Raw genomic sequence first — 113,397 nt, forward strand, 5'->3', positions numbered from 1 at the left:
GCGGCATCACCAGCTACCTGCGCTTTGACCAGGCCAAGAGCGACGCCTCCATCTACCGGCCGGTGGTCCGGCTGGACGGGCGCTACTACGCCGAGGCCGGCTACGTGGACAGCCTCCCCCCCGAGGAGGAGGGCTGGAAGGTGTCCGGGGTCATCACCAACTCCGGCGACCCGGGCAAGGCCCCCAAAAAGGACTACGCCGCCAACTGGCAGGACCTGGTGGGGGCCAAGGTCGTCCGCCGGGAGGACAGCCCCGACACCCTCTACCTGCAGTTCCCCCTGGGGGGACAGGACTACGTGATGCGCTGCACCTATGTGCCGGTGGACGAGGAGGGGGCCGCCCCCCAGCTGGTGGTGGGCGGCAAGCTCTACACCGAGGTGGGCGAGGTGGAGGCCCTGCCGGAAGAGGGGTTCGTGCAGGCGGGCAACGCCGTCAAGGACGGCAGCGCCAACCGCGCCCCCAAAAAGGAGCTGGGCACCAACTACGCCGCCTTTGTGGGCAGCCCAGTCTACCGCGACCCGGAGGACGACAGCACCGTCTACATTCAGTACTACCGCGGGGTCTCCAACCGCATTTTGGAGTTCCGCCTCGCCGACGCGGGGGGCGAGAAGAAATAGGCGACTGCCCGGCAGGCGGCCAAAAGGGGCCGGTGGGAAGGATATCCCACCGGCCCCTTTTTCCCTGCCCGAAGGGCGGGATCTAGAGGAACTGGTCCACCGTATAGCTCTCCATCTTCTGGTTGACGGTGTCGGCGATCTCGGCAAAGACGCCCCGCACCTTGCAGCCCTGCTTGTCGCCGCAGCTGCACTCCCCCTCTTCGTGGAGGCACTTGCTCAAGTAGACCGGGCCCTCGATGATCTCGACGATCTCCCGCAGGGTGATCGCAGAGGCGGGCTTTTGCAGCTCGTAGCCGCCCTGGGTGCCCTTGTAGGAGCGCACCACCCCGCCGGACACCAGCTTGCTGAGGATCTTGAGGGCAAAGCGGAGGGTGACGCCGGTGGCCTCGGAAATCTTTTTGGCCTCGGTCCGGCAGCCCACCGCCGCCAGGTGCCGCACGATCCGCACAGCGTAATCGGTCTCTCGGGTAAAATACATGGGACTTCTCCTCAAACTACACAAAATCACTATACATTTGTTTCAGTATACCCAATCGGGGGCAATTTGTCAAATGATCCGTCCCCTTTGGCGGGGATGGCAGAGGAGGAGAGGGACAGGCGGGGCGGGAAAACGCCGGGGGAGAGACGGCCCCGCCCTCCCGCAAAGAGCGCCCCTCCCGGCCACAGCGGGGAGGGGGCGCTCGATCACACCGCGGAAAAGGGGGGCGGGCGCGGGCGACTGCAAAGGCGCCCCGCCACAGAGGGGGCGCCTTACTCGGCGACCCGGTCGAGAAGATACTGGTGGAAGCCCGCCACGTCAAGGCCGGTGACCACCAGGGAGTTCTCCGGCGCGGGCTCGTCCCCAAACGCGGGGGAATAGAGGTTGCCGGGCTTGCAGAAGACGGTGGCCCCCCGGGTGAACTCCCCCTGGGTCTCCACCCGGGTGTGGGCGGGGAAGCTCTCCCGGATCAGCTCCGGCCGGGCCAGGACCGCCAGGGCCGCCGGGTCGGGCAGCCCCAGGGAGGGGACACCCCCCTGCGCCCGGGCCAGTTCTGTCAGGGTGCGGTTGCAGTCGACGCAGAACCGGCCGATCTCGCCGGTCCCCCGCATCCGCTCCATGGCGGCGTCATCCAGCTCGGCCGCGCCGCCGCAGGCCTCCAGGGTCACCAGGGTGATGGGCACCCCGAAGGAAAAGACGATCTGCGCCGCCTCCGGGTCCACCATGATGTTGAACTCGGCACAGACGGTGTGGGGGTTGTGGTAGGGGTGCGCCCCGCCCATGATGGTGATGTGCCGCAGCTTTCTCATGGCCTCCGGGTGCTTGCGGATGGCCAGGGCCACGTTGGTCAGGGGCCCCAGGGTCAGAAGTTCTACCTCCCCCTCCCCGGCATAGCGGGCGAGGGCGTCGGCCCCGTGGCCGGGGGTCGGGGCCAGGGTGGGCTCCCCCAGGGTCCCCAGGTCCCCCATCCCGTCGGCCCCGTGGATCTGGTCGGCCGTCTCCAGCTCGCAGAGGAGGGGGCCGGCGGCCCCCACGTAGACCGGCGGCCGGTAGCTGCCCGCCCGCTCCACCGAGAGGAGGGCGTTTTTGACCGCCAGGGGCAGCTCCACATTCCCCGCCACGGCGGTGATGGCCAGCACCTGCAGGGTGGGGTCCCGCAGGGCTGCCACCAGGGCAACCGCGTCGTCGGACGCGGTGTCGGTGTCGATGATGATCTTTTTCACGGTACTTTCCTCCTTCACGCTATTTCACCAGCTCGTACAGGTATTGGAAAAAGCCCTCCGGGTCCATCTCGTAGACCACCTTTGCCTGGAAGGGCTGGCGGGGCCCCTCGTGTTTGGAGACCGCCCCATACTCCGGCGGGCGGCGGTCGCAGACCATCATCCCGTAGGTCAGGTCCGACCCCTGGGTCTCCACCCGCACGTGGGCGTCGAAGGAGCCGGTGATGAGTTCGGGCCGGGTGAGGGCCGCCAGGGCGATGGGGTCGGGCAGCCCGATCTGGGGATAGCCCCGGCTCCGGATGCTGTTTTGTCGCATGGTGTCGTTGCAGGTCACGCAGAACCACCCCCGCTCGGAGGCGGCCTCCAACTCGGCCATCTGCTGGGGGCCGAATTCCCCCGCCCCGTGGCAGGCCTCGATGGTGGCGATAGTCAGGGGGATGCCCGAGCGGCAGACGATGTCCGCCGCCTCGGCGTCCACCCAGAAGTTGAACTCGGCCGTGGGACTGGTGTTGCCGTAAAAGGCCGCGCCCCCCATGGCGGTGATCCGCGGCACCCGCTTCATGGTCTCCGGCTCCTGCAAGATGGCCAGGGCCAGGTTGGTCAGGGGACCCAGGGTCACGATCTCAACGTCCCCCTCCCCCTCTCTGACCAGCCGCAGGATGGCGTCCACCGCGTGGGTGCGCTCGGCCCCCACCTCCGGGGCCCGAAAACAGGTCTGGTCCCCCATCCCGTCTTTGCCGTGGATCCCCTCGGCGCAGCGCAGGGGGCGGCAGAGGGGCCGGTCCGCCCCCGGGTAGATGGGCGGGCGCGCCCCCCCGGCGTAGGTGGCGCTGAGGCAGGCGTTCTTGGTGGCCAGCTCCAGCGGGACGTTCCCCGCCACCGTGGTGATGGCCAACACCTGCAAGGTGGGCTCCCGCAGGGCCATCACCAGGGCAACCGCGTCGTCGGACGCGGTGTCGGTGTCGATGATGATCTTTTTGCGCGCTGTCTGCATGTGCACTTGCTCCTCTCAAAACCACTTTGTCAGCCAGAGGGCCCTCCTCCCCCGCCGCAAGGGGGGAGGAGGGCCCGGCAGCTCTGTGCCCCGGCTGCACTTACAGTATAAAGGGGGGCCCGCGAAAAGAAAAAGACCGCCGTCTATTTTTTTGCAAAATAAAAGGCGCTCTTTTTGTGCATTTTTTCTGCGCCCCCGGCGCAAAAAAAGCCCCTCTCCGCCGGGGCGGGAGGGGCTTGCCGGGGGGAGGGGCCCCCTAGTCCAAAAAGTCCTTGAGTTTTTTGCTGCGGCTGGGGTGGCGGAGTTTGCGCAGGGCCTTGGCCTCGATCTGGCGGATGCGCTCGCGGGTGACGTTGAACTCCTTGCCCACCTCTTCCAGGGTGCGGGAGCGGCCGTCCTCCAGGCCAAAGCGGAGGCGGAGGACCTTCTCCTCCCGGGGGGTGAGGGTCTGCAGCACCTCGCCCAACTGTTCGCGCAGCAGGGTGTGGGAGGCGGCTTCGGCCGGGGCGGGGGCGTCGTCGTCGGGGATGAAGTCGCCCAGGTGGCTGTCCTCCTCCTCGCCGATGGGGGTCTCCAGGCTGACCGGCTCCTGGGCGACCCGCATGATCTCCCGCACCTTGTCGGCGGGCATGTCCAGCACCTTGGAGATCTCCTCGGCGGAGGGCTCGTGCCCGTTTTGGTGGAGCAGCTGGCTGGAGACCTTTTTCACCTTGTTGATGGTCTCCACCATGTGCACCGGGATGCGGATGGTGCGGGCTTGGTCGGCGATGGCCCGGGTGATGGCCTGGCGGATCCACCAGGTGGCGTAGGTGGAGAACTTGTACCCCTTGGTGTAGTCAAACTTCTCCACCGCCTTGATGAGGCCCAGGTTCCCCTCCTGGATCAGGTCGAGGAACTGCATCCCCCTGCCCACGTACCGCTTGGCGATGGAGACCACCAGCCGCAAGTTGGCCTCGGAGAGGCGCTTGCGGGCGTAGGGGTCGCCCTCGGCCATCCGCTTGGCCAGCTCCACCTCCTCGGCAGAGGTGAGCAGCTGCACCCGGCCGATCTCCTTGAGGTAGACCTTGACCGGGTCGTCGATGTTGGCCCCGTCGGCGGCGGTGGCGTAGCGCTTGCCCTCCTCGATCTCCTTGGAGGAGATCTTCTCCTCGGGGAGGGCGGTCTCGGCGGCAGCCACCAGCTTGAAGTCCTCCTCCGGGTCGATGTCCTGGTCGGGGACCAGGTCGTCCATGATCTCGACCTTTTTGGATTCGAGCAGCTCGTAGAGCTTGTCCACCTCCTCCACATCGAAGTCGTACTTCTCGATGAGGTCGGTCAGCTCCTGGGTGGTGAGCTTTCCCTTTTTGACCGCCATTTCGGCGATGGTGAGCATGGCTGCGGCGTTTTCGGTTTTCGACATATTCGCTTCTCCTATTTCTTTTTGTCCTTCAAACCGGCGATGAGATCGCCCAGTTGGGTTTCCGGTGTCTGCGCGATGCGCTCTGCCGTGAGCTTGCGGCTCTCCTCTTTCAGGTTGCGGATGTTGAAGTCCACGTCCTCTTTCCCCACCTTGAGCCCGGCGCTCTTGGCCAGCATCCGGGAGACCCGGGCCAGCTCTTCGGGGGTGAGGAATTTGGTCAGATAGGTCAGATCCGGCCCCTCGGGCAGGGGGCAGCTCTTGAGCAGGCCGTAGAGCCGGCGGTCAAAGTCGGTGACAAAGTCCCCCTCCTCCACCGCGGCAAAGATGTACCTGGCCCACTGGCCGTCCCGCACAGCGATGGCGATGAGCATCTCCTCGGCGGTGGCGGCCCGGGGGTTGGCGGCCGCCTGGGGGTTGACGGTGTCCCGCCGGTCGAGGACGGTGTTCACCAGCTCCTGCCGCTCCCTCTTTCGCTCCTTGCGGTGGCGGGCGCGGCGGATGTCCTCGACTTGCAGGAGGACGTTGTCCTTTTTGACCCCGCTCTTCTCGGCGGCGACCCCGGCGTAGACGTCCCGCTCCCCCGGGGTGGGGAGGGCGGCGATGGCCTGGGCGGCCTCCCGCAGGTAGGCGATGCGGCCCTCGGGGTCCTCCAGATTATAGCGGCCCTCGATGCGGGAGAGCTCGTGCTCGGTGGAGCCCTTGGCCTCGTCCAGCAGCCGCTGGAAGCGGTGGGCGCCGTTTTTCTTGATGAACTCGTCCGGGTCCTTGGCCCCGGGGATGGTGAGGATGCGGATCTTCAGCCCGGTCTGGGCCAAAAAGCCCACCGCCCGCTTGGTGGCCACCTGCCCCGCCTCGTCGGCGTCGTAGGAGACGATCACCTCACCGGTGTACTGGGCGATCAGCCGGGCCTGGCTCTCGCCGATGGCGGTGCCCAGGGTGGCCACCGCCGTGGGGAAGCCCGCCTGGTGCATGGCGATGACGTCCATGTACCCCTCGGCGAGGATGAAGGGTTCCCCCTTGTGGTTTTTGGCAAAGCCCAGGGCGAAGAGGTTGCGGTTTTTGTGAAAGACCGGGGTCTCGGCGGTGTTGAGGTACTTGGGCTTTTCGTCCCCCAGGTTGCGCCCGCCAAAGGCGATGACGTTGCCCCGCACGTCGATGATGGGGAAGATGACCCGATTGCGGAACTTGTCGTAGGTGCCGCCCTTTTTGGAGCGGGCCACCAGGTCGGCCGCCAGCAGTTCGCTGTCGGAAAAGCCCTTTTGGCGCAGGGCGTCCCGCAGGGACGACCAGCTGTCGGGGGCGTAGCCCAGGCCGAAGTGCTTGATGGTCTCGTCGGTGAGGCCCCGGCCCCGCAGGTAGTCCAGCCCCGGCTTTCCGGCCGGGGTCTTGAGGACGGCGTAGAAAAAGCGGGCGGCGGCGCGGTTTGCCTCGAGGATGCGGAGCTTGAGCTTGCCCATGGAGTCGTCGACCCCCTGCTCGGGCACCTGCATCCCGCAGCGCTGGGCCAGCCACTTGACCGCCTCCACGTAGTCGAGGTTTTCGATGTTGCGGATGAAGGTGATGACGTCGCCCCCCGCCCCGCAGCCAAAGCAGTAGTAGGACTGGGTGTCCTTGTAGACCACAAAGGAGGGGGTCTTTTCGGAGTGGAAGGGGCAGAGGCCCTTGACGGTGTTGCTCCCCGCCCGCTTGAGGGGGACATAGGGGGAGATGACGTCTTCAATGTCGTTTCGGAATTTCAGTTCGGTGATAAAGCTGTCGGGGATCAAAGTCCTCTCCCCTCCTTTTCTGCCATATTTTGAACCGTTTTGGCGCTATGATGTAAGCGCGATCCCCCGCGGGCCAAAAAGGGGTCGTCCAGCCCGCCCCGCGGGAAAGGGGGCGCGGCCGCGCAGCTCCCTGCTAAGAGCGGGGGGCGGGCCCTAGAGGCTGTCCTCCAACCGCCAGGAGCGGGGCACAAAGATGCGCTCAAAGGCGGTGACGGCAAAGCCGTCGGTCATGCCGGAGATGTAGTCCACCGCCGCCCGCTCGGCCCCCTCGTCCCGGGCGATCTGCCGGTAGAAGTCCGGCATCTTCTCGGGGTGTTTGACCAGGTGGCTGTAGAGGAGGGCCACCAGTTCGCAGGCCTTCCCCTCCTCCCTCTTGGCGGCGGAGTTGGTGTAGACCACCTGGTACATGAACTGGTGCAGGGCGTCAAAGGCGCGGTAGACCTCCGGGTCCATGCGGATGTCCTCGCCGCTGTTTTCCAGCAGGGAGCGGACCATGGTGGTGATGCGGGGGTTCTTCCCCCGGCCCAGCACCGCCACGCAGTCGTAGGGGAGCTCGTTTTCCTCCAGGATGCCGGCGGTGATGGCGTCCTCGATGTCGTGGTTGATGTAGGCGATCTTGTCGGCAAAGCGGACCACCCGCCCCTCCAGGGTGCAGGCGTCCTTGCCGCGGGTGTGGCAGGCGATGCCGTTTTTGGTCTCAAAGGTCAGATTGAGGCCCCGCCCCTCCTTCTCCAGCCGCTCCACCACCCGCACCGACTGCAGGTAGTGCTTGTAGCCGAAGGGGGCCAGCTCGTTGAGGGTGCGCTCCCCGGCGTGGCCGAAGGGGGTGTGCCCCAGATCGTGCCCCAGGGCGATGGCCTCGGTCAGGTCCTCGTTGAGGCGCAGGCCCCGGGCAATGGTGCGGGCGATCTGCGACACCTCCAGGGTGTGGGTGAGCCGGGTGCGGTAGTGGTCCCCCTGGGGGGAGAGGAAGACCTGGGTCTTGTGCTTGAGCCGCCGGAAGGACTTGCAGTGCAAGATCCGGTCCCGGTCCCTGGCGTAGGGGGTGCGGATCCCGTCCTCCGGGGCGGGGGCGCGCCGGCCCCGGCTCTCCTCCGACAGGGAGGCGTGGGGGGACAGGGTCTCCCGCTCGATCCTCTGGGTCATCTCGCAAACGGTCATCTTCATTCACCCCTTTACCTCTATATACGCCAACTGCCGGGCGGTTTCCTTCTTTCCGGGACCCTTTTTTTGCAAATTTTTCTTCCCCCGCGGCGCCCCTCCCCCTATTTAAGAGGGCGAAAGGGGTCGATTTCTGTCACCCGGCCGCGAGAATTTTTACAGGTGGGAGAAGACGACCTCCCCCAGCTGGGGGGTCACCCGGCCGCCGCTGCGCTCCACCAAGTCGGCGCAAAGGCCCTCGGCCGCGTCGGCGCGGACGGTGAGGCGCAGGGTCACCTGCTCCAAGAAGTCGCACCCCTCCTGGCGCAGGGGGTAGTTTGGCAGCAGGTTCTCCACGATCGGGTAGAAGTCGTAGGGCAGGGCAACCACCACCTGCCTGCAGGCGCAGACGGTGACGATGTCGGCCGCCGCCACCGCCAGGGAGGCGGCTTTGGAATAGGCCCGCAGCAGCCCCCCGGCCCCCAGGAGGACGCCCCCGAAGATGCGGGAGACCACGATCACCGCGTCGGTGATCCCCCCCTTTTGCAGCACCTCCAGGGTGGGCTTGCCGCCGGTGCCCTGGGGCTCGCCGTCGTCGCTGCAGCGCTGGCCGTTTTGGCAGCGCAGGTCGTAGGCAAAGACGTGGTGGCGGGCGTCGCGCAGCTCCCCCCGCACCCGCTCGACAAAGGCCATGGCCTCCTCCGGCGAGGAAGCCGGGGCGATCTGCCCGATGAACTGGGACTTTTTGATGGTGACGCTGTCGCCCGCCTCCCCCGCCGGGGTGCGGTAGCTCTGCTGGTCCACGCTGGGCCCTCCTCCCCTCTTTGGCGGGACAAAAAGAAAGGCGGTGTGAACCACACCACCCTCATTTTTTGGACACGCCAAAAGCTATTTATCCAGATTAAAGCGCCGTTTGAAGCGGTCAACACGTCCGCCGGTATCAACCAGTTTCTGTTTGCCGGTATAGAACGGGTGGCATTTGGAGCAGACCTCGACGCGGATGTCGCCCTTCGTGGATCTGGTCTCGATCACTTCGCCGCAAGCGCAACGGATGGTCGCTTTGTCGTAGTTCGGATGAATCCCCTGTTTCAACGCAGTCACCTCTTTCACCAAAGAAACGTTACTCTCAAGATAATAGCACAACCGTTTTTAAAATGCAAGACAGTTCGTCCCACTTTTTTGAAAAAATCGCCCTCCCATGGGCTTTTTTGCTAGAGGGCGGCGATGGCCCCCACCAGGGTCTGCACGTCCTCGTCCCGGGTGGCCCAGCTGGTGCAGAAGCGGACCGCCGTCCGCCCATCATCCAGTTCCCCCCAGCTCTCAAAGGCAAAGTCCTGTCCCAGGGCCTCCCTCTGCGCGGGGGTGAGGACGAAGAACTGCTGGTTGGTGGGGGAGTCGAAGTAGAGGGGCACCCCCGCGGCGAGGAAGGCCTTGCGGATGGCCATGGCCTGCTCCACCGCCCGCTCGCAGATGGAGCGGTAGAGCCCGCCCTCGAAGAGGACGTCGAACTGGATGCCCAGCAGCCGCCCCTTGGCCAGCAGCCCGCCCCGCTGCTTGATGAAGTAGCGAAAGTCCTTTTTCAGGGCCGGGTCGGCAATCACCACCGCCTCGCCGAAGAGGGCGCCGCACTTGGTGCCGCCGATGTAGAAGACGTCGCAGAGCCGGGCCAGGTCGGGCAGGTCCAGCTCGCTCTCCGGGCTGGCGAGGCCGTAGCCCAGCCGCGCCCCGTCGAGATAGAGGGGCAGCCCCCAGCGGCGGCAGACGGCCGCCAGCTCCTCCAGCTGGGCTTTGGTGTAGAGGGTGCCGTTTTCGGTGGGGTGGGAGATGTAGCAGGCCCCCGGCTGCACCATGTGCTCGCTGACATCGCTCGTGAAGTGGGCGCGGCAGTAGTCGTCCACCTGGGCGGCGGTGATGGTGCCGTCTCGCGAGGGCAGGGGCAGCACCTTGTGGCCGGTGGCCTCGATGGCGCCGGTCTCGTGGCAGGCGATGTGCCCGCTCTCGGCGCAGAGGGCCCCCTGGTGGGGCCGCAGCAGGGCGGCGAGGACGGTGGTGTTGGCCTGGGTCCCCCCCACCAGGAAGTGGACGTCCAGGTCCTCCCTTCCGCAGGCGGCGCGGATCTTTTGGCGGGCGCTCTCGCAGTAGTGGTCGGCGCCGTAGCCGGGGGTCTGTTCCAGGTTGCTCTCGCACAGTTTTTGGAGGATGGCCGGGTGGCAGCCCTCCACGTAGTCGCACTGAAAGTAGGTCATGGTCTCTCTCCCTCTCCGGAGGGGCGGGCGCGGGGCCCTCCCCTCATTTTTCCTATATAAGAGAGGATACCCGCCCCGGCCGGGGCTTGTCAACACGGGCGGGGGCAAAAGGCGGAAAAAAGGGCCGACAGGGCCCGCCAATAGTTGCCAAAAGGAGAAAAGAAAGCTATGATGGTGGTATTCCCCCGCGCCAACCTTTGCATACTGATAACAGCCGGTTTTCCCCCGCGCCCCCGGGGCGCGGCGGGGCGGCGGACAGCAAAAAAGGAGTGTTGTAAACGTGACATGGCACAGCCAGACCCCGGAGCAGATCGCCGGGCAGCTCGACTCCGACCTGGAAAAGGGCCTCTCCCCCAGCCAGGCGGCCGACCTGCTGGGCCGGGTGGGAGAGAACAAGCTGCAGGGCAAAAAGCCCAAGACCCTGCTGCAGCGATTTTTGGCCCAGCTCAAAGACACCATGGTCATCATCCTGATGCTGGCGGCGGTGGTCTCCACCGTGATGGCCTTTGTGGATGAACACGGCGACTTTTTGGAGCCGGTGGTGATCGTGGGGATCGTCCTCCTCAACGCCTGCCTGGGGGTCGCCCAGGAGAGCAAGGCCGAAAAGGCGCTGGAGGCCCTCAAAGACATGAGCACCCCCCACGCCCGGGTCATCCGCGGCGGCCAGGCGGAGGTCATCTCCTCCACCGAGCTGGTGCCCGGCGACATCATCGTGCTGGAGGCGGGGGACTTTGTCCCCGCCGACGCCCGGCTGATTTCCGCCTCTAGCCTGCAGTGCGAGGAGTCGGCCCTCACCGGCGAGTCGGTGCCGGTGCAGAAGGAGGCGGCCGGCACCGTGCCAGAGGACGCCCCCCTGGGCGACCGGCACAACATGGTGTACAGCGGCTGCAGCGTCAGCTACGGCCGGGGCACCGCCATCGTCACCTCCACCGGCATGTCCACCCAGATGGGGAGCATCGCCGCCCTCCTCTCGGGGGAGGAGGACGGCCAGACCCCCCTGCAGCACAAGCTGGAGCAGATGGGCAAGATCTTGGGGCTGGTGGCCCTGGCCGTCTGCGCGGTCATCTTCGTCATCGGGCTGCTGGGGGGCACCCCCATCGGCGAGATCCTGCTGACGGCCATCTCCCTGGCGGTGGCCGCCATCCCCGAGGGGCTGCCCGCCATCGTCACCATCGTGCTGGCCATGGGCGTCTCGCGGATGGTGAAGAAAAACGCCATCATCCGCCGGCTACCCGCGGTGGAGACCCTGGGCAGCGCCTCGGTCATCTGCTCGGACAAGACCGGCACCCTGACCCAAAACCGGATGACCGTGTTGCAGACCTGGGTGGACGGCGAGGACCGGGCCGAGGACATCTCCCGGGAGGAGCGGCCCTCCGACCCGGCGGTGGCCCTGCTGAAACTGGGCACCCTCTGCTGTGACGGCACCGTCTCCGCCCAGCCCGACGGCACCCTCAAGCACATTGGCGACCCCACCGAGACCGCCATCGTCGCCGCCGCCCTGCGCGCCGGCGAGGAGCAGGAGGCCCTGAACGCCGCCTACCCCCGCCAGTTTGACCTGCCCTTTGACTCGGACCGCAAGCTGATGACCACCGTCAACTTGATCGACGACCAGCTGCACGTCATCGTCAAGGGGGCCTTCGACATCCTCAGCGAGCGCTGCGTGGCCGGGGACGTGGAGACCGCCCGCCGCATCAACGAGGAGATGGGGGGCGAGGCCCTGCGGGTCATCTGCGTGGCCCACAAGGTCATCTCCCTCCTCCCCCTGCCGGAGGACGCGGCCGAACTGGAGCAGGGGCTGACCCTGATGGGCCTCATCGGGATGATCGACCCGCCCCGGGAGGAGGCCAGGGACGCCATCGCCACCTGCCTGAAGGCGGGCATCCGCCCGGTGATGATCACCGGCGACCACGTGGTCACCGCCTCGGCCATCGCCCGGCAGATGGGCATTTTGAAGGAGGGCGAGCGGGCCATCACCGGCGCGGAGCTGGCCGCCATGAGCGACGAGGAGCTGGACCGGCGCATCGCCGAGTTCTCGGTCTACGCCCGGGTCACCCCCGAGGACAAGATCCGCATCGTCAAGGCCTGGCAGAAAAACGGGCAGATCGTCTCCATGACCGGCGACGGGGTCAACGACGCCCCCGCCCTCAAGGCCGCCGACATCGGCTGCGCCATGGGGATCACCGGCACCGACGTGGCCAAGGGCGCGGCGGACATGGTCCTCACCGACGACAACTTCGCCACCATCGTGGTGGCCGTCAAAGAGGGGCGGGGCATTTTCCAGAACATCGTCAAGTCCATCGAGTTTTTGCTCAGCTGCAACATCGGCGAGATCTTGACGGTGCTGGGCTCCATGCTCCTCTCCTTCGGCTCCCCCCTCACCGCCATCCAGCTGCTCTGGGTCAACCTGGTGACCGACGGGCTGCCGGCCCTGGCCCTGGGGATGGACCCGGTGGACAAACACGTCATGGACGAGCCGCCCCGGCCCAAGAGCCAGGGGATCTTCAACCCCGCCCTCTGGGTGCACATTGTGTTGCAGGGGCTGATGATCGCCGGGCTCACCGTCACCGGCTACGCCCTGGGCCGCTACGTCTTTGGCAGCGACCTGGTGGAGGAGGGGCGGACCATGGCCTTTTTGGTGCTGGCCTGCAGCCAGCTGGTGCACGTCTACAACATCCGCGCCAAGGGCTCCCTCTTCGCCCAGAACCCCTTTGCCAACAAGTACCTCAACGGCGCGGTGCTCTGCAGCCTGGCGCTGATTTTGCTGGTCTCCCTGATCCCGCCGGTGGCGGGGGTGTTCGGGATGTACCTGCTGCCCGCCAAAGCCTGGTTGGCCGTGGCAGGGCTGAGCCTGCTGCCCATCCCCCTGGTGGAGCTGGCCAAGCTGGTTTCCAGGGTGTTTGCCAAAAAGTAGGGCGGTTTTCCCCTCCGCATTTGATAGAGGGCCCGGCCGGGGCGTTTCCCGGCCGGGCCCTCTTTGGATTTTACCTTTTTGCGGGGGGTGGCAGGGGGAGATTTGCCGGTTTTGTCCCCTGTATTCTGTAAACTGTGGCTTCGGCGGGGGGGCAATCGGCGGGGAATGAGGGCGGGTTTCCGGGGGCACGGGAGGGCCGGGCCATATCGGCGGAGGGGGATGTCTCTGCCGCCGTTTTTTGCCCTAGATTCTGATAACTGTCGATTCGGCGGGAGGGCAATTGGCGCGGAATGGGGGCGGGTTTCCGGGGGCGCGGGGGGGCCGGCCCACATCGGCGGCGGAGGATATCCCTGCCGCCGATTTTTTGCCCCGCATTTTATAAGCTATCAATTCGGCGGCGGGAGCAATTGATGGGGAACGGAGGGCGGGTTTTCGGGGGCGCGGGGGGTCCGGCCCACATCGGAGGAGGATGTCCCTGCCGCCGATTTTTTACCCCGTATTCTGATAACTATTGATTCGGCGGGAGGGCAATTGGCGGAGAATGGGGCGGGTTTTCGGGGGCGCGGGAGGTCCGGCCCACATCGGAGGAGGATGTCCCTGCCGCCGGTTTTTTGCCCTGCATTCTGATAACTGTCGATTCAGTGGGGGGAGCAATTGGCGGGGAATAGGGGCAGCTTTCCGGGGACGCGGGGGGTCCGGCCCATATCGGCGGCAAGGGGATGTCTCTGTTGTCCATTTTGTCCCCTACATTTTGCAAGTCGCTCCTTCGGCGGTAGAGGTGCGGGGACAGATTGCTCGGCCCGACTTTCACCTCCAGCCCCTGCAAAAGGGAAATGAGGAGGCGGAGGGCCGCCCTTCGGCGTTCAATCCGTCAAAACTGCCCGCTTCTCTGCGGAAACACCCCATCCATGTCTTGGGGGAAGGGGCGCGCCGGGATGGGAGAAAAGGCTCGGCGGCCACGGTCCCTTTTCCGGCGGAAAGAAGGGTCCCCCCTTCCCTGATCTGTTGGGCAGCAACCCAAAAGAGAGGCCCCTTGAGGGCCTCTCTTTTTTACTGGCGCAGGGGGCGGTCTTCGGTTCGGCGGCCGGTCGATTCGGCCAGCAGGGCCGCCAGGGCCACCAGGAAGGCGCCCAGCACCACTGCCGGGAGATCGAGGGGGCAGCGGGCCAGCAGGAGCACCAGCCCCTCAAACCCGCCGGCGGCCAAAAGGGCCAGGTTGTCCCACCAGCGCAGCCGCTCTCTCCCCCGCCGCAGCAGCAGGGCGTAGAGCAGGGAGACAGCGCCCACCAGCAGGGCCAGCCAGTGCAGCCCACAGCTGGAAATCAGAGCGCCCTCCCCGGTGTAGGGGCCTGTCCCCTCTCCGCCCCCCTGGCCCCCGCCGTTGCCGCCGTCGGGCAGAGGGGTCACGTCGCCGGAGGCGCTGCCGTCGGTCAGGGTGTAGGTCAAATAGAGGGTGGCGGTGTTCCCCTTTTCATCGCTCACCCGGTAGGTGATGAGGCAGGAGCCGGCCCGGTCGGTGGCAAAGCCCTGGGAGGTGATGTCCTGCCCGTTTTGGGAGAGGGTGAGCCCCTCCTCCCCCAGGCCCGCGCCGCCGGGGAGGACGCGGTAGTTCTGCCGCACCCAGGCCAGCGCCTTTTCGGCGGTGAGGGCCCCGTCAAAGGCCGGGGGATAGGCCACCGGCTCGGTGACGCTCTGCCGGTAACTGTGGTGGACGGCGCCGCCTTTGTCCACCGCCTCCTCCGGCGCGGGCAGGGGGCGCTGCGGGTCGGCCGGCTCGATGACCGGCGGCTCGGTGCGCTGGGCAAAGGCGTAGGTGATGACAAGGGTGGTGGTGTTGCCGCCCCGGTCCTTCACCGTGTAGGTGATGAGGCAGGAGCCGGGCACGGCGGTGGAGATCCCCTCCACCGGCGCGCCGCCCTGCTCCATGCGCAGGGTGTGATCTATCAGGCTGCTGCCCTGGGCGGCAAAGTCGTAGTGGTCGCGGATGTACTGCAGGGCGTCGCTGCGGGTGAATCTGCCGCCGTGGGCCGGCGGGTCAGTGATCAGCTCGGTCACCCGGTCGGTGTAGGTGTGGTGGACGGTGTTGTCCGGGTCGATCACCTCCTGGGGGCCCTGGGGCGGGTCCTCCGGGTCGGTGGGGAGGATGGCGGGCGGCTTGGGTTTCTCCACAAAGGCGTAGGTCAGCTGGAGGGTGGTGGTGTTGCCGTCCGCGTCGGTCACGGTGTAGCTGCCCAGGCAGGCGCCGGGGGCGGTGGTGGGCAGGCCGATCGCCGAGATGTCCCGCCCGTCCCGGGTCATGGCGAGGGTGGCCGACCCCGCGCCAAAGGTGTAGCGGGAGGCGATGACCTCCCGCAGTTTGTCCGCCGTGAGGGTGCCGCCAAAGGCCGGCGGGTCGGTCACCAGTTGGGTGATCCGGTCGGTGTAGACCGCGTGCACCAGCCCCTCCTCATCCGTCTGGGTCTCGGGGCCGCTGGGGCCCGGCCGGTCCGGGTCGGCGGGGTCCACCGACGGCGGGTCGCTCACCGTCACCGCCAGGGGGGCGGAGGGGTTGCCCGCCGCGTCCAGCACCCGGTAGAGGCCGTTTTTGGCGGGGGCAACAGTCTGGGTGGCGGCCCCGCTGCCATCGGTCAGGGCAAAGGCCTGCACCGTCTCCCACGCCTTGGTGGCGGGGTTTTGCCGCTCCAGTTTCCAGACGCCGGAGAGGCCGTCTGTCAGGGTCAAATCCCCGCCGGCGGCGGTCAGGGCGGGGGCGGTGACGTCCACCCGGATGGTGTCGCTGGCGGTGGTGGAGACGGCCCCGGACCCGCTGTCCCGCGCCTGATAGGTCACCGAGATGCCGCCGGTCTCCTCCGCGTACTGCTTTTGGGGGGTGGCGGCGTCGAGGGTGGCCTCCAGGTCGGTCCCCCTTTTGATGTGGAACTGGTCAAAGGTGCCGGGGCAGAAGGTCACCTCCACCGGCCCCCGGTTCCAGCCGTTTTCGTTGGCCGGGGTGCGGGTGTAGTGGTAGTCGGTGCCGGGGACGGGGGTGGGCTTGTCCGGCTCCGGCTCGGCGTTCGGGTCAAAGGGCACCAGCTCCACCGCCGGCACCAGCTCGGCCTTGGAATAGCACCGGGACTGAAAGAAGGTGTCGGCAATCTGCTGGCCCACCGTCACCGCCGCGCCGGTGGGGTTTTGGATCTTGGCCCTGTAGGTGATGACGTTGTTTCCCGCGCCGGTCATCTTGAAGGGGATGCCCGCGTTGGCGATGTCGGTCCCGGCGTCCACCGCCGTGCCGTTGGCCTTGATCTCCTGCCCCTCGGCCTTGGTCAGGGGGACGATGCCGGCGGTGGGGTAGTCTTTATTTCCCTGCAGCAGCTTGAGGGTACAGGGGACGGCCTGGCCGGCGGCGTTTTTGTTGATGTTTCTCACCGTGGCCTGGACGACGACGGTGTCGCCGTCCACCGGCACCTCGCCCTCGTCGAACGCGCTGCCGTCCGCCTTGAGGAGTTTGGTCTCCACAAATTCCGGGTAGTAGCGGGTATAGGCCGCGGAGTTGAATTTCATCGAGAGTTCAAACCCGCCGGGAAAGGTGAGTTCTTTGGGGTAGTCCACCCCGCCAGTGATGGCGAGCTGGGCCGTCTCCGTCCCCGCCGGCAGGATGACGTAGGGGCTGCAGGAGAGGGTGGCTTTCTGCCCGCCGCTCTGCAGGGTGGCTGTCACCTGCTGGGTCGCGCTGCTGTACTGCAGCTGGAGCTTGCCCGGCTGGTTGAAATAGTCTTTCGTCAAGTCGACCTTCTTCACCAGCGTCTGCGGCTGGGTGGGACTCGGCATACTGTAAAAGGCCATCTCGTAATTGCCGTTTACCTTCCAGACCAGGAGGGAGAGGATCTTTCCATTGGGCACCGCGAGGGCGATGCTGATGTGCTCACTGCCGGTGGTGAGGGCGGTCATGATCATCGTGAAGTCAACGTCCACCGTCCAGTCCGATTGGAGGGACAGCCACCCCTTGCTGTGCACCTGGCTGATGGAGGTCTTGAGTCTATCCGGCGCGCTTCCGTGCGGCGTCCAAACGGTGGCGTCTGAAATATACACGTTGTTGTCGTGCACCCCGTATTTGTCCCCCACAAAGCCGCTGACGTTGTTCCAGGTAAACACCTGAGTCAAATCCGTCGCGCCGATAAACTGGTCGGTGGTCTCACCGGCGGCGCCCGCCGTCCCCCGCCCACCGGTGAGGGAGAGGGTGCCCAGCAGGGTCAGGGCCGCCAAAGAGGCGGCGAGCGCCTGCCCGCCCCTCCGCTTTGCCCGCTTTTGTTGTCGCATTGCAATCGCTCCTTTTCTCTGTCTGCACTACACCTTACTTATTTATAATGTCTGAAGGCGACAGAATGCGACAAAATAAAAAGGAAATTTTTGATCCTCTTTTTCCGGCCGTAAAGCTGCTATAATGGCAGTTGAAATGATGTCGGGAGAGAGGGGAAATGAAGCGATGCTGTCACACCGGGAACTGGGGGAGCTGCTGGACCGGGCCAAGGCCGGAGAGCAGGCCGCCTTTGACCAGCTCTACCGGGCCACCGCCCCCATTCAGCTCAGCCAGATCCGCCGCTATTTGGGAGAGGAGGAGGGGGCCGAGGACCTGTTGCAGGAGGCCTATCTGGTGCTGTGGAAAAACCTGGACAAGCTGCGCCAGACCGAGGGGCTGGTGGCCTATCTCAATCGCGTCACCTACAACCTCTGCATGAACCGGCGGCGCAGCAAGTCCAAGGAGCGGGCGCGGCTGCGCTCGCTGGAGGAGCTGCCCCCCTACCAGGAGAGGGCGGAATCGGTCAGCGCGCTGGAGGACTGGGAGGCCCAGGAACTGCTGCGGGAGGCCATGGGCTGGCTCGGGGAGGAGGAGTTGGAGGCCGTCTCCCTGCGCCACTTTCAGGGAAAGACGGTGCGCCAGATTGCCGAGGCCATGCACCTGTCGGAGCGGACGGTGCAAAGGCTGCTCAAATCGGCGGGCCAAAAGATGAAGAGGGGGGTCCTCCCCGCCTTCCTCCCCCTGCCGCTGGCCCTGGGGGGACGGCGCGCCCGCCCGCAGACCGGCCACAGCCGCTGGCTCCTCCCCGCGGCGGCGGTGGGGGCGGGGGTGCTGGTGGCCGCCGGGGGCGCGGCCCTCCCCCCGCCATTTTCGGCCGCCCTCTCCCCCGAGGGGCCGGCGCGGGAGAAGGTCGTCTCGGTGGAGGGGAAAACCGCCCTCACCCGCGCCCGGCTCATCGCCCCGGACGGCGCCGCCCTCCCCGTGGAGCAGGGGGAGGACGGCGTCTACCGGGCGGCAGTGCGGGAAAACGGCCGCTACCGGCTCGAGGTCTCCGGCCCCCTCGCCACTGCCGCCCGTGAGCTGTCGGTAGCGGATGTGGACCGGGAGGGGCCCCGGCTGATTTCCATCCGCCGAGAAGGGGGGCTGGTGAAGCTGACCTTTGCCGAAGAGAACGGGCTGGCGGAGGCCCGCTGCACCGGGGAGGACGGCGCTGTCTACCTGCCGGTGCGCAGCGAGGGGGACACCCTCTCCTTTGCCCTGCCCGAGGGCGCCTACCGCGCCGAGATCGCCGACGGGCTGGGCAACCGCTCTGCAGGCGAGGTGACGGTCGCCCCCTGAATGGCCGCAAAAGAGATGGAGAGCCGCACGGCCCAGACGGGCGGTGCGGCTCTCTCGCTGGATGGGGGGATGTGGAAGGGGTGAAGGTCTGCGCGGGGGGAGGCCGGTTTTCAGGCGCCGGGACGCTCTTTCCCTGGAAGGGGCGGCTCGGTTGGGCGATGGGGTCTCTGTTTTTTAGGGAGAGGGGGGCGGATGTTTGGGCAGCAGGGGGGCGGCTGGCCTCTTGCCGGGGCTCCCCCCTCTGAAAAAAGGTGACCCAGATTGGCAATGCCTTCTCCTCTTCTCCTGTGGAGGAGGGAGGCTGTGGGGACGGATGTTTGGGCGGTGGGAGGGACCGGTTTTCCTCGTACCCGGGACGCTCCCCCCTAAAAGGAGCCACTCGATTTGGCGATACCATCCCTGCCTTTTCAGAAAAGGGGGGCGGAGCGTCCCCCGGTGCGATGGGGAACGGGCGATCCTCTCCCGGCGGGCGGCAGCGGGACAAGCGAGTTTGGCGGCGCCGCTCCCCTTCCCCTGGAAAAGAGGGAGCGCGCCCCCCCACCCGCCGGGCGGAAGGGCCATCTCTCTACACTCGACCCGGCGGCGGGCGACCCTCCCCGCGGGGCAGGCGGCTGCTCCGGCCAAACGGGCAGGGGGGCATCACCGCCTTTTCAACGGCGGGCGGTCTGTCCCTGCGCCGGGGCAACAGGAGACGGGAAAAACCGGTCTGCAAATCACGGGCCCGGCGGGGCTGTGCCGGCGGTGCGACCGTGTGCCACCCCATCTCGCACGCCGTTTTCGGCTTATCCATCCCCTTTTTCCCCACCTGTGCAACTGTGCCACCGATCAAAAGGGGTATATAGGGACGTTTTCTCTTGAGGGCTCTCCCCCTCTGCGCAAATTTTTGCTCTCCCCATACGACCCCCTCTATTTTGGTTGCACAACTCGCACAGTGGCACACCGCCCCCTATTTTGCGGGGCGGACGGTGATGCGCACCACCTCGGGGCGGTTGAAGAGCCGCAGGGGCAGGGGGTAGTTGCCCAGCCCGCTGGAGATGAAAAGGTTTGTCTCCCCCTTGGTGTAGAGGCCCTTGTCGTAGATGGGGCCGCCCTGGAGCCGGGGGAACCAGCGGCCGTCCACCTGGGCCGGGCCCAGCAGGGGCAGCCGCACCTGGCCGCCGTGGGTGTCGCCGCAGAGGGTCAGGTCGGCGCCAAAGGCGAAGAAGGCCCGGGCGTTGGGGATGTGGGCCAACAGGATGCTGAAGCGGTTCTCCGGCGGGGAGGGGAAGGCGTTGTGCAGGTCAAAGGTGCCGGTGTAGGACTGGTTGTCGATGCCGTAGAGCAGGATCGTCTCCTCCCCCACCGTCAGCTCGGCGGTCTCGTAGTCCAGCACCGTGACCCCCCGCTGCCGCAGGGCGGAGAGAAAGCCCTCCTCCCCGTCGTGCTCGCCGGGGACAAAGTAGACCGGGTACTGCCCGGCCAGCTCTCCCAGCAGGGCCAGGGCGGTGGCCCTGCCCCGCTCGTCGTCCCGGGTGTACATGTCGCCGGTGACCAGGACGGCGTCGGGCTCCTGCCGCTCCACCCGCGAGAGCAGGGCGCGGTTGCCCCCGCCAAAGGTGGCCCCGTGCAGGTCGCTGAGCTGCACCAGGGTCAGGGGGGCGCTCACCTTCCCGCTCTCGATCGCCACCTCGGTGGTGACGAGGGCACAGGTCTGCTGCCACCAGAGGGCCAGCAGCAGCAAAAAGGCCAGCAGGGCCCCCATCCACCAGTGAAAGCGAACTCCTCTCTTGCCGCGTTTTGTCACCGGGCACTCCCCCTCTCTTGCTCCCCCCAGGATAGCGCCAAACGATGACGGAGGGCCGCACAAATTTCTTACGATTTGCAAAACCTCGTCCCCCCTCTTGCTGTCCCCCGCCCCTCTCCCTTTCCTTTCGACAAATTCTGCGCTATAATGGAGCCAACAGCGCGGCCGGGCGGTGGCCCGGTGCGCGCGAGGAGAGGAGGCGAGGCGGTTGTTCTGCGCGCTTTCCAGCTTTGGGGTGTACGGGATGCACGCCTACCCGGTGTCGGTGGAGGTGGACGCCGCCCGCGGACTGCCCGCCTTCGACATCGTGGGGCTGCCCGGCGCGGCGGTCAAAGAGGCGCGGGACCGGGTGCGCGCCGCCGTCAAAAACACCGGCTTTTCCTTCCCCGTCAGCCGGCTCACCGTCAACCTGGCCCCGGCGGACGTAAGAAAGGCCGGCTCGGTCTACGACCTGGCCATCTACCTAGGGGTGCTCTGCGCCTCGCGGCAGCTGGGGGCGGACCTGTCCGGGTCGGCCTTTCTGGGGGAGCTCTCCCTCAAAGGCGACCTGCGGCGGGTGGCCGGGGTGCTGCCCATGGCCATTGAGGCCAAACGGCGGGGATTCGCCCGCCTCTTCCTGCCCCGGGAGAACGCCTGGGAGGCCGGGGTGGTGGAGGGCATCGACATCCTGCCCGCGGCCACGGCGGGGGAGGTCGTCGCCCACCTGACGGGGGCGGCCCCTATCGCCCCCTTTGCCGGCGGGCGGGAGAGCGTTCCGGAGGGGGAGGAGATGCTCCCCGACCTGGCCGACGTCAAGGGCCAGCACCTGGCCCGCCGGGCGCTGGAGGTGGCGGCCTGCGGCGGCCACAACCTGCTGATGGTGGGGCCGCCGGGGGCCGGCAAGTCGATGCTGGCCAAGCGGCTGCCCTCCATCCTCCCGCCCATGACCTTTGCCGAGCAGCTGGAGACCACCATGGTCCACTCCATCGCCGGGCTGCTGCCGCCCGACACCGCCCTGGTGCGCCGGCGGCCCTTTCGCGCCCCCCACCACACCATCAGCCCGGTGGGGCTGACCGGGGGCGGCCCCACCCCCCGGCCGGGGGAGATCTCCCTGGCCCACAACGGGGTGCTGTTTCTGGACGAGCTAGCCGAGTTCTCCCGCGGGGCGCTGGACGCCCTGCGCCAGCCTCTGGAAAACGGCTCGGTCACCATCACCCGGGCCCAGCACACCCTGACCTTCCCCTGCGAGATCATGCTGGCCGCCGCCCTCAACCCCTGCCCCTGCGGCTACCTGCACCACCCCACCCGGTCCTGCACCTGCACCGCCGGCCAGATCGCCCGCTACCGCGGGCGGGTCAGCGGCCCCATCCTCGACCGCATCGACCTGCACCTGGCGGTAGAGCCGGTGGAGTACAGCGACCTCTCCTCCCGGGAGCGGGGGGAGTCCTCCGCCGCGGTGCGGGCGCGGGTGGCGGCGGGCAGGCAGCGGCAGCTGGAGCGGGCGGAGCGCACCGGCGCCCTCTGCAACGCCCGGCTCTCCCCGGCGGCGGTGGAGGCCGTCTGCCCCCTGACCCCCGGGGCCGAGCGGTTGCTGAGGGGGGCCTTTGACACCCTGGGGCTGTCGGCCCGGGCGCGGGACAAACTGCTCAAGCTGGCCCGCACCGTGGCCGACCTGGACGGCTGCGACCAGATCGCCGAGGCCCACATGGCCGAGGTCATCCAGTACCGGCAACTGGACCGGCAGGGCGGCTGGTAGGCGCAAAAAAGAGGGCCCGGCGGAAGGGTGTTTCCTTCCGGCGGGCCCTCTTTTGCCGCGGGATGGGTGGTCAGCGGCCCCTCTGCTCCCGCCGCACCTGGGCGACGATCTGCTCCGCCGCCTCCTTGTCCTGCTTTTTGACGTAGATGTAATAGGGCTTTTCAAAGCGGGAGCCGCTGCCGTCGCCGCCCCAGTCCCAGCGGCCCATCCGGTCGCTGTTGGGGGTGCGCCAGCAGTAGGGGATACCGGCTTTCGTCAAAGCCCGGGTGATGGCCGTGCTCTCCGCCAGGGAGTAGCCCATGTAGATCTCCGGCCGCCCGATCCAAAAGAGCATTGCAAACGCCTCCTTCCGGCGCAGTGCGCCCGCTGCTAGGTGTGGCTGCACAGGGGGATGCGCCCCTCGGGCAGCCAGTCAAAATCCCCCTGCACAAAGAACGCGTCCTCCCCCGCGCAGGGGATGGGGACAAAGCCGGGGGCCCGGTCCCGCCAGAAGCCCAGCTCCACCCGCCGGGTCGCCGGCCCCGCCAGGGCGGCCACCGCCTCGTTCAGGCTGTCGGGGCCCCAGTGCTGCCAGAGGGTGAGGGTCTCCCCCGCAAAGGTGGCGGCGGCCACCCCGCCCCGCGGCAGGCGGTAAAAGCCGTTTTGCAGGGGGCCCAGGGCGTAGAACAGGCAGAGCGGCCCCCCGCCCGCCTGCCAGATGTCGGCCCCTGTCGGGGCGCCCTCAGCCAGGGAGAAGAGCTCCCGCTGCACCGCCGGGTCGCCGGTGTCCAGGGGGCGGGCCGTCCCCTCCCCCGCCCCGCGCAAGGGGCGAAAGAGGAGCTGCTCCTCTGCCCGGACAAAGCCGAATTTGGGGTAGAAGTCCAACACGCTGGGGTTTGCAAAGAGGAAGAGGCCGTCGCACCGCCCCGTCCAGTCGGCGAGCACCCGTCGGAGCAGCCGGGCGGAGAGGCCCTGCCCCCGGCAGGCGGGATGGGTCTCCACCGTGCCCAGTTGCAGGTAGCGCCGCCGCTGCCCCCGCACCCAGAACTCCATGGGGCTGACCGAGACGTTGGCCACCACCCGCTCCCCCTCCACAACGGAGTAGGGGATGTAGCCCTCCCCCCAGTAGCCGGCCCGATACCACCCCTCAAAGGAGAGGCCGAAGACCGCCTCGGTGAGGGCGTTCAGGCTTTGGCGGAGGGCGTCGTTCTGCCGGTAGCCCACCGCGATTTTCCGCTCTGGCATGGCGATCCCCCCTCTCTGCCCCCATCATACCCGGCGGAAACCGCCCTGTCAATGGGGAGAGGGCGTTTGGCGGGGCTGTGCGGCGGGGGTGCTGTCCTCGCCCGAAAGCCCCCCAGCCGTTCGGCCCGGGCCGGGATGCCCTTTTCTTCCCCTCCTCTGAAAACAGATGGCGGTGCGGCAGCTTGCCGGGGAGGCGCGCCGGCTTTTCTGGCTGCCTTTGCCTCTGGGCGCGCCCAGCTCTGCTCTCCGCCCGCGCAAAGGCCCCGCTCGGTTTTCCGCCCCAGTGCTGGGGGAAGGGCCAGGGAGGGAAGGCCTGGAAATTCGCCCTTTCTATCGCCTGCCATCCGGTTTCGTCTTCTCCCCCGTTCCTGCACTGGGCAGAAGACTTGGGGTATGGGCGCTGAAAATCCGCACTGCTCGAAGGGGAGCGAGGGCGGGAAGGCCCCTCTCCTTGCCGCCCATCACCTACTCCCTTAGCCCTCCATCCCTGCCTCGGGAGTGGGGCATGGGGACCGCACACCTCCCGGAGGGGGGAACTCGGAAAGCCGCCCGGCGGGGGGATCAGTGGAAACTTGCTCCCGCCTATCGCCCAGTTCCCCTCACCCTCCTGTCCCGGCGCCGGGGGTGGGCTTGGGGCATAGACAAGAGCTGAAAATCCGCACTGCCGGAAGGGCGGAGAGCCTGGAAAGCCGCCCTGCGGGGAGAGCGGTGGGGAACTTGCCCCGCCTGTCGCCTGGTTTCCCTTACCCCCCTGTCCCGGCGCCGGAGACAGGCCTGGGTGCAAGGGCAAGAGCTGGAAATCCGCACTGCCAGAAGGGCGGAGAGTCCGGAAAGCCGCCCTGCGGGGGGAGCGGTGGGGGACTTGCCCCCGCCTGTCGCCCGGTTTCCCTTGCTCCCCTGTCCCGGTGCCGGGGGTGGGGCTGGGGGGCAAGGACAAGAGCTGAAAATCCGCACTGCCGGAAGGGCGGACAGCCCGGAAAGGCCCCTTCCCCGCCTCTGCATCGGAAGTGGGCGGAGGGCTCCGATGGAGGACTGGAAAGCGCGGGAGCCTGCTCTCCTCCTCTCCCCGTCCCCCCGCCTCTGCTCTGCCCATTGCCCTCTGCCCCTATGCCGGGAGGGCCAACGGGCTTCCCCCCTCGCTCCTCTCCCCGGCGCGGGGGCGTTTTGCCCGGCCGCGCGGCGGGTGTGGGGGATGCGGCAGATGCGGCCACGCCGCCTCCACCCGGACCCCCCGGCCATTCGACTTTTGCGCCGGGTGGGGGGTGGAGGCCCCGCTCCCCCTGCGCCCGCCCTCCTGTTCGGGAACAGGCACACCCCTCCCCGCTACAACAGGACGTTTTCGACCAGCGTTCCCCGGTACAATGGAGAAAAGGGGACCGCGCAGAGAGGCCCCCCGGCCAGGGCCCCCTCCCCTGCGCCGGGGCCTCTCTCCCCCACCCGTCCCGCGCCGGGCGCCAAAAAGCGCCCGCCCGGCTCGTTCGCCGGACAGGCGCTCCTCTCTCACTTGTGGTATTTGATGTTGCCGCCGATGCAGAAGGCCCGGTAGAGCTGTTCCAGCAGCATCACCCGGAACAGCTGGTGGGGGAAGGTCATCTCCGAGACCGAGAGCCGCAGCTGGCAGGCGGCCTTGACCCGCTCGTCCAGCCCGTAGCTGCCGCCGATCACCAAATCCAGCGAGCTGTGCCCCGAGAGGGGCAGGCCGGACAGCAGCTCGGCAAAGGCGGGGGAGGACATCTGCCGTCCCTCCACGCAGAGGGCGATGGCGTAGCTGCCGCTCATCTTGGCCAGCAGCCGGTCCCCCTCCCCGCGGACCACCTCGTCTATGCTGTCGTGCAGCCGCTCCTCCGGCAGCTCGATCACGTTCAGCTTGCAGAAGGCCTGCAGCCGCTTGGCGTACTCCGCACAGCCCTGCTGCAGGTAGCGCTCCTTGCACCGGCCCACGCAGAGCAGATTGACCCGCATCATCTCAAAACGCCCAGAGGAGGGAGGCCTCGTCCCGGGGCATGACCTCCAGCATCACGTCCTGCCCGGCGCCCACCAAAGCCCCCATCTGCCGCAGCTTGGCGGCGCTGGTCTCGAAGGCCAGCCCGGGGAAGTTGGAGTTGATGCTCAGGTGGGCCAGCAGAAAGCGGCTGACCCCCCGGCGGGTCAGCTCCTCCACCGCGTCGGCACAGCAGTCGTTGGAGAGGTGCCCGCTCTCGGAGATGATGCGCCGCTTCAGGTAGTAGGGGTAGCCGCAGGCGCGGAGCATGTCCTCGTCGTAGTTGGACTCGATGAGCACCGCGTCGCTGCCCTCCACCCGCTCGTAAAACCGGTCGGGCAGCACCCCCATGTCGGTGGCCACGGTGATTTTTCGCCCCTCGTCGGTGGTGACGATGTAGCCCTGGCTGCCCTCGCAGTCGTGGCTGGTGGCCATGGCCTCCACCGAGAAGCCGGGCAGCCGGGCCGGGCAGCTCTCGTCTATGTAGCGGACCTCCACCTCGGGGGGGAGGGCGTCCTTCTGGCGCAGGGCGGCGGCGGTGGCCGGTGAGGCGTAGAGGGGGACCGGCCGGTTTTTCAAAAACACCTTCAGCCCCCGCACGTGGTCGATGTGCTCGTGGGTGACGAAGACCCCCAGCAACCCGGCGGGGTCGATCTCCCGCCGGGCCATCTGCTGCAGGGTCTGGCGGCAGCTCTTGCCCATGTCCACCAGGATGCCGCCGCTCTCGCCGCCGATGTAGGTGCTGTTGCCGCTGCTGCCGCTGTAGAGCGAACAAATGGAAGTCATAAAATCTCCTTTTTCAAAGGGGGACGGGAGGTCACTCCTCCACCTTTTTGATGTCTGCCCCCAGGTCGCGGAGCTTGGAGATGATCTCCTCGTAGCCGCGCTCGATGTGGCGGATGTCGCTGATCTCGCTGGTGCCCTCGGTCATCAGGGCGGCGATGACCACCGCCGCGCCGGCCCGCAGGTCCACCGCCTTGATGGCGGCGGCGTGGAGGGCGGGCACCCCGCTGACCACCGCCACCCGGCCGTCCACCTGGATGTCGGCCCCCATCTTCCGCAGCTGCTCGGTGTAGGCAAAGCGGTTGTCCCACACCCCCTCGGTGATGATGCTGGTGCCGTCGGCCACCGAGAGCAGGGCGGTGATCTGGGGCTGCATGTCGGTGGGGAAGCCCGGGTGGGGCAGGGTCTTGACGTTGCACTTGCAGACCGGGCCCTCTCGCTTGACCCGCACCGCCTCGTCGTACTCGGTCACCTGCACCCCGGCCTTTTGCAGGGTGGCGGTGATGGATTCCAGGTGCTTGGGGATCACCCCGCTCACCAGCACGTCGCCGCCGGTGGCGGCCGCGGCCACCATGTAGGTGCCCGCCTCGATCTGGTCGGGGATGATGCCGTACTCGGTCTGGCCCAGGTGCTCCACCCCGTGGATCTTGATGACGTCGGTCCCGGCGCCGCGGATGTCGGCCCCCATGGAGTTTAAAAAGTTGGCCAGGTCCACGATGTGGGGCTCCTTGGCCACGTTTTCCAGGATGGTGACCCCCTGGGCCTTGACGGCGGCCAGCATCACGTTGATGGTGGCCCCCACCGAGACGATGTCGAAGTAGACGTGGGCGCCGATGAGCCGGTCGGCCTTGACGTGGATCACGTCGTCGTTGATGGTGGCCTGGGCGCCCAGCGCCTCCAGCCCCTTGAGGTGCTGGTCGATGGGGCGCACCCCGAAGTTGCAGCCCCCCGGCAGGGCGACCCGCGCCTCGCCGTACCGGCCCAAAATCGAGCCGATAAAGTAGTAAGAGCCCCGCATGTACTTGGTCAACTCGTGGGGTACGTCGGTGCAGTTGATGGTGGTGGGGTCGATCTGCAGGGTGTTTTTGGTGATGGGGGTGACGGTGGCCCCCATGGACTGCAAGATGGCCACAGTGGTGGCGATGTCGCTGATGGCGGGCACGTTTTCAATGATGCAGGGCCCCTCGGCCAGCACCACCCCGGGCAGGATGGCCACCGCCGCGTTCTTGGCGCCGCTGATGTTCACATCGCCCATGAGGGGCTTTCCGCCCCGAATAACGATCTTTTCCAAATCCAAACTCTCTCCCTTTATCTGCGGGCAGATCCCCGCTTCCCAAACCCGCGCCAAGGGCCCCGAGGGGGGTGGGCGCGGTGGCCAAAAAGAGGCGGCCGCCTTCGCCCGCCCGGGCGGGACAGCCCCTCTGTATCATCTGCAGTTGTTTCTGCTCTGGCCGCCGGGCGGCCTGCTGCGTCTGTTGGTCGGCAAAAGCCAGTGACGTCCCGGGAAAAGGGCGCAAACCCCTCCCCGGTAAATCAAATTATAGTATATCATCTTTGCCGTTTGTTGAAAAGAGAGTGCGGCGCATTTTTCGGCGGCGCTTCCCGGGCGGGAGCGGAAGGGGGCTCCCTAGTAGAATGCCCCAAAAAATTTTCCAGATTCCGGTTGTCGGGCGGCGGGAGAGGGGAATTTTGTCAGCCCGGCAGGCGGTTTTTGCGCAGCCACTCCAGGGCGCAGTTGGCGTAGAGGGCCGCCCCGGTGGGCAGGGCCCGGTCGCGCAGGAAGAGGGCGGACTTCTCGGCCCCGTTCGCCCCGCCGTCCCCCGGCTCGCCAAAGCCCAGGTAGAGGTGGGCGGTGGGCACCCGGTTGGAGAGAAAGGAGAAGTCCTCCGACGGCATCACCGGGCCGGCGGCCAGGTCCGTCTTCTCGGGGCGGACGATCTCCCGCACAAAGGGGGCCAGTTCGGCCAAAAGGGCGCTGTCGGTGTGGATGGAGCCCAGTTTCAGCTGCTGCTCGATGGAGGCGGTGGCCCGGTAGAGGGGCGGCAGCTTCCAGCACAGCTCCTCCATCCGCCGCAGCAGGTGGGTGCGCAGGTCCGGGTCGTAGGCCCGCAGGGTGCCCCACATCTCGCAGCTGGAGGGGATGATCCCCCCCGGCCCCCCGGCGCGGATGCCGCCGACGGTGAGCACCGCCGTGGCGGAGGGGGGCGTCTCCCGGGCCACCAGCTCCTCCAGGGCCTGGTAGAGGCGGACGGCCACGGCGATGGGGTCGGCGCAGTTGTGGGGCATGGCCCCGTGGCCCCCCAGGCCGTTGACGGTGATGTGGAAGCTGTCGGTGGAGGTGAGCACCCGACCCGGGTGGGCGCAGACCGCCCCCAGGGGATAGGGCGCCAGGGCGTGCAGGGCCAGGACCGCGTCCACCGGGGGGTCCGCCAGCACCCCGGCGTCCACAATGGCCTTGGCGCCGGGGCAGCTCTTGTCCACCCCCTCCTCGTTGGGCTGAAAGACCAGCTTCACCGTCCCCTCGATCTGGTCCTCCACCCGCTTGAGGAGGCGGGCGGCCCCCAGCAGCATGGCGGCGTGGGCGTCGTGCCCGCAGGTGTGGGCCGCCCCCGGGTTCTGGGAGCGAGCGGGGTGCCCGGCGGGCTCGTCCACCGGCAGGGCGTCGTAGTCGGCCCGCAGGAGGATGGTCTTCCCCCGGCCGCTACCCACAGTGGCCACCAGGGCGCAGGGGCAGATCTCCCTGGGGGCATAGCCCTCGTGCTCCAGCTGGCGGCGGATGTAGGCGCACCCCTCCTGCAGGTCAAAGCCCAGCTCCGGGTGGGCGTGAAAAAAGTCGCGGTCGGCGGCCATGGCGTCCATCATGTCGCCGCGAAAAGCCCGCGCGGACAGCTCGTACATCGATCGACCCTCTCCTTTTCCCGCCGGGCGCGCCGGCGGCCGTTTCTGTCTCCCACTATACCATCCCCCCCGCCCCCCTTACAAGGACAACCGCCCCTGCAAAAAAAAGCGGGGCAGCTCTTTTGAGCTGCCCCGCTGGGGAAAAGGCGATCGGGCGCTTAGACGTAGCTGGCCGGGTTCCTGGCCGAGCCGCCGACGCGCACCTCAAAGTGGCAGTGGTTGCCGGTGGCGTTGCCGGTGCGGCCCACGGCGGCGATCTTCTGCCCGCGGGAGACCGACTGGCCGGCCGACACGTAGAGGGCGCTGCAGTGGGCGTAGAGGGTCTGCATCCCGTTGCCGTGATTGATGATGATGTGGTAGCCGTAGGGCCCGCTGGTGCTGACCTTGGAGACCACCCCGTCGTCCGCGGCGTAGATGGCGGTGCCGCTGGGGGCGGCGATGTCCATGCCGGTGTGGCCGTAGTAGCCCCAGTAGCCGCAGCTGACATAGCCGCCGGCCACCGGCCACCGCAGGGAGCCGCTGCCGGTGGGGCCGCTGCCGTTATAGGTCTGGGTGCTGCCCGAGTAGGAGGGGGCGGGGACGTTGGTGCCCACCACCTTTTTCTCGGTCACCGGCTCGGAGAGGACCTTGGACGCGAGGATCTCCTTCTCGGTCTCCTCGCCGCCGATGAGGGTCTGCTTGGCGGTGATCTCCTTGACCCCCTCCTGGCCCTGGACCACGACCTTCTCGTAGCCCTTGTTGTAGCTGTTGGTCTCGCTGGTCTCGGTCTCGTAGGGGATGGACTCCTCGTAGGTGATCTCCCGCACCACCTTCACCTGCAGGTAGGGGACCGAGCGCTGCACCCGCACCGGGGTGCCGGCGTAGAGGCTGTCTTCAATGGTGGGGTTGAGGGCCACCAGCTCCGAGAGGGTGACGTTGTTCTTGGCGGCGATGCCGATGGGGGTGTCCCCCGACTCGGCGGTGTAGGTCTTTTCCGCCTGCTCCTCCGAGTGGAGCAGGGCGATGATCTCCTCGTCGCTCTTGACCGTCTCGTTGGGGTAGAGGCCGGGCTTGATCTCCACCGATTTGGAGAAGTCGACGGTGCCCTCGGGGTACTCCTCCACGTAGGGGGCCTTGATGGCCGCCAACTCGGCCTGCAGGGCGGTGGCGTCCACCACGGCGCCCTGCAGAACCCCGTCCACATAGAGGCCGGCGGCCTCGGTGATCTCCTCGCCGGAGGAGGCGATCAGGGTGTCGGCCAGGGCCTCGGTGGTGACCACCTCGGCCTTGGGGACCACGGCGATGGAGTAGGTGGGGCTCTTGATGAACTCGCTCCCCTCCTCGTCCTTGATGGCGATGCGGTCGTTGACCACCTTTTTGGCCTCGTTGAAGGTGGTCTCGCTGTCCACGTAGCCCACCACCTGGTCGTTGTACTCGACCTTGAGGACAAAGTTGAAGTTGAGGATGAGGGCGATGACCGCGGCGCTGACCCCCAGGGCCGCCACCGGCATCAGGTAGTTGAGCACCTTAAAGAGGGTGGGTTTGGTGCGCCCATACCAGTGGCCCAGCTGTTCGCGGCCGGAGCGGTTGGGGTCCTTGTGGGCCCGGTGCACCTCTTTGGCGCCCTGCACCACGTGGTGAAAGGCCCGCTCCAGGGGGTAGGCGATGTGCTTTTTCGCCCAGACCAAAAAGAGGGCGAAGCTCTTGCGGATGTTGTGGGGGAGGCGGCGGAGGGCGATCCCCAGGGAGGTGAAGAACTTCTTCATCACCTTGGTGAACCGGGCCCACCGGTGTATGGCCACGGTGCCGACATAGCAGCCGTAGCGGTCAACCCTTTGGAGGATGTATCGACAGGTGCGCTTCCAATCTCTCTTCTCTTTCCCGGTGCCCCCGCTGTGGTCCTGCTCGCCAACGGAACGCTTCTTGCCAAACAGGCCGCCAGACAGATGCGACATCCAATCACTCCTTACTCGCTGTAGTGGTTGCAAATCTTACAGAAAGGTTACAACTTGGTTACTATTATACCTCTGTGCTGTAAGATTTCAACCCCCTTTTCCCGATTTCAAGTATCTACCAGCGGGTCAAAGATGGCAAAAACGGCTTTGCCATGCGGTTTTTTCGTCTTTTAAAAAGTTACAAACTCTGTAACTTTTTGTGATTTCCCCTTGAAAAGGAGCCCATTTTTCCCCTATTCCGGCACTTCCCGCCGCCAAAAGGGGAGGGTTTCCTCCCCCACCGGGCCGCAGAGGGCGGCCATGTCCGCCGGCAGGGGGGCAAACAGCCGCACCCACGCCCCCCTCTCCGGGTGGAAAAAGGCCAGCCCCGCGCAGTGCAGGGCCTGGCGGGAGAGGGCGGCGCAGTCCCCGCCGTAGAGGGCGTCGCCCAGCAGGGGGTGGCCCAGGTGGGCCATGTGCACCCGGATCTGGTGGGTGCGCCCGGTCTCCAGGGAAAAGGCCAGCAGGCTGCGCCCGCCGGGCAGGGGGCGCAGGGTGCGGTAGTGGGTCACCGCCCGCTGCCCGGCCGGGTCCACCCGGCGCAGGCCGCTGTCCTCCCCCGCCCGGGCGATGGGGGCGTCCACCGTCCCCGCAGGGGGCTGGGGGGCGCCGGACACCGCCGCCAGGTAGACCTTTTTCACCCAGGCCGGGCGGGCCACCAGCAGGGAGGCCGCCAGCTGGTTTTTCGCCACCAGCACGCAGCCGGTGGTGTCCTGGTCCAGCCGCCCCAGCACCCGAAAGGGGGCCTGCACCCCCAGCCGGTCGCAGTGGGCGGCAAAGACGTTGGCCAGGGTGTCGGCCGGGTGGGCCCAGGAGGTGTGGCAGGGCATCCCCGCCGGCTTGTCGAAGGCGACGAAGTCCTCGTCCTCCCAGAGGATGGGGACCGGGGTGTCGCAGCGGGCGTAGGTGTTCTCCTCCTCCCGCAGGGTGACTTCCAGCCTGTCCCCCTCGGCCAGCCGGTCCACGGTGCGGACGTGCGCCCCGTTTCGCAGCAGCCCCAGGGGGTCCTTTTTCAGTCGGGTCAGGGCCCGGCTGGAATACCCCTTTCCCTTTAAAAGGGACTTGACCGTCCGCCCGGCCTCTGCCGGGCCGATGGGGTAGACAAATCGGCGCACCGCTCTCCCCTCCCCTCTCTGCGCGCGGCGCAAAACAAAAATCAGTATAGCGCATCCGGCCGAAAAAAGCAAAACGCCGCCGCCCGGGTGGCCGGGCGGCGGCGTTGACGCGGTTTGGCAAGACTGCATATCTGCCCTCGCGGGGGTCCTTTTGGCCTACCTCTCGGCGGCCAGGGCGGCGTTGATCTTTTCCGTCAGCTCCTCGGCCATGGCCGGGGTGAAGCGGTCGCCGGTGGCGCTGTCCAGATGCTGGGCCATCCCCCAGAAGATGACCTTGAAGTGCTCGTCCAGGGCGGGGCCGATCTGTTCGGGCAACAGCAGCCCCTTCTCCACCAGGTAGTCGTAAAAGACCCGGCGGGCGGTGGGATCTTCCAGCAAGTCGGTGTAGTGGGTGTCGGTGGTCATGGCGAAGGGGGCCGCCCGGTCGCTGACAAGCTGCAGCCGCTGCTCCAGGCGGATGTCCCGGGAGTGGGGGCCCACCTGCAGCAAAAACTCGCCGCTGTCGGCCACCCAGCCGCAGGCCGGGTCATAGTAGCAGAAGTCCCGGCTGTCCAGCCAGAGCTCCACCCGCTTTTTCTCCCCGGGGGCCAGCTCCACCCGGCAGAAGGCCTTCAGCTCCCGCTCGGGGCGGGGCAGCTTGGAGCAGCGGTCGCGCAGGTAGAGCTGCACCACCTCGGCCCCGGCCATGGAGCCGGTGTTCTCCACCTGGCAGGAGAAGCAGACCCGGCCGGGCAGCGCCAGCTCCCGGGTGGAGAGCTGGGGCTCGCTGTAGGCAAAATCGGTGTAGGAGAGGCCGTAGCCGAAGGGGTAGAGGGGCTCCACCCGCTTTTTGTCGTAGTAGCGGTAGCCGGCGTAGATGCCCTCGCAATAGAAGTGGCTGTCCCCCGCGCCGGGGAAGTTGAGGTAGGCCGGGGTGTCCTCCAGCCGCTTGGGCAGGGTCACCGGCAGCCGGCCGCTGGGGTTTTGCAGCCCCCAGACGATCTCGGCGGCGGCGCGGCCGCTGCCCTCGCCGGAGAACCAGAGGTCCAGCACCCCGGCCACCCGGTCGATCCAGGGCATGGCCACCGACTCGCCGTTGTAGAGCAGCACCACCGTGTTGGGCTGCACCGCGGCCACCGCCTCCACAAGGGCCTCGGTGGCGGGTTCCAGGGCCATGGTCTTGCGGTTGAAGTCGTCGTCCTCGGGGGGGAGGAAGGCGCCGGCAAAGACCAGGGCCACCTCGGCCTCGGCCGCCACCTTGGCCGCCTCGGCCAGCAGGGCGGGGTCGGTCTGGTAGTCGGCGGTGTAGCCGGGGGCAAACTGCAGCTGGCAGCCGGGGGCGGCCAGGGCGGCCAGCTCGTCAAAGGGGATGTCGGGGCAGCGGGCGTTGATGGCGGCGCAGCCGGTGCCGTTGAACTGGGGCTTTTTGGCCAGGTTGCCCAGCACCGCCACCTTTTTCACCCCCGGGCCCAGGGGGAGGACCCCGTCGTTTTTCAGCAGCACGGCGCACTGGGCGGCCGCCTTGCGGGCCAGCTGGTGGTGGGCCTGCCAGTCGACCTGGGGGCGCTCCTTCCCCTCCTTGCTGTAGCGCAGCACCAGCTTGAGGATCTGCCGGCAGCTCTCGTCCAGCCGCTCGGCGGGGATGCTGCCGTCCTTCACCCCGGCCACCAGGGCGTCGACGCAGCTCTTGCTGGGGGGCATCTGAAAGTTGAGCCCGGCCCGAAAGGCCTCCTTGGAGTTTTTGACCGCCACCCAGTCGCTCATCACCAGGCCGTCAAAGCCCCACTGCTCTCTCAAGATGTGGGTGAGCAGCTCCTCGCTCTCGCAGGCCTGCACCCCGTTGACCTTGTTGTAGGCCCCCATCACCGCGCAGGGGCGGGCCTTTCGCACCGCCCGCTCGAAGCCGGCGAGGTAGATCTCGTGCAGGGCGCGGGGCTCCACCACCGAGTCGATCCAGGTGCGCTTGTAGTCGGCGTTGTTGCAGGCAAAGTGCTTGATGCAGGCGGCCACCCCGCCGCTCTGGATCCCCTCCACCATCCCGGCAGCCATCTCCCCCGAGAGGGCCGGGTCCTCGGAATAGTACTCGAACCCGCGGCCGGCCAGGGGGTGGCGGCGCAGGTTCATCCCCGGGCCCAGGAGCATCCCCACCCCCTGGGCCTTGCACTCCTCGGCGATGGCGGCGCCCACCTCCCGGGCCAGCTCGGGGTTCCAGGAGCAGGCCAGGGCCGAGCCCGCCGGGTAGCAGGTGCTGGGGATGGTGCGGGCCAGGGCCTCTTCGCTGTCAAAGGAGAAGAACATCACGTTCTCAAAGAGGTCGTTTTCCTCCTTGTCCTCGCTCCCCTGCTGCAGCCGCAGGCCGCTGGTGCCGTCGGCCATCACCAGGCTGGGCACCCCGTACTGGGGCATGGCCACCGTCTTCCAGTGGGTGGCGCCGGTGCAGAGGCGGGCCTTCTCCGCCAGGGTCATCTTCTGCAGGATCTCTTCGATTTGGTGCATTCTTTGCCCTCCCTTTCCCTTGGCCGCCGCGCCCCACGGCGGGCGGACGGCTGTCTCTGACTGCATTGTACCGCAGCGGGAGGGGGACTTTCCTTCCCATTTTCTAAAAAAAATAGGCAAAACTTGCGTTTTTCCATTGCAGTTTCGGGGCCAATCGGCTACCCTGAGAGGGAGGAGAGGAGGATGCGAGATGGCGGAGGCGATCTGGGAGCAGATGCGGCCCACCGGGCGGCTGCTGGGCAACCTCTACATCCACGGGGAGTCGGGCATCCACCCGGTCCCCGCCCACTGGCACCCCGAGCTGGAGGTCAACTGCTACCTCTCCACCCCGGTGGAGCTGGTGCTCAAGGGGGAGAGCTTCTCCCTGCCGGCAGGGGCGGTGGCCCTTGTGCCCGGGGGCGAGGTGCACAGCCTGACCCCCCACAAGACGGACGCGCCCGAGGGGATCTCGGTCTTTTTCACCCCGGCCCTGCTGCGGCAAAACGACGCCGGGTTCGACCGGACCGGTTTCCTGCGGGGGCCGGTGGAAAACCCCGCCCTGACCGAGGCGATGGCCGCCCTGCTCGCCCAGTGGAGGGCCGCGGCGGGCGACCCCCTGGGGCACCTGCTGCTCAACGCCCGGTTTTGCGAGCTGCTGCACTGCCTGCTGCGCGACTGCCGGACGGCGGACGCCCCCCCGGGGGAGGGGAGCGTTCGCCAGTGGGAGCGCTGCCGCCAGGCCCTGGACTTTCTGGCTGGGCACTTTCGGGAACCGGTGAGCCTGGAGGGGACGGCGGCGGCGCTGGGGCTCTCGGCGACCCACCTGTCGCGGCTGTTCCGGCGCTGCCTGGGCACCGGCTTCAAAGCCCACCTCCAGTCCCTGCGGCTGGACTGGGCCCTGGGACAGCTGGACGGCTGGGAGGGCGGGCTGCTGGACCTAGCCCTGGCGGCGGGCTTTGCCGACTACCGGGCCTTCTGCGCCGCCTTCCGCCGCCGCTTCGGGGTGACCCCCCTGCAGTACCAAAAGGGGCGGCAGATGGGGGAGGAGCCCTTCTCCCGCGCCCCCTGGATCGGCTGGGAGCGGGGCGGGGGGACGACCGCCGGCCCGGGCGACCGGTGATATAGAAGGGGGAAGGACAGTGAAGAGATGGTGTGCCCGCTGTGGGTTCTGGTTCCCGGCGATCGGCGTTTTGCTGGTGTTGGCGAGGGAGTGCGCCCTGCCCTCCTCCCGCTGGCAAAACCTGCTGCCCCTGGCCAATCTGCCCCTCACCGCCCTGCTGCACTGGCTGGCGCCGGGGGTGCTCTCCCCCCTCTCCGACGGGGTCTCCCTCACCCGCTGGCAGACGTTGGCGCGGTGGCTGCCCTACTACCTGCTCTTTGTGCTGAGCTATCTGGGGTACGGACTGCTGTTGGACTGGCTCCTGCGGCGAAAAAAGCGCCGCTGACGGACAAAACAGGGGACCGCTGACAGCGGTCCCCTGTTTTTCTTCCCCATTCAAATGGAAATCAGCGAAAGTGCCCGGTGAGGGCCGCCTCCTGCAGGATGTGCCCCCGAATGGCCGCCAGCAGCTGCCGCTTTCGCGCCGTGGGGGGCAGTTCCAGCCGGCAGTCGAGGGCAAAGATCCGGAAGCGGTAGCGGTGGGACCAGCGAAACGGGGGCTTGGGTCCCCGGTACCTGTTTTTGCCGTAGCCCACCCCCTGCACCGCCTGGTCGAGGGGGCCCACCGCCCCGCCCCCGGGCAGGCCGCCGGGGAGGCGGGCGGCGGGCGGGATGTTCCAGACCACCCAGTGGTTGTAGGCCGGGACGGGGTGGTCCAGGTCGTCCAGCAACAGGGCGAGGGTGACCGCCCCCTCGCAGAGCCCGGTCAGGACCAGTTCGGGGGAGCGGTCCTCCCCGTAGCCGGTGTGCTCGGTCGGGATGAGGCCTCCCTCTTCAAAACAGGGGGAGGAGAGGGACAGTTCCTTCACGCTGCAGTTCCCCTTTCTCTTTTCGCCCTTCGCCCCGCGGCAAAAGAGAGGCCCCGGCGCGGGTGGCCGGGGCCTCGCCTGTGCGCCCGGGCACAGGGGATCTTTGGGCTGTTTACTCGCTTACTTGCAGACTTCCACCGACCAGCCGGCGGGGCCCTCGATCTTGCCCCACTGAATGCCGGTGAGGGTGTCGTAGAGGCGCTGGGAGACGGGGCCGATCTGGCCGCCGCCGATCTCCATCACCTTGTCGCCCCACTTGAGCTCGCCCACCGGGGAGACCACGGCGGCGGTGCCGGTGCCGAAGCACTCCTTCAGCAGGCCCTTGTCGTAGGCCTCGGCCACCTCGTCGATGGCCAGGCGGCGCTCGCTGACTTTCAGCCCCCAGCCGGCCATCAGCTCCAGGGCGGACTTGCGGGTGATGCCGGAGAGGATGCTCCCTTGCAGGGCGGGGGTCACCACCTCGTCGCCGATGACGAAGAAGATGTTCATGGCGCCCACCTCTTCGATGTAGCGCCGCTCGACCCCGTCGAGCCAGAGGACCTGGGCGTACTTCTGCTCAGACGCCTCCTCCTGCGCCTTGAGGCTGGCGGCGTAGTTGCCGCCGGTCTTGGCAAAGCCCATCCCGCCCCGCACGGCGCGGACATAGGACTTCTCGACGTAGATCTTGATCGGGTCGAGCCCGGCGGCGTAGTAGGGGCCGGAGGGAGAGAGGACCACCACGTAGTAGTAGCTGTTCGAGGCGTGCACCCCCAGCTTGCCCTCGGTGGCGATGATGAAGGGGCGGATGTAGAGGGAGGCGTCGGGGATGTGGGGCACCCAGTCGCGCTCGATCTCCACCAGCTGCTTCAGGGCCTTCAGGCAGAAGGCCTCGTCCACTTTGGGGATGCACAGCCGTTCGCAGGAGGTGTTGAGCCGCTTGAAGTTCTCCTCCGGGCGGAAGAGGAGGATGCGGCCGTCGGCGGCGCGGTAGGCCTTCATCCCCTCAAAGACCTCCTGCCCGTAGTGCAGGCACATGGCGGACGGGTCCAGCGGCAGGGGGCCGTAGGGCTTGATGACGGGGTCGTGCCAGCCCCGGCCCTCGGTGTACTCCATCACGAACATGTAGTCGGTGAAAATCGAGCCGAAGCCCAGCTTGCTCTCGTCCTGGGGTTTGGATTTGAGGGCGGCGGCCCGCTCGAATTTGATTTCGGTCATGGTACTCTCTCCTTTTCTCGTGGCTTTCTTTTCATTGTAACACGCGGGGGGCGGTTGTCAATCGCCCGCCGGGCGGGAGAGACCGCCCTAGTAGGCGACCCCCTGGGCCAGCATGGCGTCGCAGACCTTGGTGAAGCCGGCGATGTTGGCCCCCACCACCAGGTTGCCCTGGCGGCCGTACTTCTCGGCGGCCTCGTAGGCGCTGTGGAAGATGCCCACCATGATGCCCTGCAGCTTCTGGTCCACCTCTTCGGCGCTCCAGCTGTAGCGCATGGAGTTCTGGCTCATCTCCAGGCCGGAGGTGGCCACCCCGCCGGCGTTGGCGGCCTTGGCGGGCCCAAAGAGGACCCCCGCCTGCAGGAAGGCCTCCACGGCCTCGGGGGTGGAGGGCATGTTGGCCCCCTCGGCCACGGCCATCACCCCGTTTTTGATGAGGGCGGCGGCGCCGTCGGCGTCCAGCTCGTTCTGGGTGGCGCAGGGGAGGGCGATGTCGCAGGGGGTGTTCCAGATGCCGCGGCTGCCCTCGGTGTAGGTGGCGCCGGAAACCCGGGCGGCGTACTCGCGGATGCGCCCGCGCTCCACCTCTTTGATCTGCTTGATGACCGCCAGGTCGACGCCCCGCTCGTCGACGATGTAGCCGGCGGAGTCGGAGAGGGCGATGACCTTGGCCCCCAGCTCGGTGGCCTTCTGGGCGGCGTAGATGGCCACGTTGCCCGAGCCGGAGATGACCACCGTCTTCCCGGCGAAGGAGTCGCCCTTCATCTCGGCGAGCATCTCCTGGGTGAAGTAGCACAGGCCGTAGCCGGTGGCCTCGGTGCGCACCAGGCTGCCCCCGTAGGTGAGGCCCTTGCCGGTGAGGACGCCGGTGAACTCGTTTTTCAGACGCTTGTACTGGCCGAAGAGGTAGCCCACCTCCCGCGCGCCCACGCCGATGTCCCCGGCGGGCACGTCGGTGTCGGGGCCGATGTGGCGGTAGAGCTCGGTCATAAAGCTCTGGCAAAAGCGCATGATCTCCAGGTCGGACTTGCCCTTGGGGTCAAAGTCGGAGCCGCCCTTGCCGCCGCCCATGGGCAGCCCGGTCAGGCTGTTTTTGAACACCTGCTCAAAGCCCAGGAACTTGATGACCGAGGCGTTGACGGTGGGGTGCAGCCGCAGGCCGCCCTTGTAGGGGCCGATGGCCGAGTTGAACTGGACCCGAAAGCCCCGGTTGACCCGCACCCTGCCGCTGTCGTCCACCCAGGGGACGCGAAAGACGATCATCCGCTCGGGCTCGACCATCCGCTCGATCACGCCCCACTTCTCGATTTCCGGCCGGGCCTGGATCACCGGCTCCAGGGACTCCAACACCTCGCGCACGGCCTGCAAAAATTCCGGCTCCCCGGCATTTCTCTTGCAGACGGCGTCGTAGACTGTGGTGAGGTACTCGCTTTGAAAGGACATACTCATTTCCTCCTTTTTCTCCCCGCAGGGTGTGCTTTCATACTTTATATCGGTACAGTATGGAGTTATTGTACTGCGGGAAACCCCGCCAATGCAACTGTTTTTGCGAGAAAGCCGCCAATCGCCGCCACTTTCAGAGCATTTTATAGTTCACCGGGCGGCAAACCGGTTTTGCTTTGTGAAAAATTGCAAGAACCGGGCACCCAAAATTGCAAAGTGGCGGTTTGGCTTGCGAACGGGCCGAGCTCCTGCTATAATAGATACGCTCTAACAGCGCAACAGTGCAAACGACACAACGGCGGGCGACAAGGCCCGCGCGCGAAAGGAACATCGCTATGACCTGTAAACAGTGCGGCGCATATCTCCCCGACGACGCCACCTTCTGCCCGGTCTGCGGCTGTGCCAAAGACCCCGGCCAGGGGGCCGGGGCCCAGCAGCAAGCCGGCGGGTACCAGCAGCAGGGGCAGCCCTACCAGCAGTCCTACCAGCAGCAGGGGCAGGGGTACTACCAGCAGGGCGGCCAGGGGCACTACTGCAGCACCTGCAACAACTTCCTGCCCGCAGGCACCGCTGTCTGCCCCTACTGCGGGGCGCGCCAGTACGTGCCGGGCTACCCCCAAAAGTCCAAGGTGGCGGCCGGGGTGCTGGGAATCCTCCTGGGCGGTTTTGGCGCCCACAACTTCTACCTGGGCTACACCGGCAAGGCGGTCTTGCAGCTGGTTTTGACCCTGTGCAGCTGCGGCATCGCCAGCCTCTGGGGCTTTATCGAGGGGATCTTGATCCTCACCGGCTCCATCGGCACCGACGCCAACGGCGTCCCCCTGAGCAACTGATTTTTGTTTTCCAGCGAGTAGACCATGTGGCGGCGCGCGAGGCTCGAAAGGGCCCGCGTGAGGAAAGTCCGGGCTCCATCGGGCAAGGGTAACTGCTAACGGCAGCCGAAGGCGACTTTAGGGAAAGTGCAACAGAAAGAAACCGCCGGGGTCCCCCCGGCAAGGGTGGAAAGGCGAGGTAAGAGCTCACCAGCGCACAGGAGACTGTGCGGCTCTGTAAACCCTACCCGGAGCAACACCGCACAGAGGGCAGATGGGCGCCCGACCCGTCCTCGACAAGGTGGCTAGAGCTGCGCGGCGACGCGCAGTCGAGATAGATCGTCACACATGACAGAACCCGGCTTATGGTTTAGTCGCTTGAAAAAGGCCCGGCGCACAGCGAGAGCTGCGCGCCGGGCTTTTCTTCTGTCCGATCGCTGTCAGTCAAACCGGGCGGCAAAGCTGCCCGAGTGCTTCAGGGTCGCCGAAAAGAGATAGAAGCGGACCGGCCCCTCCCCCTGTGCGGGGAAGGCGGCGCTGCCCCTGTCGCGGTCAAAGAGGGTGCACCGCCAGGGAAACAGCTCCTCGCTGGACAGGGGGCCGCCGTCAAACAGTTCCTGGAAGGCGGCCTTCTGGCCGGTCAGGTCCGCGGCGCAGGCCTCCTTCAGCTCGCCCCCCTCAAACAGCTCCTGCTGAAACTGCACCGTCACCTCTTCGCCCCGGCGGCACATCTGGATGAGGCGGAAGGGCACCCCCTCCACCGCAAAGGGGATGTCGAGGGCGCGGCGCTGCCCCTCCTCCAGGGCGATGAAGTCCTCGCCGTCGTCCCGCCCACAGGTGACGCACAGCCCCCAGAAGCGGACGGCCGTCACCCGCTCCCCGGCGGGCATCCCCTGGGGGACATAGACCTTCGCCCCCGCCCCTTCATCGCGCACCGCCTCCTCTCACCAATGGATACGGATGCGGGGGGCCGTTTGTCACCGCCCGCCCCCCTCTCCGCCAAAAAAAGCGGCCTGTCCGCCGGACAGGCCGCAGGGGGCGCCGCCGCTCAACCGGCGGCATAAAAGTCCATCATTCGCAGGAGCATGGCCTGAAAGAGGGCGTTGTCCACCCTCAGGGCCAGCTGGCAGTTGCCCCCCTCCCCCTTCTTGGGGTTGGTGGCGGTGGTCTTTCCGTCGACTCCGGAGCCCGGTCTGGCCTGCACCCGCAGGTCGGCCGCCTGGGTGGTGACCACCGGCGGGTTGACCACGCTGGCCACGGCCAGGGCGTCGTTGAGGGTGAGGCCGGATTGGCTGCTCCGGGTGGCGGCGTAGTCGGCGATCCCCTTTAGCAGGGCGGAGGCGCGGCCCTCCTTTTCCAGGAGGACCGCCAGGTTGTCCTGGCTCAAATAGGTCTTTGTGGTGACGTCGAGCCCCACGACGGTGAGGGGGACGCCGCTGGCCAGCACCACCTGCCAGGCCTCGGGGTCGCTGTACACGTTGAACTCGGCCTGGGCGGTGATGTTGCCCCCGCTGAGGCTGCTGCCCATGACGGTGATCTTCGCCAGGTACTGGGGCAGGTCGGGGTATTTTTGCAGGGCGGTGGCGACGTTGGTGAGGGGGCCCAGGGCGATGACCTGCAGCTCTCCCCCGGCGGCCACCGCCTCCTGGTAGAGCCGGTCCCAGGCGGGCAGGCTGTCAAACGCTCTGCCGGGATCGGGCAGCTTGACCCCGCCCAGGCCGTTGCTGCCGTGGGCGTACTCGGCGGTGACCGCCTCCCTCGAGAGGGGGGCCGCCGCCCCCTGGGAGACCGGGCAGTCGATCCCCAGGTAGGCGCAGAGGGCCAGGGCGTTGGGGCCGGTGTGGGCGAGGGGGGCGTTGCCCTGTACCGCGCAGACAGCGCGGATGTCAAGCTGCTCACAGCTGGCGGCCAGGGCCAGGGCATAGGCGTCGTCGGTCCCGGGGTCGCAGTCGATGACCACCGGGACGGGGCCGGTCACCGGCTTCCCCAGCGGCAGGTTTTGGCGATCGCCCCCCGCGTCCAGGGGAAGGGCGCCCTCCTTCGCCGGGGGGCCGCCGCAGCCGCTCAGCAGCAGCGCGCAGGTCAGCAGGGCGGCCGCCGCCCGCTTCCAGAGACTTCTTTTCACAGTGGGTCCCTCCTTTTGCAGCGGGGGCCGCCCTCTCCCACTGGGGAAAAGGCGGCCCTATCCACGGCCTTTAAAGGCCGTTTTTCATGGCCAGCCGCACGTCGCTGCCCACAAAGCGGACGTCCACGTAGGAGCCCGCCAGGCGGGAGGTGATGCGGTCGGTGTAGGCTTGGGAGATCTCGGCAAAGGTGAGGTTGGTGTTGACGATGGTGGGCCGCCCGGCGGAGAGCCGGGTGTTGACCAGGGTGTAGAGGGTGGAGACGGCAAAGGGGGTGGAGAACTCGCTGCCCAGGTCGTCGAGGATGAGCAGGTCGCAGCCCAGCAAGGAGGCCAGGGTGTCCCCCTGCCGGTCGGCGCCGAACTTCTCTCTTTCCAGGATGGCGACAAAGTTGCCGAAGCTGCCGTAGAGGACGGAAAATCCCCTCTGGATGACCTGGCTGGCAATGGCCAGGGAGAGGTGGGTCTTGCCCAGCCCGGTGGCCCCCATCATCAGCAGGTTGGGGCTGTGCAGGCCAAAGTGGGCGGCGTAGTCCTTGCAATAGGCCAGCACCTCCCCCATCACCTCAAAGGGGGTGTCGCCGGGGCGGCCCTCCCTGCTGTAATAGCGCAGGTCAAAGCTGTCGAAGGAGCACAGCCGCAGCCCCGACTGGCGGTTGATGCGCTCGGCCTCCACCTGGCGCAAAAGGGCGCCGTAGCAGTGGCAGCGGCGGTTGCCCACCACGCCGGTGTCCTGGCAGTCGGGGCAGGTGAAGGGGGGCTTGAGGTAGTCCTCCGGCCAGCCGTTTTCCCGCAGGAGGCGGGCCTTCTCCTCGGCGAGGGCGGCGCCTCGCTGGCGCAGCCCCTCCAGCAGTTCCCCCCGGTCGGCGCCGGCGGAGATGACGGCCTTGGCCACCCCAGCCCCGGTGCGGCGCAGCTCCCCGTCCACCTGGGCCAGGCGGGGGCACCGCTCGTAGCACTCCCGCCGGCGGCGGGCCTGCTCCTCAAAGGCGGCGCGGCGGCGCTGGGACAGGAGCTGGTGGACCCGGTCGTAGACGGCTTTTTCGTAGGCCATGGACTATTCCCCCTCTCTCTTTTTGGCGGTCGGCAGGCGGGTGCGGGACTGGTCCAGGGCGGCGACGTCGAAGGAGGGGGCAAACCCCTTCCCCCTGTTGCCGGGGGCGGCGGGCCGCTGCTCGGCCTGCACCTCCCCCAGGGTGCGGTAGCCCTTGAGGTACCAGGACTTGAGGATGGAGTGGATGTAGGAGAAGAGCACCTTGCCCTTGCGGTCGACGCAGATCTCATAGGCCGCCTTCACCACCTCGTCGGGGAAGCCGTACTCCTCCAGCCAGGTGTAGCAAAACTGCTCCTCCTTCTTGGTGAGGACCCGGTCGTGGATGCCGAAGAGGGCGCGCACCCGCTCCTGCGCGTCCCGGCTGCGCAGCAGCTTTTGGATGTGGGCGTCCGCCTTCTCCACCGTGTCGATGCCGCTCTCCAGCCAGCCGATGCCGGTGCGCTCGATATAGCCCACCTTGCAGCGGCCCACCGAGCGGCAGTAGCCCACCAGCATGAGGATCACCGCCACCGGCAGCCCGTGCAGGGCGTGGAGGCTGACGAGCATGTTGGCCTCGGTGGGGGAGATGGGGCGGCCGAAGACCGACTGGCACTCCCCCAACAAAAACTGCACCTCTTCGCTGTCGGCGGCGATGGCGTTGACCTCCTGCCGGGAGAGGCGGGTGGTGGTGCCGATGGCGGCGGTCTTGACCGGCTCGGCCTGGGGGGCCGGGGCCTCGCTGCGCACCAGCAGCCCCTGGCCGGCCCACCACTCCAGCGCCCGGTCCACCTGCAGCACGCTCAGCCCCAACTGCTGGGAGAGTTCCAGCGGGGCGATGGTGGCGGGCTGGGCGGCGAGGATATGGCAGAACACCTGGGCCATCTCCTGCGGGCAGCCGGCGGCCATCAGCTGCAGCGCCCGCTGCGGGACGGCGGCGGCCTGGGCGTAGGACTGGTAGTTGAGCTGGTACACGGCGGGCGACCCCCTTTCTGCTTGTATTGCGGGGCGGCGGCCCCGTTTATCTGCCTTCTATTATACGGGAGGGGGAGGGGTTTGTCCAAACCTATTTTTCCCTGCCGCGGCAAAGGAGGGGGGCGAAAAATCGGCCGCGCCCTCCCCTCTGGACTTTTTTGGGCTTTTGTCGTATACTTTTTGGGAAATCCATATCGAAGAGAGGGGGCGGGGCGTCGTGTCCGCCGATCTGCACTGCCACAGCCGGTTTTCCGACGGGGCCATGGAGATCCCGCAACTGCTGAAACTGGCCCGCCAGGCAGGGCTTGACCACCTGGCCATCACCGACCACGAGACCTTTCACGGCTACGACTACGCCGCCGAGCTGGCGGCGGGATACGGCCTGAAAATCATCAAGGGGATCGAGCTGTCCGCCCGGGACCCGGCCAACGGCCGCAGCGTGCACGTTCTGTGCTACCTGCCCCGGGACACCGCGGAGATCGAGGCCCTCTGCGAGCGGACCCGGCGGGCGCGGATGAAGGCCGGCTTCGTCATGGCCCGGCGGCTCTGCGCCCTCTACCCCCAGCTGACGCTGGAGGAGATCTTCGCCCGCAGCTACGACAGCGAGTGCCTCTACAAACCCCACATGATGCAGGCCCTGCAGCAAAAGGGGGTGGCAGAGGACGCCCGCTACGGCGGCCCCCTCTTCCACCAGCTCTTTGACCCCGGCACCGGCAGCTGCTTTGAGCCCATCGACTACCCCAGCGTCTACGAGGTGCTGGAGATCGCCCGCCGCAGCGGCGGCTGGGTGGTGTTGGCCCACCCCTCGGTCTACCGGAGCATGGAGCTGGCCGAGGCCCTCTGCCGGGAGGGGGCCGTGGACGGGCTGGAGATCGACCACCCCCGCAACACCGAGGCGGACAAGGCCCGGCTGCGGCAACTGGCGGCGGAATACGGGCTGCTGGTCACCGGCGGGACCGACTTTCACGGCCACGCCCCCCAAAAGGACAACCCGCTGGGCACCGGCAACACCGCCGGCGACCAGCTGGAGATCATACTGAAAGGCAAAAAGGAGAGACTGTAAAATGAAACACACCTATATCCCCAAAGGCGTTTGCTCCCGCCAGATCACCATCGACGTGGAGGACGGGATCATCAAGAGCGTGGAGTTCGTGGGCGGCTGCGCCGGCAACACCGCCGGGGTGTCCAAGCTCTGCGTCGGCCGCAAGGTGGACGACGTGATCGAGCTGCTGCGGGGCACCCAGTGCCGCAACGGCACCTCCTGCCCCGACCAGCTCTCCTACGCACTGGAAGAGACCAAGGAGTTGGTGGGCGCCTAAAGGCGGCCCACAGGCGGCAAAAGGGGGCGGGCCCTTCTCCACAGGGGAGAGGGCCCGCCCCCTTTTATTGGCCCCGTTGGCCCCCCGCCCGGACGAGGGCGGTGGCAGGGGCGGAGGAGCAGGGGTCACAGATACCGCTGCACCGACTTGGTCCAGCCCCACATCACCGCCCTTTGGGGGAGGAGTTTGGCGACCAGGTGCATCCACTTGACATAGAAGGTGCAGACCGACTGGTCCCGGCCCCGCTCGGCGTCTTTCAGGGCCTTTTGCGCCACGGGGGCAGGGGGCACCAGGCCGGGATAGCGCACCTTCACGCCCCCCACCTCCCGGGCCAGCATCCCGGTGTCCACCCAGCCGGGGCAGACGGCGGTGGCGGTGAGCCCCGTCCCCCGCATCTCCGCGTGCAGCGCCCGGGTATAGCTGCGGACAAAGGCCTTGGACGAGGCGTAGAGGTTGAGGTAGGGCACCGGCTGAAAGGCCGACTGGGAGGCGATGTTGAGGATGTGTCCCCCCGCCGCCATAAAGGGGAGGCAGACCGCGCAGAGGGAGGTCACCGCCGTGCAGTTGACGGCCACCAGCCGGGCCGCCTGTTCCGGTGAAAAGCGGCCGGTGGGGGCCAGCTCCTCCCCCACGCCGGCGCTGTTGACCAGGTAGGCGACGGCGCACCGCTGCTCCCGCAACCGGCGCTCCAGCGCCTGGGCGCTCTCCGCCGCGGCCAGGTCCAGGGACAGGGGGACGATCCGCTCCCCCCAGCGGGCCCTCAAGGCGGCCAGCTTCTCCCCGTCTCGGGCGACACACCAGATCTCGTCCAGCGGCCTCTCCGTCAACTGCTCGACAAAGGCGCGGCCGAGGCCGCCGCTGGCCCCGGTGACAATGGCAATGGTCTTCAAAATCGCTCCCCCTCTTCCCTCTCGGTGCCGCCCCGCCGTCAATGGCCGGGGCCAGCTTCTCCCCCTATCCTACACCCGCGGGCCAAAAAAGGAAAGCGGGGCCGGTCAAAGGGCCGGTCGGCTGGGCAGAGGGGCAATACCGCCGGGATGGCCAAGCCCTGTGTCGGCCGCAGGAGGGCAGCACAATCGAACCGTTGCGGGACACCCTGCGTCGAAACGACACCGCCTTCTCCGACCAGTTCTCCTGCGCGCTAGAAGAAGCCGGGGAGCCGACTGGCAGCCCACAGGCGGCAAAAGGCGGAGCGCCCGGACTCCTCCCTGTAAAGTGAAATGGTCCGGGCGCTCTTTGTCGCCCATCTCGAGCTGGTGCAGAAGCGGCAGTCCACACTGAGAAAAGGGGCTCTCAAAAAGCGCGAAGATGCCCTCTCAACCCACGGCCAACCACTGGGAATTGTACTCCACAACGTTTCGTCTTAAAGCGGCGAGATACTTCTCCCAATCGCCTTCGGCAATGCTCCACTGTTCACAGATTTCCGCGCGGGTGTAGTTGTCGGAAAGCATTTGCGCCACCCCCAATAAACGGCTACTGACTCGCCCAAGAGAAGAGAGAAAATCGTGAAAGTCCACCGCATTTTCAAAACAGTTTGTAGCACAAAAAAGCCCTGAAATGGGAATGTCGTCATCCCTGCTGGCAGAGGCATCCAAAAAAACCCGCTCTGCACGTAGGATACGGTTGTTTTTCTTTCGCTCTTCTATGAGTTCCGCCTTTACACAGAATTCGGCATAGGGCAGAAAATCGGAACGGCTTTTTATCCATGTTCGCATAGCGCATAAAAATGCCGTCTGTGCGATCAAAAAGGCATCCTCTGTGCCAACCCCTTTGCCATATTGCTTACACCATGATCTCACCGTATCCGAAAAGGCGTCGATCACGTCTATTTCCTCTATTTTGTTCACTGGCTGTTACCCACAGACAGCATGGCCGCCAAATCGGTTTTTCTGGCCTTTCTCACCCGTTTAGAGACGGGAGACTACGGAAGAAAATGGTGATTTGGATCGCATTCGCCGACCAATCTTCCCTCCCCTGCCTCTTTGAGCGGAAAAAAGGCAGGCAAAGAAATTTGAGCTTGCTCTAAAACATCTTTTAGCGCCCGGATAGAGACGGTTCCTCCTCTGGGGGTCTTGGATGCAGACCCATCGTTGTCCGGCAAAAATTCGAGACAGATCAACCGTTGCTTTGCCGAAAATAAAACCCGAACAAAGTGATTTTTATCATTTGAAAAGGCATATAAAATCGTTTTGCTGTTTAGTCGCAGTGTCCCGTCTGCCATCGCACTGACAGATAGAGATGAATATCTGCTGGCATTTGGCTGCACCACCTGAAATGACTGAAAATCGACTGAATCTATATTCATTTTAAAATTCCTTCTTTCTTGCCGCTACATCCATTGTACTGCAATAAATAAGGCATGGATACTGGCACAACCGCCATTCTTTTCGGTGGGATTCTATCTATTATTCATTTAGAATAATTATTTTTATCTACCTTATATTTATAAATCCCAAAATCAGATTGCCGACATAGGAAATCAACTTTGCCAGACTGCAACCCATGAAAGCATTCCTGCAAACGGAGAGACTGCTGTGCGCTTCTGCCCTTTATCATCCCTACACAAGGTGCAAGGCATCTTCCAAAAAGGAGGGCGACAACCTGGGCAAAAATCAAATCGCTTATGAACCCTGGAAAAAACTGCTTCCAGCGAAGCAGTCAAACAGCAACTCTAGCGCCAACTATGCCAATCCCCCACCTCAAAGTGCTCAGAAGGGGCAGTACAGACAAAAAAGGAGGGCGAACGTCGGCACCGGCCGCCGAAGAAAAACGCGCTCCCCCCCACCCCATATACAACCATTATGCTAATTGGTATTTTCCCGCAAGCTCACCCAACAGAAGACTGCGTGTGCTTTTGCAGAAACAAACCCCGGCATTTGCACAAAAATGAGGAGTCAGCCGCCTTTGAGCGACTGGCTCCTCGTTCCATTACAACAAAGGGAGCGATCCGCCCTCTCTGCACTTTACAGCCCCAACCCATCGACCCAGGCCTTTAGCTCCGTCGCCGACACACCGGCGCGAAAGCACCTGCCCTCCCGCAGGTCGGCCCCGCGACAGGAGCCCTGCAGCTCCTGGTTGGTGCGGCCCATCCCGCTGCCGCCGGAGGTGGCGAAGGGGACGATCACCTTGCCGTCCAGGCGGTAACTCTCCAAAAAGGTGTTGATGATGGTCGGCGCCAGGTACCACCAGATGGGGAACCCCAGGTAAATCACGCCGTACTCCTCCATCCCCTCCACCCGGCCGGCGATGGCCGGGCGGGAAGAGGGGTCTCTCATCTCCACGCTGCTGCGGCTGTTTTTGTCCGTCCAGTCCAAGTCTGCCGGGGTGTAAGGCCGCTCCGGGCAAATTTCATACAGGTCCGCCCCCACGGTGGAGGCCAGTGTCTTTGCCAATTTTTCGGTGGTTTTGCTGGCGCTGAAATACGCCACCAGTTGCCTGCTCATCCCGTCCATCTCCTTCTTTCTCACTGTTCTGCCCGCGGCGGCAGTTCCAGGCCGCCGACCCACTGGGCCATCTCCTCATAGGAGGTGCCGCCGGCCAGTAAGCCAGGTGACCCCTTCCCCACAGAGGAGGTGCAGCTGCTCGGCGCTGGAACCGATGTCGCTGCTGCCGGAGGTGCAAAAGGGCACCACCGTCTTGCCGCCAAAGTCGTAGCTCTCCAAAAAGGTGCTGACGATCCGGGGGGCCTGGCCCCACCAGATCGGGTAGCCCAAAAGGACAATGTCGTACCCCTCCATCCCCTCCATCCGGGCGGCGATGGCCGGGCGGGCGGCGGCGTCTCCCATCTCGACGCTGGCGCGGCTGCCGTTGTCGCTTTCATTCAGGTCGTCGGCCGTGTAGGGGATTTCCGGCTCGATTTCATAGAGGTCTGCGCCCAGGGCCTGCGCCGCATAGCGGGCCAGGGTCTCGGTGTTCCCCGTGGCCGAAAAATAGGCCACCAGCACCCGTTGCGGCCTTTCCTCGCTCTCTCCCGTCGGGGCCGACTGGCTGGGCGAGGGGTCGGACCGGCCCCCGTTTGCCGGCGCGCCGCAGCCCGCCAGGCAGCAGAGCGCCAGCACCAGTGTCAGCAAAAAGGACGATCGCTTCATCTTTGATTCCTCCCAAAGGTCCGCGCGCTGCGCGGGCCGGTCTCTGTTTTGTCCGGGGCCGCCGGCCCCTTTACAGGCTGGTCAGCACCGGGTTTCGCAGGTAGTCGTACACCCGCTTCACCTCGCTGGGCTCCCTGGGGTCCAGCAGGGTGGGGCGGCCCCTGTCCAGGGCGGCGATTTGGGCCATCTCCCCCTCGTCCAGCGCAAAGTCCCAGACGGCCAGGTTTTCCGCCATCCGCTCCCGGTGCACCGATTTGGGAATGACCGCCACCCCCTGTTGCAGGTCCCAGCGCAAAATCACCTGGGCGGGGGTCTTGCCGTGCCGCCGGGCGATGGCCGCCAGCACCGGCTCGGCGAACATCCCCCTCAGCCCCTCTGCGAAGGGGGCCCACCCCTGTGGCTGGACGCCCAGTTCCCCCATCAGGGCCAGCTCCTCCCCCCTTTGAAAGTGGGGGTGCCGCTCGATTTGGTTGACCTGGGGGGCGATTTCGGCGCTGTAACACAGGTCTAGCAGCCGGTCGGGGAGGAAGTTGCACACCCCGATGGCCCGCACCTGGCCCGCCCGGTACAATTCCTCCATGGCCCGCCAACTGCCGTAGTAGTCGCCAAAGGGCATGTGCACCAGGTACAGATCCAGGTAGTCGAGCCCCAGGTTTTGCAGGGACTCGTCGAAGGCCCGCATCGTCTGCCGGTACCCCATCTGCTGGATGTAGGCCTTGGTGGTGACAAACAGCTCCTCCCGCGGGAGGCCGCAGCGGGCGATGGCCCGCCCCACCGCCGCCTCGTTGCCATAGGAGCTGGCCGTGTCGATAAGCCGGTAGCCCACCGAAACGGCGTCCAAAACAGCCCGTTCACAGGCTGCCGGGTCTGTGATTTGGAACACCCCAAAGCCCACCATGGGCATCTCCACCCCATTTGGCAGCCGCATCCTCTCTGTCATCTCAGCGCTCTCCTCTCTCCTCGCCCCACACCGAAATGGTGACGGAGCCGCTCAAGGCCTCGATGTCCCCTTCCCCGGAGACGGCCCGCCCCAGTTCATAGAGCTGGCCGCTCCCGTCAAAGGGGCCGTAAAACAGCACCACGTCCCCCCAGGGCGCGTAGTAGGCCAGCACCCCCCGCCCGCCTTCGGCCAGGGGGGCGTCCGCCACCTCCAACTCCCGGGGCGGGTAGAATATCTTCTCGTTGGTGCTGAAGTCCTCCACCTCTACCGTCAGAGGAAGCTGGGCGCAAAGGCCCTGGGCCGCCGCGCTCCGGCCGAGCTCGTAGACGATTTCGCACCCGTCTGCGCGAACGGCGATCCTGGTGGGCTGCTCCTCCCCTTCGGCCTGCGGGGCGGTTTCCGCCGACGGCGCGCCCGCCGGGGACGGGCTCTCTGCCGCCGGTGCATGCGGGTCTGCCCCGCACCCTGCCAGGCAGCAGAGCGCTAAAACGGCCGCCAATAGATGCGCTCTCTTCACGATTGCTCGCTCCCTTCTCCCGTTTGGCCGGGCGCTCTCACCGCTGCTGGCCGGACGCCCGCTCCACCGCGCGGATCAGATAGTCCACCGCGTCCACCTTTCGCTGCACCGCGTGCAGGTCGTCCATCAAAGCCCTTCGCTGCCGGTAGAGCAGCGGCAGCCGGTCGGTGGCGCAGCGCAGGTACTGCCGCCGCGCCTCCCCCGGAAAGCCGCAGTCCAAAAGGCAGCGCTCGGTGTCGGCGGCGGAGGGTGTTTTTCTCTCCATCTCCTCTCCCTCCCTCTGCCAACAGGATACACGGGTCAGCGCAAAATAGCAAACAGTTGTTGTGCATCATTTACCATCGTTGACAGGAATGGTATTGCGGGGTATCATAAGGGCAAAACGACCCATACAGGGAGGCGAGCGAAAGATGATCGAGACCAGGCTGCTGTACTACTTTCTGGCCATCGCCAGGGAGCAAAACATCACCAGGGCGGCCGAGACGCTGCATCTCACCCAGTCCACCCTCTCCAAACAGATGATGGACCTGGAGCGGCAGTTGGGCAAACAGCTCTTTATTCGGGGGAAGCGGCGGCTGACCCTGACGGAGGAGGGCAACTTTCTTCGCAACAAGGCGCAGGAGATCTTGGAGTTGATCGGCAGCACCGAGTCAGCCTTTCACACCGAGGGGGAGATCTTGAGCGGGGACATCACCATCGGCTGCGGCGAGACCGCGGCGATGGACCGGATCGCCGCGGTCTACCAGACCTTTCACCGGCAGCACCCGGAGGTGCGGCTGCACACCTTCAGCGGCGACGCCGACTCGATTTTGGAGCGGCTGGACAAGGGGCTGGTGGACATGGGGTTGCTTCTGGGCCCCATCCGCCAGGAGCGCTTTGACTACCTGAACATCCACCAAAAGGACACCTTCGGTCTGCTGATGCCGCGGGACTGTCCCCTGGCCAAACAGGATGCCATCGGGGTGGAACAGCTCGGCTCTCTGCCGCTGATCTTGGCCGAGCAGACCTTTTCCGGCCGCCAGGACCTGGACTGGTTCGGGGTGGACAGCGCCGCCCTTCAGGTCGTCGCCACCTACAACCTCATCTACAACGCCACCTTCTTGGTGGAGCGGGGGATCGGCTACGCCCTCTGTCTGGAGGGGCTGGTGAACACCCAGGGGCGCGACCTGTCCTTCCGCCCCATCGAGCCGGAACTGTCGGTGGGGCTGTACATCGCCACCAAGAAATACCAGACCTTCTCGCCCGCCGTCAAGGCCTTTCTGGAGCAGATCCGGAAGGGGGCACGGTAGGACTTTTGTCGGGGAGAGAGGGCTTTGGAGGGAGAGAGGTGGTCAAAGACGCCCTTCTCGCCCGCTCGTCTACTGCGGGCTGTCCTGCGGCTTTGCGCGCAGATTGCCAGATCGGCAAAGGGGGGGGGAGGATGCCGACCGGCATCCTCCCCTTGTTTTCTGTCGGCTTTATATTGCGGGCATGGGCGCAAGGCGGCCCCTCCCACAAAGTGGGGGGCGTTCTGGATGCAGTGATCGATCGCTGCGCCCGTCCCGCATAAAAGGGCGCCACTTTCAGCACGGGTGCAAAAACGCAGGCACAAAGCAAAACGCACCCCACAAAGTGAGGTGCGTGACTTGAGAGCGGCAGCTTGCCGCTGGGTTTACGCTACAAAAAAGATACCCCGAAATTGGCTTTCATAATCTAGGAATGAAACCTTTCATTATCTAATAGAATTTGGAGTTCTCGTTTTTCTTTTTCAATCAGTTTTTGAAAATATGCACGAGGATTATCGCCAAAATCAGGTTTAACTCTGTTACGTATTCTGCTCTCAATATAATCCATGAGTTGATCATATTCTTTTTTAGGAAACACATTGAACAGCAGGCCATTGAGTCTATAAGGAGCATCGCAATTTATGAAAATTCGTTTTAACAGGACATCATTTGTCGCAAACAAAAATTCCTCAGGATAGTTTTCCGTGTCAGAATACAATGTACTCCACTTCGTTAAGTACGCTATGTCCCATGCTTGATTTTTACATCCAGAAACAATTTTCTCAAGGTCATCAGAGTTGGCGTTTTTTGGAGCTTTAATATACTCTTGTCCAGTAAAAAGCATGATTATATATGTCAGAAGATATTCGCTCACCAATAAATAATCATACGTCCATTGGACAAATTCTTGTACTTTTTCTATCGGTCGCTTAATTTGGTCTCTATAAAGTCGCACAGCATGAAGTAGTGAAGCAACTGCCATATCATAGTGATCTCCACCATCAGAATAGTCAACTGTTACATCGTCTGTTGGTATATTTGAGAAATTAATTGGCGGAATTTCTGTCCGCTGTCCCGTGGCAACTTGTAACCACATCTGTCCGGGATAAGCATCAAATATCTCCAAGAATTTCTGCAGTTCAAATAAACCTTTTTCTTGGGAATGTAGTTGGGAAGCTCGTTCTTGAATTGCCAGTCCCGCACTGATTGACATATCATTAAATATTGTCCATGCCATAATCACACCAATTAGTTGGGATTCCGCTTTGTTTTTCAAACTCCCCATTTCACAGAATTTCAGAAGACTACTCAGAATATTTCTATCTATGAATAGAACAAGTGTTTTCTTTCTTTTTGTGGCTGCGAATATATCATACTTTATTTTACCATCTGGTGCGATATCAGGGTGAAAAATAAGTTGTTGTTGCTGGATAGTATCCCAAATAAAATTTATACTTTCGTCATCAAAGATTATAATATCATCCATCATTCACACCTTCTTTTAATAATTATAACATTTTAGAATGATTGGTTCTATTATTTTGATGCGCTCTCTTCCTCTCTTGCACTTTCATAAAAGTCTCCTTGCCAATAATCGCTTCATGGGCGTTTTCCACTAGAAACATACTTAAATCGCCATCATTCTTCACTTGTTTTCCAGATATAAAATCCGGCGTATAGGTTTTTTGCCTCAATACCTGGTCAATGTATTTCTCATTGCTGAGCATGCGGTCAATGGTCGATGTGCTCCAAACCTCTTTGTCTGTTGCTGTCTTTATCTCATGCTCCTCCAAATATCGCTTGATTTTCCGTACACCATTCCCCTGTAAATACAAGTCAAAAATTTCGCGTACAATCTCGGCTTCTTCAGGGACGATAACCAGCACCCCATCCGGCCCTTTGGTATAACCCAAAAACTGACTGTGGTTGAGAATTGTCTTCCCGCTGCACATGCGCGCCCGAATGCCAAATTTAATGTTCTCGCTTTTGCTACAGCTTTCTTCCTGAGCCATAGCAAGAAAAATGCTGAGTGCACTGTCATTCACCTTCACGGTATCAATATCCTCCATTTCTGCATACAAGCCAATATTCATCTGTTTCCACTTCCTTATCTGTGTTAATGTTTCGACTATATCGCGTCCAAATCTACTCAATGATTTTACCAGAACGAAATCGAACGGTCCCTTCTTTCCATCTAGAATCATCTGACGATAGCCCGGTCTATTTTTGGTTCTTAGAGCAGAACCGACATCAGAATAATTTTTTACAAACTACCGTTTGGATTCTCCCGAATCATTGTTTCAAAGTAAGATTTTTGTATTTCAAGGCTTCCCAACTGCTCTGGATGATTCGTACTGACTCGGCAGTAAGCTGCAACCCGTAATTTTTCTTGCTCGTGAGAGAAAAGAATTGTTTTTGGTATCATAGAAAAGCCCTCCATGCCCAAAGTATAGCATGGAAAGCATCTTTCTATTTGAAAACGTGAAAAAGCTACATTTTGATTTCTCAAAATGTAGCTTTTAGCTTGGTTGGACCGGCAGGATTCGAACCTGCGGAATGACGGAGTCAAAGTCCGTTGCCTTACCCCTTGGCGACGGTCCAATAAAATGTTTAAAGCTGTGAAGGTCGTTCACAGCTTTAAACACACATATGGGGTGGATAGTGGGATTCGAACCCACGATCTCCAGAGCCACAATCTGGCGTTCTAACCAAGCTGAACCATACCCACCATAATGGCGCGCCTAAAGAGACTCGAACTCCTGACCCACTGCTTAGAAGGCAGTTGCTCTATCCTGCTGAGCTATAGGCGCATAGTTGTGGCGACTGCCGCCCTTGTGGCAAACCGGCAGGAGCGCTGGAGCGGGTGATGGGAATCGAACCCACGTAGCCAGCTTGGAAGGCTGGAATTCTACCATTGAACTACACCCGCATGTGGCAGCGATAGTTAGTTTACCACATTGGCCCCCTTTTTGTCAAGACAATTGGGGCACAAAATTAAGGCGTTCGCGAGACAGATGCGAGACGGCGGTCGGGGGGACATCCTCTCCCCCACCCCCTTCCCCACAGCCGCAAAAAGCGCCCCAGCGGGGTCAAAATCCCGCAGGGGCGCTTTTCCTTTTAGATGCAAAAATCTCACATGGCGGCGACGATGAGGCCCTCTTCGCCCACAGTGACGGCGATGTCGGTGGGCGGGGCGGCAAACTGCTGCACAATGAGCTCGCTCACCGGGTCCTCCACCTCGCGGCGGATGCACTTGGCAATGCTGCGGGCGCCGGCCTTCTCGTCAAAGGCCTTCTGGGCGATGAAGCGCAGGGCGTCGTCGCCGTAGCGCAGGGCAATCCCCCGCTTGGCGATCGACTCGGCCAGCTCCTTCATCTGCATCCCGGCGATCTTGGCGTACTGCTCCACGTTCAGGGGGTCAAAGACGATGATCTCGTCCACCCGGCCCAAAAACTCGGGGCGCAGGAACTCGGAGAGGGACTTCTTGGCGTTCTCGCGGGAGACCTCGGCCTTGGTCTTGGCAAAGCCCATGGCGTTCTGGTTGCGCTCGCTGCCGGCGTTGGAAGTCATGACGATGATGGTCTTTTCAAAGTTGACCCGGCGGCCGTGGGCGTCGGTGATGCGGCCCTCGTCGAGGATCTGCAGGAGGATGTTGAGGACGTCGGGGTGGGCCTTCTCGATCTCGTCCAGGAGGATGACCGAGTAGGGCTTGCGCCGCACCTTTTCGGTGAGCTGCCCGGCCTCGTCGTAACCCACATACCCCGGAGGGGAGCCGATGATCTTGGAGACCGAGTGCTTCTCCATGTACTCGGACATATCCAGCCGGATGAGGGGGTCCACCGAGTCGAAGAGGATGGAGGACATGACCTTCACCAGCTCGGTCTTCCCCACCCCGGTGGGGCCCACAAAGATGAAGGAGGCGGGGCGGTGTTTGTCGGTCAATTGCACCCGGTGGCGCTTGATGGCCTTGCAGAGCTGGTCCACCGCCTCGTCCTGGCCGACGATCTTCTGGTGGATGGCCTCCTTCAAGCCGGCGACCTTCTGCAGTTCGGTCTCCTTGATTTTGGAGGCGGGGATGCCGGTCCAGAGTTGGATGACGGTGGCCAGGTCGTCCTCGGTCACCTGCACCGAGCAGGCCGCGGGCTCCAGCTCCAGCAGCCGGTCTTTGAGCTGCAGCACCCGGCTCTTGACCTCGGCCAGCCGCTCGTAGTCGATCTCCTCCCCCTTCTCCTGGGCGCTCTCGATGTCCCGCTGCTCCTGCTGCAGGGCGTCGTACTCCTTGCCCAGCTTCTCGTACTCGGCCAGCTCCTTGCTGGCCAGGGAGGCGCAGGCGCAGGCCTCGTCGATCAGGTCGATGGCCTTGTCGGGGAGGAAGCGGTCGGTTATGTAGCGCTCGGACATCTCCACGGCGGCGGCGACGATGTTGTCGCTGAGCTTGACCTTGTGGTAGCGCTCGTAGTACTGCTTGATGCCCCGCAGCACCTCGGTGGCGTCCTCGATCGAGGGCTCCTCCACCTTGACCGGCTGGAAGCGGCGCTCCAGGGCGGCGTCCTTCTCGATGTACTTGCGGTACTCGTCGTAGGTGGTGGCGCCGATGACCTGGATCTCTCCCCGGGAGAGGGCGGGCTTTAAGATGTTGGCGGCGTTCATCGACCCCTCGGAGTCGCCGGTGCCCACCAGGTTGTGGATCTCGTCGATGAAGAGGATGATGTTGCCCAGGCCCTTGACCTCGCTGATGAGGCCCTTCATCCGGCTCTCGAACTGGCCCCGGAACTGGGTGCCCGCCACCAGGGAGGTCAAGTCCATCAGGTAGATCTCCTTGTCGGCCAGCCGGGCGGGGACGTTGCCCGAGGCGATGCGCTGGGCGATCCCCTCGGCGATGGCGGTCTTGCCGACGCCGGGCTCGCCGATGAGGCAGGGGTTGTTCTTGGTGCGGCGGGAGAGAATCTGGGTCACCCGGTAGACCTCGCTGTCCCGGCCGACGATGTTGTCCAGCTTCCCGTCGAGCGCCTTCTGGGTGAGGTTTTCACAGTAGGTGTCCAGGTACTTGCGCTTGGGGCGCACCTCTCCCTTTTTCTTCTTTGAGGGCTGTTTCTGGCCCTCCTTGGGGGGCTCGGCGCTGGTCTCCGGCACCTCGCCGTTTTGGAACATGTTGAGGAAGGGGAAGGTGGCGGAGCCGCCGGCCTCAAAGTCGGACTCCTCCCCCTCGGGGCTCTGGCCGGCCAGCTCCATGAGCTGCTCGCTCATGGCCTCGATGTCGTCGTCCCCAATGCCCATTTTATCCAGCAGGTCGTTGACCGGTTTGACCCCCAGCTCTTTGGCGCAGGTGAGACAGAGGCCCTCGTTGATGGTCTTGTCCCCCTCCATCCGGGTCATAAAGACCACGGCCATACGTTTTTTACAGCGCGAACAAAGCATAACAATAACTCCTAAATTTGAAGGCTCCCGCCGGGCAAAGCCGCCCGGGGGCGCGGAATAACGAGACTATTATACACCAATCTGGTAAAAAAGGGTACTGGAATCATCAAGAAAACGGGAGAGCACACGCCCTCCCGCCTACAAATCGATCCTTCCCTGGTGCCCGAAGGACAGTATACCAAATATCCTCCCTAAATAAATGGACCCATTTTGTAGAAAATGTTAAAAAGATATGACTGGGAGATGACCTCGCTGTTGACGCCCGGCCAGCCCCCGGTGAGGGAGATGAGCAGCCCCAGCACCGCCGCCGCCAGAAAGAGGACGAGGCAGCCCTGCAGCACCCCCAGCAGCGCCCCCAGAAAGTGGTTGGCCCCGCTGATGAGGGGGAGGTGGTTGAAGATGTCGAAGGCCCGGGCGATGAGCCCCACGGCGATGCCGAAGAGGATGAGAAAGACCAGGAAGAAGGCCATGTGCAGGGCCATCACCACCACCGGCCCGCAGGCGTAGTCGGTGACGGCGGCGGCCATCCCCTCCACCCCTTTGGAGAGGGACTGTTCCAGCTGGTGGGCGGCGATCTGCCCCTCCTCGCCGCTGAGGTGGGCCAGCCAGCCGGCCCACTTCCCCATCCCCTGCTGGAGGGCGGCCCCCGTGCCGGTGCCGGTAAAGCCCTGCAGGTTTTGCAGCACGCTGTCGTAGACCGGCTGGCGGACAAAGTGGGCAAAGACCCAGCGGGCCGCCGGCTCGCTGGCAAAATAGGCCCCGACCAGGGCCGCCAGCCCCCCCACAAAGCTCACCAGGGTGCGCATAAAGCCCCGCTTGGCGGCCGTGCAGGCGGCGATGATGACGATGAGCAGGGCGGCCAAATCGTAGAGCAGCCAAATCACGCGCATTCTCCTCTCTCAGCGGTCGGCCCTGGGGCGGGCGGGTTTCGCGGGCGTTCCCCCTTCTCCCACCCCAGGACAGGGGTTGAAGGGGCTACAGGGTCAGTTTTTCCAGGCTGTCGTTGGTCTGCACGAAAAGGGTCTTGCCGGCGCCGCTCAAGTCCAGACAGGGCTTGCCGATGTCGGTGGTGGAGAGGACGGTGCCGTCCTTTTTGTAGACGGTGAGGTCGCTGTGGCCGAGGACCGCGATCTTCCCCCCGGAGGCGTAGACCCCCACGATCTCGCGGCCCACCTCCACCGTGGCCTTGACCTGGCCCTTCTGCCCCACCAGCAGCACCTTGTTCAGGTGGCTCTGGGTGTTGTCCCCCAGGGCCACGGCGTAGTCGCCGCCGCCGATGGCGCCGATGGCGAGGACACTGCCCTCAAAGGCGGTGCTCCCCGCCAGGGAGCCGTCCTTTTTCAGCGCGAAGACCTGGTCGTCGCAGACCAGTTGGATAGTGCTGCCCTCCCACCGCATCTGCAGGGCGAGGGAGCCGGGGAACTCGGTGCGGGAGAGCTCCTCCTCCCGGTGGATGTTCAGGGCGTAGACCACGGTGGTGACCCGCCCGTCCACCGCATTGACGCAGGCCACCGCCAAATTCCCCCCGCTGCCCATGGACACCGAGAGGATGTACTCCTTGGAGGAGGACCAGCCAAAGACCAGCTGTTGGTTGCGGTCGTAGACCGAGACCTGGCCCAGGTATCGGTCAGAGCCGGTGGCCACCGCCACGTTGCCGCTGGCGTCCACGTCGGCGTCGACGATAGTCATCTCGGCGGTCTTTTTGTAGACCTGGGTGGTCTTGGAGTAGAGGGCAAACTCCCGGTTGCCCCGGTCAAAGACCACCGTGTTCCCCCCCCGCACCTTCATCTGGGGCTCGTCCATGCTGTGGGGGATATTCTTCACCTGTTTGGCGGTCTTGTTGTAGGTGATGATCTCGCTGTCGGTCAGCACCTCCAGCGCCCCCATGGTGGAGCACTGCAGGTCCCTGGGGACCCCGCTGCCCAGATCCAGGGGGTAGCCCTCCCCCTTTTGCAGGTTGGAGGTCATGTTACCCCAGACGGCGCCCAGGTTTTCCGCCGTGAGGAGGTGGCGGTAGCTGTACCCCACCACCAGCACCACCGCCAACAGGGCCAGCAGGACCAGCTTTTTGACGGTCTTCTTCCGCTTTTTCTTGCGGCGGGCAAGTTCGATGTCAGAGAGTTCCCGCACGGGGAGTCACCTTCTTTCTCACCAGAGTGTGGGGGCCAGGGAGCGCACCGCTTCCCAGCCGGGGAGGTCGTAAAAGACCCGGTCTAAGTAGAGGCCCCGGGCCGGGGCGGTCTGCCCGGCCTGCAGCCGGTCCCTGCCGGCCAGGAGGGCGCAGACGTCGTCGGGGAGGAGGCCCCGCGCCATCTCCACCGCGGTGCCCACCAGGATGCGCACCATGTTGTAGAGAAAGCCGTCGGCCCGGGCGGTGAAGATCAGCCGCGGCCCCTCCCGGCGCACCGAGAACTCCTCCAGACAGCGGACGGTGTCCTCCTGCTCGGTCTTGGGGGAGCAGACGGCCCGAAAGTCGCGGCGGCCCTCAAACTGGCGGCAGATGGCGTTCAGCCGCCCCTCGTCCAGCCGCCCGGCCTGCTGCCAGCAGAGGTCGGCCCCGAAGGGGGGGCGGCAGTGGCTCTCCAGCAGGCGGTAGCTGTACGCCTTGCCCAGGCAGTCGTAGCGGGGGTGAAAGCCCGCCGGCACCTCCCTGGCGTGATAGACGGCGATGTCCGGCGGGAGGTGAAAGTTCAGCGCCAGGGGCAGTTTTTCGCAGGGGATCGGCCGCTCGGTGCCAAAGGAGAGGCAGAACATGTTGGCGTGCACCCCCGCGTCGGTGCGGGAGCAGCCCTTCACGTCGGGCCGGTGGCCCAGCACCCGCTCCAGCGCGTCCTGGATGGCCGCGCAGACGCTGGGGGCGTTTTTTTGCACCTGAAAGCCGTGGTAGGCGGTGCCCCGGTAGCACAGGGCGATGAGGATGTTTCGCATAGGCCCCTCCCGTGGGTGGTTTAGAGGTAGTTGAGCAGGATGCAGCCGGTCACCACCGCGGCCATGCAGAGGGTGGCGCCGCCGTCCACCAGCCGCAGTTTGAGCTGCTTCATCCGGGTGCGGCCCTCGCCCCCCCGGTAGCAGCGGCACTCCATGGCCAGGGCCAGCTCGTCGGCCCGGCGGAAGGAGGAGACGAAGAGGGGGATGAGGATGGGGATGAGGGATTTGACCCGCTTCATCAGCCCGCCGGAGTCGATGTCGGCCCCGCGGGACTTCTGGGCGGCCATGATCTTGTCGGTCTCCTCCACCAGGGTGGGGATGAAGCGCAGGGTGATGGTCATCATCATCGCCAGCTCGTGGGCGGGGAAGTGGAGCTTGCTCAGGGGGCTGAGCAGCCGCTCCAACCCGTCGGTGAGGGCGATGGGCGAGGTGGTGTAGGTCAGCAGAGAGGTGCCGGCGATGAGGCAGACGATGCGCACCGACATGACGGCGGCAAAGCGCAGCCCCTCCCAGGTGATGTGAAAGACCCAGAACTCCCAGATGGGCTCGCCGGTGACAAAGAACATGTTGAGGACGCCGGTGAAGAGCACCAGGGGGATGACCGGCTTGAGGCTGCGCAGGATGACCTTGAGCTTGATTTTGGCCAGGGCGTAGCAGAAGACCAGAAAGGCCCCCGCCAGCAGGTAGCCCCAAAAGCTGTTTGTCAGAAAGAGGGCCACCACATAGGCGATGGTCAGCAGCAGCTTGACCCGCGGGTCCATCCGGTGCAGGGGGGAGTGGCCGGTGAAGTACTGGCCGATGGTGATGTCCTTGATCATCTCGCCGCCCCCCTCTCCGCCAACAGGCGCAAAATCTCCCCTTTGGCCTGGGCCACGGTGTAGACGGTGTCGCTCACCGAGTAGCCCCGCTGCCGCAGGGCCCTGAACACCTGGGTGATCTGGGGGATGCCCAGTCCGATGGCGCGGATCTCCTCGGCCCGGGAGAAGACCTCGTCCACCGTGCCGTAGAGGAGCACCCCGGTGTCGTTGAGCACCAGCACCTTGGTGGCGAATTTGGCCACGTCCTCCATCGAGTGGGAGACCAGCAGCACCGTGTTCCCCTTTTCGGCGTGATAGGCCTTGATCTGGCCCAGGATCATGTCCCGGCCCCGGGGGTCGAGGCCGGCGGTGGGCTCGTCGAGGATCAAGACCTCGGGGTCCATGGCCAGCACCCCGGCAATGGCCACCCGGCGCTTCTGCCCGCCGGAGAGCTCAAAGGGGGACTTGTCCAGCATCTCCTCCCCCAAGCCCACAAAGCGGGCCGCGTCCCGCACCCGGGCGTCTACCTCTTCCTCCGAAAGGCCCATGTTCTTGGGGCCAAAGGAGATGTCCTTGTAGACGCTCTCCTCAAAGAGCTGGTACTCGGGGTACTGAAAGCAGAGCCCCACCTTGAAGCGGAACCTGCGGAGCTGCTCTTTGTCCTGCCAGATGTCCTCCCCGTCGATGAGGACCTGGCCCGAAGTGGGCCGCAGCAGCCCGTTGAGCTGCTGGATGAGGGTAGATTTGCCCGAGCCGGTCTGGCCGATGACCCCCACGAACTCCCCCCGCTCGATCTGCAAGTTGACGTCCCGAAGGGCGACCTTCTCCGTCGGCAGGCCGGGGTTGTAGACATACCCCAGACCCCGGGTCTCGATCACCGGCGCGCTCATCTGTCCACCTCCCCCAACAGGCCGCAGAGGGCCTCGACACAGTCCTCCACCGAGAGGGCGTCCTCGGGGCAGTCGATCCCCTCGCGGCGCAGCTGGTGGAGCAGTTCGGCGGTCTGGGGCACGTCCAGGCCGATGGCCTGCAGCTCCTCCACCCGGGCAAAGACCGCCGCCGGGCTGTCGTCCATCAAAATTTCGCCGTCGTTCATCACCACCACCCGGTCGGCCTGGGCGGCCTCGTCCATGTAGTGGGTGATGAGGACCACCGTCATCCCCGCCCGGTTGAGTTCGCGCAGGGTGGCGAGGATGCGGCGGCGGCCGTGGGGGTCGAGCATGGCGGTGGGCTCGTCGAGGACGATGCAGTCCGGGCCCATGGCCAGCACCCCGGCGATGGCCACCCGCTGTTTCTGCCCGCCGGAGAGCTGGTAGGTGGCGCTCTCCCGCCGGCTCGCCATCCCGGTCTGTTCCAGGGCCCAGTTCACCCGCTGGCGGATCTCCTCCGGCGGGACGCCCAGGTTTTCGGGGGCGAAGGCCACGTCCTCCTCGACGATGGTGGCGACGATCTGGTTGTCGGGGTTTTGAAAGACCATCCCCACCTTCTGGCGGATGTCGAAGATCCGCTCGTCGTCGCGGGTGTCGATCCCCTCGACCAAGACCGTCCCCTCGGTGGGGAGGAGGATGCCGTTGAGGTGCTTGGCCAGGGTGGATTTGCCGCAGCCGTTGTGCCCCAAAACAGCCAAGAACTGGCCGCCCGGCACCGAGAGGGAGAGGTCTTTGAGGACGGTTTCGCCCTGCTGCCCCTCCCTGCTGTACCGGAAGACCAGGTCTCTGCACTCGAGTAAGTTCTCTGCCATTTTCTCCAATGTATCTCCTAACTGGTTGTCTGTGCGGGGAGGACCCCGCCGCGCGGTCCCGTCCCCCCCTGCCGGGCAGAGGGGTTCCAGGCCGAATCAAGGGTCGCCGGAGCGGGCGGGATGTGCGCGCCCGCCCCGGCGGTGTTTGGGTCCGCGCCAGCGCGCGGCCCCCTTTCCATGCAAAAAAATGCTCTGTCCCCGGCCACACCGTTTCACCGGGAGCGGGAGACCCGCCTGTTTCCGACAGCGCCGTCCCGCCGGAATGCTCCCGGAAGCGGGACACAAGCCGGTTTGCCGGGGGAAGACTGCCAGACGGCAGTCGACAGGCGGAGGGTGTCAAGGCGCAAATGCCTTTGGGACCGGGAATTTGCCCATTCCCGACAGCCCTACCCCGCTGGGGAACTCCCAGCGATGGGACAACGCCCGGCCGGGAAATTCCCAGCAGCGGGACACGGTCCGGTTTTGCCAAGGGCAAAATCGCCAAGCGGTGTTTGGCGAAGAGCGGTGTCAAAGCGCAAACGCCATCAGGTACCGGGAAGCCGCTCGCTCTCGACGGCCCCGCCTTGCCGGGGAACTCCCAGCAGCGGCACACGGCCCGGTTTTGCCAGGGGAAAAACCGCCAAACAGTGGTTGACAAAGAGCGGTGTCAAAGCGCAAACGCCGCCAGGTACTGGGAAGCCGCTCGCTCCCGACGGCCCCGCCTTGCTGGGGAATTCCCAGCAGCGGGACATGGCCCGGTTTTGCCAAGGGCAAAATCGCCAAACAGCGGTTGGCGAAGGGGGGCGTCAAAGTGCAAACGTCACCGGGCACCGGGAAGCCGCCCACTCCGACAGTACTACCTCACCGGGGCGCTCCCAGCAGCGGGGCACGGCCCAATTTTGCCAGGGGCAAAATCGCCAAATGGCGGTTGGCAAAGAGCGGTGCCAAAGCGCAAGCGCCGCCGGGCACCGGGAAACTGCCCACTCCCGACAACACCGCCTCACCGGGGCGCTCCCAGCAGCGGGACACGGCCCGGTTTTGCCAAAGGCAAAATCGCCAAACGGTGTTTGGCGAAAGGCTGTGTCAAAGCTCAAACGCTTTCGGCGTTTGAGCGGAGCCAGAGCGCCGTGTTCCCGCAGGGGAGGGCCAGGCCGGTGGACTGCACCGGCAGGCCGATCTCGTCCGCCTCCACCCGGCCGCCCCGGCGGGGGATGAGGACGGCCCCCAGCAGGTGGGCCATCACCGAGGGGGAGAGGCCGGTGGTGTAGCTGTTGAGGGCAAAGAAGAGGGGGGCGTCGGAGAGCACCTGTTCGCAGAGGCAGACCAGGTCGTAGATCTGGTCCTCCAACTTCCACACCTCGCCTCCCGGCCCCCGGCCGTAGGAGGGCGGGTCCATGATGACGGCGTCGTAGCGGTTGCCCCGCCGGATCTCGCGGGCGACAAACTTCTCGCAGTCGTCCACGATCCAGCGGATGGGGCGCTCGCCCAGGCCGGAGAGGGCCGCGTTCTCCCGCGACCAGGCCACCATCCCCTTGGAGGCGTCCACGTGGCAGACGCTGGCCCCGGCCGCCGCGCAGGCCAGGGTGGCCCCGCCGGTGTAGGCAAAGAGGTTGAGCACCTTCACCGGGCGGCCGGCGGCGCGGATCAGGCCGTCGAAGAGGTCCCAGTTGGCGGCCTGTTCGGGGAAGAGGCCGGTGTGCTTAAAGCCGGTGGGGGAGATTTTAAAGGTCAGCTCCCGGTAGCGGATCTGCCAGCTCTCGGGGAGCTTTTTGCGGTACTCCCAGCGGCCGCCGCCGGTCTTGGAGCGGAGGTAGCGGGCGTCGGCCCTGTCCCAGAGGGCGGGGTCTTTCGGGGTGTTCCAGATGATCTGCGGGTCGGGGCGGATGAGGAGTTTGTCGCCCCACCGCTCCAACTTCTCCCCGCCGGAGCAGTCCAGCACCTGGTAGTCCCGCCAGTTCGCAGCCGGGCGCACGGCTTACAGCTGCCCCCGGATGGCGTCGGCGATGGCCTCGCCGATGCGCTGGATCTGGGCGTCGTCCTTCCCTTCGAGCATCACCCGCACCAGCGGCTCGGTGCCAGAGGCGCGCACCAGGATGCGGCCGCTCTCCCCCAGCTCGCTCTCGCCCGCGGCGATGGCGGCGGCCACCGCCGGGTTGGCGGCGATGTCCTTTTTGTCGCTGGGCACCTCCAGGTTGATGAGCACCTGGGGGTAGACCGCCATCACCGACGCCAACTCGCTGGCGCGGCGGCCGCTCTGGGCCAGCGTCTGCAACAGCTGCGAGGCCGAGAGCTGGCCGTCGCCGGTGGTCACGTGGTCCAAAAAGATGATGTGGCCCGACTGCTCGCCGCCGATGTTGTAGCCCTCTTTGAGCATCTCCTCCAGAACGTAGCGGTCGCCCACGGTGGTGACGGCGGTCTCGATGCCGTTGTTCTTGGCAAACTCGAAAAAGCCCATGTTGGTCATGACGGTGATCACCGCCGTGTCCCGCTTGAGCTGGCCGCTCTTCTTGAGGGCCTTGGCGAAGATGGCGATCATCTTGTCGCCGTCGATGAGCTCGCCGGTCTCGTCCACCGCCAGGCAGCGGTCGGCGTCGCCGTCAAAGGCCACCCCGATGTCGCAGCCGTTTTCCACCACGCACCGCTGCAGCCCCTCGATGTGGGTGGAGCCGCACTGCAGGTTGATGTTGGTGCCGTCGGGCCGGTCGTTGATGATGGTGCAGGAGGCCCCCAGGGCGGTGAAGAGCTTGTGGGCGGTGGCGCTGGCCGAGCCGTTGGCGCAGTCGATGGCCACCTTGAGCCCGGCGGCCGCCCGCTCCTCCACGGTGGAGAGGATGTGGGCCACGTAGTCCTCCACCGCGGTGGTGCTGACGTGGACCTTGCCGATCTCGGTGCCGGTCTTGAGGGTCAGCTTCTCCGGGTGGTCGATGTGGTCCTCGATCTCGGCCTCGATGGCGTCGGGCAGTTTGAAGCCCTGGCCGTTAAAGATCTTGATGCCGTTGAACTCCACCGGGTTGTGGGAGGCGGAGATCATCACCCCGGCGTCGGCGCCGTAGGCCCCCACCAGATAGGCGACGGCGGGGGTGGGGACCACCCCCAGCAGCTCCACGTCGGCCCCCACCGAACAGAGGCCGGCCGCCAGGGCCGACTCCAGCATGTCCGAGGACATGCGGGTGTCCTTGCCGATGATGATCCGCGCCTTCTTGTGGCTGTGCTCGGTGAGCACGGTGGCCGCAGCGCGGCCGATGGCCAGCGCCATCTCGCAGGTCAGTTCGCTGGTGTTGGCGACGCCGCGCACACCGTCGGTCCCAAAGTACTTGCCCATTTTCGATTCCTCCAAAATGAATTCTCTATAAGATACCACCAGGATATGAACAAATTGCAAAAAGCGGACGCCTTTTGCCCCGGCAGCCGTGTTTTTTTACCGATTTTGCCCCGTTTTAGACCAGCCGCTGCTGGCCGTCGTCGGCCGGCGGGGCCTGCCGGGGGTCGGGGAGCCCCAGGTGGGCGTAGGCCTTGGCGGTGGCCACCCGCCCCCGGGGGGTGCGGCCCAAAAAGCCCAGCTGGATGAGGAAGGGCTCGATGACGTCCTCGATGGTCACCGACTCCTCCCCCATGGCGGCGGCCAGGGTGTCCAGCCCCACCGGCCCCCCGCCGTAGTTGTGGATCATGATCTCCAGCATCCGCCGGTCGTTCTGGTCCAGGCCCAGGGGGTCGATCTCCAGCCGGGAGAGGGCCTCGTCGGCGATCTGGTCGGTGATGACCCCGTCGCCCATGACCTGGGCGAAGTCCCGCACCCGCTTGAGCAGTCGGTTGGCGATGCGGGGGGTCCCCCGGGAGCGGACAGCCAGCTCCCGGGCGCCCCCCTCCTCGCAGGGGATCTCCAGGATGGCCGCCGAGCGGGAGACGATCTTCTGCAGTTCGGAGTGGGTGTACATCTCCAGCCGCAGCACTACCCCGAACCGGTCCCGCAGGGGGGCGGTCAGCTGTCCGGCGCGGGTGGTGGCCCCGATGAGGGTGAAGGGGGGCAGGTCGATGCGGATGGAGCGGGCGCTGGGACCCTTGCCCACGATGATGTCCAGGGCATAGTCCTCCATCGCCGGGTAGAGCACCTCCTCGACGCTGCGGTTGAGGCGGTGGATCTCGTCGATAAAGAGGATGTCCCCGGCGGATAGGTTGGTCAGCAGGGCCGCCAGGTCCCCCGGCTTCTCGATGGCCGGGCCGGAGGTGATGCGGATGCCCACGTTCATCTCGTTTGCGACAATGCAGGCCAGGGTGGTCTTGCCCAGGCCGGGAGGGCCGTAGAGGAGGAGGTGGTCCAGCGGTTCGCCCCGCTTCTTGGCCGCCTCGATAAAGACCGAGAGGTTTTCCTTGGCCTTGGTCTGGCCCACATACTCCTCCAGGGTGCGGGGGCGGAGGTTTTGCTCCAACTGGGCCTCGTCGGGGGTGTACTCGGGGGTGACCAGCCGGTTTTCATAGTCCATCTCACAATTGTCCACAGGCGCGCTACCTCCTTCCCGCCAGGGCCTTGAGGGCCCCCTTGATCAGCTCTTCCACCGGCAGGCTCTGCTCCAGCTTGGAGACCGCCAGCGCCGCCTCGGACTGGGTGTAGCCCAGGGAGGTGAGGGCGGCCACGGCCTGTCCCACCTCACTGTCCTCCCCGGCGGGGGTGATGTCCTCCAGCGAGACCCCCTGGCCGCCCCCGAAGTCAAGGCCCTTGATTTTGTCCTTGAGTTCGAGGACGATGCGGTTGGCCAGCTTCTGCCCCACCCCGGGGGCGGCCGTCAGGCTCTTGGCGTCGGAACTGGCGATGCAGAGGAGCACCCGGTCGGGGGGGTAGCTGGAGAGGATGGAGAGGGCGTTTCGCGGCCCCACCCCCGAGACGGTCACCAGCAGTTGAAAGCAGGAGAGCTCGGCCTGGGTGGAAAAGCCGTAGAGGTCGAGGGCGTCCTCCTTCACCGCCAGATGGGTGTAGAGGGTGGCCGTCTGCCCGGTGCGGGGCAGGTCGGCGATGGTGTTGCGGGTGGTCTTGCAGGAAAAGCCTACCCCGCCGCAGTTGATGACGGCCAGCTTGTCGGTCTTGACGGCCACCTCGCCGGTGAGGCTGTAAATCACGGGCACATGTCCCCTTTCTCGGCTTGTAAAATGGACGGTTTGCTATCTGCGCCCCTGGCGGGCGATGGCCGCCTGCAACAGGGAGCCGGAGCTGTGGGCGTGGCAGATGGCCACGGCCAGGGCGTCGGCGGTGTCGTCTGGTTTGGGGACGGCCTTCAGGTTGAGGAGGACGCGGGTCATCTCCATCACCTGGCTCTTGACGGCCTTGCCGTAGCCCACCACCGCCTGTTTGACCTGCATGGGGGTGTACTCGGCCACCGGCACCCCCCGCTGGGCCGCCGCCAGGAGGACCACCCCCCGGGCCTGGGCCACGTCGATGCCGGTGGTCTTGTTGTTGGTGAAGTAGAGCTTTTCCACCGACATGCAGTCGGGCCGATGGAGGTCGAGGATGCAGCACATCTCCTCGTAGATGGTGCACAGCCGCCCGCCAAAGGGGGTGTGGGCCGGGGTGAGGATGGCCCCGTAGTCCAGGGTGGTAAAGCGGTTGGCCCGGTACTCCACCACCCCGTAGCCCACGATGGCATAGCCGGGGTCAATGCCCAGAATCTTCATACGCACACTTCTCCATCTTAGAATTTGAACGGTATCAGTATAGCACAAACTCCCCGGCGCAACAACCGGAAAAGCGGCCCTGCCCCAGGGGGAACGAGAAGCCCCCTCCCCCGCCCGACGGGTGGGCCGGCAGGGGGGCAAGGGCGGCCCGCGCCGGCCTTCCCCCCGGATCCTCCGCCCCCCCTCAGAGCAGCCCGGGAAAGGGGGCGCGCCCGCCCCGCCAAAAAAAGTTGCAAAAAATGAAAAAAAGGACTTGCTTTTTTCACCGCCTTGTACTATAATTTCAACCACAGGACAAGAGACGTTAAAGTTCTTTTAACAATCTGGTTCTGTTCTTTTTCCGAATGGACAAAGGTCATATGGACGATTAACTCAGCTGGTAGAGTGTCTGCTTGACGTGCAGGAAGTCGGGGGTTCGAGTCCCTCATCGTCCACCAGGGGTGCTGTTCCTGCAATAGCGGGGGCGGCATTTTTTTGCGCCCATTTCCCGCCGACGGCCAAGGGGGCCGCCTGGACGAATGCTCGTCCGGGCGGCCCCTTTTTCTTTTCCCCTACTCTTCCCTTTTCCTGCTCTTGCCCTTGCCCTTGCCCCTCCCCTTTTCTCTTGCCCTTTGCCCCTTTACTTGCCCCGCCAAACCCCCTAGGCTGCGGCCCCGTGGTACCCCCAGCACCGCAGCCACGCCTGGGCGGCCCGGCGCAGGCCCGCCGGCGCGCCCTCGATCTGGAGGATGGCCTTGTAGACCACCGCCCAGAAGGAGCGGCTGTCTCCCGGCAGGGAAATTTGGTATTTCTGTGCGTAGGCCTCGATCCGTCGACGGTCCAGTGAAAAGAGCGCCCGGTCCCTGTCCTCTATGTACTGCTGCATGTTCGCTTCCCCCTTCTCTTGTTGACAGAGAGAGCATTGCCCCAAAATCGCCCCGTTATACCCCCGTCGGCGAGAAAATTTGACAGGCCGGCAATCAGCGCGACATCTTTTATAAAAAAGGAGGCGGAGGCGGCGATCCGACAGGCGGTGGGAGCCGTTGTCAGGGACCGGGCGGGCCGGTTTTTGCTGGTGCGAAAGGTGCGGGTGGACACCCGGCAGGGCGATGGCGCCCCCCAGTAGGGGGTTGTCAAAGGGGGCGCTCGGCCGGGAGGGAGGGCCGAAGGGGCCCTCTGGCGGGGGCTGTGGGAGGAGCCCGGCAGCCGGGCGTTTGTGCTGGAGGCCGCCTTCGCAGAGCCCCTCTCCTTTTCCTTCCCGCCGGAGATGGCGGCGCGTTTGGGCTTTGCCGGGCAGGAGACCCGGATGTTTTTGCTGCACTACACCGGTTGGACCCCTCTGACGCCCGCCGACAGCGAAATCGACGCCCTGGAATTTGTGAGGGGAGAGGAGCTCCTGTGGCGGACGGCCCACCGAGAGAGCCGGGACCCCTTCCTCAAAAACCGAAGAAGAATGAGCCAAAAGTCGCCTCCCCTTTAAATTGGGAGGCGACTTTTGCCCCCCTCTCTTTTCCCTTTTTCCCCCACCCGCCGGCGGCAGCAAACACCTAAGCCTTGCCGGGCAAGAGGGCTTACATCGCTTTGCCGCGCCGCATCGGCCCAAAGGTGCTGGTTCCAATCGACAGCGAGACCGACGCCCTGGAATTCGTGGGGGAAAGATGAGCTCCTGCGGCGGATGGCCCGCCGGGAGAGCCGGGACCCTTCCCCCAAAACCGAAGAAAAATGAGCCAAATCCCCCCTCCCCTTTAAATTGGGAGGCGGCTTTTGCCTCCCTCTTTTCCCTTTTTCCCCCACCCGCCGGCGGCAGCAAATGCCTAACCTTGCCGGGCAGGAGGGCTTGCATCGCTTTGCCGCGCCGCATCGGCCCAAAGGTGCTGGTTCCAATCGACAGCGAGACCGAGGCCCTGGAATTCGCGGGGGAAAGATGAGCTCCCGCGGCAGGTGGCCCACCGGGAGAGCCGGGACCCCTTCCCCAAAAACCGAAGAAAAATGAGCCAAATCCCCCCTTCTCTTTAAAAAGGAAGGGGTTTTCCCGCCGCCATTGCAATGGCCGGCGGCCCCATGTAAAATGGAGGGGAAGATTATTCCCCTCTCTTTTTTGTCCTTCGCCCGTTGCCCTTTACCCGTCGCCCCCACCGGCAGCGGCGGGGGCGGGGCCCACATCTCACCTGAAAAGGGGTTTTTGAACATGTCAAAGAAGATCCTCCTCCTCTCCACTGGGGGCACCATCGCCTCGGCCCCCACCGAACACGGGCTCGCCCCGGCGGTGGACGGGCGGGAACTGCTGTCGCGCATCGCCCCCTCGATACAGCAGTACCAGCTGGAGAGCGAGGACGTGCTCAACCTGGACTCCTCCAACATCCAGCCGGAGGAGTGGCAGGTCATCGCCCGCCGGGTCTACCAGCGGCACCTGGGGTACGACGGGATCGTCATCACCCACGGCACCGACACCATGGCCTACACCGCCTCGGCCTTGAGCTTTATACTGCCGCAGATCCCCATCCCGGTGGTGTTCACCGGCAGCCAACTTCCCCTGGCCGACCCCCTTTCCGACGCCTGGGAAAACCTGCGCGACGCCTTTGCCATGGCCGCCAGCGGCCAGCCGGGCATCTTCCTCTGCTTCAACCGCAAGGTGTCCCTGGGCTGTCGGGCGGTGAAGGTGCGCACCACCGGCTTTGACGCCTTTGAGAGCGTCAACTGCCCCTACGCCGCCAAGGTGGACTCCCGCGGGCTGCGCATCAACCCCTCGGTGGTGCGGCCGGCAGCCGGTCTCTGCCAGCTGAAGGACCAGCTGGACTGCCGGGTCATCCTCATCAAGCTGACCCCCGGCTTCAACCCGGACATCTTCGACATGCTGCTGGGGATGGACTACCGCGGCATCGTCATCGAGGCCTTCGGCATCGGCGGGCTGCACTTCATCCACCGGGACCTGGTGAGCAAGCTGCAAAAGGTGACCGAGGCCGGCATCTCGGTGGTGGTCTGCAGCCAGTGCCTCTACGAGGCCAGCGACTTCTCCGTCTACGAGACCGGCAAGCGGATTTTGGAAAAGGGGGTCATTCAGGGCCGGGACATGACCTCGGTGGCGGCGGTGACCAAGCTGATTTGGGCCCTGGGCCAGACCCAGGACCCCGCCCAGGTGCGGGCCCTCTTCGAGACCGACCTGGCCGGGGAGATCACCCTGGACTGATTTCCCCGCCCTGGCCGCGCAAAAAGTGGGGACGAGGGCGGCGGACACCCGGCACCCACTGGTGCGGAGTCGAAGAGGGCGGTTGAAAAGGGAAAGTGGTTTTCTGCAACTGTCCAGGGCCGATCCCCTCTCTGCCGACGCTCTCTCAAAACGCCGCCGCTCTCACCGCCCCGATGGCGGGGCTTTCATCCCGCCATGCCAGTTTTCCAAAAACAAAAGAGCGCTGGGATCGGGCGATCCCAGCGCTTTTTCTTTGCCCCGCAGGGCTATTTGACGGTGATCTGCACCCCTTCGGGGGTGTCTTTGAGGGTGACCCCCATGGCGGCCAGCTGGTCGCGCAGGGCGTCGGCCTCGGCAAAATCCTTGGCCTTGCGGGCGGCCTGACGGCGGTCCACCAGCTCCTGGATCTCAGGGGTGACCTCGTTTTTCTTGCGGTTGTAGAGCAGGCCCAGCACCCCGGCCAGCTCGTCAAAAATCTTGGCGGCGTGCTCCAGGGCGGCCTTCTGCTGGGGCTCCTCCCCGTTGAGGCGGAGGTTGATCTCCTTGCAGAGATCAAAGAGGGCGGCGATGCCGTCGGCGGTGTTCAGGTCGTCCGAGAGGGCGGCGACGAACTTCTCCTTGGCCTCGTCCGCGGCCTTTTGCAGGGCGTCACTCCCCTCTGCCCCCGCCTGGGAGAGGGCGAAGTCCAGTTCGTCCCGGCAGTTGTAGAGCCGCTCCAGGGCGGAGATGGACTGGTTGATGACCTCGACGCTGTAGTTGATGGGGCTGCGATAGTGGGCGGCGATCATCATAAAGCGGATGGGCTCGTACCCGAACTGCTCGGCCACCTCGCGGACGGTGAAGAAGTTGCCCAGGGATTTTGACATCTTGCGGTTGTCAATGTTGATGTAGCCGTTGTGCATCCAGTAGTGGGCGAAGGCACAGCCGTTGGCGCACTCGGACTGGGCGATCTCGTTCTCGTGGTGGGGGAAGATCAGGTCCTGCCCGCCGCAGTGGATGTCGATGGTGTCGCCCAGGTAGTGTTTGGCCATGGCCGAGCACTCGATGTGCCAGCCGGGGCGGCCCTTGCCAAAGGGGGACTCCCAGTAGGGCTCCCCCTCTTTGGCGGCCTTCCAGAGGGCAAAGTCCATGGGGTCCTCTTTGATCTCGCCCACGCTGATGCGGGCGCCGGCCTCCAGATCCTCCAGCGGCATGTGGGAGAGCTTGCCGTACTCGTCAAACCGGGCCGCCCGGAAGTAGACGTCCCCGTTTTCGGCGCGGTAGGCAAAGCCCTTGTCCATGAGGGAGGAGATCAGGTCGATGATGTTCTGGATGTTCTCGGTGGCCTTGGGGTGGTAGGTGGCCTCTCTGACCCCCAGGCCCTTGGCGTCCACCCTGTACTCGGCGATGAAGCGCTCGGACACCTGGGCGTAGTCGCTCCCCTCCTCGTTGGCCTTGCGGATGATCTTGTCGTCGATGTCGGTGAAGTTCTGCACAAAGGTCACCTGGTAGCCGATGTACTCCAAAAACCGGCGCAGGGTGTCAAAGACGCAGATGGGCCGCGCGTTGCCGATGTGGATGTAGTTGTAGACGGTGGGGCCGCAGGCGTAGATCTTGACCTGGCCCGGGGTGATGGTCTTCAGCTCTTCTTTCTGTCTGGTGAGGGTGTTGAAAATTTTCATAAAAGCCCTTCTCCCTTTCTCTCGCAATCGGGTTTGTCGTCTTTTCTATCAAAAAAGCCGCCTCCGGCGGCGCCGGGTCCACCGGCGCGCGACCGAAGGCGGCTTTTGGGTACCAAAAGTCCGCGGTTCCACTTCTGTTTCTCGCTCTTGGGGCCGCTAACGGGGCCAAACCGCGCCGGCCTACTGGAGAGGGGATCGCTCCCCTCCCGTTCGGCCCGCGTGCTGGCGGGGGCACCTTCCCCGGCGGGTGTGGCCGGCGCGCTCTCAGCTCGCTGCGCGCCTCTCTGTCGCCGCCCTCTCATGCCGGGTACTCTTTCCCGCGTCATCGCATGTCGCGTCATTCAATTTGCTATTTGACCCCCAGGTACTCCTCGTAGGTCTGGCCGCTCTTGTAGAGGGTCTCGGCCAGGTCCTTGCCCAGGTAGCGGTAGTGCCAGGGCTCGTAGCCGTACTGGGTGATCTTGACCTTGTCCTCGGGGTAGCGGAGGATGAAACCGTAGTTGTGGGCGTTTTTCATCAGCCATTTGCCCTCGGCGGTGGTCTCAAAGTTGTCGGGGATGCCGGCGGTGTTGCTGATGTCCAAGGCCAGCCCCAACTCGTGTTCCGAGCGGCGGGGATAGGCGCTGTACTGGGCGGTGTACTCCTTGCCGTACTGGCTGGTGTAGCGGGTGAAGAGCCCGTTTTGGTAGTCCTTGGTGCGGTAGGCGCTGACGGCCTTGAGGGTGATGCCGTCGGCCTTGGCCGCCTCCATCATCTGCTCCCAGCTCTCGGCCGCCTCCTTGCGCAGCTGCAGGTTCTTGCCGCAGTTGGTGGTGATGGCCACCAGGTCGCTGGGGGTATAGCCCTCGGGCAGGGCGTGGTACTTGTTGACGATGGCGGTGACGGCGGAGGGATTGGAGATGACCTCCGGGGTGATGGAGGCGGGCTCTACGATCCCGCCGGAATAGACCACCTCATCGGTGTTCCCGCCGGAGGACTGCCCCCCCTGGGAGGAGGAGCTGCTCCCCTCCCCACCGGACGGGGTCTCGGGCTCCTCAGGCTCCCCTTCCGGCTCGGTGGGGGCCTCGGGGGCCGCCTCCCAGACCACCGTCAAGGTGAACTGGGCCTGTTTGCCCAGGCCGTCTTCGGCAGTGAGGGTCAGGGGGTATTCCCCCGGCCCGGCAAAGCCGATCTCGGGGCACTGCACCGACCGCTCTTTTCCCAGCCAGTCGTATGCCTTGACCCGCCCCAGCTCCCCGCTGATGTCGGCGGAGGAGACGGTGACGGTGCCAGCGGCGGCCTTCTCCCCGTCAAAGGTGAAGCGGGGGGCCGGGTGGAGCAGCAGGGTCAGCCCCACGGCCGCCGCCAGCACCACCACGGCCGCCACACAGGCCACGGCGATCCGTCTTCTTTTATATACTTTTTCGTTCCTGCGCATTCTCTTCATAAGCTGTTATAAACCCCGTTTTTCGCTTCCCAGTTCCCATTTTATCCCCCGATTTTTGGCGCTTTTACTAGGCGAATGGAAAAGTATTCCATTTCATTCTACAATTCCAAAAAGCAGGTCTTTTTATTTTGTGGCGTTGATGCAGCCGATGTTGTCCACCACATAGGTGGCGCCGGAGATCACCGTCAGCGCCGCCACCAGCCACATGCCGATGTTGCTGATGAGGGGGACGTCGATCCCCGCGGGGAGAAGGCCGTTCTGCCCCAGCCCCAACAGCAGCAGCACCCCGATGATCACCGCCATCTGGGCCACCGTCTTTACTTTGCCCCAAATGTTGGCAGCTATGACCGTCCCCTCGCCCGCGGCCACCAGGCGGATGCCGCTGACCACAAATTCGCGGGCGATGACGATGAGGACCGCCACGCTGTGGGCCAGCCCCATGTCGATGAAACAGATCATGGCCGAGACCACCAGCAGTTTGTCCGCCAGGGGGTCGAGGAACTTGCCGAAGGTGGTGACCTGGCCGTTTTTGCGGGCCAGCTGCCCGTCCAACAGGTCGGTGAGGGAGGCCGCGGCAAAGAGCACCAGGGCGATGAAGCTGTTTTGCCACAGCCCCTGCCAGAGCAGGGCCGCCACAAAGAAGGGGACCATGCACATCCGCAGGACCGTGAGCTTATTGGGCAGATTCATCGCTGTTCCCCCCCTCCTCGATCAGCCGGCCGTAGAGGTCGAAGTCGTCGGCCTCCTCCACCAGCACCTGTACGAATTCGCCGGGCTCCAGCTCCCGCTCGGAGGAGAAGCGGACGGTGCCGTCGATCTCGGGAGCGTCGTACTGGGTGCGCCCCACGTAGCAAAACTCCTCCGGGTCGTAGCCGTCCACCATCACCTCGACCTGGGCGCCCACCTTCTTTTGGCAGTACTCGCCCATGATGAGGGTCTGTTTGTCCATGATGAGCTGGGCGCGGGCCCGCTTCTCCTCCTCCTCGAGCTGGCCGTCCAGCCGGGCGGCGGGGGTCCCCTCCTCCTGGGAGTAGGCAAAGCAGCCCAGCCGCTCAAAGCGCATGTCGTCCACAAACCGGCAGAGCTCCTCGAACTGCTCCTCGGTCTCGCCGGGGAAACCGGCCAGCAGGGTGGTGCGGATAAAGACCCCGGGGACCTCGCGGCGGATCTGCTCGATGACCGAGCGCACCCAGCGGTCGTCCCCCTTGCGGCCCATCCGCCGCAGCACCTCGCGGTTGGTGTGCTGCAGGGGGATGTCGATGTACTTGACGATGTTGTCGCTGTCGCGGATGATGGAGAGCAGCTCGTCGGTGATCCGGTCGGGGTAGCAGTACATCAGCCGGATCCAGCGGAAGGGCAGCTTGACCAGCTCCCGCAGCAGCCGGGCCAGGCTGGGCTCGCCGTAGAGGTCCTCCCCGTAGCGGGTGGTGTCCTGGGCGATGACGATCAGCTCCTTGACCCCGAAATCGGCCAGTTCGCCGGCCTCCTGCACCACCTCTTCGATGGGGCGGGAGCGAAAGTCCCCCCGGATGTAGGGGATGGCGCAGAAGGTGCAGCGGTTGGAGCAGCCCTCGGAGATCTTCAGGTAGGCGTAGTGGGCCGGGGTGGTGAGGATGCGGCCGCCCCCCAGGGGCAGGTCGTACTCGCTGCCGAAGGACTGGGCCTTTTCGCCCCCCAGGGCCCGCCGGATGATGGAGACGATCTCGGCGTTGGAGCCGATGCCCACCACCCCGTCCACCTCGGGGATCTCCCGCAGGATCTCCTCCTTGTAGCGCTGGGCCAGGCAGCCGGTGACGATGACGCACCGCAGCCGCCCGGTCTCTTTGAGGGCGCAGAACTCGAGGATGGTGTCGATGGACTCCTGCTTGGCGTCGTCGATGAAGCCGCAGGTGTTGATGAGCACCACGTCGCACTGTTCGGGGTCGCCCTGCAGGGCGAACTCGGGGTCTTGTTGGATGAGGTTTAAGAGGATCTCGCCGTCTACCTGGTTTTTGGGGCAGCCCAGCGAGACCATTCCCACATTAATCGACATAAGGGTCTCCTGTCTCGTAATCGGTGTCGTGTTCTTCCATGGCGGCCCGGCAGTCGCCGTAGCCAAACCCGCGGCGGGCCAGGGCGGCCAGCACCTTCTGCCGCTGCGCCCGGTCGCCCAGGCGGGCGGCGTACTTCTGTTCCAATAGGGCGCGGATGCTGGCGCCGTCGTCAAAGCCGCCGGCGTCCAGCACCTCCCGGCAGAGCGCGGGGGCGATCCCCCGCTTTTGCAGCTCCAGCTCGATGAAGCGGCGGGAGAGGTGCTTATAGCGGTAGAGCTCGTCGGCCAGGCGAAAGGCGTAGTCGCCGTCGCTGACCAGGCCGGCCTCCTCCAGCTGGGCGACCACCTGGCGGGCGGTGGGGCGGGGCCAGTCGCGGCAGAGCCGCTCCACCAGTTCCCCCCGGGCATAGGCCCGCTGGCCCAGCAGGGTCAGGGCCTTCTCCCGGCAGCCCACGGCGTCGGACTGGGCCTTGACCTCCTCCAAATAGGCGTATTCCAGCACCGCGCCCGGGCGCACCCGGCTCTTGAGCAGGGTCTCCCCGTCCAGCGACCAGAGGAATTCCCCGTCCACAAAGACGCTGTACCGGCCCCGCTTGGTCTTTTCCAGCCCGGTGATCTCGCCGCACTCGGACATGGCCTAGTCCTCCACCTCGATGTCGATGTCCATCACGGCGGGGGCGGGCTGGGCGGGGGCGGCGCTGGGGGCCGGGGCAGGGGCGGGGGCGTCCGCCGGGGCGGCGGGCTTTTTGGGCATCAGCGACTTCTCGGCCTCGGCCGCGTTCTGGCGGATGGCCGCCTCGATCTCCTGGGCCACCTCCGGGTGCTCCAAAAAGTACTTCTTCACGTTGTCGCGGCCCTGGCCCAGCCGCTCGCCCTTATAGCTGAACCAGGCGCCGGATTTCTGGATGATGTTCATGTTGACGCCGATGTCGAGGATCTCGCTCTCCTTGGAGATGCCGGTGCCGTACATGATGTCGAACTCGGCGATCTTGAAGGGGGGGGCCACCTTGTTCTTGACGATCTTGGCCTTGGTGTGGTTGCCCACGAACTCGCCCCCCACCTTGAGGGTCTCGGCCTTGCGCACGTCGATGCGCACCGAGGCGTAGTACTTCAGCGCCCGGCCGCCGGCGGTGGTCTCGGGGTTGCCGTAGATGACGCCGATCTTCTCGCGCAGCTGGTTGATAAAGACCGCCACGCACTTGGTCTTGCCGATGATGCCGGTGAGCTTGCGCAGGGCCTGGCTCATCAGCCGGGCCTGCAGCCCCACGTGGCTGTCGCCCATCAGCCCCTCGATCTCGGCCTTGGGGACCATGGCCGCCACCGAGTCGATGACCACCACGTCGATGGCGCCGGAGCGCACCAGCGCCTCGCAGATCTCCAGGGCCTGTTCGCCGGTGTCCGGCTGGCTGACCAGCAGGGCGTCGATGTCGACCCCCAGGGCGGCGGCGTAGACCGGGTCGAGGGCGTGCTCCACGTCGATGAAGGCGGCGGTGCCCCCCTCCTTCTGGGCGGAGGCGACGATGTGCAGGGCCACGGTGGTCTTGCCCGAGCTCTCCGGGCCGTAGATCTCGACCACCCGGCCCCGGGGCACCCCGCCCACGCCGATGGCCATATCCAGCGACAGGCTGCCGGTGGAGATGGCCTCGATGTTCAGGGTGGAGTGCTGGCCCAGGCGCATGACAGCGCCCGCGCCAAATTGTTTTTCGATGTTGGCCAGAGCTGTTTCCAGCGCCTTCTGGCGGCTCTCCTGAGCCGTCTCCTTGGCCTTGTTCTTTTCCGCCATGGATCGTCCTCCCAAACGTTCGTTCACTCTGTTGATAAAAATAGAACCATTCCCGCCGGGGCGGGCATGGCGCAGACAGCAGTTCCAAAAAAGACGGCCGCGCCGCCCGGGCCGCGACTGCCATTACAGAGCTATTATACTGCATTTCTCCCGCTGCCGCAAGCGTTCAGCAGCCTTTGCCGCCCCTGGCAGAAAAAACCGGCTCCCCGGGCCGCCCGCCCCCCAAAGGGCAAAAAAAGAGGGCTGCGGCCCCGCCGCAGCCCCCTGCTTCTTCTATTTTGGCCGCCGGCCCAGCACCACCCGGTCCAGGCCGCCCAGGTCCTGCAGGCAGGCCACCCCCTCGTAGCCCTGGCCGCGAAAGAGGGCGCAGACCTCGGCCCCCTGGCCGCAGCCGATCTCCACCGCCAGCAACCCCCCCGGGCGGAGGACCGGGCGGTAGGCGGCGGCGAAGTGGCGGTAGAAGGCCAGCCCCCGCTCGGGGGCCTCCAGCGCCTCCCGCGGCTCGGCGAGCACCTCGGGGGAGAGGGTCTCCATCTCCTCCGGGCGGATGTAGGGGGGGTTGGCCACCAGCACGTCCAGCGGCGGGCAGACCCCCTGGTAGCGCAGCACATCCCCCCGCACCGGCCAGACGTTCGCGGCCCCGTTCAGGCGGATGTTGGCCTGCAGATAGCCGAAGGCGCGCCCGCTCTTCTCCACCGCCAGCACCCGGCTCTGGGGGAGGGCGGCCCCCAGGGCGACGGCGATGCAGCCGCTGCCGCTGCAGAGGTCGGCGATGGTGCAGGGGCCCTGGGGGGCCCGCGCCAGCACCGCCTCCACCAGGCACTCGGTGTCCGGCCGGGGGATGAGCACCCCCTCCCCCACCCGGAAGGGGTGGCCGTAAAACGCCCAGCAGCCCAGCAGGTACTGCAGCGGCTCCCTCTGGGCGCGGCGGGCAAAGAGGGCCCGCACCCGCCGGGCCGCGGCTGCGGGCAGCTCGTCACGCAGGTGCAGGGGCAGCTCGCCCCGGGGAAAGCCCGCCCCGTGGCAGAGGAGCTCGGCCGCGTCGAACTTGGGGGACTCCACCCCCCGCTCCTGCAGCAGGACCTCCCCCTCCCGCCAGAGGGCGCGGACCGTGCGGGGCTCTACCACCGGTCGTCCTCCCCGTTTTGGGGGATAACGGCCTCCATGGCGGCCACCGCCACCTCGATCATCGAGTCGTCCGGCTCCTTGACGGTGAGGCGCTGCAGCCAGAGGCCGGGGGCCGAGAGGACCTTGGTGAGGAGGTTGTCGTGCCCGCCGGCGTACTTGATGATCTCGTAGGAGATGCCCATCACCAGCGGCAGGAGGAGGACCTTCAGCGCCATGCGCAGCCAGAGGCTCTGCCAGGAGACAAAGGAGGAGACCAGGATGCTCACCAGGATGACGATCAGCAGGAAGCTGGTGCCGCAGCGGGGGTGGAAGCGGCGGTGGCGGCGGACGTTTGCCACCGTCAGGGCCTCGCCGTGCTCGTAGCAGGCGATGGTCTTGTGCTCGGCCCCGTGGTACTCGAACATCCGCCGGATCTCCTTCATCCGCGAGACCAGGGCCATGTACCCCAGGAAGATGCAGAGCTTGACCAGCCCCTCCAGCGGGGTGCGCCAGCGGCCCAGCTCCACCAGCTTGCCCAGTCCCCCCACAATGGCGGTGGGCAGCACCATGAAGAGGGCCAGGGCCAAAAAGACCGCCAGCACGCTGACCGCCACCGAGAAGCCGGCCCCCAGGCCCTTCTCCTCTTTCTCCTCCGCCGCCGGGGCGGCGGTATGTAGGGGCGCGGACCGCTCCCCGCCCGCGCTCTCGCCCTCTCCGTTGGGGACGGCGGCCGGGGAGGAGGGCGTCTCCAACCCGCTGCCGGTCCCCTCGCCCACCGGGGCGGGGGATGTCGGGGGCGCTTCTTCGCCCGCGCCGGTCGGCGGGGCGCTCTCCCCTTCACCGCTCCCCTCGTTCGCCGGAGCGGGGGCCTTGGGGGGCTCCTCCTCGTCCAGGGCGCCGGAGATCTCGGCCGAGCGCATCAGGCAGGTGTAGCCCAGCACCAGGGTGGAGACAAAGTTGAAGATGCCCCGCACAAAGGGCACCCGGCTGTACCACCGCGCCAGGTGCTTGTCGGGTTTGACCTCCAGTTCGATCCCCCCGTCGGGGCGGCGGACCGCCACGCTGTAACAGTCCAGCCCCCGCATCATGATCCCTTCCATCAGGGCCTGCCCGCCGATCTTGGTGCGGCGGGGCCCGCTATTTGTCCCGTTGTTGCTGTTCACGATAACGCCGTATCTCCTCTTCATCTATTTTTGCGATCTGCATGGTGGTGGAATCCACCTTTTTGTCCATCACCGGGATGGAGATGGTGACGGTCGTCCCCTCCCCCTCGGTGCTGTCGATGGTCAGAAGGCCCTTGTGCAGGGCGATGATCTCGTCGGCCACCGCCAGGCCGATGCCGGTGCCCCGGCGGCTGTTGGAGCCCTTGATGAACTTCTCCTTGATGCGGGGCAGGTCGCTGCGGGGGATGCCCAGGCCGGTGTCGGCGATGCGGATGACCACGTAGCCGGTCTCCTCGGCCGCCGAGGTGCGGATGATCCCGTCCTTCTCGCTGTACTTGAGGGCGTTGTCGAGGATGTTGACAAAGACCTGCCGCAGCCGGTTTTTGTCCCCGAACACCGGGGAGACGAACTCGGGCAGCTCGCTCTCCAGGGTGACCCCCTCCCGCTTGGCCCGCTCGCCGAACATGATGAGCACGTCCTCCAGCTCGGCCAGGACGTCGATTTTCGAGAGCACCAGGGTCAGCCGGCCGCTCTGCATCCGCGAGAAGTCCAGCAGCTCCTCCACCATCCCCGAGAGGCGGTCGGTCTCGCTGAGGATGACGTGGATGCCCCGCTCCACCGTGTCCCGGTTCTCCACCGGGTCGGCGTCGAGGACCGTCTCCCCCCAGCCCTTGATGGCGGTCAGGGGGGTGCGCAGCTCATGGGAGACCTGGGAGATGAAGTCGTTTTTCACCTCTTCGGCCTTCTGCAACTCGTCGGCCATGTAGTTGATGATGTTGCACAGCTGGCCGATCTCGTCGTTGTGCTGGGTCTTGAGGCGGACGCTGAAATCCCCCGAGGCGATCTTGGTGGCGATGACCCCCACCTGCCCGATCGGGGTGACGATGGAGCGGATGAAGTAGGTGCTGGAGAGGACCACGAAGAGGACCACCACCGTGGAGAAGAGGAGGAAGAAGAGGGCGGTCTTAAAGATCTCTCCGTCCACCAGGGAGAGGTCGCAGACCAGCCGGATGCCGCCCACGCCGTCCCCCAGGCTGTCGGACACATAGCACACCGACATCACGTTCCCCGCGTCCTTCGCCCGGCCGGTGTAGACCCCGTAGCCGTTGTCCGACTGCAGGGCGCGGGCGTAGTCCACCCCGGTGAAGGTGTCGCCCGGGTAAAACCCGCTGGAGGTGACGGTGGGGGCGCCGTTTCGGTCCAGGGCCATCACCTCGTATTTGGTCTTCTCCTCAAAGCCGGTGATCACCTGCTCCACCCGCTCCTGAGGGGTGAGGGCGTCGCTGGTGCGGTACTTGATGGCGTTGACCATCACCTCGATGCGGGAGGTCAGCACCTGCTGGGCGCTGGAGTAGTAAAACTCCCGCACCCCCACCACGATGAGGAGCATGACGACGGTGAGGATGACGACGATGATGGTGAGAAAATTGAGCATCCACCGCTTGGTTACGCTCTGCATGAAAACTCCCCTTCGCGCCCGGGCCCCGCGCGGCGGCGGGACGGGCCTTCTTTACGCTTTGAACCGGTAGCCCACGCCCCAGACGGTGTTGATGTGCCGGGGGTGGGAGGGCTCCTCCTCGATCTTCATCCGCAGCCGGCGGATGTTCACGTCGATGATCTTGTCGTCGCCGTAGTAGTTGTCGCCCCAGATCTTCTGCAAGATCTCCATCCGCCCCAACACCGTGTCGGGGTTTTTCAGGAACAGCTCCATGATCTGGTACTCCACCTGGGTCAGCTCCACCGGCTGCCCGCTCTTGAAGAGCATCCGGCTCTTGAGGTTGAGGGTGAAGGGCCCCACCTCCAGCTCCTCCTGGGGGCGGCTGTTTTGCAGCGAGACCCGCCGGTAGATGGCGTCCACCCGGGCCATCAGCTCGGAGACGCTGAAGGGCTTGGTGACGTAGTCGTCCGCCCCCAACATCAGCCCGCTGATCTTGTCCATCTCCTGGGTCTTGGCGGTGAGCATGATGATCCCCACCGCGCTGTTTTTCTCGCGGATCTGGCGGCAGACGCTCAGCCCGTCGATGCCGGGGAGCATGATGTCCAGCATCACCATGTCGATGCCCTCTCCCCGCTCGGCAAAGATCTCCAGCGCCCGCTCGCCGGTGCCGGCCTCCAGCACCTCAAACCCCGATTTTTGCAGGTTCAGGCAGATGAGTTCGCGGATGTTCTCCTCGTCCTCCACCACCAAAATCGTCTTTTTTGCCACGCAAAGCCCTCCTGTCTGTCGTTAGTTGAGAATGGAAAACCCGCTCTTGACCACGTTGAGGATCGACTCCCGGTTGCTGTCCTCCTGCGGCTTGCAGTAGTAGATGTAGTTGCCGCTGCTGCCGATCTTTTCAAAGCCGGAGGACTGGTAGCTCTGGGCGCTCTCGTCCCGGGGGAGGCGGAGGATGGAGAAGCGGACCACATCCCCCCGCTTGCAGGTGATGACGGTGTTGTCCAGGTTGCTCTCAAAGGTGACCCCGGTCTGCCACTGGGTGGGCAGGGTCAGGCGGAATTTGTAGACCTCGTTTTCATAGGTGGTGCGGTCGTAGACAAACCGCTTCTCCCCCACCTCGTACCAGTCCACCTGGTAGCCGGAGGCCGGGCGCATCTGCACCAGGCTGGCCTTCTTGTCGGCGGTGAAGATGGGGACCTCGATCTTCTCGTCCCGGTCGATGTCCTGGCTGTAGAGCTCGGTCTTCTGGCGCTGGCTCTGGCTCACCACCGCCTCCTGCTGCACCAGGCTCAAAACGCCGTTTTGGTAGGCCAGCACCTCGGTGGCCAGCAGGTTTTCCTTGGTCAGCCCGTCGATGTAGAGCAGTTTGCCGCTCTCCCCCTCACCCGCCTCCAGCTTCCGCACGGCGACGATGCGGGGGTCCAGGGTCTGCTCGGTCACCTTCTCCACCGCCGAGCGGCCCACGTCCTTGTAGACCGAGGCCTTGACCCCCTCCTCGGTGCGGGAGGCCGAGAGGAAGACCAGCTCGGAGAAGTAGTCGCCGTCCATGTCCTCGCAGACAAACTGCTCGTACTCCCGGCTCATGAACTCGACGATGTGCTCGCCGTCCTCCCCCTGCTGGTAGCCGTAGATGGCCAGGCTGTTGTTGCTCTCGCCAAAGACGTTCCACCCCACCAGGATATTGTAATAGGAGAGGTGGCTGATGTGGTCGAAGCGGACAAATCCGATCTGGTTGCCCCGCCCCTCCTGGTCAAAGACGATGTTCCACTCGCTCTCCCCGTCCCCGTACTGCTGCAGCTGCAGGACCGCCAGGTGGACGTTGACCTTGTCCTTCTCGGTGTAGAAGGCCAGCGCCTCCTCCGTCCCGTCGGAGTTGATGTCAAAGAGGACGACGGGGGTGCGGTACGCCCCCTCCTTGGGGTAGATGAGCTTGATCTCCCCCCTGGTGCCCCGATCCAGCGCCTGGATGATGGCCTGCTGCTCCTTGGAAAAGAGGGGGGCCTTCATCAAGTCCTCCACCGAGGCGGAGAGGCCGAAGGTACAGCCGCTCAGGCAGAAAAGCGCCGCCAACAGCAGCGGCAGGACCCGCCTCGACAGGCGGTTTTTGTGGGCCACAGGTCATCCCTCCTTTGGCAGCGCCCCTTTGTCGGTATTGTATCACACCCGCCGCCCCGATTGGGTTACCGTTTGGTTACAATCCCCCCGCGGCGGCGGAAAGGGCGCCCATTCGCTTTGTATTTTAGCACAATTTTGACTATAATAACAGACGATGGTATAAATCACCTGCCCGCCCCGCTGCGGCGGGCGCCAAAGGAGGTAATACGCCGTGTCCGATCGCCGTTGTCAACTGCCCTCCCCCGCCCTGGTGGAGGAGGTGCTGGCCGCCGCCTGTTCCCAGGGGGCGGATTTTGCCGAGCTCTTTTGGGAGGACACCCACACCCACTCGGTCAACCTCATCGACCAAAAAATCGAAAACGCCCTGCGAAACCACATCCGCGGGGCGGGCATCCGGGTGGTCAAGGGGCTGCGCTCCACCTATGTCTCCACCGCCGACGTGGGCAGAGAGGGGCTTTTGAAGGCCGCCCGGGAGGCCGCTGCCGCCTGTTGCGACGGCCCCGCCCTGGTGCTGCCCCAGCCCTTTGTCCCCCTGTCATTTGACGACTTGCACCCCTGCCGCCTCTCCCCCACCGAGGTCCAGACCGCCGAGAAGGCGGCCCTCCTCCACCTGGCCGACCGGGCCGCCCGCAGCTGCGGGGGGGAGATCGCCCAGGTCAGCGCCACCCTGGCCGACCGGGTGCAGCGGGTGCTGATCGCCAACACCGAGGGCCTCTGGGCCGAGGACCGGCGCGCCCGCACCCGGATGGGGATCAGCGCCGTCGCCTCCGACGGGGTGCAGAACCAGACCGGCTTCGAGGGGCCCGGCCGCAGCGCCGGGTACGAGATCTTCGCCGGGGAGGTGGACGTGGAGGCCGCCGCCAGGGAGGCCGCCCGCACCGCCCTGACCATGCTCCACGCCCCCGAGTGCCCCGGCGGGCGGATGCCGGTGGCCATTGAAAACGGCTTTGGCGGGGTGCTCTTTCACGAGGCCTGCGGCCACTCCCTCGAGTCGGAGGCGGTGGGCCGGGGCAACTCGGAGTTCGCCGGGCGGCTGGGCGAAAAGATCGCCGGGGAGAAGGTCACCGCCATCGACGACGGCACCCTCCCCGGGGCCTGGGGCTCCACCAACATCGACGACGAGGGCCACCCCACCCAGCGCACCGTCCTCATCGAAAACGGCATCCTCAAAAGCTATATGGTCGACTGGCTGGGGGGGCGGCGGATGGGGCTGCCCTCCACCGGCAGCGGCCGGCGGGAGTCCTACCGCTACGCCCCGGTCTCGCGGATGCGCAACACCTTCATCGCCCCCGGGCCCGACGAGAACGAGGCCATCATCCGCTCCATGGACAAGGGGCTTTACTGCAAGAAGATGGGGGGCGGCTCGGTCAACCCGGTGACCGGGGAGTTCAACTTCGCCGTCAGCGAGGGCTACCTGGTGGAGCACGGGAAAATCACCACCCCGGTGCGGGGGGCCAGCCTCATCGGCACCGGCTCCCAGGTGCTGCTGGACATCGACATGGTGGGCAAGGACCTGGCCCACGGACAGGGGATGTGCGGGGCCGCCAGCGGCTCGGTGCCCACCAACGTGGGGCAGCCGCTCATCCGCGTCAGAGAGATCACAGTGGGGGGGAAATAACATGACCTTCGATGCATTTAAAGAAGAGGTGGCCCGCCGGGCCGAAGAGGCGGGGGCAGAGGCGTTCGAGCTCTACAGCGTCCGCAACAAGACCATGGAGGTGGCCGCCCACGAGGGCGAGGTGGACACCTTTTCCAGCGACCAGGACTTCGCCGTCAACCTGCGGCTGCTCGCCGGCGGGAGGATGGGGTACGCCACCACCCAGGTCCTCTCCTCCGAGGAGGCGAGCTGGCTGGTGGAGAGCGCCCTGGACAGCGCCCGCGCCACCCAGAACGCGGACATCGACGAGATCTGCGCCCCGGCCGAGGGCTTTGCCGCCCAGACCGACGGCCTCTCGGAGCCCGAGGCCCTTTACAGCCAGCTGCAGCGCCAGGTGCTGACAGCCGAGCGGGCCTGCCTCGCCGCCGATCGCCGCATCGCCTCGGTCAGCGACGCCCAGGCCGCCTGGGGCGGCGGGACCCGGGCCATCTACAACAGCCGGGGGCTGGACCTGTCCGACGAGACCTGCTACGCCGTGGGGGTCATCGGCCCCACCGCCAAAGAGGGGGGCCGCTCCTACAACGAGTACGAGGTGACCGCCGCCCCCGACCCCTCCGCCCTCGACCTGCCGAGCGCCGCCCAGAAGGCGGTGGAGGTCACCCTCTCCTTCATCGGCAGCGAGCCCGCCGACACCGGCCGCTACGCCGTGGCCCTGGCACCCGAGGTGGCCTGCGACCTGCTGGGCACCTTCTCTGGCGTCTTTTCCGGGCTGTCGGCGGTGAAGGGGCTCTCCCTCTTAAAAGGGCGGGAGGGGGAGGCGGTGGCCGCCCCGGCCCTCACCCTGCGGGACGACCCCTTCTGCATGGAGGCCATCCTCCACCGGCGCTTTGACGACCAGGGGGTGCCCACCTTCGGCAAGGATCTCATTGAAAAAGGGGTGCTCAAGACCCTGCTGCACAACCGCAAGACCGCCGCCCTGCTGGGGGCAGAGACCACCGCCAACGCCTACAAGGCGGGCGCCTCCGCCCCCCTGGGGGTGACCCCCACCAACCTCTACTTCACCCCCTCGGACCGCAGCCGCGTACAGCTGTTGAAGGAGATGGGGGAGGGCGTCTTCATCACCAACGTCAAGGGGCTGCACGCCGGTGCCAACCCCACCACCGGCGACTTCTCGCTGGAGGCCAAGGGCTACCTGGTGACCGGCGGACAGCTGGGGCGGCCGGTCTCGGGCATCACCGTGGCGGGCAACTTCTACCAGCTCTTGAAGGACGTGCGGGGGCTGGCCGACGACCTGGCCTTCGACGCGCCGGGCGCTGCCGGGCAGATCGGCTCCCCCACCGTCTGGGTGGACGGCCTCTCGGTCTCCGGCCGGTGACAGGCCCTGCCGATAAAAGGGGAAAAAGCGGGCTCCGGGCTTCGGCTCGGGGGCCGCTTTTTTGCCCCCTTTGGGCCACCCTTTACACCCCGTTCATCCGGAAACAGATCCTTTACAAAATCCGCCTTTTTGCTTCATTTTTTCATCATCCAGCTTTCACAGAGGGCCGGTATCCTAGAATCACCGAAAGCGAACAAGACAGAAGGAGGCCCACCCGCCATGAACGACCAATTTTGGAACCAACAGCACCCCACATCCCCTCCCCCACATCCGTCCCAGCCAGCGGCCCCCTATTCGCCCTACGCCCCCTATGCCGCGGGTACCGCCCCCTGCGCCCCGCCCCCCAAGAAGGCGCGGAAAAAGATGGGGGCCAAGGCCAAGACCGCCGCCCTGGTGACGGCCTGCTGCATGGGGGCCGGCCTCTTCGGCTTTGGCGGCACCGTGGCGGGCAACCTGCTCACCCGGCAGCTTTCGGGCAGCTCCCCGGTCCTCTACCAGGGCGTTCCCACCCAGAACACCAGCACCGGCGAGAACAGCGGCACCGTCTCCGCGGTGGCCGCCAAGGCCGCCCCCTCGGTGGTGGCCATCACCACCGAGACGATGCAGGGCTACTACGGCCGGGTGCAGCAGTCGGTGGCCACCGGTGCCGGCAGCGGCGTCATCCTCACCGCCGACGGCTACATCGCCACCAACAACCACGTCATCAGCGGCGCCTCCAAAATCACCGTCACCCTCTCCGACGGCACCCAGTACCCCGCCACCCTGGTGGGGACCGACGCGCAAAACGACCTGGCGGTCATCAAAATCGAGGCCAGCGGCCTGCAGGCCGCCGTGCTCGGCAGCTCCTCCTCCCTGCAGGTGGGCGACCTGGCGGTGGCCATCGGCAACCCGCTGGGCGAGCTGGGCGGCACCGTCACCGACGGCATCATCAGCGCCCTGGACCGCAACATCACCGTCGACGGCGAGACTATGACCCTGCTGCAGATCTCGGCGGCCGTCAACCCCGGCAACTCGGGGGGCGGGCTGTTTGACAAAAACGGCGAACTCGTGGGCATCGTCAACGCCAAATCCTCGGGCACCGGCATCGAGGGGCTGGGCTTTGCCATCCCCATCGACACCGCCAAGCCGATCCTCGAAAAGCTGATGGCCGGCGGCGGGGACGACCTGAGCGGCCAGGGGAGCTACGGCGGGTCTGACGCCACGCAGACCTTCCCCCAGGGGGGCAGACAGCGCATCTACTAGAGCGCCCCCTTTCAAATTGCCTTCCCACTTTTTTCATTTTCTCTTCTCCTCTTTTCAAGGGGGGCGGGGGCGAACTCCCAGAAGGTCCGCCCCCGCCCCTTTTTTGTGGGAGGATGGGCGCTTACCTTCCAGCCGCTGCCCCCTCCCCTCGAGTTGGCAGGGGCCGCTTCCTCCTCTGCCAGAGGGCGCGCTGTCGCTCAATTTTCTGCCGCGGTGGGCGCGCTCGTTCACCTGTCAGAGGGCGGGGCGGCTACCGGGTGGGGTGGGCGGCCGAGAAACTCTTTCCTGTCCTCTGTCTGGCGGGGATGTGCCGTCGCCGCAGGCGACAGAGATGGCGCATCGACGCTCGATTTTTCTGTCGCGGCGGCGGGCGCACTCTTCCATCTGCCGAAAGGCGGGACAGCCAACCGGGTGGGGGCGGACGACAGAGAGGCCCTCTTCCCCCCCTCTCTCTGGTGGGGCCTTCCCCATCGCCACGGGCGACAGGGGAAGACGCACCGCCGCTCGGTTTTTCACCGCAGCGGCGAGTACTGTCCCCCCGACAGAGGGGAAACGGCCCCCCTGCCGCCGTCCAGCGGCCCGCTGGGCCAAGGGTGGCCGTCTGGCCTGCTTGGCCGCAAACAGCTCCTCCCGCCGGGCCCATGCCGGGCTCTCAAGGGGAAAGAGAGGCTCTCCGCCCGTCTCATCCCCGCGCCACTGAAGAGGGAGAGAGCGGATAAAGGAGAGGGCCGTCGAGGACACTTTTCCTCCCAAGAGAGATGGCTGCAGAGGGGGCGAAAGGCCCTCCCCCCTCTCCTGCGTGTCGCCCCGCGCGCGGCACGCCCGGCCACCGCGGAAAAGGTGCCGCCCCCCGAGCGCCAAAGAGAGGGCGGTCCCCCCGTTTGGGAGGTCCCGCCCTCTCTCTTTTCTGTTCCAGTATCTCCGCCTCAAGCGCCCCGGTTGCACGCGGCCGCCCCTCGCCCGCCGCCCGCGCCAGAGGAATGCGCCCAACAGGGCCGCCCCCGCCAACAGGGAGAGGGTGCAGAGGCCCAGCACCGCCTGCAGCCGGTGCTCCTCGATGAAGGGCCAAAAGGCGTAGCCCCGCTGGGTGGTGTACCGGATGCGGCCCAGGCCGTCCATCGAGGTGGCGGGCAGGCCGCTCTCGACCATGGTGGAGAGCACCCAGAGCACCAGGTCCCTCAGCCCGCCCAGGGCCGCCAGGCAGACGCCGGCTACCAGCAGGGCCCAGTTGGGGCGGCCGGGGGGAGGTCCCTCTCCGCCAGCAGCAGGTCGTCGGTGCTCACCCCGAACAGCCGGCTGATCTCCACCACATTCTCTGTCCCGGGGACCGCCTCCCCCAGCTCCCACTTGGAGACCGCCTGCCGGGAGACCCCCAGCGAGGCAGCCAACTGCTCCTGCGAGAGCCCTTCCCTGCGGCGCAGCCGCCGCAACTTTTCCCCAAAGGTCATCTCTTGCCACTCCCCTTCCTCTCTCGCTGTCCATTATAGCCGGTGAAGCCGCCGCCCGTCCAGCAAACCGGGGTGGCAGATGGGCAAACCCCGGTTGCAGCGCCGCCACCGGGCCCGATCGGGCGCAAAAAAGGGCGGCCTGCGCCGCCCCCGTTGGAGTTTTCATTTCCGGGTTCACCCCTCCGCCCTCACCTCGGCCCGCTGCCGTTGGCGGTGTTTCAAAAACTGAATGTGGACCGCCATGCTGACCCCGCCGCTGATGAGGAGGAAGGCGTAAAAGCTGATCCCCCGGCTCATGAGCATGGCCGGCAGCACCAGTTCGGCCCCGAAGAAGAGGCGAAAGAGGGTGACAAAGCCCCCCTCCTGGGCCCCCACCGCCCCCGGCAGGGGGAGGGAGGAGACCGCCACCGTCAGCAGGGCCTGCACCGCCAAAATCTGCAGGGCCGAATAGCCCGAGAGCCCCAGCGCCTTGTAGACGCAGACCGGCACCAGGTAGAGGGCGGTGAGCTGGGCCACCGTGTAGAGGAGGACCCGCAGCAGCACGGTGGGGTGGCGGCGGATGTGGGCCGCCCCCTCGCGGTACTGCTCCAGCTGGCTGTCCAGCCGGGCGGCGGTCTCCTCAAAGTGCTTGCACAGCCGCAGGCGGCAGAGGAGGCGCAGCACAAAGTAGCAAAAGCGCCGCACCAGCTTGTGGGAGAACATGGCGCAGGTGATGCCGACGATGCACAGCCCGTTGACGGCGATGCCGTAGACCAGCAGGATGCCGATCCCCTTGACGTTCTGGCTGACAAAGTCGCGCTGCAGGAGGAACATCGCCCCGCCGTAGCCCAGCATCACCGCCTGGTAGCAGACGGTGATGAGCAGAAAGTTCAGGGAGGCCAAGGAGAGGGGCACCTTGTCGCGCTGCATGTAATAGACCTGGGCGGGCTGCCCCCCGGTGGCCGAGGGGGTGATGGAGGAGAAGTAAAACCCCACAAAGGCCGACTGCAGGCAGTGGCCAAAGGGGAGCTTTTTCCCCAGGGAACCCAGCACCAGGTGGGTGTTGCAGGCCTCGCAGCTGACAAAGGCGAACATGCACAAAAGCCCCAGCAGCAGGTAGAGGGGGTCGGCCCGGCGGATCACCGCCCAGAGGGCGGGCAGGTCGCTGCCCCAGAGCAGCACCACAAAGGTCAGGGCAATCAGGGCGCCGAAGAGGGTCAGGTTGAGGGCGAACTTCTTCTTGTCGCCCAGGGGGGATCTCTGGTTCATCGCGCCATCTCCTCCGGCAGAATAAAGGTGAAACCGGCCCGCTGCAGGGCGGGCAGCGCCAGCCGCAGGGCCTGGATGGTCCGGCCCGGGGCGGTGTCGTCGGCGCTCTTGCCCATGCTGCGGTCGTGCAGGCAGATGATCGACGAGCTGCCCACCCGCCCCAGCAGCCGCTGGGCGGTGCGGCGGGGGGTGGCCCCCCGCTCCCAGTCCTGGGCCATGACGCTCCAGAGCACCGTCTCCAGCCCCCGGGCCCGGGCCTCGTAGAGGGTAAAGGGGTTGCAGTTGCCCCAGGGCGGCCGGTAGTAGCGCGGCTCTGCCCCCAGCCCCCGCAGGGCGGCGAGGGACTGCTCCAGGTCCGCCCCGGCAAAGGAGGGGCGGCGGAAGCGGGCGTTCTCGTGCCGGTAGGAGTGGATGCCCACCTCGTGCCCCTCGGCTGCCATCCGCCGGATGAGGGCCGGGCAGGCGGCGGCGTTCTCCCCCACCACAAAGAAGCAGGCGGGGACCCCCCATTCCCCCAGCAGGTCCAAAAGGGCCGGGGTGTAGCGGGGGTCGGGGCCGTCGTCAAAGGTGAGCAGCAGCTTGCCGGGGCGGCCGGTCTGCCGCCAGACCGAGCGGTTGAGGGCCTTGCAGGAGAGGCTGGGGGCCACAAAATAAGCGGCCGCGCAGGCTGCGCCGGCCGCCAGTACCGATTGGGTGGTAGCGAGAGGGATCACGAGGCGCGCACCTCCAGCCCGCTGCGCATCCCGGTGACGATTTTGAGGATGGCGTCGGAGTCGATGCCGGCCTTGAAGGTCTGCATGTTGGCGCGCAGCCGCTCCAGCTGGGTGTCGTTGTGGATGACCCGCTCGATCTCCTCCACGCAGTCCTCTGGCCGGGTGGGGAGCACCAGGCCGATCTTCTGGTTCTCGATAAAGGCCGCGTTCTTGATCTCCTGCTGCAGATAGGGGCTGAACACCAGAATCGGCAGTTCGGAGAAGATGGTCTCAAACAGGGTGATGCCGCCCGGCTTGGAGATGACCAGGTCCGCCTCCTGCATGTAGCGGTAGACCTGATCGGTGTAGCCCACCACCTCGATGTTCTCGTACCTGCCGTGGATGCGCTGGTAGAGGTCCCGGTTCTTGCCGGTGATGATGGTGGTCTTGACGTCCTTGAGGCCGTTGAGCCCCTGGTAGAAGGACTTGGCGCGGGGGAGCATCCCCAACCCGCCGCCCATGATGAGCAGGTGCTTGCCGTCTTTTGCCAGGGGGTGGACGTTGGCCTTGAACTGCTCCTGCACCGGGATGCCGCTGATGAAGACCTTGCCCGGGGCGATCCCCTTTTCGATCAGGTTTTGGCGCACCGCCTCGCAGGGCACCAGGTACATGGTGGTGCCGGGGTTGATCCACTCCCGGTGGGTGCTCACGTCGGTGATGCAGGTGATGAGGGGGATATTCTGGCCGTTTTTCAGGTTGTACTGGCTCACCAGCTGGGAGCAAAACGGCAGGGTGGAGACGATCATGTCCGGTTTTGTCTCGGCGATGAGGGTCTTGAGCTTGGCCTGAAAGTACCGGCAGAAGGGCGGGTGGATGTCCCGCTTCCAGTTCTCGGTGAACTTGTAGTACCAGTTGTAGAGTTTCCCGGCCCGGTTGACCAGCAGGGTGTAGCCCTGGTAGAGCCGGCTGCTGTAGTTGGGGATGGTGTATTCAAAGATGTCCCGCAGGGTGATGTTCACATCGCTGAAGGAACGCCGTATCTCATCGCCCAGTGTCTGGGCAGCGGAAAAATGGCCCTGCCCAAAGTGACCTGTTAAAATCAACACATTCATCTGTGATTCCCCCATGTTGTCCTGTGGTGTTCATTCCCGCACCATCACTATAGCCGATGGCGCCCATCAAACCGCTTAAACGGAGATGAAGAATTTGTTACGATTTTGGCCGCGGATCCAATTGGGCACACCGCCCCCGGCCCCGCGCAGACCGCTCATCTTTACGCGGTCATTATACCGCACTTTACCAGATTGCACAACTCCTCCAAGGTGTTTTTGGAGCAATGTGACAAGATTGTAATTTATTCTCGCCCCGGCGCCAGGGAGAGGACCCCCGCCCGGTAGCGCAGCCGCCCCTCCTGCACCAGCTCTTTGATGGTGCGGTTGAGGCTGCGCACGCTGGTGCCCAGCTGGGCGGCGACGATCTCCTTGTCCAGCCGCAGCACCCCGCCGGGGGCCTCTGCCACCAGCAGCGCCAGCCGGTGGCGCAGGGGGGTGGTGATGTTGGTCACCGCCTTGTCGGAAAAGTCGTAGAGCTTGCGGGAGAGGCCGCCCACCACAAAGCGGGCAAAGCGCTCGTCCGCCTTCAGCCAGCGCAGAAAGGTCTCCCGGCTCATGGCGGCCACCCGGCACTCCCCCAGGGCGGCCACCTGGCCCATGGCGGGCAGGTCGTCCACCACCTCGGCCTCGCCCACCATATCCCCTGCCCGGTAGATGCTCAGCACCATGGCGGCGCCGCTCTCCCCCACGGTGGAGACGGTGGCCGCCCCCTCTAAAAGGAGGTATACCCGGCCGCCCCGCTGCCCCATCTCCACCAGGTGGGCCCCGTGGGGAAAGGTTTGCCGCTCAATGCCGGCGGCCACTTCGGGCGGGCAGGTGGACAGCAGCTCCTCCGCGCTCGCGCGACCCATCTCCCCGCCCCCTTTGCGGCGGCGCGGGGACCGCCCCGCGCCGCCCGTTCTGTCGACTCTCTATTATTTTTATTATACCACATCCCCCCAAGGGGGACAAACGCAAAAAAGGGGGACGCCCGTCCTTTCGCCCCCTCTTTGGCCTCTGGTATACTAAAGTCGACAAAGAGCCCCGGCCGTTTCCATCCCCGCCGGGGCCACCACAGAGAAAAGGAGTGTTTGTTGTGTCACCCATTCTCGTAGACATGGACCGGGCGGGCGCCGCCGGTCTGGCGGCCCTGCTGCAGAGCGGCCACCCCGTCTGCGCGGCCGTCGCCTCTTACGGGCGCGGCGGCGCGGGGGAGGCCCTGGCCGCCGCCGAGGAGAGCTGCCGCCTGGCGGGGGGAGATCCCCCCCTGCACCAGGGGATGTGCGGCCCCATGGTCCCGCCGGCAGAGGCCGCCCCCAGCGCCGGAGAGAAGGACCCCCTGGCCGGGATCCTGGCCCTGGGCAGCGCCCTGGCCGCCGCCCCCCAGCAGGTGCAGATTTTGGCCCTGGGCCCCCTCACCGACCTGGCCATGGCCTTTCTGCGCGACCCCGACGGCTTCTCCCAGGCCGCGGGCATCCTCCTCTGCGGGGGGGCCCAGCTGGGCTATCCCGCCCACAGTGAGACCGCCGAGTACAACCTGCTGTGCGACCCCGAGGCGGCCTCGGTGGTCCTCTCCTGCGGGGTGCCGGTGAGCGTCCTCCCCCGGGAGACCGCCGCCGAAGCCGCCGCCGGCCTCTCCCTCCCCGAGGGGGGGCGGTGGCGCGCCCTCCTGGACCGGGACGGCGGCCAGGGGCTTTTGGGGGCGGTGGGGGCCGCCGTGGCGGCCGAGCCCTCCCTCATCGCCGAGAGCTTTGCCTGCAACCTGTCGGTGGACACCTCCGGCAGCCGCACCCGCGGGCAGCTCAACGCCACCCGGCTGGCCGGCACCATCATCGACGGCCAGGCCGAGCTGCTCACCGCCCAGGTGATCACCCGCCTGGAGCACACCGCCCTGCAGGCCTGGTTCGACCGGGCCGCCGCCAACACGGAAAGGGGGTCTCTCTGATGCGCCACATCCTCTTTGACACCGACACCGCCTCCGACGACGCGGTGGCCCTGGTCATGTCCCTGCGCTGCGCGGACATCCACATCGAGGCCGTCACCTGCGTCTGCGGCAACATCACCCTGCCCAAGGTCATCCGCAACGCCCGCATCGCCGTGGAGAAGGCCGCCACCTACCGCCCGCCGGTCTACGCGGGGATGGCCCGCCCCCTCTTCGGGCAGCCCACCTCCTTTGGCGAGCAGGCCCACGGCCCCGACGGCCTGGGGGGGATGAACTACCCCGAGCCCTCGGTCCCCCTGTCGCCGGGCCACGCGGTGGACCAGATCATCCGCCTGGCGCGGGAGGTGGACGATTTGGAGATCCTCGCCCTGGGGCCCCTGACCAACATCGCCATGGCCATCCTCCTGGCCCCCGAGGCCATGAAGCGGGTGAAGAACATCACCCTCATGGGCGGCCAGTACCGGATGATCGACGCCTTCACCGCCAATGCCGAGTTCAACATCGCCATGGACGCCGAGGCGGCCAAGATCGTCTTTGCCAGCGGGATGCACCTGACGGTGGTCCCCATCGACGTCTGCTACGGCCACACCGAGATCGACGCGGCCGACCGGGCCGTCCTGCGGGGCTACCACACCGAGGTGGGGGATTTCTACATCGACGCCAACCGCACCCTGCTGGAGATGAACAAGGGCGCCTACGGCAAGGACATCATCTCCATGCCCGACCCCACCGCCGCCGCGGTGGTGATGGACCCCGGGGTGGTGCGCGGCCGGGTGGAGTGCTTTGCCGACGTGGAGGTCAAGAGCCCCTTTGCCATGGGCGAGCTGCTCTACGACTTCGACGGCCGCAGCGGCAACCCCCAAAACTGCACCCTCATCACCGAGATCGACCCCTCCCGCTTCAAAGAGATGGTCTTTGCCAGCGCCGACCACTAAATGCGCCTCCCTATTTTGCGGTGGGCGGCTCCCCTCTCGGGAGTCCCCCCACCGCTTTTTCTCGCAAAATGTTCGCTCATTCAAACAAATGATAGAAAATAATTTACAAATGAACGCGTCATTTTTACAAATACCCATTGACTTTTCCTGAAAAAGGAGAAATAATAGAGGCAGTACAACCGGGCGGAGCGCCGCCCTTTTCGCCTGCCCACCAACCCATCTTTGAGGAGGAATTTGTTATGACCCAGCAGGAGATCCTGGCAAAAGTCGACCACACCCTTTTGAAGCCCGAGAGCACCTGGGCGCAAATCAAGCAGATCTGCGACGACGCCATCGAGTACAAGACCGCGTCCATCTGCATCAACCCCTGCTACGTGAAGCGGGCTGTCGAGTACCTGAACGGCCGGGTGCCGGTCTGCACCGTCATCGGCTTCCCTCTCGGGGCCACCCCCACCGCCGTCAAGGTGTTTGAGGCCAAGCAGGCCCTGGCCGACGGGGCGGAGGAGTTCGACATGGTCATCAACATCGGCGCCCTCAAAGACGGCGACTACGAGTACGTCAAGCAGGACATCGCCGCCCTCAAAGAGGCCGTGGGCGATCACGTGCTGAAGGTCATCATCGAGACCTGCCTCCTCACCGACGAGGAGAAGGAGAAGATGTGCGACATCGTGGTGGAAGCCGGGGCCGACTTCATCAAGACCTCCACCGGGTTCTCCACCGCCGGGGCCACCTTCCACGACATCGAGCTGTTCAACCGCTGCGTGGCCGGCCGCTGCAAGATCAAAGCCGCCGGCGGCATCAAGTCGGTGGACGACATGGAGAAGTTCATCTCCCTGGGGGCCGACCGCCTGGGCACCAGCTCCGCCATCAAGCTGCTGAAAAATCAGGAGACCGGCGGCGCCTACTAAGGCACCGTCTCCCCTGTCCCCAGAAAGAGGGGGCGCGCAGGGTCTGGGCGCCCCCTCTTTCTGTTCTTCCCTACCCCCTCCCCGTGCGACCTGCCCGGCAGGCAGGTTTTTCTTCCCGCAAGTTTCCACCCCGTCCATTGCGGGGCCCCGCTCCCCCGTGGTAGGATAAGAGCAGACAGAACAGCGGAGAGGAGCGGCGGACATGGAGCTAAAAATCGGCGAGACCATCCTGCGCCTGCGCAGGGAGAGAGGGCTGACCCAGGAACAGTTGGCGGCGGCGGTGGGGGTCTCCCCCCCGGCGGTGAGCAAGTGGGAGCGGGGGGTCACCTGCCCCGACATCGCCCTACTGGTCCCTCTGGCCCGGGCCCTGGGGTCCACGGTGGACCGGCTGCTCTCCTTCACCCCCGGCCTCACCGACGAGGAGGTGCTGGCCGCCGAGGGGGAGGTGCGCGCCCTCATGCAGACCGAGGGGTTTGCCGCCGGCTGCGCCCGGCTGGAAGAGCTGCTGCACCAGTACCCCAACTGCGACTACCTGAAATTTCGCCTGGCCGGCCTCCTGCAGATGGGGCTGGGGATGACCCCCACCCCGGATGGGGACGAGGCGCAGGCCCAGGCGGCCCTGCGCCGGGCCGCCGCCCTCCTCGAACAGGTGGAGCAGGGGGGCGACCCCCGGCTGAAGGGTCCCGCCGCCGCGGTGCTGGCGGGCCTCTACCTCTCCGGGGGCGAGTTCGAGCGGGCCGAGCAGCTTCTGAACGGCCTGCCCCGGCAGGAGGTGGACCCCGCCGACCTCTACACCTCCCTCTACCTGGCCAAGGGGGACCTGGAGAGGGCCGAGGCCAGTGCCCAGGGCCGGCTCTACCAGTCCCTGGCCACGGCGGGGCTCGCCCTGGGGCAGCTGCAAAACATCGCCCGCCAGCGGGGGGACGAACAGCGCCTCCGCCTCTACGCGGCCGACTGCGCGGCCCTGACCGGCCGCTTTGGGGTGGGCGGCGCCTTCGGCGGCTGGGAGGTGGAGGCCGAGCACCTGGCTCGGGAGGGGGCGATCGAGCAGGCGCTGGACGCCTTTGATCGCTATGTGGACGACCTGTCCCGCCTGAACTTCGACTTCTCCCAGAGCCCCCACTTCTCCGCCGCCCCCCTCAAGCGCCCCGACCCCCGCCAGGTGAAGAACAACCGCCTCCTCATCGCCCGGATGCTGGAGGGGGACCGGCGCTTTGTCCCCCTGCTGGAGCATCCCCGCTACCGGGCCGCCCTCCGGCGGCTGGCCGAGAGCGCCGACGACCTGGAAGAGAAGCCGCCCAAAAATCCAGTTGACAAGGGCTGCGCGCCGTGCTAGCATAGAACACATCACAAAGACCGACACAGGCAATGAAGAGAAGAGTACGCTTCGCACAGTCGCCAAAGAGAGCCCCGGACGGTGAAAAGGGGTGCGAAAGGCGGGGCGGAAAATGGTCTCGGAGCTGCGCACCGACCGGGCGGAAAGGCCCCTAGGCTGCGACGGGGGCGCCCGTTACCGCGCCGGGGTATCGACAGGCAAAAGGGGGACAAAGCCCCGCCCGTCCGCACCCGCCGAGGCCCGTTTTTTTCGGGCAAAATCAAGGTGGTACCGCGAAGCTGACAGCTCTCGCCCTTGCAGCGCAGATCATGCGCTCTGGGGCGGGGGCTTTTTTGCTGCCCCTCTCCCCCCATCGGCCGGTCTTGTGCCGCGAAGGACAAACAGCGAAAAGGAGGATCCCCCCATGAAATTGGAAACCAAGTGCCTGCACGCCGGCTACGCCCCGGAAAACGGCCAGCCCTGCGCCCTGCCCATCTACCAGTCCACCACCTACAAGTACGACTCCACCGACCACGTCGGCGCCCTCTTTGACTTGAGTGCCCCGGGGCACATGTACTCGCGCATCTCCAACCCCACCGTGGCCGCAGTGGAGGAGAAGATCGCCGCCCTGGAGGGGGGGATCGGCGCCCTCTGCACCACCTCCGGCCAGGCGGCCAACCTGCTGGCGGTGCTCAACATCTGCTCGGCCGGGGACAGTCTGGTGGCCGTCCCCACCATCTACGGCGGCACCATCAACCTCTTTGCCGTCACCCTCAAACGGCTGGGGATCGAGTGCATCTTCGTGGACGGGGACGCCAGCCCTGAGGAGATCCGGGCCGCCTTCAAGCCCAACACCCGCCTGGTCTTTGGCGAGACCATCGCCAACCCGGCCATCAGCGTCTTCGACATTGAAAAGTTTGCCCAGGTGGCCCACGAGCAGGGGGTCCCCCTGGTGGTGGACAACACCTTCGCCACCCCCATCCTCTGCCGGCCCTTCGCGTTCGGGGCCGACATCGTCACCCACTCCACCACCAAGTACATGGACGGCCACGCCATCCAGGTGGGCGGGGTGATCGTGGACAGCGGCAAATTCGACTGGCAGAACGGCCGCTTCCCCGAGCTGACCGAGCCGGACGAGTCCTACCACGGGGTCTGCTATGTCCGCGACTTTGGAGCCGCCGCCTACATCACCAAGGCCCGGGTGCAGCTGATGCGGGACTTCGGCTGCTACCCCGGCGCCCAGGCCGCCTTCTACCTGAACCTGGGGCTGGAGACCCTGCCGGTGCGGATGGAGCGCTACTGCAAAAACGCCGAGCAGATGGCCCGCTTCTTCGCCGCCAGCGACAAGGTGGAGTCGGTCAGCTACCCCGCCCTGCCGGGGGACCCCTACCACCAGTTGGCCCAGAAATACCTGCCCGATGGCTGCAGCGGCGTTCTCTCCCTGACCATCAAGGGCGGCAGAGAGGCGGCGGTCCGCTTTATGGACAGCCTGCAGCTGGCCACCAACGAGGTGCATGTGGCCGACATCCGCACCTGCGTCCTCCACCCCGCCAGCGCCACCCACCGCCAGTTGACCGACGCCCAGCTGGTGGCCGCCGGCATCAACCCCGGCCTCATCCGCTTCTCGGTGGGGCTCGAGCACATCGACGACATCATGGACGACGCCCGCCAGGCCCTGGAAAAGGTCTAGTCCCTCTTCTCTCGGAAAATGTTTGCCCTCTCCCTGTAGACTGCCGACAGAAAGGCCGCTCCTCCGCCCCGCTGCGACACAGTGGGCGGAGAAGCGGCCTTTTTCTGCGGATTTTTAAATACAATTTGTATAATATTTTGTAAATACAACAAATTATCCCCTTTTTCAGGGCGTTTCTCCTGTGACGGGGACAGATTTCACCAACCTTGAACGGGGCGACGGCGACCCGGGATCCACTGCCGCATGGGAAGGGGAGAGCCGAGAACACCCCTCCGCTTTGGCCGGGGTGCGGTCGAGAAGTGGCCGACCACACCTTCTTTTTGGGCCCTTACCCCCGGTCATGGCGCTCGCTGCCCAGCCGACGGGCCGGTCTCAAGAGCCGACCATCCCCCGCCGGGTTTGCCAGCATCCCCCTGCCGGTTTGCCCACCTTGCCAGGCAGTAAGTCGGTTTTGGCCGCCCCAGGAACGCCGCCCCCTCGGGGAAGGGAGCTCAGGCCAAGGCGAGCTGGAAACTCCCCCTGGCCGACTGTCCACAGCGGAAGGTCCTGCCGGGCCAGGGCAACTGGGCGGCTGCGCTACTCCCCTGCCGGTTTTTCCGTCCTGCCGGACAGCGAGCCGGCTTTGGCCATCTCATGGGTATCATCCCCTCGGGGAAGGGAGCCCAGGCCAAGGCGGGCCGGAAACTCCTCCAAGCCGACTGTCCACAGCGGAAGGTCCTGCCGGGCCAGGGCAACCGGGCGTCTGCTCTACTCCCTTGCCGGTTTTTCCATCCTGCCGGACAGCGAGCCGGTTTTGGCCATCCCAGGGGCATCATCCCCTCGGGGAAGGGGGCCCAGGCCAAGGCGGGCCGGAAACTCCTCCAAGCCGACTGTCCACAGCGGAAGGTCCTGCCGGGCCCGGGCAGCTGGGCGTCTGCGCTACTCCCTTGCCGGTTTTTCTATCCTGCCGGACAGCGAGCTGGTTTTGGCCATTCCAGAGGCATCACCCTCGTTCAGGCAGACGACAGTCAGGCCAGAGCAGACCCGGACCCCCCGGCCGGCCATCTGCCGCAGGGGACCCTGCCGGATCCGGGCAACCGGCCACCTGCTCCCCTGCCAGTTTACCCGCCCTGCCTGGCGGCAAACCGATCCCGGCTGGCCTAGAGGCGCTGTCTCCGCTCGGGCAGGCGACGCCCAGGCCAAAGTGGCCCTGAAAGGCCTTCTCGGCCAATCACCCGCCGTGGCGGACCTTGCCGACCTCCGCCAGTTGGCCCTCTGCTCCCCTGCCAGGGGGCTAAAAAGGGGGCCGCCCGTTCTGTTGCCCCTCCCCCCCGTCCATCACAGCCGCCGGGCCCCAGGGAGGGGCCGCTGGCAGGGAGCATCCCGCCACTCCTCCCCCGCGGATAGGCCAGAAAGCCGCGTCACCTCTGTAAAGGCGCCCGCCTTTCCCCCATTTTGACGCAAAAAAGGAGTCCCTCCCGGCGGGCGGGAAGGGCTCCTCTTTGTTTTTGGGGTGCTGTTTTACTTGGTCGCGAGGGAGGTCTCGGTGGCCATCCGCTGGGCGCCGAAGTAGGTGAGGGCGAAGTAGGCGCCGTAGATGACGAGGACGATGCCCAGGGTCCAGAGGGTGCTGGGCCAGATGTTCTGCACCCCAATGGAGGTGAGGGCGCTCTGCATCACGTAGAAGAAGACCGCCGAGTGCACCAGCGCCAGGGCCAGGGGGATGAAGAAGTAGAGGGCCACCTGGGAGAAGACCACCCCCCGCAGCATTCCGTCGGCGGTGCCCAGCTTGCGCAGCAGCCGGTAGCGCTGGTTGTTGTCCGCCGCCTCGGAGAGCTGTTGCAGGGCGAGGATGGCGGCGCTGGCCAGCAGGAAGACAATGCCCAGGTAGATGCCGATGTAGAGGAAGGTCACCTTGCTGCCCAGGGCGATCTGGTAGACCAGGGTGGAGGTGGCGCCGTAGATCTTGATGCTACTCCCCTCCTCGATCTCGCCGCCCACCCGCTCGACAAAGTCGAGGAAGGCCGTTTCCGCCGCCTCCTTGTCGCCGGCGTAAAAGCCGCTGATGGTGGAGCGGTAGGCGGGGATGGCGGCCGCCACCTCGTCGGGGAGGACAAAAATCACGTCCTCCGCCGCGCCGACACCGGTGCTGGTCTCCAGCGCGCCGGTGAGATAGCCGTCCCGGTGGGCGCGCAGGGTCTGCCCGCCCAGGGTCACCGTGCGCTCACCCTTGAGGTAATTTTTCACCGCCTGTTGGGAGTCGTGGGAGAGGGCGATCACCGCGAACTCGCCCTCGGGCAGGTCGAAGGTGGGCTGGCCAGACAGCTCCATCAGGGCGTTGTAGTCGCTCTCGGAGACGGCGTCGACGGTGATGTTGGTCCCCGGCACGTCATCCCCCTCGTAGCAGCCGGCCAGCAGGTCGGCCTTGTGGATGCCGGTGTCGTGGTAGGCAAAGGTGACCGAGCCGTCCAGATACCCCGCCAGGTCAAAGCCGTGCTCCTGCAGGATCTCCATCACCGGGCGCTCGCTGTGCTCCTTCGAGCCGTTGTAGAGACTGACGTCGTAGACGGTGATCTCGGCCAGCTGGTCCTGCATGGACTGGGCCACCCCGATGCCGAAGGAGAGGGCCCCCACCGACAGCAGGAGCATCAGGCAGATGAAGGTCACCGAGAGGTAGGTGGTGTTGATCTTGCTGTTGAGCTGGCGCAGCACAAACATGTTGAGCTTGTTGTAGTAAAGCCGCTTGTTGGACTTGCAGATGCGCAGCAGGAACCCCGAGAGGGACATGAAGAAGAGCAGTGTCCCCACCCCGCCGACAAGCATGATCAGGGGGATCTCGCTTCCCAGCATCCGCATCCCGTTGCGGATGAACATCCAGTAGGCGGTGCCGATGAGGGCCACCGAGAGCAGGAAGAGCACCACCGAGTGCCAGAGCTTTTTGGCGCGGAAGGTCTGGTTTTTCTTCTGGGCCGAGAGCAGGTCGATGAGCTTTTGCCGGGAGATGGAGACGCTGCCCAGGGCCATGACCACCACAAAGATGATGGCGAAGTAGAGGATGGTCTTCCCCGCCGCTGCCGGGGAGAAGACGAAGTGGAAGGTGTCCAGCTTGACTTCAAACACCTGCGCGGTCAGCAGGGAGACCGCCTGGGAGGCGGCCACCCCCAGCCCCAGCCCGCAGGCCAGGGAGAGGGCCCCCACCACCGCCGTCTCCAGCAGGAAGATCAGGTTGACCTTGCCCTTGGGCATCCCCAACAGGGCGTAGACCCCCAGCTCCTTTTTGCGGCGCTTGATGAGAAAGGTGTTGGCGTAGAGGATCAAAAAGCCGAGGATGATGGAGACAAAGACCGAGAGGACGTCCATGATCTGGACCAGCATGGCAAAGACCGAGGACTGCACCGGGTTGGTGAAGGCCTGCTGGGCGTCCATCGAGCCGAAGACGTAGAAGATGCAGACGCCGAAGGTCAGGGTGAGAAAGTAGACGAAGTAGTCCTTCAGGCTGCGGCGAACGTTGCGAAAGGCGAGTTTACAGCACATCTGCACTCTCACCTCCCAGCAGGGTCACCACTTCGATGATGCGGGCGAAGAACTCCTTTCGGCTCTGCTCACCCTTCACCAATTCCGAGAAGATGCGCCCGTCCTTGATGAAGAGGATGCGGTCGCAGTAGCTGGCAGTAAAGGCGTCGTGGGTGACCATGAGGATGGTGGCCTCCATCACCTGTACCATGGTCTGCAGGCTGTGCAGCAGCATCCGGGCGGACTTGGAGTCCAGCGCCCCGGTGGGCTCGTCGGCCAGCACCAGCTGCGGGTTGGTGACGATGGCCCGGGCGCAGGCGACCCGCTGCTTCTGCCCGCCGGAGAGCTGGTAGGGGTACTTCTCCAGCACCTCGGCGATCCCCAATTCGGCGGCCACGTTCTGCACCCGCACGTCGATCTCCCGGGCGGGGGTGCGCAGGATGGTCAGGGCCAGGGCCACGTTCTCCCGGGCGGTGAGGGTGTCTAGGAGATTGAAGTCCTGAAAGACAAAGCCCAGCTGGCTGCGGCGGAAGGCCGCCAACTTCTTTCCCCGCATCCGGGTGATGTCCTGGTCGCCCACGAAGATGTTGCCGCTGGTGGCGGTGTCGATGGTGGAGATGCAGTTGAGCAGGGTGGTCTTGCCGGAGCCCGAGGCCCCCATCACCCCCAGGAATTCCCCCTTCTGCACCGAGAAGGAGATGTCGTCCACGGCCTTGGTCACATTCCCCCGGCCGCCGTAGTATTTGTGCAGGTGTTCCACGCGCAAAATTTCCATAAGAAGCGCTCCCTCCTTGTATCCGCTTTGTGTTTGGCTCTGGTATCAGTATACCCGCACACCCAGGGGGGAGAAAGGGAACTACCTTACATCCGCCTTACGCTTTTGTCACCTTGTCTCGCCCGCCTCGCCGCCCGCCAGGTGGTAGCTCCCCTTGGGGAAGGTGAGGGTGACGCAGGTCCCCTCCCCCACCCGGGACTCCAGCCGGATGCCCATCCCCAGCTTTTTGCAGAGGGTGGCGCAGAGGTAGAGGCCCATGCCGGTGGAGCGGGCGAAGACGCGGCCGTTTTCGCCGGTGAACCCCTTTTCAAAGACCCGGCCCTGGTCCTGCAGGGGGATGCCCACCCCCCGGTCGCACACCGAGAGGGAGACCCCCTCCGCCCCGGCCTCCCCCCGCAGGGAGAGGGAGAGGGGCTCCTCCCCTCGGTACTTGGCGGCGTTTTGAAACAGCTGCCCCAGGATGAAGACCGCCCACTTGGTGTCGGTGTAGACGGTGCGGTCCAGGCCGTCTGACTGCACCCGGGCCCCGCTTTCGATGAGGAGGGTGGCGTTTTTCTTCAGCGCGTCGGCGGTGAGTTGGCGCAGGCTCACCGGGCGGATGGCGTAGTCCTTCTCGGGGGCGCCGCTGCGGGTGTAGTAGAGGGCCTGCTCCACATATCCGTCGATGCGCTCGGCCTCCCGGCGGACGGCGGCGGGGTCGGGCTGCCGCCCCCCCTCCACCGACAGCAGCAGCGAGGCGATGGGGGTCTTGACCTCGTGCACCCAGGTCTCGATGTACTCCTGGTACTCCCGGGCCTCCACCGCCCGACGGTCGATCTGGTCGTTCATCGACTTGCCGCAGGCGGCCAGCACCTCTTTCCAGAAGCGGCCCTCGGCAAAGGAGGGCTCCTCCATCAGCTGGGGCAGCAGGCTCTTGCGGTCGAGCTCCCCCAGCACCCGGGCCAGGTGTTGGTAGTAGCGGCTGCGGGTGTAGGCCTCCACCCCGCAGCAGACGGCCACCGGCACAAACAGCACCAGGCAGATAAAGGCGGTGGACGCGCCCCCCACCCCCAGCAGGTGCAGCAGCAGGGCCGAGAGGACGCAGCCCCCGGCGCTGGCCAGCAGCAGGGGCAGCCGCTGGGCCAGCAGATCCCTCACTCGCACAGCTGGTACCCCTGGCCCCGGCGGGTGATCAGATACCCCTCCACCCCGATCTCAGCCAGCTTGCCCCGCAGCCGGTTGATGTTGACGGTGAGGGTGTTGTCGTCCACAAACTCGTCGGACTGCCAGAGCTCGTTGATGAGGGCGTCCCGGGAGACGATCTCCCCCCGGGCCCGCATCAGCACCCAGAGGATCTGGCGCTCGTTCTTGGTCAGCTCCACCCGCCGCTCGCCGCAGATGGCCTCGCTGCGGGAGAGCTCCAGTTCCACCCGGCCAAAGCGGGCCGTCCGGCTCTCCCCGCTCTGGTAGCTGCGGGCCAGCACCCGGGCGATGTGGGCCTGCAGCAGCTGGGGGTTGTAGGGCTTGGCCACAAAGTCGTCGGCGCCCAGGTTCATCCCCATCAGCTCGTCCATCTCGGTGTCCCGGCTGGTGACGATGATGATGGGCACCTGGCTGTGCTGGCGCAGCTGGCGGCAGACGGTGTACCCGTCCTGCACCGGCAGGTTGATGTCCAGCAGCACCAGGTGGGGGGCCGCCTCCAGGATCTCCTCCACCGCCCGGCTGAAATCCTCCACCTGCAGGGCGCGGTAGCCGTAGTTTTCCAGCAGCCGCACCAGCTCTCTTGCCATCTGCCGGTCGTCCTCCACCACCATAATGGTCTCTGCCATGGTCTCTCTCCTCCCTGTCTCGCGTTTTGTCCAGTATACCACAACCCCTCCCCCAGGCAAAGGAGGGGGGCGGCATCCCCGCCGCCGGCGCGGGAAAACACCCCAAGCGCACCCGGTTCGGCCACACTTTTTAAGGGGGCCGAAGGGTGTGCCGGGATAGGGGAAAGGGCGGCCCGGGTGGCCGGACAGGCAAAGGCAGGGGAGGTATTTTTCTATACGGCGGTGTGGGTCGCGCTGGGCGCGGCGATTTTGTGCGCGCTGTCTGTGGGTCTCTCAAAGAGAGAAAAATGAGCAGATTTTCCTCTGACGCCGATGCGGGATCTGTCTTTCCGGCAGAGGGCGGTCTTGACGGGCCATAGCCGCGCAGCAAACAGATATTCAAACGGCAAAAACAGGTGCAGATGCGGCGGCGCTTCCCCCGTCAGGCAGGACGGGGAACGGACAAGTTGCCCGCCCTGCCGCCGCACGCCAAAAAACAAGGGCAGCCGATGCGATCCGCCATCGGCTGCCCTTGTTTCACACATTGCCCCTCGCGGCGGGGAGGGGGGATCACCCGTTCCCCGCACCCTCCCCAGAGACAATGGAGGACACCACCTTTACCAGCTCTTCCAGTTCCACCTGCTCGGCAACGATCTGGTACTGTATCTCCCCCCGCTCGAACTCGGCGACATACATGTCATAGTGGCCGGCCGGCTCGTGGGTCTCGGGGTCGTAGGGGCCGCAGGGCATGGAGCGGTAGCCGAATGTGACGGCCGTCCCCCCGATGTCCGAAACCCTGACCTCGCTTTCGGGCAGAAGGTAGGCGCAGTCGCTGAAAAGCCCCAGCTTGGAAACCCTGACTGAAATGCCCTTGCAGGCGGCAATCCCTTCGGTCTGTTTGGGGCTGCCGTCCTCGTAGTACCCCTGGTAAAAGGCAAGCCACACGGTGTCCAACACAACGCTGCCGCTCTTGTCGGCAATGACCACCGCCGTCCCATTTTGGGGGGAGGCGATCAGTCCGGCCGGAATGTAAGCGGGGGTCAGCTCCCCTCCGTAGTACTCGGTGACCTCTTCCCTGCCCCACTCGACCCAGTCGTAGAGGGCCGGGTCATACCGCCTGCGGGCAGCGTCTGAAAAGCCTGCAATGTCGTTGAGGAAGACGCTGTTTGCGCCGATGCGGATTTCGGGCACTCCCGGCGACAGATCCCCGCCGGGGCCGATGGGAGGCGGCGCGCCCTGCCGGTTCAAAAAGGAGGGCAGAACAGAGAGGGCAGCGGCGGCAGCGACGGCGAGACAGGCGGCTGCCGCCCATTTCCCCCAGCCCCGCGCGGCCCGCCCACGCCGGTACCGGGCGGCCTCCTCGTAGTACCGATTGCCGAGCTCCCCCACCGCCTCAAAAAACAGGTTTGCGCTCACAAAACCACCCCTCTCTCCTGCAGGTATCGCCTCATCTTCCGGCGGATGCGGGTCAGCCGGACAGACACATTTTTTTCGGACAGCCCAACGCCCACCGCTATGTCGGAATAGGCGTCCAAATACCCGTAGCGGCGCATGAAGATGACCCGGTCTCTTTTGCCCAGCGTGTCCAAAAATCCCTCTATCATCCGGGCCAACTCCCCCGCCTCGATCTCCCCCTCCACCGTCTTGGGGTCCGCGATGCAGGCCTCGATCTCCTGCACGGCAACCGCAAACCTGCTGTTTCGCTTGGCCGCCTCCCCTCTCCAATAGGCCTTTAGCGAGCAGTTCCTGACGATCTTTGCGATGTAGGACAGCAGGGGGGCGGGCCGCGCCGGGGGGATCGCGTTCCAAGCGCCCAGATAGGCGTCGTTCACACACTCCTCCGCGTCCCGCCGGCTGTTCAGGATGTTGTTTGAAAGGGCGTGGCAAATCGCCCCGTACTTTCTGTCCAATTCCACTATGGCCTGCTCTGAACGCGCAAAAAACAAGGCGATAATCTGTTCGTCTTCCATCGGCCTCACCGCCCTTTCCCGCCTCACCTATATACTACGGTTTTGCCGGCAAAAACTACAGGGTCTCGCCAAAAAAGTGCGGCGCACCCTCCACCAATAGCCGCCTTCCTGAAAACAGGTCCCGCCGGCAGCCCCGCGCCGGCCCCGGGTTTGCAGCGGAGGACTTTGCCGCTGCGCCCCAAAGCGGGCGGCAGCCGGTGCTTTGATGCATTAGAGCGCGCCCACAGAGTCGCTCTATTGCCGCACAAGACCGGACGACGGGGGAGTTCCCGGCACCTGCAAGCGGGGGCGGGCCCCGCCCGCCCGGTTTGAGGGCAGACAGAGGGGGCCGGCGCTCCCTCCAGAGCGCCGGCCCCCCATCTCACCCATCGGCCCCTATTTGCCGAGCAGTTTCATGGCGATCATCACCACACCCAGGCCGGTGAGCACCCCGCCGGTGATCCGGTTGAGTGTCTTTGCCTGGGCGCGGTTGGCGATTTTGGCCGCCACCTGGGCCCCCAGCAAGGTGGCCGCCACACAGACCACCAGGGCAAAGACGTCGGGCGCGCCGCCGATGGCGAAGTGGGAGAGGGCCCCGGTGAGGGCGGTAAAGGTCATGATGAAGACGCTGGTGCCCACCGCCGTCTTCAGCTCATACCCCAGCACGCTGGTGAGGATGAGGAGCATCATCATCCCGCCGCCGGCGCCGATAAAGCCGCAAATCAGGCCGATAAAGGCCCCGCAGACGATGGACTGCACCACCTTCTGCCGCAGGGTCTTCCCCTCCTGGCTCTCCTTGGTGTTCATCACCGGGCGCACCAGGAACTTGATGCCCAGAAGCAATGTCATAAAGACCGAAAAGCTGCCCATGGAGGCGTTGGGCACCAGCGAGGCCACATAGCTGCCCGCCATGGTGAAGACCAGCACCGCCGCCAGCATCACCAGCCCGTTTTTGATGTCGATGTTCTTGTTCTTGCCGTAGGTGTAGGCCGAGGCGGCCGAGGCCAGCACGTCGGAGGCCAGGGCGATGCCCACCGCCTCATAGGCGGGAAAGCCCAAAAAGGTGATCAGCATGGGGGAGATGACCGCGGCCGCGCTCATCCCCGCAAAGCCGGTGCCCACCCCGGCCCCCAGCCCCGCAATGATACAGACGATCAGTTTCCAAAACACAGTGTATGCCCCTTTCAGCAGCGATTCAAATTGTCCATCAGCTTGGCGAAGACGGCCGCCATGACCGCCCCCTCCTGGGGGGAGATGCCCCGCCGGAGTTTCTCCCAAAAGGCGGCCTGGGCGGCGCACCCCGCCTCCACCGCCGGGCGGGCGGCGGGCAGCAGCTCCAGCCGCACCACCCGCCGGTCCCTGCCGTCGGGCGCAGCGGCCAGGTAGCCGCGCCGCACCAGGGCGTCCACCGCCTTGGAGACCCCCGACTTGGCCATCCCCCGCAGCTCCACCACCTCCCTGGCGGTGTTGCAGCCGGGGTTGTTCTGCAAAAAGAGCAGCACGTCCACCTCGGCCCGGCTCAGCCCCCACTCCTCGGCCATTCCGCCGAGGGCCCGATTGTAGCCCCGCGCAAAGGCCTGCCCCACCTTGAGGGCATCTGTCGAAGAGAACACGGCCCTTCCCCCTTTCAAAAGTTCTGTATAGAACAGTTCAAACAAGAACTATTTTAACACGGATATCCCTCCTGTCAAGGGCGGTCTGGGGGATTTTTTGCCGGACATCGGCAAAATCGTTGACAATTCTGGGGATTGATGCTATTTTTGAAGGGCAATTGATTGTGTGGGGGAGTAGTGGGCGCACCCGGTGCGCTGGCATGTCAACACGCTGGTCTGCGCCCGCAGACCTGGCCTGCCTTAAAAAACGAGACTCACGGGATCGCGCGGCCGCCCAAAACCGGGGGGCCGGGCGGTGCCGTGGGTCTTTTTTGTCTCAACTGACCCCGCGCGAGGAGGAGAAAACATGAGTTTGTGGGAACTTTTTGTCATCGCCGTCGGGCTGTCGATGGACGCCTTTGCCGTCTCCATCTGCAAGGGGCTCTCGGTGCAGCGGGCGGGGGCCAGGCACTGCCTCATCGCCGGGCTCTACTTTGGCGGCTTTCAGGCCCTGATGCCCCTTGTGGGCTACCTGCTGGGGCGGCAGTTCGCCTCCCTCATCACCCAGTTCGACCACTGGATTGCCTTTGTGCTGCTGGCCTTCATCGGCTTCAACATGGTGCGGGAGTCCCGCCGGGAGGAGTGCCCGGCAGGGGATTTTGGCCCCAAGAGCATGCTCCCCCTGGCGGTGGCCACCAGCATCGACGCCCTGGCGGTGGGGATCACCTTCGCCTTTTTGCAGGTGAACATCGTCCCCGCCGTCAGCTTCATCGGCGTCATCACCTTCCTGCTCTCCTTTGTCGGGGTCAAGGTGGGCAACGTCTTTGGCGCCAAGTACAAGTCCCGGGCGGAGCTCTGCGGCGGCATCGTCCTCATCGCCATGGGCACCAAGATTCTGCTGGACCACCTGGGGATCTGGGGGTGACCCCCCGCCCCGCCAAAAGCACCCGGTGGGTCTCCTCACCGGGCGCTTTTCACACCGCTTCTCCGCTCGCAGGGCGCTCCCCCACTGCAAGGGGGGCTTTTTCACCCAGAGCGCCGGGCAGGGGGGGGCCCTGCCCGGCGCCTTTTTCTATCTTCTCCTGCACTTTTTCACCAGCAGGGAGAGCCCGGCAAAGAGCACCGCACTCCCCACCAGCACCGCCAGGTGCCCCCAGACGGGGAAGGTCCCCCCGTCCCAGGCAAAGCAGATGCCCATCTCCTCTTTAAACTGGATGACCAGCCCGGCCGGCACCCCGGCAAAGGTGGTCTCCATCGGCCCGGCGGTGAAGATCTGCCGCAGCAGGGCCGCGCCGTGGGTGGGGGGAAAGCACTTCACCACCACCTGCACCGCGCTGGGCAGGGTCCCGATGGGGATGTAAACGCCGGTGAGGAAGCCCACCAGTGTCCCCACCACCGTGCAGGCCCCGGTGAAGGCGTTCTGGGTCTTGATAAAGAGGGTGAGAAAGTAGAGCATGGCCGCCGACGCGGCCACCGAGAGGGCGGTGACCCCCAGGGCCTGGGCCATCTGCAAGGGGGTGAGCAGCTCGCCCCCGGCGGCCACCAGGTAGACCTGCCCGGCCACAAAGGTCACCGCGCAGAGGACCAGCCCCACCGCCAGGGCGCTGAGGATATAGCCCCCCAACAGGGCCCCCGAACTGGCCGGGGAGACGGCGAAGTCCCGGTCCACCCCGCGGGCCCGGTCCTCCACCATCGCCCCGTAGCCCGAGAGGGTGGTGGTGACCGCCGCCACCGCCAGCACCCCGGCGATGAGCCAGCTGTCCACCAGCCGCCCGGCCCCCTCCAGCGCCTCCAGATCCCCGCCGAGGATGGTGCTCTTGAGAAAGAGGGCGTAGAGGCCGAGGACGATAAAGACCGACATCAGGGAGAAGAAGACGCCCCCCTTGTCCCTAAAAAAGAGTTTCACATTCCTTCTGGCAATGGCTAGCACGGCCGCTCCCCCCCTTCGATGATCTGCAAAAACACGTCGTCCATGGTGCCGCCGATGAGCTCGGCCCCGTCGAGCAGGTCCCGGCACCGCTCGAGGATGGGGATGGCCTCCAGGGTGCTCCCCAGCGCCAGGTGATAGCGCCGGCGGGGCTTGGTGTAGGCAAGGCCCATCTGCCGGAGCACCCCTTCCAGGGCGCCGGCGTCCCGGGGACTTAAGTAGAGTTTGTCCCGCCCGTAGCGGGCCTTCAGCTCCCCCGGGGTGCCCTGTTCCAGCACCGCCCCGTCGCCGATGACCGTCACCGCGTCGGCCTGGGCGGCCTCCTCCATGTAGTGGGTGGTGAGAAAGACGGTCATCCCCCCCTCCCGCTGCAGGGCGCGCACCGTCTCCCAGACCGCCTTGCGGGTCTGGGGGTCAAGGCCGGTGGTGGGCTCGTCCAAAAAGAGGATCTCCGGCCGGTGCACCAGGGCCCGGGCGATGTCGGCCCGGCGGCGCTGGCCGCCCGACAGCCGGCCGTAGCGGCGGTCCTTCAAATCGAGGGCCCCCACCGCCGCCATGGCCGCCCGGGCCGCCTCTCTCCCCCGCTCCCCCCGCAGGCCGTAGAGGGCCGCCCGGGCGAGGAGGTTTTCCTCCACACTCAACAGGCCGTCCAGCAGGCTCTCCTGAAAGACCACCCCGATCTTGCGGCGGATGGCGCCGTTCTCCCGCCCCAGCAGGCAGCCGTCCACCTCGGCCCGGCCCCCGTCGGGGGCGATCTGGGTGGTCAGCATGCTGATGGTGGTGGACTTGCCGGCCCCGTTTTGCCCCAAAAAGGCAAACAGTTCGCCCCGGCGGACCGTAAAGTCGATCCCCCGCACCGCCTCGATGGGGCCGTAGTGCTTTTTCAGCCCCTGTACCTCGATGATCTCGCTCATCGCTTTTCTCCTCTCTCCCTGCGGGCCCGCAGCTCCCGGTTGATTTTCCCCTCGTCGCTCTTGGCGCGGATGAGGGAGACCCCCACCACCCCGGCGTAGACCGTCAGGATGACCAGAAAGATCCCCACCAGGGTAAAGGCATCCGCCTCAAAAAAGCCCCACCAGAGCCCCAGGGGGTAGACCACCAGGGCAATGTCGGCCACGTCGATGAGGGCGCGCAGGGGGAAGCTGGCGACCTGGATCTTGTCGGTGAGGAACATCACCACCGAGATGAGGCTGGTCATCAAAAACATCTGGATGGCAACGTTGGCGTCGATCCCCTCTCGGTGGCCCTGCACGCTCGCCAGCGTGCACTCGATCATCATCAAGATGGTGTAGGAAATGCAGTCGTAGGTGAAATACTGCTTGAATGTCGACATCGTCTTCCCTCCTTTACAAGCCGAATTTCTCTTTAAAGGCCGGCAGGTAGTGGCGGCTGATCACCACCGACTCGCCGTTTTCCAACTTGGCTTCCATCCGGCTCCCGGCCAGGGCGCGGACGCTTTCGAGCCGGGCGGTGTTGAGGATACAGCTCTTGCTGACCCGCACAAAGGCGGTGTTCTCCAGCTGCCGCTCCAACTCGTAGAGCTTGGGGTCGCACTCGTAGACCTCTTTTTCGCAGTAGAGGTAGGTGCGCTCGTCCACCGACTCAAAGTAGAACACCTCTTCCAGGCGAAAAATGCGGCTGCTCTCCCCCCTCCTCCCGGTGATGGAGAAGGAGTAGAGCCGCACCTGTTCGATGAGGCGGCGCAGCGGCTCGTCGATGAGGCCGCAGCGGATGGTGATCTCCGGCTCGGCCAGTTCCAGCGACTGCTCGATGATGAGTTTCAAAATCAGTTCTCCCCTTTCGCTCCGGGTTTCATCCTACCATGTTTGGCCCCGCGGCTCAAGGCGGGGGCGGGTCACCTGCGCCCTGCCGGGGGCAAGATGCAAAAAGGCGGGGGGAAACCGTGCGCGCTCACCCGCCAAAAAGCCGTTTTCCCCGCCCTTGAAAGGGGCGTTCTGGGGCACAGAAAC

100 protein-coding genes, 5 tRNA genes, 1 other RNA gene and 1 pseudogene (1 of these 107 only partly in view) are annotated in these 113,397 nt (G+C 65.6%); 23 read left to right on the forward strand and 84 right to left on the reverse strand.

All coding sequences use genetic code 11. From position 1 onward, the window contains the following. On the forward strand, positions 1-617 hold the 3' portion of the coding sequence (locus tag ACTNAU_RS00270; RefSeq protein ID WP_441097175.1) for a hypothetical protein. It extends 322 nt beyond the left edge of the window; only the last 617 of its 939 coding nucleotides appear in the window; the start codon falls outside the window, past its left edge; the stop codon is at positions 615-617. An 82-nt stretch (positions 618-699) separates the two neighbouring features. Here the strand turns inward: ACTNAU_RS00270 and ACTNAU_RS00275 are convergent, their stop codons facing one another. From ACTNAU_RS00275 to ACTNAU_RS00315, 9 genes are all read right to left on the reverse strand, one after another. Continuing rightward, on the reverse strand, positions 700-1,095 hold the full coding sequence (locus ACTNAU_RS00275) for an RrF2 family transcriptional regulator (protein ID WP_185916550.1): 396 nt from the start codon (positions 1,093-1,095) through the stop codon (positions 700-702). A 272-nt stretch (positions 1,096-1,367) separates the two neighbouring features. Continuing rightward, positions 1,368-2,318, reverse strand: a complete 951-nt coding sequence (locus ACTNAU_RS00280) for a nucleoside hydrolase (RefSeq protein WP_441097176.1) — start codon at positions 2,316-2,318, stop codon at positions 1,368-1,370. Positions 2,319-2,337: 19 nt separating this feature from the next. Then, entirely contained in the window at positions 2,338-3,309 is a 972-nt protein-coding gene (locus tag ACTNAU_RS00285; RefSeq protein WP_441097177.1) for a nucleoside hydrolase, read from the reverse strand. 256 nt (positions 3,310-3,565) lie between these two features. Next, on the reverse strand, positions 3,566-4,708 hold the full coding sequence (gene rpoD / locus ACTNAU_RS00290) for an RNA polymerase sigma factor RpoD (protein WP_059003991.1): 1,143 nt from the start codon (positions 4,706-4,708) through the stop codon (positions 3,566-3,568). An 11-nt stretch (positions 4,709-4,719) separates the two neighbouring features. Next, the gene (gene dnaG / locus ACTNAU_RS00295; RefSeq protein WP_441097178.1) at positions 4,720-6,474 is read right to left on the reverse strand and encodes a DNA primase; all 1,755 of its coding nucleotides are present in this window, start codon (positions 6,472-6,474) and stop codon (positions 4,720-4,722) included. 153 nt (positions 6,475-6,627) lie between these two features. Beyond that, positions 6,628-7,635, reverse strand: a complete 1,008-nt coding sequence (locus ACTNAU_RS00300) for a deoxyguanosinetriphosphate triphosphohydrolase (protein WP_185916544.1) — start codon at positions 7,633-7,635, stop codon at positions 6,628-6,630. 156 nt (positions 7,636-7,791) lie between these two features. Further along, a complete protein-coding gene (locus ACTNAU_RS00305) occupies positions 7,792-8,418 on the reverse strand; it encodes an IMPACT family protein (RefSeq protein WP_059003995.1) in 627 nt (208 codons plus the stop codon). A gap of 84 nt (positions 8,419-8,502) precedes the next feature. Continuing rightward, entirely contained in the window at positions 8,503-8,706 is a 204-nt protein-coding gene (rpmE, locus tag ACTNAU_RS00310) for a 50S ribosomal protein L31 (RefSeq protein WP_044992125.1), read from the reverse strand. Positions 8,707-8,825: 119 nt separating this feature from the next. Further along, complete coding sequence (locus ACTNAU_RS00315) at positions 8,826-9,860, reverse strand: threonine aldolase family protein (RefSeq protein ID WP_441097179.1); 1,035 nt, start codon at positions 9,858-9,860, stop codon at positions 8,826-8,828. 280 nt (positions 9,861-10,140) lie between these two features. On the opposite strand from ACTNAU_RS00315, the gene ACTNAU_RS00320 reads away from it, so the two are divergent. Continuing rightward, complete coding sequence (locus tag ACTNAU_RS00320; RefSeq protein ID WP_216402051.1) at positions 10,141-12,771, forward strand: cation-translocating P-type ATPase; 2,631 nt, start codon at positions 10,141-10,143, stop codon at positions 12,769-12,771. Between the two features lie 1,050 nt (positions 12,772-13,821). Here ACTNAU_RS00320 and ACTNAU_RS00325 read toward each other — a convergent pair. Further along, positions 13,822-17,070, reverse strand: coding sequence for a hypothetical protein (locus tag ACTNAU_RS00325; RefSeq protein WP_441097180.1), 3,249 nt, complete (start codon positions 17,068-17,070; stop codon positions 13,822-13,824). 124 nt (positions 17,071-17,194) lie between these two features. On the opposite strand from ACTNAU_RS00325, the gene ACTNAU_RS00330 reads away from it, so the two are divergent. Next, positions 17,195-18,388 (forward strand): RNA polymerase sigma factor, encoded by a 1,194-nt coding sequence (locus ACTNAU_RS00330; RefSeq protein WP_441097181.1) that lies wholly within the window; start codon positions 17,195-17,197, stop codon positions 18,386-18,388. A gap of 946 nt (positions 18,389-19,334) precedes the next feature. Here ACTNAU_RS00330 and ACTNAU_RS00335 read toward each other — a convergent pair. Further along, positions 19,335-20,171, reverse strand: coding sequence for a metallophosphoesterase (locus ACTNAU_RS00335; RefSeq protein ID WP_441097182.1), 837 nt, complete (start codon positions 20,169-20,171; stop codon positions 19,335-19,337). Positions 20,172-20,379: 208 nt separating this feature from the next. Here ACTNAU_RS00335 and ACTNAU_RS00340 point away from each other — a divergent pair, with 208 nt between their 5' ends. Next, positions 20,380-21,906 carry a YifB family Mg chelatase-like AAA ATPase gene (locus tag ACTNAU_RS00340; RefSeq protein WP_441097183.1) on the forward strand — a complete coding sequence of 509 codons (1,527 nt, stop codon included), beginning with the start codon at positions 20,380-20,382 and terminating at the stop codon, positions 21,904-21,906. Between the two features lie 70 nt (positions 21,907-21,976). On the opposite strand, the gene ACTNAU_RS00345 is transcribed toward ACTNAU_RS00340, so the two are convergent. From ACTNAU_RS00345 to ACTNAU_RS00385, 9 genes are all read right to left on the reverse strand, one after another. Then, the gene (locus tag ACTNAU_RS00345) at positions 21,977-22,240 is read right to left on the reverse strand and encodes a hypothetical protein (protein WP_021660245.1); all 264 of its coding nucleotides are present in this window, start codon (positions 22,238-22,240) and stop codon (positions 21,977-21,979) included. Positions 22,241-22,275: 35 nt separating this feature from the next. Continuing rightward, on the reverse strand, positions 22,276-23,130 hold the full coding sequence (locus tag ACTNAU_RS00350) for a GNAT family N-acetyltransferase (protein WP_441097184.1): 855 nt from the start codon (positions 23,128-23,130) through the stop codon (positions 22,276-22,278). A gap of 1,500 nt (positions 23,131-24,630) precedes the next feature. Next, a complete protein-coding gene (locus ACTNAU_RS00355; RefSeq protein ID WP_441097185.1) occupies positions 24,631-25,095 on the reverse strand; it encodes a 23S rRNA (pseudouridine(1915)-N(3))-methyltransferase RlmH in 465 nt (154 codons plus the stop codon). 1 nt (position 25,096) lies between these two features. Continuing rightward, positions 25,097-25,897, reverse strand: a complete 801-nt coding sequence (locus ACTNAU_RS00360; protein WP_441097186.1) for an MBL fold metallo-hydrolase — start codon at positions 25,895-25,897, stop codon at positions 25,097-25,099. A 31-nt stretch (positions 25,898-25,928) separates the two neighbouring features. Further along, positions 25,929-27,185, reverse strand: coding sequence for a UDP-N-acetylglucosamine 1-carboxyvinyltransferase (locus tag ACTNAU_RS00365; RefSeq protein ID WP_185916464.1), 1,257 nt, complete (start codon positions 27,183-27,185; stop codon positions 25,929-25,931). A gap of 401 nt (positions 27,186-27,586) precedes the next feature. Continuing rightward, a complete protein-coding gene (locus tag ACTNAU_RS00370) occupies positions 27,587-28,792 on the reverse strand; it encodes a M20 metallopeptidase family protein (protein WP_441097187.1) in 1,206 nt (401 codons plus the stop codon). Between the two features lie 158 nt (positions 28,793-28,950). Then, positions 28,951-30,726, reverse strand: coding sequence for a M23 family metallopeptidase (locus tag ACTNAU_RS00375; RefSeq protein ID WP_216402044.1), 1,776 nt, complete (start codon positions 30,724-30,726; stop codon positions 28,951-28,953). A 233-nt stretch (positions 30,727-30,959) separates the two neighbouring features. Then, positions 30,960-31,880 carry an RluA family pseudouridine synthase gene (locus tag ACTNAU_RS00380; protein ID WP_441097188.1) on the reverse strand — a complete coding sequence of 307 codons (921 nt, stop codon included), beginning with the start codon at positions 31,878-31,880 and terminating at the stop codon, positions 30,960-30,962. 156 nt (positions 31,881-32,036) lie between these two features. Continuing rightward, positions 32,037-34,355 carry a beta-glucosidase family protein gene (locus ACTNAU_RS00385; protein ID WP_441097189.1) on the reverse strand — a complete coding sequence of 773 codons (2,319 nt, stop codon included), beginning with the start codon at positions 34,353-34,355 and terminating at the stop codon, positions 32,037-32,039. Positions 34,356-34,545: 190 nt separating this feature from the next. Between ACTNAU_RS00385 and ACTNAU_RS00390 the strand changes: the two genes are divergently transcribed. Together ACTNAU_RS00390 and ACTNAU_RS00395 are read left to right on the forward strand one after the other, a co-directional pair. After that, positions 34,546-35,454 carry an AraC family transcriptional regulator gene (locus tag ACTNAU_RS00390; protein ID WP_441097190.1) on the forward strand — a complete coding sequence of 303 codons (909 nt, stop codon included), beginning with the start codon at positions 34,546-34,548 and terminating at the stop codon, positions 35,452-35,454. Positions 35,455-35,473: 19 nt separating this feature from the next. Beyond that, positions 35,474-35,779: a hypothetical protein gene (locus ACTNAU_RS00395; protein WP_441097191.1), complete on the forward strand. Its 306-nt coding sequence runs from the start codon at positions 35,474-35,476 to the stop codon at positions 35,777-35,779. Positions 35,780-35,840: 61 nt separating this feature from the next. Here ACTNAU_RS00395 and ACTNAU_RS00400 read toward each other — a convergent pair whose 3' ends face one another. The 3 genes from ACTNAU_RS00400 to gdhA all read right to left on the reverse strand — a co-directional run bounded on the left by ACTNAU_RS00400 (position 35,841) and on the right by gdhA (position 38,936). Beyond that, positions 35,841-36,302, reverse strand: coding sequence for a YbhB/YbcL family Raf kinase inhibitor-like protein (locus tag ACTNAU_RS00400; RefSeq protein WP_441097192.1), 462 nt, complete (start codon positions 36,300-36,302; stop codon positions 35,841-35,843). Between the two features lie 120 nt (positions 36,303-36,422). Beyond that, positions 36,423-37,496 carry a branched-chain amino acid aminotransferase gene (locus tag ACTNAU_RS00405; protein WP_441097193.1) on the reverse strand — a complete coding sequence of 358 codons (1,074 nt, stop codon included), beginning with the start codon at positions 37,494-37,496 and terminating at the stop codon, positions 36,423-36,425. 87 nt (positions 37,497-37,583) lie between these two features. Then, positions 37,584-38,936 (reverse strand): NADP-specific glutamate dehydrogenase, encoded by a 1,353-nt coding sequence (gene gdhA / locus ACTNAU_RS00410; protein WP_441097194.1) that lies wholly within the window; start codon positions 38,934-38,936, stop codon positions 37,584-37,586. 335 nt (positions 38,937-39,271) lie between these two features. On the opposite strand from gdhA, the gene ACTNAU_RS00415 reads away from it, so the two are divergent. Together ACTNAU_RS00415 and rnpB are read left to right on the forward strand one after the other, a co-directional pair. Next, positions 39,272-39,769: a TM2 domain-containing protein gene (locus tag ACTNAU_RS00415; RefSeq protein WP_185916474.1), complete on the forward strand. Its 498-nt coding sequence runs from the start codon at positions 39,272-39,274 to the stop codon at positions 39,767-39,769. A gap of 14 nt (positions 39,770-39,783) precedes the next feature. Next, positions 39,784-40,129, forward strand: an RNA gene (rnpB, locus tag ACTNAU_RS00420) — RNase P RNA component class A. A gap of 59 nt (positions 40,130-40,188) precedes the next feature. Here rnpB and ACTNAU_RS00425 read toward each other — a convergent pair. The 4 genes from ACTNAU_RS00425 to ACTNAU_RS00440 form a co-directional block, all read right to left on the reverse strand. Continuing rightward, on the reverse strand, positions 40,189-40,683 hold the full coding sequence (locus tag ACTNAU_RS00425; protein WP_441097195.1) for a hypothetical protein: 495 nt from the start codon (positions 40,681-40,683) through the stop codon (positions 40,189-40,191). A 113-nt stretch (positions 40,684-40,796) separates the two neighbouring features. Next, complete coding sequence (locus ACTNAU_RS00430) at positions 40,797-41,873, reverse strand: nucleoside hydrolase (protein ID WP_441097196.1); 1,077 nt, start codon at positions 41,871-41,873, stop codon at positions 40,797-40,799. Between the two features lie 70 nt (positions 41,874-41,943). Beyond that, positions 41,944-42,924, reverse strand: coding sequence for an ATP-binding protein (locus tag ACTNAU_RS00435; RefSeq protein WP_021661191.1), 981 nt, complete (start codon positions 42,922-42,924; stop codon positions 41,944-41,946). 3 nt (positions 42,925-42,927) lie between these two features. Beyond that, entirely contained in the window at positions 42,928-43,875 is a 948-nt protein-coding gene (locus ACTNAU_RS00440) for a DnaD domain protein (RefSeq protein WP_044993393.1), read from the reverse strand. 217 nt (positions 43,876-44,092) lie between these two features. Here ACTNAU_RS00440 and ACTNAU_RS00445 point away from each other — a divergent pair, with 217 nt between their 5' ends. Both ACTNAU_RS00445 and ACTNAU_RS00450 read left to right on the forward strand, forming a co-directional pair. Next, positions 44,093-44,938 (forward strand): PHP domain-containing protein, encoded by an 846-nt coding sequence (locus ACTNAU_RS00445; RefSeq protein ID WP_185916479.1) that lies wholly within the window; start codon positions 44,093-44,095, stop codon positions 44,936-44,938. 1 nt (position 44,939) lies between these two features. Further along, positions 44,940-45,194, forward strand: coding sequence for a TIGR03905 family TSCPD domain-containing protein (locus ACTNAU_RS00450; RefSeq protein ID WP_021661194.1), 255 nt, complete (start codon positions 44,940-44,942; stop codon positions 45,192-45,194). Between the two features lie 125 nt (positions 45,195-45,319). On the opposite strand, the gene ACTNAU_RS00455 is transcribed toward ACTNAU_RS00450, so the two are convergent. The 8 genes from ACTNAU_RS00455 to ACTNAU_RS00490 all read right to left on the reverse strand — a co-directional run bounded on the left by ACTNAU_RS00455 (position 45,320) and on the right by ACTNAU_RS00490 (position 51,004). Next, positions 45,320-46,084: an SDR family NAD(P)-dependent oxidoreductase gene (locus ACTNAU_RS00455; protein WP_441097197.1), complete on the reverse strand. Its 765-nt coding sequence runs from the start codon at positions 46,082-46,084 to the stop codon at positions 45,320-45,322. 426 nt (positions 46,085-46,510) lie between these two features. Further along, positions 46,511-47,041 (reverse strand): hypothetical protein, encoded by a 531-nt coding sequence (locus tag ACTNAU_RS00460; RefSeq protein WP_216402029.1) that lies wholly within the window; start codon positions 47,039-47,041, stop codon positions 46,511-46,513. Positions 47,042-47,115: 74 nt separating this feature from the next. Beyond that, positions 47,116-47,499 (reverse strand): hypothetical protein, encoded by a 384-nt coding sequence (locus ACTNAU_RS00465; RefSeq protein ID WP_441097198.1) that lies wholly within the window; start codon positions 47,497-47,499, stop codon positions 47,116-47,118. A 658-nt stretch (positions 47,500-48,157) separates the two neighbouring features. After that, the gene (locus tag ACTNAU_RS00470) at positions 48,158-48,637 is read right to left on the reverse strand and encodes a flavodoxin (RefSeq protein WP_216402027.1); all 480 of its coding nucleotides are present in this window, start codon (positions 48,635-48,637) and stop codon (positions 48,158-48,160) included. A gap of 75 nt (positions 48,638-48,712) precedes the next feature. Further along, positions 48,713-49,282, reverse strand: coding sequence for a flavodoxin (locus tag ACTNAU_RS00475; protein ID WP_441097199.1), 570 nt, complete (start codon positions 49,280-49,282; stop codon positions 48,713-48,715). 70 nt (positions 49,283-49,352) lie between these two features. Next, a complete protein-coding gene (locus ACTNAU_RS00480) occupies positions 49,353-50,222 on the reverse strand; it encodes an aldo/keto reductase (RefSeq protein ID WP_441097200.1) in 870 nt (289 codons plus the stop codon). 1 nt (position 50,223) lies between these two features. Further along, the gene (locus ACTNAU_RS00485) at positions 50,224-50,739 is read right to left on the reverse strand and encodes a cyclophilin-like fold protein (protein WP_441097201.1); all 516 of its coding nucleotides are present in this window, start codon (positions 50,737-50,739) and stop codon (positions 50,224-50,226) included. 37 nt (positions 50,740-50,776) lie between these two features. Continuing rightward, complete coding sequence (locus ACTNAU_RS00490; RefSeq protein WP_441097202.1) at positions 50,777-51,004, reverse strand: hypothetical protein; 228 nt, start codon at positions 51,002-51,004, stop codon at positions 50,777-50,779. Between the two features lie 145 nt (positions 51,005-51,149). On the opposite strand from ACTNAU_RS00490, the gene ACTNAU_RS00495 reads away from it, so the two are divergent. Then, entirely contained in the window at positions 51,150-52,028 is an 879-nt protein-coding gene (locus ACTNAU_RS00495) for a LysR family transcriptional regulator (RefSeq protein ID WP_441097203.1), read from the forward strand. A 403-nt stretch (positions 52,029-52,431) separates the two neighbouring features. Here ACTNAU_RS00495 and ACTNAU_RS00500 read toward each other — a convergent pair whose 3' ends face one another. The 20 genes and pseudogenes from ACTNAU_RS00500 to ruvC form a co-directional block, all read right to left on the reverse strand. Continuing rightward, on the reverse strand, positions 52,432-53,490 hold the full coding sequence (locus ACTNAU_RS00500) for a hypothetical protein (protein ID WP_441097204.1): 1,059 nt from the start codon (positions 53,488-53,490) through the stop codon (positions 52,432-52,434). Between the two features lie 22 nt (positions 53,491-53,512). Further along, a complete protein-coding gene (locus ACTNAU_RS00505; protein WP_441097314.1) occupies positions 53,513-54,016 on the reverse strand; it encodes a recombinase family protein in 504 nt (167 codons plus the stop codon). Beyond that, a pseudogene (locus tag ACTNAU_RS00510) lies at positions 54,002-54,211 on the reverse strand (recombinase family protein); the annotation flags it as partial. The gene ACTNAU_RS00505 and the pseudogene ACTNAU_RS00510, both read right to left, overlap by 15 nt. Positions 54,212-54,267: 56 nt before the next feature. Then, a complete protein-coding gene (locus ACTNAU_RS00515) occupies positions 54,268-54,429 on the reverse strand; it encodes a hypothetical protein (protein WP_441097205.1) in 162 nt (53 codons plus the stop codon). A gap of 100 nt (positions 54,430-54,529) precedes the next feature. Continuing rightward, positions 54,530-54,605: transfer RNA gene (locus tag ACTNAU_RS00520), tRNA-Gln, on the reverse strand. A 49-nt stretch (positions 54,606-54,654) separates the two neighbouring features. After that, positions 54,655-54,732: transfer RNA gene (locus tag ACTNAU_RS00525), tRNA-His, on the reverse strand. A 5-nt stretch (positions 54,733-54,737) separates the two neighbouring features. Further along, positions 54,738-54,814, reverse strand: a tRNA-Arg gene (locus ACTNAU_RS00530). A gap of 45 nt (positions 54,815-54,859) precedes the next feature. Further along, positions 54,860-54,933, reverse strand: a tRNA-Gly gene (locus ACTNAU_RS00535). 203 nt (positions 54,934-55,136) lie between these two features. Then, complete coding sequence (locus ACTNAU_RS00540) at positions 55,137-57,422, reverse strand: AAA family ATPase (protein WP_441097206.1); 2,286 nt, start codon at positions 57,420-57,422, stop codon at positions 55,137-55,139. 191 nt (positions 57,423-57,613) lie between these two features. Beyond that, the gene (locus ACTNAU_RS00545) at positions 57,614-58,312 is read right to left on the reverse strand and encodes a hypothetical protein (RefSeq protein WP_441097207.1); all 699 of its coding nucleotides are present in this window, start codon (positions 58,310-58,312) and stop codon (positions 57,614-57,616) included. An 85-nt stretch (positions 58,313-58,397) separates the two neighbouring features. Next, a complete protein-coding gene (locus ACTNAU_RS00550) occupies positions 58,398-59,552 on the reverse strand; it encodes a DUF5711 family protein (RefSeq protein WP_441097208.1) in 1,155 nt (384 codons plus the stop codon). Positions 59,553-59,570: 18 nt separating this feature from the next. Further along, positions 59,571-60,350, reverse strand: a complete 780-nt coding sequence (gene truA, locus ACTNAU_RS00555; protein ID WP_185916484.1) for a tRNA pseudouridine(38-40) synthase TruA — start codon at positions 60,348-60,350, stop codon at positions 59,571-59,573. Between the two features lie 20 nt (positions 60,351-60,370). Further along, positions 60,371-61,168 (reverse strand): energy-coupling factor transporter transmembrane component T family protein, encoded by a 798-nt coding sequence (locus ACTNAU_RS00560; RefSeq protein ID WP_216402022.1) that lies wholly within the window; start codon positions 61,166-61,168, stop codon positions 60,371-60,373. Continuing rightward, the gene (locus ACTNAU_RS00565) at positions 61,165-62,037 is read right to left on the reverse strand and encodes an energy-coupling factor transporter ATPase (protein ID WP_441097209.1); all 873 of its coding nucleotides are present in this window, start codon (positions 62,035-62,037) and stop codon (positions 61,165-61,167) included. The genes ACTNAU_RS00560 and ACTNAU_RS00565 overlap by 4 nt, the downstream gene beginning before the upstream one ends. After that, complete coding sequence (locus tag ACTNAU_RS00570; RefSeq protein ID WP_185916486.1) at positions 62,034-62,888, reverse strand: energy-coupling factor transporter ATPase; 855 nt, start codon at positions 62,886-62,888, stop codon at positions 62,034-62,036. Before ACTNAU_RS00570 ends, ACTNAU_RS00565 begins: the two co-directional genes overlap by 4 nt. 1,069 nt (positions 62,889-63,957) lie before the next feature. Next, positions 63,958-64,839, reverse strand: coding sequence for a class I SAM-dependent methyltransferase (locus ACTNAU_RS00575; RefSeq protein WP_441097210.1), 882 nt, complete (start codon positions 64,837-64,839; stop codon positions 63,958-63,960). Between the two features lie 3 nt (positions 64,840-64,842). Continuing rightward, entirely contained in the window at positions 64,843-66,189 is a 1,347-nt protein-coding gene (glmM, locus tag ACTNAU_RS00580) for a phosphoglucosamine mutase (RefSeq protein WP_185916488.1), read from the reverse strand. 115 nt (positions 66,190-66,304) lie between these two features. After that, a complete protein-coding gene (gene ruvB / locus ACTNAU_RS00585) occupies positions 66,305-67,348 on the reverse strand; it encodes a Holliday junction branch migration DNA helicase RuvB (RefSeq protein WP_256136318.1) in 1,044 nt (347 codons plus the stop codon). A gap of 22 nt (positions 67,349-67,370) precedes the next feature. Continuing rightward, complete coding sequence (gene ruvA, locus ACTNAU_RS00590; RefSeq protein ID WP_185916489.1) at positions 67,371-67,979, reverse strand: Holliday junction branch migration protein RuvA; 609 nt, start codon at positions 67,977-67,979, stop codon at positions 67,371-67,373. Between the two features lie 42 nt (positions 67,980-68,021). Then, on the reverse strand, positions 68,022-68,531 hold the full coding sequence (gene ruvC, locus ACTNAU_RS00595; protein WP_441097211.1) for a crossover junction endodeoxyribonuclease RuvC: 510 nt from the start codon (positions 68,529-68,531) through the stop codon (positions 68,022-68,024). Positions 68,532-68,892: 361 nt separating this feature from the next. Between ruvC and ACTNAU_RS00600 the strand changes: the two genes are divergently transcribed. After that, positions 68,893-68,968: transfer RNA gene (locus tag ACTNAU_RS00600), tRNA-Val, on the forward strand. 203 nt (positions 68,969-69,171) lie between these two features. On the opposite strand, the gene ACTNAU_RS00605 is transcribed toward ACTNAU_RS00600, so the two are convergent. Beyond that, a complete protein-coding gene (locus ACTNAU_RS00605; protein WP_441097212.1) occupies positions 69,172-69,396 on the reverse strand; it encodes a hypothetical protein in 225 nt (74 codons plus the stop codon). Between the two features lie 381 nt (positions 69,397-69,777). On the opposite strand from ACTNAU_RS00605, the gene ACTNAU_RS00610 reads away from it, so the two are divergent. Together ACTNAU_RS00610 and ACTNAU_RS00615 are read left to right on the forward strand one after the other, a co-directional pair. After that, a complete protein-coding gene (locus ACTNAU_RS00610) occupies positions 69,778-69,990 on the forward strand; it encodes a hypothetical protein (protein ID WP_441097213.1) in 213 nt (70 codons plus the stop codon). A gap of 708 nt (positions 69,991-70,698) precedes the next feature. After that, on the forward strand, positions 70,699-71,697 hold the full coding sequence (locus ACTNAU_RS00615) for an asparaginase (protein ID WP_441097215.1): 999 nt from the start codon (positions 70,699-70,701) through the stop codon (positions 71,695-71,697). A 266-nt stretch (positions 71,698-71,963) separates the two neighbouring features. On the opposite strand, the gene cysS is transcribed toward ACTNAU_RS00615, so the two are convergent. From cysS to ACTNAU_RS00670, 11 genes are all read right to left on the reverse strand, one after another. Next, positions 71,964-73,358, reverse strand: a complete 1,395-nt coding sequence (gene cysS, locus ACTNAU_RS00620) for a cysteine--tRNA ligase (RefSeq protein ID WP_441097216.1) — start codon at positions 73,356-73,358, stop codon at positions 71,964-71,966. A gap of 349 nt (positions 73,359-73,707) precedes the next feature. Beyond that, positions 73,708-74,775: a M15 family metallopeptidase gene (locus tag ACTNAU_RS00625; protein ID WP_441097217.1), complete on the reverse strand. Its 1,068-nt coding sequence runs from the start codon at positions 74,773-74,775 to the stop codon at positions 73,708-73,710. Between the two features lie 132 nt (positions 74,776-74,907). Further along, entirely contained in the window at positions 74,908-75,474 is a 567-nt protein-coding gene (gene pgsA / locus ACTNAU_RS00630; protein ID WP_021659963.1) for a CDP-diacylglycerol--glycerol-3-phosphate 3-phosphatidyltransferase, read from the reverse strand. After that, a complete protein-coding gene (rimO, locus tag ACTNAU_RS00635; protein ID WP_441097218.1) occupies positions 75,458-76,816 on the reverse strand; it encodes a 30S ribosomal protein S12 methylthiotransferase RimO in 1,359 nt (452 codons plus the stop codon). The genes pgsA and rimO overlap by 17 nt, the downstream gene beginning before the upstream one ends. Then, entirely contained in the window at positions 76,806-77,450 is a 645-nt protein-coding gene (locus tag ACTNAU_RS00640; protein ID WP_441097219.1) for a regulatory protein RecX, read from the reverse strand. Before ACTNAU_RS00640 ends, rimO begins: the two co-directional genes overlap by 11 nt. Positions 77,451-77,453: 3 nt before the next feature. Then, a complete protein-coding gene (gene recA / locus ACTNAU_RS00645; RefSeq protein ID WP_256136302.1) occupies positions 77,454-78,599 on the reverse strand; it encodes a recombinase RecA in 1,146 nt (381 codons plus the stop codon). 273 nt (positions 78,600-78,872) lie between these two features. Next, on the reverse strand, positions 78,873-79,727 hold the full coding sequence (gene prmC, locus ACTNAU_RS00650; protein ID WP_441097220.1) for a peptide chain release factor N(5)-glutamine methyltransferase: 855 nt from the start codon (positions 79,725-79,727) through the stop codon (positions 78,873-78,875). Further along, positions 79,721-80,869: a DUF1385 domain-containing protein gene (locus ACTNAU_RS00655; protein WP_441097221.1), complete on the reverse strand. Its 1,149-nt coding sequence runs from the start codon at positions 80,867-80,869 to the stop codon at positions 79,721-79,723. The genes prmC and ACTNAU_RS00655 overlap by 7 nt, the downstream gene beginning before the upstream one ends. Further along, on the reverse strand, positions 80,844-82,328 hold the full coding sequence (locus ACTNAU_RS00660) for a HAMP domain-containing sensor histidine kinase (protein WP_441097222.1): 1,485 nt from the start codon (positions 82,326-82,328) through the stop codon (positions 80,844-80,846). Before ACTNAU_RS00660 ends, ACTNAU_RS00655 begins: the two co-directional genes overlap by 26 nt. 51 nt (positions 82,329-82,379) lie before the next feature. Continuing rightward, the gene (locus tag ACTNAU_RS00665) at positions 82,380-83,075 is read right to left on the reverse strand and encodes a response regulator transcription factor (protein WP_185916502.1); all 696 of its coding nucleotides are present in this window, start codon (positions 83,073-83,075) and stop codon (positions 82,380-82,382) included. Positions 83,076-83,096: 21 nt separating this feature from the next. Continuing rightward, on the reverse strand, positions 83,097-84,422 hold the full coding sequence (locus ACTNAU_RS00670; RefSeq protein WP_256136305.1) for a hypothetical protein: 1,326 nt from the start codon (positions 84,420-84,422) through the stop codon (positions 83,097-83,099). Positions 84,423-84,654: 232 nt separating this feature from the next. On the opposite strand from ACTNAU_RS00670, the gene ACTNAU_RS00675 reads away from it, so the two are divergent. The 3 genes from ACTNAU_RS00675 to ACTNAU_RS00685 all read left to right on the forward strand — a co-directional run bounded on the left by ACTNAU_RS00675 (position 84,655) and on the right by ACTNAU_RS00685 (position 88,636). Then, a complete protein-coding gene (locus tag ACTNAU_RS00675) occupies positions 84,655-86,040 on the forward strand; it encodes a TldD/PmbA family protein (RefSeq protein WP_185916547.1) in 1,386 nt (461 codons plus the stop codon). 1 nt (position 86,041) lies between these two features. Next, positions 86,042-87,394 (forward strand): TldD/PmbA family protein, encoded by a 1,353-nt coding sequence (locus ACTNAU_RS00680; RefSeq protein WP_441097223.1) that lies wholly within the window; start codon positions 86,042-86,044, stop codon positions 87,392-87,394. A gap of 219 nt (positions 87,395-87,613) precedes the next feature. Next, positions 87,614-88,636 carry a S1C family serine protease gene (locus tag ACTNAU_RS00685; protein ID WP_441097224.1) on the forward strand — a complete coding sequence of 341 codons (1,023 nt, stop codon included), beginning with the start codon at positions 87,614-87,616 and terminating at the stop codon, positions 88,634-88,636. Between the two features lie 1,211 nt (positions 88,637-89,847). Here ACTNAU_RS00685 and ACTNAU_RS00690 read toward each other — a convergent pair. The 5 genes from ACTNAU_RS00690 to ACTNAU_RS00710 form a co-directional block, all read right to left on the reverse strand. Continuing rightward, entirely contained in the window at positions 89,848-90,084 is a 237-nt protein-coding gene (locus ACTNAU_RS00690; RefSeq protein ID WP_441097225.1) for a helix-turn-helix transcriptional regulator, read from the reverse strand. A 174-nt stretch (positions 90,085-90,258) separates the two neighbouring features. Then, positions 90,259-91,332 carry a lysylphosphatidylglycerol synthase transmembrane domain-containing protein gene (locus tag ACTNAU_RS00695; RefSeq protein WP_441097226.1) on the reverse strand — a complete coding sequence of 358 codons (1,074 nt, stop codon included), beginning with the start codon at positions 91,330-91,332 and terminating at the stop codon, positions 90,259-90,261. After that, positions 91,329-92,045: a polysaccharide deacetylase family protein gene (locus ACTNAU_RS00700; protein ID WP_441097227.1), complete on the reverse strand. Its 717-nt coding sequence runs from the start codon at positions 92,043-92,045 to the stop codon at positions 91,329-91,331. Before ACTNAU_RS00700 ends, ACTNAU_RS00695 begins: the two co-directional genes overlap by 4 nt. Next, the gene (locus ACTNAU_RS00705; protein WP_185916518.1) at positions 92,042-93,136 is read right to left on the reverse strand and encodes an MGDG synthase family glycosyltransferase; all 1,095 of its coding nucleotides are present in this window, start codon (positions 93,134-93,136) and stop codon (positions 92,042-92,044) included. The genes ACTNAU_RS00700 and ACTNAU_RS00705 overlap by 4 nt, the downstream gene beginning before the upstream one ends. A 242-nt stretch (positions 93,137-93,378) precedes the next feature. Next, the gene (locus tag ACTNAU_RS00710) at positions 93,379-93,987 is read right to left on the reverse strand and encodes a Crp/Fnr family transcriptional regulator (RefSeq protein ID WP_185916519.1); all 609 of its coding nucleotides are present in this window, start codon (positions 93,985-93,987) and stop codon (positions 93,379-93,381) included. A gap of 224 nt (positions 93,988-94,211) precedes the next feature. Between ACTNAU_RS00710 and ACTNAU_RS00715 the strand changes: the two genes are divergently transcribed. The 5 genes from ACTNAU_RS00715 to ACTNAU_RS00735 all read left to right on the forward strand — a co-directional run bounded on the left by ACTNAU_RS00715 (position 94,212) and on the right by ACTNAU_RS00735 (position 99,905). Next, entirely contained in the window at positions 94,212-95,060 is an 849-nt protein-coding gene (locus tag ACTNAU_RS00715) for a nucleoside hydrolase (RefSeq protein ID WP_441097228.1), read from the forward strand. Continuing rightward, positions 95,060-95,992 carry a nucleoside hydrolase gene (locus ACTNAU_RS00720; RefSeq protein ID WP_441097229.1) on the forward strand — a complete coding sequence of 311 codons (933 nt, stop codon included), beginning with the start codon at positions 95,060-95,062 and terminating at the stop codon, positions 95,990-95,992. Before ACTNAU_RS00715 ends, ACTNAU_RS00720 begins: the two co-directional genes overlap by 1 nt. Positions 95,993-96,231: 239 nt before the next feature. Further along, positions 96,232-96,900 carry a deoxyribose-phosphate aldolase gene (deoC, locus tag ACTNAU_RS00725; protein ID WP_021660650.1) on the forward strand — a complete coding sequence of 223 codons (669 nt, stop codon included), beginning with the start codon at positions 96,232-96,234 and terminating at the stop codon, positions 96,898-96,900. A 202-nt stretch (positions 96,901-97,102) separates the two neighbouring features. Further along, on the forward strand, positions 97,103-98,236 hold the full coding sequence (locus tag ACTNAU_RS00730; RefSeq protein ID WP_441097230.1) for a helix-turn-helix domain-containing protein: 1,134 nt from the start codon (positions 97,103-97,105) through the stop codon (positions 98,234-98,236). Positions 98,237-98,639: 403 nt separating this feature from the next. After that, on the forward strand, positions 98,640-99,905 hold the full coding sequence (locus ACTNAU_RS00735; RefSeq protein WP_441097232.1) for an O-acetylhomoserine aminocarboxypropyltransferase/cysteine synthase family protein: 1,266 nt from the start codon (positions 98,640-98,642) through the stop codon (positions 99,903-99,905). A 1,500-nt stretch (positions 99,906-101,405) separates the two neighbouring features. On the opposite strand, the gene ACTNAU_RS00740 is transcribed toward ACTNAU_RS00735, so the two are convergent. The 8 genes from ACTNAU_RS00740 to ACTNAU_RS00775 all read right to left on the reverse strand — a co-directional run bounded on the left by ACTNAU_RS00740 (position 101,406) and on the right by ACTNAU_RS00775 (position 109,521). After that, a complete protein-coding gene (locus ACTNAU_RS00740) occupies positions 101,406-103,418 on the reverse strand; it encodes an FtsX-like permease family protein (protein ID WP_441097233.1) in 2,013 nt (670 codons plus the stop codon). Beyond that, entirely contained in the window at positions 103,408-104,172 is a 765-nt protein-coding gene (locus ACTNAU_RS00745) for an ABC transporter ATP-binding protein (protein WP_185916525.1), read from the reverse strand. The genes ACTNAU_RS00740 and ACTNAU_RS00745 overlap by 11 nt, the downstream gene beginning before the upstream one ends. Positions 104,173-104,280: 108 nt before the next feature. Next, positions 104,281-105,315, reverse strand: coding sequence for a sensor histidine kinase (locus ACTNAU_RS00750; RefSeq protein ID WP_441097234.1), 1,035 nt, complete (start codon positions 105,313-105,315; stop codon positions 104,281-104,283). Then, positions 105,306-105,980: a response regulator transcription factor gene (locus ACTNAU_RS00755; protein ID WP_185916527.1), complete on the reverse strand. Its 675-nt coding sequence runs from the start codon at positions 105,978-105,980 to the stop codon at positions 105,306-105,308. Before ACTNAU_RS00755 ends, ACTNAU_RS00750 begins: the two co-directional genes overlap by 10 nt. A 549-nt stretch (positions 105,981-106,529) precedes the next feature. Continuing rightward, a complete protein-coding gene (locus ACTNAU_RS00760) occupies positions 106,530-107,375 on the reverse strand; it encodes a hypothetical protein (RefSeq protein ID WP_441097235.1) in 846 nt (281 codons plus the stop codon). Continuing rightward, a complete protein-coding gene (locus ACTNAU_RS00765; RefSeq protein ID WP_441097236.1) occupies positions 107,372-107,875 on the reverse strand; it encodes an RNA polymerase sigma factor in 504 nt (167 codons plus the stop codon). Before ACTNAU_RS00765 ends, ACTNAU_RS00760 begins: the two co-directional genes overlap by 4 nt. Positions 107,876-108,304: 429 nt before the next feature. Next, positions 108,305-109,078: a sulfite exporter TauE/SafE family protein gene (locus tag ACTNAU_RS00770; RefSeq protein ID WP_185916530.1), complete on the reverse strand. Its 774-nt coding sequence runs from the start codon at positions 109,076-109,078 to the stop codon at positions 108,305-108,307. Between the two features lie 14 nt (positions 109,079-109,092). Continuing rightward, a complete protein-coding gene (locus tag ACTNAU_RS00775; RefSeq protein ID WP_185916531.1) occupies positions 109,093-109,521 on the reverse strand; it encodes a MarR family winged helix-turn-helix transcriptional regulator in 429 nt (142 codons plus the stop codon). 346 nt (positions 109,522-109,867) lie between these two features. Between ACTNAU_RS00775 and ACTNAU_RS00780 the strand changes: the two genes are divergently transcribed. Next, on the forward strand, positions 109,868-110,425 hold the full coding sequence (locus ACTNAU_RS00780) for a manganese efflux pump MntP (protein WP_441097237.1): 558 nt from the start codon (positions 109,868-109,870) through the stop codon (positions 110,423-110,425). 147 nt (positions 110,426-110,572) lie between these two features. Here ACTNAU_RS00780 and ACTNAU_RS00785 read toward each other — a convergent pair whose 3' ends face one another. Genes ACTNAU_RS00785 through ACTNAU_RS00800 form a run of 4 tightly spaced genes read right to left on the reverse strand, consistent with a single transcriptional unit; the run spans position 110,573 to position 113,211 of the window. Next, positions 110,573-111,406, reverse strand: a complete 834-nt coding sequence (locus ACTNAU_RS00785; protein ID WP_441097238.1) for an ABC transporter permease — start codon at positions 111,404-111,406, stop codon at positions 110,573-110,575. Between the two features lie 17 nt (positions 111,407-111,423). Next, entirely contained in the window at positions 111,424-112,341 is a 918-nt protein-coding gene (locus ACTNAU_RS00790; RefSeq protein ID WP_441097239.1) for an ABC transporter ATP-binding protein, read from the reverse strand. After that, positions 112,338-112,760, reverse strand: a complete 423-nt coding sequence (locus ACTNAU_RS00795) for a DUF3021 family protein (RefSeq protein WP_021659062.1) — start codon at positions 112,758-112,760, stop codon at positions 112,338-112,340. The genes ACTNAU_RS00790 and ACTNAU_RS00795 overlap by 4 nt, the downstream gene beginning before the upstream one ends. A 13-nt stretch (positions 112,761-112,773) precedes the next feature. Then, the gene (locus ACTNAU_RS00800) at positions 112,774-113,211 is read right to left on the reverse strand and encodes a LytTR family DNA-binding domain-containing protein (protein WP_021659061.1); all 438 of its coding nucleotides are present in this window, start codon (positions 113,209-113,211) and stop codon (positions 112,774-112,776) included. Between the last annotated feature and the right edge of the window lie 186 nt (positions 113,212-113,397).

The organism is Bittarella sp. HCP28S3_D9 (assembly GCF_052065655.1).
Classification (GTDB): Bacteria; Bacillota; Clostridia; order Oscillospirales; family Ruminococcaceae; genus Bittarella; species Bittarella massiliensis.

Bases quoted from the DNA above. Each gene is read 5' to 3' on its own strand.
- ACTNAU_RS00275 (WP_185916550.1), bottom strand. From the start codon at position 1,095: ATGTATTTTACCCGAGAGACCGATTACGCTGTGCGGATCGTGCGGCAC.
- ACTNAU_RS00285 (WP_441097177.1), bottom strand. From the start codon at position 3,309: ATGCAGACAGCGCGCAAAAAGATCATCATCGACACCGACACCGCGTCC.
- rpoD (WP_059003991.1), bottom strand. From the start codon at position 4,708: ATGTCGAAAACCGAAAACGCCGCAGCCATGCTCACCATCGCCGAAATG.
- ACTNAU_RS00300 (WP_185916544.1), bottom strand. From the start codon at position 7,635: ATGACCGTTTGCGAGATGACCCAGAGGATCGAGCGGGAGACCCTGTCC.
- ACTNAU_RS00315 (WP_441097179.1), bottom strand. From the start codon at position 9,860: ATGACCTACTTTCAGTGCGACTACGTGGAGGGCTGCCACCCGGCCATC.
- ACTNAU_RS00325 (WP_441097180.1), bottom strand. From the start codon at position 17,070: ATGCGACAACAAAAGCGGGCAAAGCGGAGGGGCGGGCAGGCGCTCGCC.
- ACTNAU_RS00330 (WP_441097181.1), top strand. From the start codon at position 17,195: ATGGCAGTTGAAATGATGTCGGGAGAGAGGGGAAATGAAGCGATGCTG.
- ACTNAU_RS00345 (WP_021660245.1), bottom strand. From the start codon at position 22,240: ATGCTCTTTTGGATCGGGCGGCCGGAGATCTACATGGGCTACTCCCTG.
- ACTNAU_RS00350 (WP_441097184.1), bottom strand. From the start codon at position 23,130: ATGCCAGAGCGGAAAATCGCGGTGGGCTACCGGCAGAACGACGCCCTC.
- ACTNAU_RS00355 (WP_441097185.1), bottom strand. From the start codon at position 25,095: ATGATGCGGGTCAATCTGCTCTGCGTGGGCCGGTGCAAGGAGCGCTAC.
- ACTNAU_RS00360 (WP_441097186.1), bottom strand. From the start codon at position 25,897: ATGACTTCCATTTGTTCGCTCTACAGCGGCAGCAGCGGCAACAGCACC.
- ACTNAU_RS00370 (WP_441097187.1), bottom strand. From the start codon at position 28,792: ATGTACGAGCTGTCCGCGCGGGCTTTTCGCGGCGACATGATGGACGCC.
- ACTNAU_RS00375 (WP_216402044.1), bottom strand. From the start codon at position 30,726: ATGTCGCATCTGTCTGGCGGCCTGTTTGGCAAGAAGCGTTCCGTTGGC.
- ACTNAU_RS00385 (WP_441097189.1), bottom strand. From the start codon at position 34,355: ATGCACCAAATCGAAGAGATCCTGCAGAAGATGACCCTGGCGGAGAAG.
- ACTNAU_RS00390 (WP_441097190.1), top strand. From the start codon at position 34,546: ATGGCGGAGGCGATCTGGGAGCAGATGCGGCCCACCGGGCGGCTGCTG.
- ACTNAU_RS00405 (WP_441097193.1), bottom strand. From the start codon at position 37,496: ATGACCGAAATCAAATTCGAGCGGGCCGCCGCCCTCAAATCCAAACCC.
- gdhA (WP_441097194.1), bottom strand. From the start codon at position 38,936: ATGTCCTTTCAAAGCGAGTACCTCACCACAGTCTACGACGCCGTCTGC.
- ACTNAU_RS00415 (WP_185916474.1), top strand. From the start codon at position 39,272: ATGACCTGTAAACAGTGCGGCGCATATCTCCCCGACGACGCCACCTTC.
- ACTNAU_RS00435 (WP_021661191.1), bottom strand. From the start codon at position 42,924: ATGGCCTACGAAAAAGCCGTCTACGACCGGGTCCACCAGCTCCTGTCC.
- ACTNAU_RS00450 (WP_021661194.1), top strand. From the start codon at position 44,940: ATGAAACACACCTATATCCCCAAAGGCGTTTGCTCCCGCCAGATCACC.
- ACTNAU_RS00465 (WP_441097198.1), bottom strand. From the start codon at position 47,499: ATGAATATAGATTCAGTCGATTTTCAGTCATTTCAGGTGGTGCAGCCA.
- ACTNAU_RS00470 (WP_216402027.1), bottom strand. From the start codon at position 48,637: ATGAGCAGGCAACTGGTGGCGTATTTCAGCGCCAGCAAAACCACCGAA.
- ACTNAU_RS00475 (WP_441097199.1), bottom strand. From the start codon at position 49,282: ATGAAGCGATCGTCCTTTTTGCTGACACTGGTGCTGGCGCTCTGCTGC.
- ACTNAU_RS00480 (WP_441097200.1), bottom strand. From the start codon at position 50,222: ATGACAGAGAGGATGCGGCTGCCAAATGGGGTGGAGATGCCCATGGTG.
- ACTNAU_RS00490 (WP_441097202.1), bottom strand. From the start codon at position 51,004: ATGGAGAGAAAAACACCCTCCGCCGCCGACACCGAGCGCTGCCTTTTG.
- ACTNAU_RS00495 (WP_441097203.1), top strand. From the start codon at position 51,150: ATGATCGAGACCAGGCTGCTGTACTACTTTCTGGCCATCGCCAGGGAG.
- ACTNAU_RS00500 (WP_441097204.1), bottom strand. From the start codon at position 53,490: ATGGATGATATTATAATCTTTGATGACGAAAGTATAAATTTTATTTGG.
- ACTNAU_RS00505 (WP_441097314.1), bottom strand. From the start codon at position 54,016: ATGGCTCAGGAAGAAAGCTGTAGCAAAAGCGAGAACATTAAATTTGGC.
- ACTNAU_RS00515 (WP_441097205.1), bottom strand. From the start codon at position 54,429: ATGATACCAAAAACAATTCTTTTCTCTCACGAGCAAGAAAAATTACGG.
- ACTNAU_RS00540 (WP_441097206.1), bottom strand. From the start codon at position 57,422: ATGCTTTGTTCGCGCTGTAAAAAACGTATGGCCGTGGTCTTTATGACC.
- ACTNAU_RS00545 (WP_441097207.1), bottom strand. From the start codon at position 58,312: ATGCGCGTGATTTGGCTGCTCTACGATTTGGCCGCCCTGCTCATCGTC.
- truA (WP_185916484.1), bottom strand. From the start codon at position 60,350: ATGCGAAACATCCTCATCGCCCTGTGCTACCGGGGCACCGCCTACCAC.
- ACTNAU_RS00560 (WP_216402022.1), bottom strand. From the start codon at position 61,168: ATGATCAAGGACATCACCATCGGCCAGTACTTCACCGGCCACTCCCCC.
- ACTNAU_RS00565 (WP_441097209.1), bottom strand. From the start codon at position 62,037: ATGAGCGCGCCGGTGATCGAGACCCGGGGTCTGGGGTATGTCTACAAC.
- ACTNAU_RS00570 (WP_185916486.1), bottom strand. From the start codon at position 62,888: ATGGCAGAGAACTTACTCGAGTGCAGAGACCTGGTCTTCCGGTACAGC.
- glmM (WP_185916488.1), bottom strand. From the start codon at position 66,189: ATGGGCAAGTACTTTGGGACCGACGGTGTGCGCGGCGTCGCCAACACC.
- ruvB (WP_256136318.1), bottom strand. From the start codon at position 67,348: ATGGACTATGAAAACCGGCTGGTCACCCCCGAGTACACCCCCGACGAG.
- ruvC (WP_441097211.1), bottom strand. From the start codon at position 68,531: ATGAAGATTCTGGGCATTGACCCCGGCTATGCCATCGTGGGCTACGGG.
- ACTNAU_RS00605 (WP_441097212.1), bottom strand. From the start codon at position 69,396: ATGCAGCAGTACATAGAGGACAGGGACCGGGCGCTCTTTTCACTGGAC.
- ACTNAU_RS00610 (WP_441097213.1), top strand. From the start codon at position 69,778: ATGGCGGCGCGTTTGGGCTTTGCCGGGCAGGAGACCCGGATGTTTTTG.
- ACTNAU_RS00615 (WP_441097215.1), top strand. From the start codon at position 70,699: ATGTCAAAGAAGATCCTCCTCCTCTCCACTGGGGGCACCATCGCCTCG.
- cysS (WP_441097216.1), bottom strand. From the start codon at position 73,358: ATGAAAATTTTCAACACCCTCACCAGACAGAAAGAAGAGCTGAAGACC.
- ACTNAU_RS00625 (WP_441097217.1), bottom strand. From the start codon at position 74,775: ATGCGCAGGAACGAAAAAGTATATAAAAGAAGACGGATCGCCGTGGCC.
- pgsA (WP_021659963.1), bottom strand. From the start codon at position 75,474: ATGAATCTGCCCAATAAGCTCACGGTCCTGCGGATGTGCATGGTCCCC.
- rimO (WP_441097218.1), bottom strand. From the start codon at position 76,816: ATGTCGATTAATGTGGGAATGGTCTCGCTGGGCTGCCCCAAAAACCAG.
- ACTNAU_RS00640 (WP_441097219.1), bottom strand. From the start codon at position 77,450: ATGTCCGAGTGCGGCGAGATCACCGGGCTGGAAAAGACCAAGCGGGGC.
- recA (WP_256136302.1), bottom strand. From the start codon at position 78,599: ATGGCGGAAAAGAACAAGGCCAAGGAGACGGCTCAGGAGAGCCGCCAG.
- ACTNAU_RS00660 (WP_441097222.1), bottom strand. From the start codon at position 82,328: ATGCAGAGCGTAACCAAGCGGTGGATGCTCAATTTTCTCACCATCATC.
- ACTNAU_RS00680 (WP_441097223.1), top strand. From the start codon at position 86,042: ATGACCTTCGATGCATTTAAAGAAGAGGTGGCCCGCCGGGCCGAAGAG.
- ACTNAU_RS00685 (WP_441097224.1), top strand. From the start codon at position 87,614: ATGAACGACCAATTTTGGAACCAACAGCACCCCACATCCCCTCCCCCA.
- ACTNAU_RS00690 (WP_441097225.1), bottom strand. From the start codon at position 90,084: ATGACCTTTGGGGAAAAGTTGCGGCGGCTGCGCCGCAGGGAAGGGCTC.
- ACTNAU_RS00695 (WP_441097226.1), bottom strand. From the start codon at position 91,332: ATGAACCAGAGATCCCCCCTGGGCGACAAGAAGAAGTTCGCCCTCAAC.
- ACTNAU_RS00705 (WP_185916518.1), bottom strand. From the start codon at position 93,136: ATGAATGTGTTGATTTTAACAGGTCACTTTGGGCAGGGCCATTTTTCC.
- ACTNAU_RS00710 (WP_185916519.1), bottom strand. From the start codon at position 93,987: ATGGGTCGCGCGAGCGCGGAGGAGCTGCTGTCCACCTGCCCGCCCGAA.
- ACTNAU_RS00720 (WP_441097229.1), top strand. From the start codon at position 95,060: ATGCGCCACATCCTCTTTGACACCGACACCGCCTCCGACGACGCGGTG.
- deoC (WP_021660650.1), top strand. From the start codon at position 96,232: ATGACCCAGCAGGAGATCCTGGCAAAAGTCGACCACACCCTTTTGAAG.
- ACTNAU_RS00730 (WP_441097230.1), top strand. From the start codon at position 97,103: ATGGAGCTAAAAATCGGCGAGACCATCCTGCGCCTGCGCAGGGAGAGA.
- ACTNAU_RS00735 (WP_441097232.1), top strand. From the start codon at position 98,640: ATGAAATTGGAAACCAAGTGCCTGCACGCCGGCTACGCCCCGGAAAAC.
- ACTNAU_RS00740 (WP_441097233.1), bottom strand. From the start codon at position 103,418: ATGTGCTGTAAACTCGCCTTTCGCAACGTTCGCCGCAGCCTGAAGGAC.
- ACTNAU_RS00745 (WP_185916525.1), bottom strand. From the start codon at position 104,172: ATGGAAATTTTGCGCGTGGAACACCTGCACAAATACTACGGCGGCCGG.
- ACTNAU_RS00755 (WP_185916527.1), bottom strand. From the start codon at position 105,980: ATGGCAGAGACCATTATGGTGGTGGAGGACGACCGGCAGATGGCAAGA.
- ACTNAU_RS00780 (WP_441097237.1), top strand. From the start codon at position 109,868: ATGAGTTTGTGGGAACTTTTTGTCATCGCCGTCGGGCTGTCGATGGAC.
- ACTNAU_RS00790 (WP_441097239.1), bottom strand. From the start codon at position 112,341: ATGAGCGAGATCATCGAGGTACAGGGGCTGAAAAAGCACTACGGCCCC.
- ACTNAU_RS00795 (WP_021659062.1), bottom strand. From the start codon at position 112,760: ATGTCGACATTCAAGCAGTATTTCACCTACGACTGCATTTCCTACACC.